A 107304-nucleotide genomic window follows, 5' to 3' on the forward strand; every position below is an offset into this window, starting at 1 on the left:
CGCCCCGATCGCCATGGAAGAGGGCCTGCGCTTCGCCATCCGTGAAGGTGGCCGTACCGTCGGCGCCGGCGTCGTCGCGAAGATCATCGAGTAATTCCTTCCTGCGAGATCGATGAGTTCGAGTGCCAATTCGAACGCTTGAATCGCCTCGCAGAATCATGGTTTCTAGGGGCATAGCTCAATTGGCAGAGCGTCGGTCTCCAAAACCGAAGGTTGGGGGTTCGATTCCCTCTGCCCCTGCCATCTAACCGAAGCACCGCAACCAATAGCGGTGCGGCATCAATGACAAATCGCAGCGTCGAGACCGTGTTGACTGCCGCTGACAAGGTCAAGGTTGCTCTTTCCTTGATTGTCATCGCCAGCGGTGTGATTGGCTTTTATGCATTGTCGGCGCAGCCGATGGTGTTGCGCGTTATCGTGGTGCTGGCCGCTCTCGGGGCGGCTATTGCCATTGCGTGGGTAAGCGAGCCGGGCAAGCAGTTTCTCGTATTTGCTCGCGAAGCTTATCTGGAAGCCCGGCGGGTCACTTGGCCAACCCGGAAAGAGACGCTTCAGATGACAGGCGTGATCTTCGCTTTCGTCGTTGTGATGGCGTTGTTTCTGTGGACAGTCGACAAGAGCCTCGAGTGGCTCCTGTATGACCTCATTCTCGGGTGGAAGCGCTAATGGAAAATTCGTCCTCTGGCCAAAAGCGCTGGTATGTCGTGCACGCCTATTCCGGTATGGAAAAGAGCGTGCAGCGTGCATTGCAGGAGCGCGTCGAGCGCGCGGGCATGCAAGACAAATTTGGGCGGATTCTGGTTCCGTCTGAAGAAGTTGTTGAAATCAAGAACGGACACAAGTCCATTTCCGAGCGCCGGTTCTTTCCGGGGTATGTGCTCGTGGAAATGGAAATGACTGATGACAGTTGGCACCTCGTGAAGAACACGAACAAGGTGACGGGATTCGTCGGCGGTGTCGGCAACAAGCCGACGCCCATCAGTCAGCGTGAAGTCGACAAGATCCTCACGCAGATGCAGGAAGGCGTTGAAAAACCACGCCCCAAGGTGCTATTCGAAGTTGGCGAGATGGTTCGTGTCAAAGACGGCCCTTTCACGGATTTCAATGGCAATGTCGAAGAAGTGAACTACGAGAAAAGCCGTCTGCGCGTTTCGGTCACGATCTTCGGGCGGGCTACTCCGGTCGAACTGGAGTTTGGTCAGGTCGAGAAGGCTTGACGGCATCAATCAGCAGTTGATGTTCGCTATGGGGCGGCGCTGAACAGCCCCAGAGGAGCCGCAGTAGGTGATTCGTCACCGAGACGGCGTTACCACTCGTGCTATTGGAAACATCATGGCCAAGAAGATTATCGGCTTCATCAAGCTGCAAGTCCCGGCCGGCAAGGCGAATCCGTCGCCTCCGATCGGTCCCGCGCTGGGTCAGCGCGGCCTGAACATCATGGAATTCTGCAAGTCCTTCAATGCCCAGACCCAAGGCCTGGAAGTTGGATTGCCGATTCCTGTGGTGATCACCGCCTATGCGGACAAGTCCTTCACCTTCGTGATGAAGACGCCGCCGGCGACCATCCTCATCAAGAAGGCTGCTGGTATCCAGAAGGGTTCCTCAAAGCCTCATACCGATAAGGTCGGCAAGATTACTCGCGCGCAAGCCGAGGAAATCGCCAAGACCAAGCTCAAGGATCTGACGGCTGCCGATCTTGACGCGGCTGTGCGCACCATTGCGGGCAGTGCCCGTTCGATGGGCATCACGGTGGAGGGTCTGTAATGGCTGCTCAGCAAACCAAGCGCAACAAGGCACTGCGCGCGAAGATCGATCGCACCAAGTTCTATCCGATCGCTGAAGCACTTTCGCTGATCAAGGAAACGGCCAACGCCAAGTTCGACGAGTCGATCGATGTCGCCGTTCAACTCGGTGTCGATCCCAAGAAGTCGGACCAGGTCGTGCGTGGCTCGGTGGTGCTGCCTGCCGGTACCGGCAAGAGCGTGCGTGTCGCCGTGTTCGCGCAAGGCGCTAAGGCCGAAGAAGCCAAGGCTGCCGGTGCCGATATCGTCGGTCTAGAAGATCTGGCCGAGCAGGTCAAGGCCGGCAATCTGAATTTCGACATCGTGATCGCTTCGCCGGACACGATGCGTGTTGTGGGTACGCTTGGTCAGATTCTCGGCCCGCGCGGTCTGATGCCGAACCCAAAGGTCGGCACGGTCACGCCGGACGTGGTGACTGCCGTCAAAAACGCCAAGGCGGGTCAGGTTCAGTACCGTACCGACAAGGCCGGCATTATTCACGCGACCATCGGTCGTGCCTCGTTCACGCCCGAAGCGTTGCAAACCAACTTGGCCGCGCTGATCGAAGCGCTCAACAAGGCTAAGCCGGCTGCAGCCAAGGGTATCTACATGCGCAAGCTCGCGCTGTCGAGCACGATGGGCGTTGGCCTGCGTATCGATCAGACCTCGCTGGTTGCGTCAGTCTGAGAGCAGGAATGCAAGTCGCAGCGCAAGCTGCGCAATGAACTTTGGGCCGTGTCGGGCCGGTAAAGCCGGGCACGGGTTGTCAAAGACCGCTGGGGGCAAGCCGGCAGTAGTGGCAAGCCTTAATCAAAGCCCAGCGTAGATGGCGGTCCCAAGGATTTGTAGTGTCGTTTGATGTGGATGCTCCAAACCTCGGTCGCCGTTTTATGGCCGGTGCAAGGTCGCAAGACTGAGCACCATTCAGTGGAGTAGGACCGTGGCTCTCAATCGCAATGAGAAGGCGGTTGTCATCGACGAGATTTCGGCCGAAGTGGCCAAGTCGCAGTCGATTGTCATCGCCGAATACCGTGGTCTGGAAGTGGGCAAGATCACCGAACTGCGTCGTAAGGCGCGTGAATCGGGCGTCTACCTGCGAGTGCTGAAGAACACCCTGGCTCGTCGTGCCGTCGCCGGTACGCCGTTTGAAAAGCTTTCCGACTCGATGGTCGGTCCGCTGATCTACGGTTTTTCGGCTGACCCGGTTGCTGCCGCCAAGGTGCTGAACGATTTCGCGAAGGGTAACGACAAGCTGGTTCTCAAGGCCGGCGCGCTGCCCAATTCGGTGTTCGACGTCAACGGCGTGAAAGCCTTGGCGACGATGCCGAGCCGCGAGGAACTGCTCGCCAAGCTGCTTGGCACGATGCAGGCCCCGATCGCCCAGTTCGTTCGCACGCTCAACGAAGTGCCTTCCAAGTTCGCGCGTGGCCTCGCTGCCGTTCGCGATCAGAAGGCCGAGCAAGGCGCGTAACGCCTTCTCACTTCCGGAATATCAACGCATCCCTGTTTTGGAGTAACTCAAATGGCACTTACCAAGGCTGAAATCCTCGACGCGATCGCCGGCATGACCGTGCTCGAACTGTCGGAACTGATCAAGGACCTCGAAGAGAAGTTCGGTGTGTCGGCTGCTGCCGCTGCTGTTGCCGTGGCCGCCCCGGCCGCTGGTGGCGCTGCTGCCGCCCCGGTCGAAGAACAGACCGAATTCACCGTTGTCCTGACCGAAGTCGGCGCGAACAAGGTCAACGTCATCAAGGCAGTTCGTGAACTTACGGGCCTGGGCCTGAAGGAAGCGAAGGACCTGGTTGACGGCGCGCCGAAGCCCGTCAAGGAAGGCATCGCCAAGGCTGACGCCGAAGCCGCGAAGAAGAAGCTGGAAGAAGCTGGCGCCAAGGCCGAACTCAAGTAATTCGCCTTGTCGTCATGCCCGGAAGGTCGCTCGCGATCTTCCGGGTTTTTGCGTTTATGCGGAACGTATTGAAACCAGACGTTTCGCAGAGAAAAGTCGGCCATGACCTTGCGGGCCGGCGACCGTATTCAGCGACAAGGTCATCGCCTACTTTTCTCTGTCATAGAACGGAGCCTACATGTCCTATTCGTTCACCGAAAAGAAGCGGATCCGCAAGAGCTTTGCAAAAGGCGATGCGGTCCACGCCGTCCCGTTCCTGCTGACCACGCAGATCGAATCGTATACGGCCTTTCTGCAGGCCGACCTTCCGGTTGCGCAACGGCAGAATGAGGGCCTGCAGGCGGCGTTCAATTCGGTGTTCCCGATCACCAGCCATAACCAGATGGCGCGGCTGGAGTTCGTGAGCTATCAACTCGGCAATCCTGTCTTTGACGTCAAGGAATGCCAGCAGCGTGGTCTGACCTTTGCTGCGCCGCTGCGCGCGAAGGTGCGTCTCGTGATCATGGATCGTGAGGCGAGCAAGCCGACGATCAAGGAAATGAAGGAGCAAGAGGTCTATATGGGCGAGTTGCCGCTCATGACCGTGAATGGCTCCTTCATCATCAACGGTACCGAGCGCGTCATCGTCTCGCAGTTGCATCGCTCGCCGGGCGTGTTCTTTGAGCATGACAAGGGCAAGACCCACAGCTCGGGCAAGCTGCTGTTCTCCGCACGGATCATTCCGTACCGCGGCTCGTGGCTCGACTTCGAGTTCGACCCGAAGGACATCCTGTTCTTCCGCGTGGACCGTCGCCGCAAGATGCCCGTGACGATCCTGCTCAAGGCGATCGGCATGACGCCCGAGCAGATCCTGGCGAACTTCTTCTCGTTCGATCACTTCACGCTCCAGACCGAAGGCGCGCTGATGCAGTTCGAGCCGTCGCGCATGCGCGGCGAGATTGCCAAGTTCGACATCATCGACAAGAACGGCAAGGTGCTGGTCCAGAAGGACAAGCGCATCAACGCGAAGAACATTCGCGACATGGAAGCGGCCGGCGTCAAGGTCATCTCCGTGCCGGAAGACTTCCTGATCGGCCATGTGCTCGCCACCAACGTGGTGAACCCCGAGACGGGCGAAATCGTCGCAAACGCGAACGACGAGCTGACCGAGGGCCTGCTCAAGACGCTGCGTGACGCCGACATCCACGAGATCAAGACGATCTTCACGAACGATCTGGATCACGGTCCCTACATCTCACAGACCCTTCGCACCGACGAGACGGACAGCCAGCTGGCCGCACGTGTCGCGATCTACCGGATGATGCGTCCGGGCGAGCCGCCCACGGAAGACGCGGTGGAGGCGCTGTTCCATCGCCTGTTCTTCGCGGAAGAGTCCTACGACCTGTCGAAGGTCGGCCGCATGAAGTTCAACCGTCGCATCCATCGCGATGAGGTGACAGGCCCGATGACGCTGACGAACGAGGACATCCTCGCCGTCATCAAGACGCTGGTCGAGCTGCGCAACGGTCGCGGCGAAGTGGACGACATCGATCACCTGGGCAATCGCCGCGTGCGATGCGTGGGCGAGCTGGCCGAAAACCAGTTCCGTGCCGGTCTGGTGCGCGTCGAGCGTGCGGTCAAGGAGCGTCTGGGTCAGGCCGAAACCGAAAACCTGATGCCGCACGACCTGATCAACAGCAAGCCGATCAGCGCTGCCATCCGCGAGTTCTTCGGTTCGTCGCAGCTGTCCCAGTTCATGGACCAGACGAACCCGCTGTCGGAAATCACGCACAAGCGCCGCGTCTCGGCCCTCGGCCCGGGCGGTCTGACGCGCGAGCGCGCCGGCTTCGAAGTCCGTGACGTGCACCCGACCCACTACGGTCGTGTCTGTCCGATCGAGACGCCGGAAGGTCCGAACATCGGCCTGATCAACTCGCTGGCGCTGTATGCGCGCCTGAACGAGTACGGCTTCCTCGAAACGCCGTACCGCAAGGTCGTGGACAAGCAGGTCACCGACCAGATCGACTACCTGTCGGCCATCGAAGAAGGCCGCTATGTGATCGCCCAGGCCAATGCGCTGATCGACGGCGACGGCATGCTGTCGGAAGACCTCGTTTCGGCCCGTGAAGCTGGCGAAACGATGATGGTCTCGCCGGACAAGATCCAGTACATGGACGTCGCCCCGTCGCAGATCGTCTCGGTCGCGGCTTCGCTGATCCCGTTCCTGGAACATGACGATGCGAACCGCGCGCTGATGGGCGCGAACATGCAGCGTCAGGCCGTGCCTTGCTTGCGTCCGGAAAAGCCGTTCGCCGGCACCGGCATCGAGCGCACGGTGGCCGTCGACTCGGGTACGGTCGTGAAGGCTCTGCGTGGCGGCAAGATCGATTACGTCGACTCGACCCGCGTGGTCATCCGCGTGAACGACGATGAAACCCCGGCCGGCGAAGTCGGCGTGGACATCTACAACCTCACGAAGTACACGCGCTCGAACCAGAACACGAACATCAACCAGCGCCCGATCGTGCGCGTGGGTGACGTGGTGGCCCGCGGCGACGTGGTGGCCGATGGCGCCTCGACCGACATGGGTGAACTGGCGCTCGGCCAGAACATGCTGGTCGCGTTCATGCCCTGGAACGGCTACAACTTCGAGGATTCGATCCTCATCAGCGAACGGGTGGTGGCCGACGACCGCTACACCTCGATCCACATTGAGGAACTGAACGTCGTCGCCCGCGACACCAAGCTCGGACCGGAAGAAATCACCCGCGACATCTCGAACCTTGCCGAGAACCAGCTCGCGCGTCTCGATGATTCGGGCATCGTCTACATCGGCGCTGAAGTCACCGCCGGCGACGTGCTCGTCGGCAAGGTCACGCCCAAGGGCGAGACCCAGCTGACGCCGGAAGAGAAGCTGCTGCGCGCGATCTTCGGCGAGAAGGCGTCGGACGTGAAGGACACCTCGCTGCGCGTGCCCTCGGGCATGAGCGGCACGGTCATTGACGTGCAGGTGTTCACGCGTGAAGGCATCCAGCGCGACAAGCGTGCCCAGCAGATCATCGACGACGAACTGAAGCGCTACCGCCTCGACCTGAATGACCAGCTCCGTATCGTCGAAGCCGACGCCTTCCAGCGTCTGGAGCGCGCGCTGCTCGGCAAGACCGCGAGCGGCGGCCCGAAGAAGCTGCCCAAGGGCACGGTGCTGACGCAGGAGTACATGGCCGAACTCGAGCGCTACCACTGGTTCGACATCCGCCTCGATGACGAAGACGCCGCCGCGATGCTCGAAGCGACCAAGGAAGCCATCCAGCAGAAGCGCCACGAGTTCGACATCGCCTTCGAAGAGAAGCGCAAGAAGCTGACGCAAGGTGACGAACTGCCGCCGGGCGTGCTCAAGATGGTCAAGGTCTACATCGCGGTGAAGCGTCGTCTTCAGCCCGGCGACAAGATGGCCGGCCGTCACGGCAACAAGGGGGTGGTGTCGAAGATCGTGCCGGTGGAAGACCTGCCGCACATGGCCGACGGCACGCCGGTGGACATCGTGCTGAACCCGCTGGGCGTTCCGTCGCGGATGAACGTGGGCCAGGTGCTCGAAGTTCACCTCGGCTGGGCCGGCAAGGGCGTGGGCCAGCGCATCGACGACATGCTCAAGGACCACAATAAGGCCGAGGCCGCGCAGGTCCGCGAGATGCTCAAGAAGGTCTACAACTTCTCGGGCAAGAAGGAAGACATCGATTCGTTCAGTGACGTCGAAGTCATGGAACTGGCGCAGAACCTGCGCAAGGGCCTGCCCTTCGCGACGCCGGTGTTCGATGGCGCGACCGAGGATGAGATCAAGGCCGCGCTCGACATGGCCTATCCGGACGAGATCGCCGAACGTCTGCAACTGACGCCGGCCAAGACCCAGGCGCGTCTGTATGACGGCCGCACGGGCGAGGCCTTCGACCGTCCGGTGACAGTCGGCTACATGCATGTGCTGAAGCTGCATCACCTGGTCGACGACAAGATGCACGCCCGCTCGACCGGCCCGTACTCGCTCGTCACTCAGCAGCCGCTGGGCGGCAAGGCGCAGTTCGGCGGCCAGCGTTTCGGGGAAATGGAAGTGTGGGCGCTGGAAGCCTACGGCGCGTCCTACGTCCTGCAGGAAATGCTGACGGTTAAGTCGGACGATGTGAACGGCCGTACCAAGGTGTACGAGAACATCGTCAAGGGCGACCACGTGATCGATGCCGGCATGCCGGAATCGTTCAACGTGCTGGTGAAGGAAATTCGTTCGCTCGGGATCGACATCGATCTCGAACGCAACTAATCGGGACTGCAAGGAGAACGCATGAAGGCGCTACTCGATCTGTTCAAGCAGGTCCAACAGGACGAACAATTCGACGCGATCCGCATCGGTCTTGCGTCGCCCGAGAAGATTCGCTCGTGGTCGTTCGGCGAAGTCAAGAAGCCCGAGACCATCAACTACCGCACGTTCAAGCCGGAACGCGATGGCCTGTTCTGCGCCAAGATCTTTGGCCCGATCAAGGACTACGAGTGCCTGTGCGGCAAGTACAAGCGCCTCAAGCATCGCGGCGTGATCTGCGAGAAGTGCGGTGTTGAAGTCACGCTGGCCAAGGTGCGCCGTGAGCGCATGGGTCACATCGAACTGGCGTCGCCGGTCGCGCACATCTGGTTCCTGAAGTCGCTGCCGTCGCGTCTGGGCATGGTGCTCGACATGACGCTGCGCGACATCGAACGCGTGCTGTACTTCGAGGCATTTGTCGTGACCGATCCCGGCATGACGATGCTCAAGCGCGCCCAGATCCTGTCGCCCGATCAGTACGACCAGGAATGGGAAAAGAATCCGGATGAATTCACCGCCTTCATGGGCGCGGAAGGCATCCGCGAGCTGCTGCGCACGATCGACATCGAGCGCGAGATCGAGCAGCTGCGTCAGGATCTGGCCGCCACGGGCTCGGAAGCCAAGATCAAGAAGATCGCCAAGCGCCTGAAGGTGCTGGAAGGCTTCCAGAAGTCGGGCATCAAGCCGGACTGGATGATCATGGAAGTGCTGCCGGTGCTGCCACCGGAGCTGCGTCCGCTGGTGCCGCTGGATGGCGGTCGCTTCGCCACGTCGGACCTGAACGACCTCTATCGTCGCGTCATTAACCGGAACAACCGTCTCAAGCGCCTGCTCGAGCTGAAGGCGCCCGAGATCATCGTCCGCAACGAAAAGCGGATGCTCCAGGAAGCGGTGGATTCGCTGCTCGACAACGGCCGTCGCGGCAAGGCGATGACCGGCGCGAACAAGCGTCCGCTGAAGTCGCTGGCCGAGATGATCAAGGGCAAGGGCGGCCGCTTCCGTCAGAACCTGCTGGGCAAGCGCGTCGACTACTCGGGCCGTTCGGTCATCGTGGTGGGCCCGACGCTCAAGCTGCATCAGTGCGGCCTGCCGAAGCTGATGGCGCTGGAACTGTTCAAGCCCTTCATCTTCAACCGCCTAGAACAGATGGGCCTCGCGCCCACGATCAAGGCGGCGAAGAAGGCGGTCGAATCGCAGATTCCCGAGGTGTGGGACATCCTCGAAGAAGTGATCCGCGAACACCCGATCATGCTGAACCGTGCGCCGACGCTGCACCGCCTCGGCATCCAGGCCTTCGAACCGCAACTGGTCGAAGGCAAGGCGATCAACCTGCATCCGCTCGTCTGCGCGGCGTTCAACGCCGACTTCGACGGTGACCAGATGGCCGTCCACGTGCCGCTGTCGCTCGAAGCGCAGATGGAAGCGCGCTCGCTGATGCTGGCGTCGAACAACGTGCTGTTCCCGGCCTCGGGCGATCCGTCGATCGTGCCGTCGCAGGACATCGTGCTCGGCCTGTACTACGCGACGCGCGACAAGATCAACGGCAAGGGCGAGGGCATGATCTTCGCCGACGTCGACGAGGTGCAGCGCGCCTACGACAACAAGGAAGTCGAGATTGCCACGCGCATCACGGTGCGCCTGCGCGAGGTCGAAGTGGACAAGGCGACGGGCATCCGCACGCCGAAGATCACGCGTTACGACACGACCGTCGGCCGCGCGCTGCTGTCGACCATCCTTCCGGAAGGCCTGCCGTTCACGGTGATGAACCGCGCGCTCAAGAAGAAGGAAATCTCGAAGCTCATCAACGTGTCGTTCCGCCGTTGCGGTCTGCGCGCGACCGTGGTCTTCGCCGACCAGCTGATGCAGTCGGGCTTCCGTCTGGCGACGCGCGCCGGCATCTCGATCGCGATGGGCGACATGCTCATCCCGGCGAGCAAGGCGCCGCTGGTCGAGGCCGCCGAAAACGAGGTGAAGGAGATCGAGCAGCAGTACGCCTCGGGTCTCGTCACCAAGGGCGAGCGCTACAACAAGGTCATCGACATCTGGGGCCGTGCCGGCGACCAGGTGGGCAAGGAGATGATGAAGCACCTGGCTGTCGAGAAGACCATCGACCGTCACGGCAAGGAAGTGGATCAGGAGTCGTTCAATGCCATCTACATGATGGCCGACTCGGGTGCGCGCGGTTCGGCCGCCCAGATCCGCCAGCTCGCGGGCATGCGGGGCCTGATGGCCAAGCCTGACGGCTCGATCATCGAGACGCCGATTACCGCGAACTTCCGCGAAGGCCTGAACGTTCTGCAGTACTTCATCTCGACCCACGGCGCCCGTAAGGGTCTGGCCGACACGGCGCTGAAGACCGCGAACTCGGGCTATCTGACCCGTCGTCTGGTGGACGTGACCCAGGATCTGGTCGTGATCGAGGACGATTGCGGCACCGACTCGGGCGTGGTGATGCGCGCCCTGGTCGAGGGCGGTGAAGTCATCGAGGCGCTGCGCGACCGGATTCTCGGCCGCACGACCGCGATCGACGTCAACCATCCCGAAACCAGCGAGGTCGTGTTCCCGGCCGGCACGCTGCTGGACGAGGACGCGGTCGAGGCGATCGAGTCGCTCGGCATCGACGAGGTCAAGGTGCGCACCGCGCTGACCTGCGCCACGCGCTACGGCATCTGCGCCAAGTGCTACGGCCGCGATCTGGGCCGCGGCGTGCTGGTCAACACCGGCGAAGCGGTCGGCGTCATCGCCGCCCAGTCGATCGGTGAACCCGGCACGCAGCTGACGATGCGTACCTTCCACATCGGTGGCGCGGCGTCGCGCGCGGCGGTGGCCTCTGGCGTGGAAGCCAAGAGCAACGGCACCGTGCGCTTCACGGCAGCGATGCGCTACGTCACGAACACGAAGGGCGAGCAGGTCGTTATCACGCGCTCGGGCGAAGTCATCATCACCGACGACAACGGCCGCGAACGCGAACGCCACAAGATTCCCTACGGCGCGACGCTGCTCCAGCTCGACGGCAAGGTGGTCAAGGCCGGCACGCAGCTCGCCACCTGGGACCCGCTGACCCGCCCGATCATTACCGAGCACGGCGGTCAGGTGAAGTTCGAGCACGTCGAGGAAGGCGTGACGGTCGCCAAGCAGATCGACGAGGTCACCGGCCTCTCGACGCTGGTCGTCATCGACTCGAAGCGCCGCAGCACGAGCAAGGTCACGATCCGCCCGACCGTCAAGCTGCTCGACGAGCACGGCAAGGAAGTGAAGGTTCCGGGTACCGAACACCCGGTAACGATCACTTTCCCGACCGGCGCGCTGATCACCGTGAAGGACGGTCAGCAGATCGGTGGCGGTGAGGTGCTGGCCCGTATCCCGACCGAATCGCAGAAGACCCGCGACATCACCGGTGGTCTGCCGCGCGTGGCCGAGCTGTTCGAGGCCCGTTCGCCCAAGGATGCCGGCATGCTCGCCGACGTCACCGGCACGGTCACCTTCGGCAAGGAAACCAAGGGCAAGCAGCGCCTGATCATCACCGATCTCGACGGCGTCGCTCACGAGTTCCTGATCCCGAAGGACAAGAATGTGCTGGTGCACGACGGCCAGGTCGTCAACAAGGGTGAACTGATCGTCGATGGTCCGGCCGATCCGCAGGACATCCTGCGTCTGCTGGGCATCGAGGCCCTCGCGCGCTACATCGTCGATGAAGTCCAGGACGTCTATCGACTCCAGGGCGTGAAGATCAACGACAAGCACATCGAGGTGATCGTTCGCCAGATGCTGCGTCGCGTGCAGGTGACCGACGCGGGCGATACCGGCTTCATTCCCGGCGAGCAGGTCGAGCGCTCGGAGCTGCTGGACGCGAACGACGCGGTCATCGAGAAGGGCGGTCGTCCGGCGCTGTACGACAACGTGCTGCTCGGCATCACGAAGGCCTCGCTGTCGACCGACTCGTTCATCTCGGCGGCGTCGTTCCAGGAAACGACTCGCGTGCTGACCGAGGCGGCGATCATGGGCAAGCGCGACGAACTGCGCGGCCTGAAGGAGAACGTGATCGTCGGTCGCCTGATCCCGGCCGGTACTGGTCTGGCCTATCACACGGCTCGCAAGGTGAAGGAGTCGCAGGACGCGCTCGAAGCCGCCGCGCTGGCTGCGCTGGAAGCGATGCCAGCCTCGGCCGAGCTGTCGGCGCACAACGAGGAAAGCCCGTCCGAAGAGGGCTGACCGACACCCGCGCGTCGCAAGGCGCGCCGGGCGTGATCAAAGGGGCCGCTTGCGGCCCCTTTGTTTTGGGCCGGAGGCGCAGGCATCGACCGATCCGTATCGGCAGGAGACGCTTGTGCTGCGGGCAAGAAAAAGGGCGCCACCGGGGCGCCCCTCTCCAGGTTGCGGCAAGCGCCGCCGGATCAGGCGGCGTCGGAGCCGGTGACTTCATCGTCAGCCGGCTTTTCCCTCGGTGCGACGAAACGCGCGACGAACACGCCCGCCTCGTACAGCAGAATCAGCGGGATCGCGAGCATCAGCTGGGACAGCACGTCAGGCGGCGTGACGATGGCCGCCACGACGAAGGCGCCGACGATCATGTAGGGCCGGATCTCCTTGAGCTTGGCAACGCTCACGAGGCCGAAGCGCACCAGCACCACGACCACGATCGGCACCTCGAAAGTCGCGCCGAAGGCCAGGAACATGCCGAGCACGAAGCTGAAGTAGGCGTCGATGTCGGGCGCGACCTGCACCGAGGCCGGCGCGAAGCCTGCCACCGCCTTGAACACCACGCCGAATACGAAGAAGTAGCAGAACGCCATCCCTAGCAGGAACAGCGCAAAGCTCGACGTGAGGATGGGCAGCGCGAAGCGCTTTTCGTGCTGGTAGAGCCCCGGCGCCACGAAGGCCCAGGCCTGGTAGAGCACATAGGGCAGCGCGATCACGAAGCCCACCAGCAGCACGACCTTGAGCGGCACGACGAAAGGCGCGATCACGCCCGTCGCGAGCAGCTTGCTGCCCGTGGGCAGCGCGGCAAGCAGCGGCGCCGACAGCAGGTCGAAGATCTGCTGCATGAAGGGCGTGAGCGCAAGCGTCACGGCGATGACCGCGATCGCCGCGCGCACGAGGCGGGCGCGCAGCTCGATCAGATGGGAGATGAAGCTCTCTTCCGGGGCTTGCTGCTGGTCGGTCATGAGGTGGCGGTTCGGCGGAGCGCCCGGCGCGGGCGGGCGGCGCGGGCGCGCGGCGCGTACTTGAAGCCGGCCGGCGCGTCGCCCTCGGCGAGCAGGCGGCGCAGCGCGGCGAGTTCGTCGGCAAGCTGCTCGACGGTCGGCGCGGGCTTGATGAATTCGCCCTGCGCGAAAGCGTTGTGCGGATCGTTCTGCCAGTCCCGCGTGGCGGGCCAGGTGCTGTCCTGCGTACCGGCATCGGCATGCATGCCGGCGTGATCGCCGGAATGCGGCGTGCTGGCCGCCGCGACGGCGGATTCGGTCTCGGCGTTGAGCTGCTGGACTTCGCGGCGCGCGGCGTCGATTTCCTGGTGGACGGTCTGCACGTTCTCGTCCACGGTCTTCTTGAGTTCGCGCGCCGATTCCTCGATCTGCTGCTGCATCTTGCGCAGCTCGGCCAGCTCGACCTCGCGGTTGATGTCGGCCTTGACGTCGTTGACGTAGCGCTGGGCCTTGGCGACCCACTGGCCCATCGTGCGCGCGACCTTGGGGAGTTTTTCCGGGCCGAGCACCACGAGCGCCACGGCGCCGATGATGGTCAGTTCACCGAAGCTGAAATCGAGCATCGACGCCTGGGGGAGGGAGGAGGAAAGGGGGCGGGATGGCGGCGGCGCTCAGGCCGCCGGCGATCACTTTTCCTTGGCTTCGACGTCGATGGTCTTCTTGGCGTCGGTCGATTGCGGCGCGTTGCCTTCGGCCATGCCTTCCTTGAAGCCGCGCACCGCGCCGCCCAGGTCCTTGCCCACGCTGCTCAGCTTCTTGGTGCCGAAGACCAGCACCACGATGACCAGCACGATGAGCCAATGCCAGATGCTCAGACTGCCCATGTCGATTCCTTCAAGTGATGTGCGCGGCGGCGATCAGCCGACCAGTTGCGCGTTGCTCCAGGGGCGGGGGCCCCCGATGATGTGCATGTGGAGGTGGAACACCACCTGCCCGCCGTCCTTGCCCGTGTTGAACAGGGTCTTGAATCCGTTGCCGGCGCCGAACTCGGCGGCCAGCTTGGGCGCGAGAACAAGCATTTTACCCAGCAGCGCCTGATGCTCTTCCGTCACCCCGGCGAGGCTCTCGATGTGCTGCTTGGGAATCACCAGCAGGTGAACCGGCGCCGCCGGCGCGATGTCGTGGAAGGCGATCAGGTCATCGTCCTCGTAGACCACCTTGGCCGGGATCTCGTGGCGCGCGATCTTGCAGAAGATGCAATCGGTCATGTCTCTTCCTCGTGAGTGTTGTGCGGTGGACGGCGTGGACGGACGGCCGGAAGGGCCGGCTCAGTCGGCCTTGCGCGAAGCCTTCTCGTCGATGCCCGACAGCCCCTCGCGGCGCGCCAGCTCGGCCAGCACGTCCTGCGGCCCGAGATTGTGGTGCGCGAGCAGGACAAGGCTGTGAAACCAGAGATCGGCCACCTCGCCCGTCAGCAGGCGGGCGGCTTCGTCGGCCGGCTTCGCGCCGTGCTGGGCGTCCTTGGCGGCCATGACGGTTTCGCCGGCTTCCTCGGCGATCTTCTTGAGGATGGCGTCCTCGCCCTTGGCGAAGAGCTTGGCCACGTAGGACTTGCCCGGATCGCCACCCTTGCGGGACTCGATCACCTCGGCGAGGCGTTGCAGCAGGCTGGCGTCGAAACTCATTTGTAGATGCTTTCGGGATCGACGATCACGGGATCGACCGCCACCCAGTGCGGCGCGGCCGTCCCGCCGTCGAGGCGTTCGAAGAAGCAGGAATGACGCCCGGTGTGGCAGGCGACGCCCGCACGCTGCTCGACCTTGAGTAGCACCACGTCCTGGTCGCAGTCGAGGCGGATCTCGAGCACGCGCTGGGTGTGGCCGCTTTCCTCGCCCTTGTGCCACAGGCGCTTGCGCGAGCGGCTCCAGTACACAGCCTCGCCCTTCGCGAGCGTGGCGGCGAGGGCGTCGCGGTTCATCCACGCGACCATGAGCACGTCGTTGGTCGCGGCCTCCTGGGCGATGGCGGGCACGAGGCCGTTGTCGTCCCAGCGGATGTGGTCGAGCCAGGCGACGGTGGCGGCACGATTGGTCGGCGCGGCGCTGCCGGACATGACCGTCACGGTGGCACCCGAAGGCGGGGCGGGTGTGGCGCTCGCGCTGCCGGCTGACGTGTCGCCATGCGCGGCGCAGCAGGCGTGAGGGTTTCGGTTCATGGTGCGTGGCTCGCGATATCGGTCCAGACGCGGTCGGTGCGGGGCAGCAATCCGTCGATCGAGGCGACGATCTTGATCGCATGGCCGCGCACGTTGGCGAGCGGCAGCGGACCCCAGTAGCGCGAGTCGAAGCTGTTGTCGCGGTTGTCGCCCATCACGAAGACGTGATCGGCCGGCACGACATAGGGGCCGAAGTCGCGGTGGCCGCCATTGCCCGGCTGGACTTCGCCGTTGATGACGAGCTTGCCGTCGAAGGCCGCGATGCGGTCGCCCGCGACCACCACCACGCGCTTGATCAGCCGCTCGCCATCGACCGGCGACCGGAAGGTGATGACCTCGCCGCGCAGCGGCACGGAGCGCTCGACCAGATGGATGTCGGTAAACGGCACGCGCAGGTTGTAGGCCGTGTTGTCCACCAGCACCCGGTCGCCGACCTGGAGCGTCGGCAGCATCGACTCACTCGGGATCTGGTACCAGTCGGCGGCGGCCGAGCGGAAGGTGAACATGCAGGCGATGAAGAGCGCGGTCGGCGCCCATTCGCGGGCGATGCGGGTCAGGCGGGTTTTCATGGGAGCGCGTGCGTCATCAAGGGGAGTGGCGTGCCGACACCGGCATCACAGCCGCATCGGCAGACCCTGGGCGGCCATGAAGCGCTTGGCCTCGCCCACGGTGTGCTGGCCGAAGTGGAAGATGCTCGCGGCGAGCACCGCGTCGGCACGGCCGATCGCGACGCCGTCGGCGAGGTCCTGCAGACCGCCGACGCCGCCCGAGGCGATCACCGGGATACCCACGGCATCGCTCACGGCGCGCGTGAGGTCGAGGTCGAAGCCCGACTTCGTGCCATCGCGGTCCATGCTCGTGAGCAGGATCTCGCCAGCGCCGAGCGCTTCGATGCGCTTCGCCCAATCGACGGCGTCGAGGCCGGTCGTCTTGCGGCCGCCGTGGGTGTACACCTCCCAGCCGCTTTCGCCGGGGCCGGTGCGGCGCTTGGCGTCGATGGCCACGACGATGCATTGCGCGCCGTAGCGCGCCGAGGCGTCGGCCACGAGCTGGGGGTTGGTCACGGCGCTGGTGTTGATCGACACCTTGTCGGCGCCCGCGTTGAGCAGCCGGCGCACGTCATGCACCTCGCGCACGCCGCCACCCACGGTGAGAGGAATGAACACCTGCGAGGCCACAGCCTCGATCACATGCAGGATCAGGTCGCGCTCGTCGCTGGAAGCAGTGATGTCGAGGAAGGTGAGCTCGTCGGCGCCCTGTTCGTTGTAGCGCGCCGCGATCTCGACCGGATCGCCGGCGTCGCGCAGTTCGACGAAGTTGGTGCCCTTGACGACCCGGCCGGCGGTCACGTCAAGGCAGGGGATGATGCGTTTGGCGAGCACGGTGCAGGCTCTTCGGAAGATGGCGGGAAAGCGCGGATGCTAACCCGGCGGGCGGAGCGGACCGGCGCGAGGGCGGGACTTGCGGTCGCCGGAGCCGGGACTGATGAAAGCGCCAACCCACCCAGCCGATCGGACAGAGGGTGCCAGGAACCCGTGATGGCGGCGCAAGGGCCGGGACGGAGGGGGCGGATCCCCGGTTGTCCGCCCGGATACGGGCGCCGGGACTCAGGCCGCCGGCTTCTCGCCGCGCAGTTCGTCGGCGCGGGCCTGACCGGCCTTGAGATCGAGCGAGCCGGTGTAGATCGAGCGACCGCAGATCACGGCCTCGACGCCGTCGTCCTCGACCGCGCACAGCGCCTCGATGTCGGTCACGCTGGCGACGCCGCCCGACGCGATCACGGGAATCTTGAGCGCCCGCGCGAGCTTGACCGTCGCCTCGATGTTCACGCCGCTGAGCATGCCGTCGCGGCCGATGTCGGTGTAGATCACGCCTTCGACGCCGTAGTCCTCGAATTTCTTGGCGAGATCGACGACCTCATGGCCGGTGAGCTTGCTCCAGCCGTCGGTGGCGACCTTTCCGTCCTTGGCGTCGAGACCGACCATAATGTGGCCGCCGAAGGCGCCGCAGGCGTCATGCAGGAAGCCCGGGTTCTTGACCGCCGCCGTGCCGATGATCACGTAGTCGATGCCGTCGTCGAGATAGCGCTCGATCGTGTCGAGGTCGCGGATGCCGCCGCCAATCTGCACCGGAATGCGGCCGTCGATGGCCTTGAGGATGGACTTCACCGCCGCTTCGTTCTTGGGCTTGCCGGCGAAGGCGCCGTTCAGGTCGACCAGATGCAGGCGGCGCGCGCCCTGTTCCAGCCAGTGCGCGGCCATCGCGCCGGGGTCTTCGGAAAAGACGGTGGCGTCGTTCATTTCGCCTTGCTTCAGGCGGACGCATTGACCGTCTTTCAGATCGATTGCAGGAATGAGCAGCATGGGAAACGGGCTCGGGTGGCAGAAAAGAAGGCGGCCAAAGCGGAATTGCTCAGGGCTGCCACGAGGCGAAATTCCGATACAGCGTCAGCCCTGCGGTTGACGACTTTTCGGGATGAAACTGGGTTGCAAAAATGTTATCCCGCGCTATTGCACAGGTAAAGGCGAGTGTTTCAGCGTTCCCGTAATGGGTCTTGCCCACGGAATGCGCCGGGTCTTTCACCTGGGCATGAAAGCTGTGCACGAAATAGAACATCGCGTCGTCTTCCACGCCGGCCCACATCGCATGGGGGCTTTGTCGCACGTTGTTCCAGCCCATGTGCGGGACTTTCATGCGCGTGCCGTCGGGCAACTGCATGTCGGCCGCGCGGAAGCGCACGCAATGGCCCGGAATCAGGCCGAGGCCCGGCGTCGGATTGGCGTCATGCGATTCATCCGAAGCGTCGAGCAGCATCTGCTCGCCGATGCACACGCCGAACAGCGGATGCGTCTCGGCCATCTTGAGTACCGCGTCGTGCAGGCCGCTTTCGCGCAGGAAGCGCATGCAGTCGGGCATCGCGCCCTGACCGGGCAGGATGATGCGGTCGGCGGCGAGCACCTCGGCGGCTTCACTCGTGACGCGCACGTCGGCCTCGGGCGCGGCATGCACCATCGCCTGATGGACGCTGCGGATGTTGCCCATGCCGTAATCAACGATGACGATGCGCCCGCTCACAGCGACCCCTTCGTGCTCGGAATGACATCGCCCAGACGCTCGTCGCGCGACGCGGCCATGCGCAGCGCGCGGCCGAAGGCCTTGAAGATCGTCTCGGCCTGGTGATGCGCGTTGTGGCCGCGCAGGTTGTCGATGTGCAGCGAGACCAGCGCGTGGTTGACGAAGCCCTGGAAGAACTCGTGCACCAGTTGCGTGTCGAGCCCGCCGATGCTGCCCGCCGTGAACTTGCAGTCGAGCACGAGGCCGGGTCGGCCCGAGAAGTCGATGACGACGCGCGACAGCGCTTCGTCGAGCGGCACATAGCTGTGGCCGTAGCGGACGATGCCCTTCTTGTCGCCGATGGCCTTGGCCACCGCCTGACCGAGCGTGATGCCCACGTCTTCCACCGTGTGATGGCCGTCGATGTGCAGGTCGCCCGCGGCGTGGATGTCGAGGTCGATCAGGCCGTGGCGCGCGATCTGGTCGAGCATGTGGTCGAAGAAGCCAATGCCGGTGGCGAGCGCCGACGTGCCCTTGCCGTCGAGATTGACCGCGACGCGGATCTTCGTCTCGGCGGTGTTGCGGACGACTTCCGCAATGCGTGGGGTGGGACTGGTCATGGAAATGCCGGCGCCGGCCGGGCGTCGGTCATGGAATGGGATTCGTGGATCGGGCGGATGTTGGCACAAAGCCGTGTGCTGTCTTTCACCGCGCGGATGCCGTAACGGGCTGGTAAAGCCGGCAGACATCTGCACTACCTATGATGCAATGCATCAATTCCATTCCCCTCCGAGGAAGCCGTGAGTGAACTTGAGCATTACGTGCGTGATGTCGAGGAGCTGAATCTCGCAATCCGCCGTCAGGCCGAATACGCGGGTTTCGATCTGCATGATCTGTCGGCCGTCGATCGCCTGATCGAGAACCCGCCCGAGCATTACGACCCGGCGCAGAAGACGAAGCTCGACAAGCTGCGCGGCCTGCTCATCCTGCGCGGCCAGGTGCGTGCCGAGCGCATCCGCGATGGCCTGCCGCCGCTGCCGGGGCCGAACGATCCGCCGCTGCATCTGCCGCGCGATCCGGACTGAGCTGGGCGCGCCGGGCGCCGGCCTGGCCGGCGGGCTGCGTCAGCGCCTGGCCCGGTCCGCTCGCGCCGCCGCGAGGCGCGGGCGTCAGCCCTCGTCCTTCAGCCGCAGTTCCGCCGCACGGGCGTGGGCGGTGAGGCCCTCGCTGTGCGCGAGCGTGCTGGCGATGCGGCCGAGCTTCTGCGCGCCGGCCGCGCTCACGTCGATGAGGCTGGAGCGCTTGATGAAGTCGTACACGCCGAGTGGCGAGCTGAAGCGCGCCGTGCCCGACGTGGGCAGCACGTGGTTGGGGCCGGCGCAGTAGTCGCCGAGGCTCTCGCTCGTGTAGCGGCCGAGGAAGATCGCGCCGGCATGCTTGAGCAGCGGCAGCAGCGCGTGCGGATCGGCGACGCTCACTTCCATGTGCTCGGGCGCGACGCGGTTGGCGACGGCCGCCGCTTCTTCCAGATCGCGCACGACGACGATCGCGCCCCGGTTGCGCAGGCTGGTGGCGATGATTTCGCGGCGCGGCATGGTTGGCAGCAGGCGGGCGATCGCGGCCTCGACCTCGTCGGCGAAGGCGGCGCTCGGCGTGAGCAGGATGGCCTGGGCCAGCTCGTCATGCTCGGCCTGGCTGAACAGGTCGATGGCGACCCAGTCGGCGAGCTGGGGGATGGCGGCGGTGTCGCCGTCGCAGATCACGAGGATCTCGCTCGGCCCCGCGATCATGTCGATGCCGCAGACGCCGAACACGCGCCGCTTGGCCTCGGCCACATAGGCGTTGCCGGGGCCGACGATCTTGTCCACCTTGGGCACGGTGGCGGTGCCGTAGGCGAGCGCGCCGACGGCCTGGGCGCCGCCGATGGCGAACACCCGGTCCACGCCGGCGATCGCCGCCGCCGCCAGCACCGTGTCGTTGCGCACGCCGCCCGGCGTGGGCGTGACCATGATCAGCTCGCCCACGCCCGCGACGCGCGCCGGCACCGCGTCCATGAGGATCGACGACGGATAGGCCGCCTTGCCGCCCGGCACGTACAGGCCCACGCGGTCGAGCGGCGTCACCTTCTGGCCGAGCAGCGTGCCGTCGGCGTCGTGGTACTGGAAGCTGCCGGCGGTCTTGTCGAGCTGGATCGCGTGGTACTCGCGCACCCGTTCGGCGGCGGCTTCGAGCGCGGCGCGCACCTCGGCGGGGATGGCGGCGAGCGCGGCGTCGAGTTCGGCGCGGCCGATCTCGAGCGCGGCCATCGACCCGGCCTCGACGCGGTCGAACTTGCGCGTGTAGTCGAGCACGGCCTCGTCGCCGCGCTTGCGCACGTCGGCGAGGATGGACGCGACCGCCGACTCGATCGCCGCGTCGGTCTCGGCCTCGAAGGCGAGCAGATGGTCGAGCTTCGCGGTGAAGTCGGCGTCGGAGGTGGCGAGGCGGTGGATGAGGGGCGCGGACATGGCGTTGCCTGGAATGCGGGGAAGAACGAAGGGTGGTGCCGGAAGGCCGGCGGTTCAAGCGCGTGGCCCGACGGATGGAGCGGCGTTCGGCGCGCGGCGCCTCGGGCGCGGCGGACTGCCGCCGCCGCCGGGCCTCAGCCCTCGACCGCGCCGCGGAAGGCGTCGATCAGCGGTTGCAGCTGGGCATGCTTCAGCTTGAGCGAGGCCTGGTTGACGATCAGGCGCGAACTGATGCGCATGATCTCTTCCACCTCGACGAGGTTGTTGGCGCGCAGCGTGCCGCCGGTGGAGACGATGTCGACGATGGCGTCGGCCAGACCCACGAGTGGCGCCAGTTCCATCGAGCCGTAGAGCTTGATGAGGTCCACGTGCATGCCCTTGCGGCCGAAGAACTCGCGCGCGATGGCGGTGTACTTGGTGGCGACGCGGATGCGCGCGCCCCGGCGCACCGCGCCCGCGTAGTCGAAGCCGTTCGGCACTGCGACGCTCACGCGCGCGGCGGCGATGTTCAGGTCGACCGGCTCGTACAGGCCTTCGCCGTCGCCATGCTCGGCGTTGTGCTCGATGAGCACGTCCTTGCCGGCGATGCCGAAGTCGGCGCCGCCGTATTGCACATAGGTGGGCACATCGCTCGCGCGCACGATCACGATGCGCAGATCGGGGTCGCTGGTGGGCAGGATGAGCTTGCGCGACGACTCCGGGCTTTCGGTGACCTGGATGCCGGCGGCGACGAGTAGCGGCACGGTCTCTTCGAAGATCCGGCCTTTGGAAAGGGCGAGGGTGAGCATCGGGCGAGTTTAGCGCGCGGGCGCGGGCCGTCCGGCGGGGCACGGACGCGCGTTCGTCGAGGCGCGCGCCCGGCGTCCCAGCGCCTCGGCCGGGCGCGCCGAAGATCGACCGCGTCCGCAACTCCGGCCGCCGATCATGACCGTTCCCTTCCCCGTCCCGCACGGCACCCCGCCGATGCCCGCGCTGCTCGATGCCGCCGCGCTGCCAGCGTTCGCCTCGATGTCCGACGCGCGCTACCTCGGCGTCTGGCGCCGCGACCTGCTGGTCGCGCCCGGCGTGCATGACGCCGTCACGCGCCGCTACTGGCTCCAGACCGAGGGCTGGCATGCCGACATCGAGGTGCGCGCCGACCGGCCCGACTTCGCCGGCATCACCGGCTTCACCGATTGCGACGACGCCCGCCTGCGCTGGCTCGCGGGTCAGGCCGCCTTCGCCGGCCACACCCGCCTCGCCGCCGACGGCCGGCTCTGCTTCTGGGACCGGCAGATCGACTTCGCGCTCGGCGACGCGCTCGACATCGGCGCCAACACGCTCGACGGCGACACGCTGCACGAATGGGGCGCGCTTGCCGCCTACTACGAGCTGTGGCGACGCGAGCCAGACAGCGTCGGGCCGGACGAGACCGAAGGCGCGGGCGCGGTCGGTGATGCCGGCCGGGCGGGCGCCGCGGCCATGCCCGTCACCGCGTCGACGCCTCAGGCCGTCGCCCTGGCGGTGCACGCCCCCTTGCCCGTCCCCGAGCACGCCGCCCGGCCGCCCCGGCTGCTGTGCGCCGGCCGCTGGTTCGCCCGCGTGCGCGACCGCGCCTTGCCCGCGAGTCCCGCGCTGCGCGCTCGCCGCGCCCTGGTCGAAGGCCGCGCGCGGCGTGACGAACTCATCGCCTTTGCCGATCTGGAAGTGTCGATCGGCCGCATCGACGCCGAGGGCCGGGCGCTTGTGCTGCATTCGACGCTGCCCTGGCTCGAAGGCCGCGAACTGGCGCCGGAAGCAGCGCCGCCAATGGCGTCCCGAAGGGCGTCGTAGCCGGGAGCGGGGCGGGTTCCCCGCGCCGGCTCCCTCGCTGTCGCGGGCCTGCCTCGCGCAAGCGCCGACTTCCGCGTCGATTTCGCCGCATCCGGCAGATCCGGCCCGGATGGCAAAACCGACGGTCCGCATCGCGAAATACGGCGGCCAAGTGCCGAGGATTCGATATAGACCGCGCATGCGAGCTGCCAGCCTCGCCGCGGCGACGCTGGCCTTTGCCCACACACTGGTCGGATGTTCGCCTTTCCGGTTTCTGCCGAATCCGGCACATCCGCGGCCTGCGCGCCACTGTCCCGCCTATCCGTTTTCGCGCGGACGTGCCGCCACGCTCCCGCCGCCGTTCACCCTGCCGGTGAAATCGATGCAGGACGGGTAGCGGCCGCGACCCGAAACCAAGCATTCATGAGGCAGGCGTGGCAATTTTCCAGGTCACGGACGGTGACGACAGCTTCATCAGCGCCGACGCCAAAGCGGCCGAGCTGGTGCTGCTTGGCGTGGTCGATACCGGCGCCGCGCTCGCGGCAAGCGACTTCGGGCTGTGCGCCTGAAGTCGCGCGGCGCGGCGGTCCTGCCCGGTCGCCGCGCCGCTCAGAACCAGAGCTGGCCGTAGCCGTACAGCGCGGCGCGCTGGGCCAGCCCGCCGAACTCGCTGGCGCCGGCCGTGCCCGCCGCGCCCGGTCCGCTGCCCGTGCTGCCGCTCGCGATCAGCCTGAGCGTCAGGCGCTCGCTCGCATGCCAGGCCGCCTCGGCCTGCCAGAAGCGGCTGCGGTCATAGCCGTTGACACGCACGAAGGCCGACAGGTCGAGGTCGGCGCGGCCGAAGGCGCGGTCCCAGGCGGCGCGCGCGAACCAGTTGCTGCGCACCACGGGCAGGCCGCGTTCGGCCAGGTCGTTGCGCCAGGCGGCGTAAGTGGCGCCGGCCTCGGGCGAGACCAGGCCGGCGCGGATCGCGCGCCAGCCGGCGGCATCGGGCGCGTCGTCCATGCGCCAGTGCTCGAGGCTGAGCTGCACCTCCCAGGGCGTGGTCCAGCTCGCGCCGATGACGCGGCGACTGGCCCAGGCGCGCGGGGCGGCGGGGTCGGCGGCGTCGAAGGCGGTCGCCGTCGCGCCGTCGCCCGTGGCGGCCGCCGCCGAGCCCGCCGCGTTGCCTGAACTGCCGGCCCCGCCGTTGCCGCCCGCCGCCGAGCCGGTCGCGCGCGGCGCCGAGCGCGGCCGGTTCGCGCCGCTCCATTCCAGCCAGACGATCACCGAATCGCCCGCGAGCCGCGACAGGTTGGCGCCGACCTGCGGCGCGCCGCCCTCCCGCGCCTGCGCCACCGCGTCGAAGGTCGTGCGCTCGTCGAGCACTGGCGCGAGCCGCAGTTGGGCCGCCGCGCGCCGGTTCGTGCGCTCGAAGCCGGGCGCGAGATCGGCCGTGGCGAGGGTGTCGCGCGCGCTCAGGCGCGGGATGAGCGCGAGCTGCGCCGAGCCGGCCGAGCCCAGCCATTGCGCGCGCAGCATCGCGGTGCCGAGGCGGTTCTCGCGCAGGCTGGCCGGGTCCTGGCTGGTGCGCGTGACGACCGAGTAAGGGCGCAGGAAGTCGCTCGGGTTCCAGCCCTGGCCGAGGCCCTGGCGCTGGTTGACGCGGCCGGCGTCGAGGAAGAGGCCGTTGCCCGCGTCGAGGCTGGCCCAGGCTTCGCGCAGCGCGTTGCGGGTTTCGTCGGGGCGGTCGTCGCCCGCGAATTGCGCGGCTTCGAGCCGGTCGCTGAAGGCGAAGCGCCAGCGACCGGCGTCCCATTCGCGGCGGTAGTCGAGCGCCTCGCGCCAGGCGAAGACGGGCGTTGCCGTGCCGGTGCGCGCGGCGGCGTCGCGCCAGCTCAGGCGCTGCTGGCCGGCCTCGATGCGCAGGCCGGGCACGAGGCGCTCGGCGGGCGGCCCGGCGACGCCGAGGGCGAGCGCGTCGGCGGTGGCGTCGCCGGGCAATGCGACGCCGGACGGAAAGGCGGGCGCGATGCCGGGCGAAAGCGAGGGCGGCAAGGCCGGCGCGGCGGGCAGCGCGGGCACGCCTGAGGTCGGGGCCGGCGCCGCCTCGGCGTCGAGCCAGGGGCGGACGGGCGAGGCCGGGCCGGGGGCTTCATCGGCGCCAGCCACACCGCCGCCCAGCGCGATGCCCGCCACGAGCAGCAGCCGGGCGCGCATCACTCGCCCCGGAAGCGCGGCAGGTAGTCGCGCTGGAGCCAGTCCTCGGGGATGTCGCGCGGGGTGTACTCGCTCGTCTGCATCACCGTGACCCAGCCCGGATCGAGGCCGTCGATGATGACCGTCTCGGTCGGCCGCAGCGCGCCGGCTTCCTGCTGGAAGCGGCGGAACCAGGCGGTCTTGAGCAGCCGGTTCTCGGCGGTGAAGTAGCGCGCCATCACCGGCCGCGCGTCGCGCTCGTCGATCCAGTAGTCGACCACCGGATAGGGCACGTCGTCGCGGCGCGCGACGAGATGCAGCCGGCGCGTCGGGCGCTCGGCACCCTCGGCGTCCTTCACCGTCTCGGCGGCGTCGGACTCGATGCGGTAGTCGAGCGCGAGGCGGGTCGTCATCACGTCGCCGTTGCTGGCCTGGCCGAGCAGCCGCTGCTGCGGCGAGATGCGCACGCTGGTGCGCGCCGCCGGGTCGTAGAACCACAGGTCGAGGCCGTTGCGCAGCATGAGCTTGCCGGTGTCGCGCGCCGGACCGACGAAGCGCACGAGGTTGCGGTACTGGCCGCTGCCGTCGGTGGCGGGCCGCGCGTACACGGCGAGCGACGACGTGGCGACGAGCTTGCCGGCGCGGTATTCGGCGAGCGCGGTGCGCACCGAGAAGCTGCCGGCCGGATTGCGCACCGCGTCGCTCGCGGCCAGCAGGTCGGCGGCGCGGCCGGTGCCCGCCGGCGTGGCGGCGCCGGGTGCGTCGCCGAGGTTGGCGCCGCCGGGTGTCGCGCCGGCGGCGCGCGCGGCAGGGTGGGCGAGCAGGGCGGCCAGCGGCGCGAGGGCGCCGGCCGCGATCAGCCGACGGCGGTTTGCAAGGGTTTGCATGGCAGTGGCGGGGAGGACGTTGCAAAGGATTGCGGTGGCGAACTCGGACGCTTGCGCGCGGATTGGCGCGGGCGGGGCGCGATCAGGCATGGCGCAGTGCCTCCACGATCTCCAGCCGCGAGGCGCGCCGGGCCGGCCACCAGCTCGACACGCAGGCCAGCAGCGCGAGCAGGCCGACCGCCAGCGCCAGCAGCTCGGGCGAGCCGAAGGCATCGACGCCGATCGGCACTGCCTGGCCCCGGCCCGGCGGCGTCCAGGTCAGGCCGGCGTGGTTGATGCCGTACTCGGCCAGCAGCGTCGCCAGCAACGTGCCGCCGCCCGCGCCGATCAGGCCGATGAGCGCGCCCTCCAGCACGAACATGCGGCGGATGCTGACGCGGCGCAGGCCGATCGCGCGCAGCGTGCCGATCTCGCCGATGCGCTCGCCGATGGCCATGTTCACCGCGTTCGACACCGAGAACAGCGTGACGATGCCCATGATCACCGCGACGAAGCCGAACATGCTCCCGAACATCCCGACGATCTGCCCGTACTGCGGATTGATCGTCCCGAAGTCGTGGATCTCGACCGGCTGGGCGCGGTCGGCCAGCAGCGCGGCGATACGTTCGCGCGCGGCCTCCAGGTCGGCCGTGCAGTGGAGCTGCACCACCACCGCCGAGGCGCCGTGCGCGTCGGGGCCGAACACCAGCCGCTGCGCGAGGCCGAGCGGCAGCGACACCTGCATCATGTCCAGCTCGCGCATCGCCTGGCGCTCGACGCGCTCGACGCGCATGCGCACCACGTTGGGCGCGCCGCCGGTGCCGGCCGCGAGCAGCTCGATGCCGATGTCGTCGATGACCGGCGGCGCGGGGCGGGCAGCGGTGGCGGCACCGGACGCCGCGCCGGCCGCTCCCGTGCCGGGCGTGCCCGCCACGGCCGGCGCAATCGCCGCCGCGCCGGCCTGCGCCGATTCCGCCGCGTTGCGCGCCACCAGCGCCGACAGGTCGTCGGCCATCGCGGGGGCGTCGGCGTCGTCCCTCGGCGGCAGGCGCTGGCAGTCGCGCACTTCCAGCGCCTCGCACAGGCCCAGCAGTTGCGCGAGGCCGTGGCCGATCGTGCCGCTGTCGGGCCGGTCGGCGCGCAGCGCGCTGCCCATGGGCGGCATGTCGAGGCCGGAGTCGTCCCATTCGAGCATCGCGGCGCGGTCGTCGGGCCGCCAGCCGCTGGCGATGAAGTTGCTCGACGTGCCGGCCGCGAAATTGCCGGCCACGCCCTGCACATGCAGCACCGGCGTGACGATGTTGATCATCGGGCCGAGCTGGGGGTCGGCGCGCAGCTTCGCGACGATGGCGTCGGCATCGCGCAGCGCGAAGCGGCCGGCGTCGGCGCGGCCGAAGTCGAGCCAGCCGCGCGCGGCAATCGTCAGATGGCCGGCGTTGCGGATGGTCTCGGTACGCACGGCCTTGATGGTGGCGGCCACGTAGCCGCCGAAGATCACGATGGCCGCCGCGCCCACGGCGATGGCCGACAGCGTGAGCGCGCTGCGGCGGCGGTTGCGCAGCAGGTTGCGCCAGGCGAGTTGCAGCGTGTTCATGCGCGCGCTCCGGCGGCGGGCGTGGCGCGCGGGTCCGGCGCGGTCACGCGGCCGTCCTCCAGCAGCACCAGCACGTCGGCATGGCCCATGAGCTGGGCGTCGTGCGACGAGAACACGAAGCTCGTGCCGAGCCGGCGCTGCATGTCGCGCATCAGCTCGATGATCGCGGCGCCGGTCGCCCGGTCGAGGTTGGCGGTGGGTTCGTCGGCCAGCACCAGCGCGGGCGAGTTGGCCAGCGCGCGCGCGATGGCGACGCGCTGACGCTGGCCGCCCGACAGTTCGCCGGGGCGGCGGCCTTCCTTGCCGGCGAGGCCGACGGCCGCGAGCAGCTCGCGCGCCCGTTCGCGGCGCGAGCGCGCGTCGCCGGCGCCGAGCTGCATCGGGTACTCGACGTTCTCGAGCGCCGTGAGCACCGGCAGCAGGTTGAAGTTCTGGAACACGAAGCCGAGCCGGCGCGCGCGGAAGTCGGCGCGCGCGTCGTCGTCGAGCGCGTCGAGCGCGACGCCGTCGATCTCGACGCCGCCGCCGGCATCGGGCCGGTCGAGCGCGCCCGCGATCTGGAGCAGCGTGCTCTTGCCGCTGCCCGACGGCCCGGCGATCACGCTGAAGGCGCCGCGCGGCAGGTCGAGGTCGATGCCGCGCAGCGCATGCACGGCGGCGGCGCCCGTGCCGTAGGTGCGGCTGACGCGGCGCAGGCGGGCGATCGGGTCGGCTTCGGTGGCGTTCGCGGGCCGCGCCGTGGCGTCGGCGGACGCGGCGGGCAGGCGCGGGCCGGCGCGGTCGGCCGGGGCGGCGGCGATCGACGGAGTGGCGCTCATCGCCTCGCCTCAGCGCAGGTGCACCAGCACGGTCGCGGCGGGGTCGCCGAGAGCGATGCGGGCGTCGCGGAAATCGGGCGGGCCGGCGCGGCCGCGCGCGTCGTTGCTGAAGCCGTAGGGCTCCTTCGGGATGCCGAACATGCCCTTGTCGAGCTTCTCGTTGTCGTTCTCGTCGTGATAGACGGCGACCGCGTAATTGCCCGGCGCGAGGTTGCGGAAGGTGACGCTGGTGCGCCCGGCCAGCGGCGCGACGCGTTGCGCGACGACATGGGCGCCCTCCTCGGGAAAGCGCTCGGCGCGGTCGTACACGGCCACGGCCAGATGGCCCTTCTGCGAGGCGGCACCGTCGATGTCCACGGTGAGGTCGGCTGCGCGGGCGGCCGGCGCGGCGAGGCTGGCGGCCAGCGCGAGGGCGGCGACGGGCAGGGCGGCGACGAGGCGGCGGGCCGGTCGGGCGCAGGCGAGGGGGGCGGGGCGCTGCATGGCGATCTCCTTGGGTGCGGGTTCCTGACGGCCCGCATTGCAGCGCCCGGATGTATCGGCGGCTTGTCATGGCCGGGCGGTCTTGTATTGCCGCGTATCGCGCCACGCGGCGGATACGTGGCGATACATGCCGGCGTGCAAAGCGCACAGAATCGGCCCGCGCCGCCCGCGCCGCCCGCGCCGCCCGCGCCGCCCGCGCCGCCCGCGCCGCCGGTGTCGCCGGTGTCGCCGGTGCCCGGCCGGCCGCCGCCGGCATCCGCCTTCCCGATCCGTCCAGTCCCAGCCGTGCAAGCCCGCCCCGACCACATCCTCATCGTCGACGACGACCCCGACATCCGCGACCTGCTCGCCGACTACCTCGCGCGTCAGGACTTCCGCGTGAGCTGCGCCGCCGACGGCCGCCAGATGCGTGCCGCGCTCGCCAGCGGCCCGGTGGACCTCATCGTGCTCGACCTCATGCTGCCCGGCGAGGACGGCATCAGCCTGTTCCGCTGGCTGCGCGCCGGCGCCCATGCGCTGCTGCCGGTGGTGATGCTCACCGCGCGCGGCGACGACGTGGACCGCATCGTCGGCCTCGAACTCGGCGCCGACGACTACCTCGGCAAGCCCTTCGTCCCGCGCGAGCTGGTGGCTCGCATCCGCGCCGTGCTGCGGCGCACGCGCATGCTGCCGCGCCCGCTCGCGGCCGAGGAGCCGGCGCGCTGGCTTGCCTTCGGCGACTGGCGGCTCGACACCGTCGAGCGCGTGCTGATCGATGCGCGCGGCGCCGTCGTGCCGCTGTCGGGCGCCGAGTACGGGCTGCTGCGCTTCTTCCTCGACCATCCCAACCGCGTGGTCAGCCGCGACCAGCTGCTCGCCCACCTGGCCGGGCGCGAGGCCGAGGCCTACGACCGCGCGATCGACCTGCGCGTCAGCCGGCTGCGCCGCCGCCTCGGTGACGACGCGCGCGAGCCGGCCTACATCAAGACCGTGCGCAACGAGGGCTATGTGTTCTGCAAGACGGTGACGGAGCAGGCCGATGGCTGAGCGCGATTCCGCCGTCGGCGGCCGGGCGGGCGCGCCGGCCGGTCCCGTTCCGGCGTCGTCGCGCGGGCGCGCCGGCCCGCTGGCCCGCCTGCGCGACTGGTGCCCGCCGTTGCCGGCGCGCTTCAACACCCTGGCCGCGCGGCTGATGCTGCTGCTCGGCGTGACGGTGCTGCTGCTCCAGCTCGTCAGCTTCGGCGGCGTGCGCGCCATCCGCGACCACGAGACCGGCGTGCAGATGTACGCCTTCATGGCCGCCGACCTCGACCTCCAGCGCGACTTCCTGCGCAGCCTGCCGGTCGAGCAGCGCGCCGCCTGGCTGCCCAAGCTCAACCGCGGCTACTACCGGCTCGCGGTGCTGCCGGCCGACGCCGAGTTCATCGACATCTCCGCCCATCCCGACATCCGCCAGCCCTACGAGGCGATCGAGGCCCGGCTGCACACGCGGTCGTGGGCACGGCCGGCGCGCGCGGTACTGGCCCGGCCCCGGCCCGACGAGGACTGGCTGCCCGGCGTCGTCATCGATCTCGACGGCGAGCAATGGCTGGCCGTGCTGTTCTATACCGAGGCGCCCAACGCAGCGCCGCCGCCCACCACCATCGCGCTCTACCTCGGGGCGGTGCTGCTCGTGGTGGGCGTGATCGCGGTGCTGATCGCGCGTGTCGCCGGCCGCAGCCTCGCCGGCTTCGCGCGCGCGGCCGAGCGGCTGTCCACCGACCTCAACGCGCCGCCGCTGCCCGAGCGCGGGCCGGTCGAGGTGGTGCGCGTGGCGGCCGCCTTCAACCGCATGCAGTCGGCGATCCGGCGCCATCTCGACGAGCGCACCGAGATCCTCGCGGCCGTCTCGCACGACCTCAAGACGCCGCTCACCCGGCTGCGCCTGCGCGCCGAGAACCTGCCCGACGAGCTGCCGCAGCGCGCGCGCTTCATCGCCGACATCGAGGCGATGACCGATCTCGTGGGCGAAGGGCTCGACTACGCCCGCAGCGCCCAGTTGCGCGAGGCGCGCAGCCCGGTCGATCTCGACCGGCTGGTCGCCGCGCTGGCCGACGACGCGCGCGACACCGGCGCCCGCGTCGAGGTGTCGGGCCGGCTCGGCGCCCCCGTCATCGCCGCGCCGCGCGCGCTGCAACGCGCGGTGCAGAACCTGCTCGACAACGCGCTGCGCTACGGCGACGGCGCGGCGGAGATCACGCTCGAACGCCTCGGCGGCGAGGATGACGGGCTTGCCGGCATGCATGCGTCCGGCTCTGCCCAGTCGCGCCCCGACGCGGCTGCCGCCCGCCTGCGCCTGACCGTCGCCGATCGTGGGCCGGGCCTCGCGCCCGAGCTGCTGGAGCGGGTGTTCGAGCCCTTCTACCGGGTGGAAGGTTCGCGCAGCCGGGCTTCGGGCGGCACCGGACTTGGCCTCGCCATCGCCCGCAACCTGGTGCGCGGCCAGGGCGGCGACATCGTGCTGGCCAACCGGCCGGGCGGCGGATTGCTGGCGGTGCTGGAGCTGCCGGCCGGGTGACGGGTGGCGCGCTGTCCGGTGTGATCTACCCTCGACACGATCGAGTGCGCGGCGCGCTGGTCGGCGGCGGCAACCGGTGCGGCAGCATCGTCGCCGACCCGGTCGCGGCCGTGATCGGCGGCGCGGCGCTCACGGCGTCGGACTTCGGGCTGTTCGCCTGAGGTGGGCGGGGTGCTGGGCCGGCTGAGCGGCCGCTTCCCCGCCCCAGTGTGAAATCCCGCACGAATCGTGACGAACGCACGCGCTGATTGCTGTGGATGAAGCCGTCCGAGGTTCCCCGGAGCGCACGGAGGATGAGAGGGTCCGGGCCTCATTCATCCTCCCGAGGTTTGCGCCATGCCCAGCTACACCGGAACCGACAACGACGACACCCTGGCCGGCAGCACCGGCGCCGACACGCTGTCGGGCGGCCTCGGCAATGACAGCTACATCGTCAACCACCGCGGCGATGTCGTGATCGAGACCCATGGCGTGGGCGTGGACAGCATCGACGGCGGCATCGACACGATCTTCACCTCGGTGCTCGTGGCCGGCGGCTACAGCCTGCTCGGCTCGTGGACGATCGAGAACCTCAGCTACATCGGCGCGCTCGCGGCCGTGCTGCGCGGCAACGCGCTCGACAACGTCATTCGCGGCGGTGACGGCGACGACCTGATCGACGGCAACTTCGGCAACGACAGCCTGTACGGCGGTGGCGGCAACGACCGGCTCGACGGCGGCGCCGGCAACGACTTGCTCGACGGCGGAACGGGTAGCGACACCCTCAGCGGTGGCGTTGGCGACGACCTTTATCTCGTCGATTCGGTCGGCGACCGCGTGTACGAGGTCGCCGGCGCCGGCAACGACACCGTGCGCTCCGACGGCATCGTGCTCGACCTGCGCGGCAACCTCGTTAATGTCGAGAACGTCATCCATACCGGCGGCGCGGCGGTGACGATGTCGGGCAATGCCGGCGACAACCTCGTGCAGTCGCTCGGCGCCGGTGCCGACAGGCTCTACGGCTGGGCCGGCAACGACACGCTCGACGGCAGCGCTGGCGCCGACACGCTCTACGGTGGCAGCGGCGACGACCTCTACCGCGTCGGCAGCGGCGACGTGGTGGTCGAGCGCGCCGGCGAGGGCCGCGACACGCTGCTCGGCGAGCGCACCAGCCTGGCCGGCAGCCAGCTCGCGAACGTCGAGAACCTGCTCTACACGGGCACGGCCGGCGTCGCGATCACCGGCAACGCGCTCGACAACCTGCTCGCCGGCGGCATCGGCAAGGACACGATCGGCGGCGACGCCGGCAAGGACACGCTCGTCGGCGGCGCGGGCGCGGATTCGCTCACGGGCGGCGCTGGCGACGACGTGCTCTACGGCGGCGGCTGGAGGTTCGACAGCCGCTTCGCCGGCGACGACATGGCGCAGTACTTCACCTTCGGTAGCGATGACGGCGTGACCGACACGCTCACGGGCGGCGCCGGCAATGACCGCTATCTCATCGACAACCACGACGACGTCATCATCGAGAAGCTCGCGGGCGGCGTCGACACCGTCGTCACCAGCGTCGATTTCAGCCTCGCCGACGCGGTCAATGTCGAGAACCTGATCGCTGTCGATGGCGCGCGCGTCGCGCAGGACAACTCGCCCTGGCTGCTCGAAGGCTCGGCCGGCGCCAACATCCTCATCGGCAACCAGTACGCCAACCTGCTCGTCGGCGGCGCGGGCGACGACACGCTGCTGGCCTCGCCGCTGGAGGGCAGCTACCAGTGGAGCGTGGCGGTCGACCAGCTCTTCGGCGGCGACGGCAACGACGTGCTCATCGCCGAGCGCGCCGCCGTGGTCGAGGGTGGTGCCGGTGATGACCTCTACGTGCTGGGTTCCCAGGTCTGGTACAGCGTCGGCGAGGCGACGCTGACCTCGATCGTCGGCAACGACGAGTCGGGCAACGACACGGCGATCTTCATGAACAGCGGCTCGGGCGAGGCGCTCGACGGCGTCGAGAACTTCGTGCTCGCCGGCGCGGGCACGGCGGCCGAGCTGGCGGCGCATGCCGCGCAGAACGCGGCGCAGGCTCTGCTGTCGGACGTGCCCTACTGGTACGCCCCGGGCGCGGACCTGACCGGCAACGGGCTCGACAACGTCATCACCGGCAATGCGCGCGACAACCTGCTGCGCGGGCTCGCCGGCGACGACTCGATCATCGGCGGCGAGGGGGCCGACACGCTCGACGGCGGCGAAGGCGCCGACACGCTGGTGGGCGGCCTGGGCAACGACGTCTATCGTCTCGACGGCGACGATGTCATCGTCGATGCCGGCGGCATGGACATCGTCGAGTCCGACGTGTTCACGAGCTACACGCGCTGGTCGGGCATCGATGGGCTGCGCTACACCGGCACGACGGGCGTGCTGCTGCGCAACGCCGTCAACAACGGCAGCGCCGACCGCTTCGAAGGCGGCGCGGGCGATGACACCCTGCTCGGCTACGGCGGTGCCGACTCGCTGACCGGCGGTGCCGGCAACGACTCGCTGCGCGGCGATGCCGGCAACGACACGCTCGAAGGCGGCGCGGGCGCCGACACGCTGATCGGCGGCGATGGCGACGACTACCTGAGCGGCGGCGCGGGCGCCGACAGCCTGGCGGGCGGCGACGGCAACGACAATTTGGCCGGCGACATGGCCGGCGACACCGTGCTCGGCGGCGCCGGCGACGACCACGTGTACGGTAATGGGACGGGGCTCGGCGCGAGCATCGATGGCGGCGCCGGCAACGACTACGTCAGCGGCACCTCGGCTGACGACACGATCATCGGCGGCACCGGCATGGACACGCTGTTCGGCGGCGACGGCAATGACCGTCTGGTCGGTGACAGCGTCGACTGGCGGCTCAGCGGCGGCGCCGGCAACGACACCATCCTCGGTGGCGGCTTCGCCAGCCTGATCGACGGTGGCGCGGGTAGCGACCTGATCGACCTGAGCGGCGTGTCGATCAGTCTCTCGATCGGCGGCTGGAGCGTGTCGAGCAGCGCGACGCTGGATGTCACCGGCGACGGCCTGGGCGTGACCGCCTCGGCCGACGTGTTCCGGCTCGGCACGGCCACCGGCGGCAATCTCGTCGCCGGGGCGAACGCCGCGGTGTTCGCGGGTGGCGTGGTCATCGCGGACTTCCAGTCGAGCCTCGACCAAATCCAGGTCGCGGCCGGGCTGGTCGGCGACGGCGATGCCGCGCTGGAGCAAGTCCAGACCGTGACCGCCTTCGGTGGCGGCTTCTCGGCAGCCTCGGAGCTGGTCATCTTCTCCTCGGACACGGTCGACTTCACCGCCGGCAGCGGCAGCTATGCCTACTGGAGCGAGCCTATCCGAGGCGGCAATCTCGAAGCCGTCATCGGCGACGCCGACAGCGCGTTGGCGACCGGCGAGTCGCGGCTGTTCGTCGTGGATGACGGCAGCTCGTCGGCGGTGTTCCGCTTCGTGAGCGCCGACGGCAATGCGGTGGTGTCGGCCAGCGAGCTGACGCTGCTCGGTGTGGTGATCGGCGACGCTGCGCTCACGGCGTCGGACTTCGGGCTGTTCGCCTGAGGCGGGCGCGCTCCTGCATCAAGCACCCTGGCCGTGGTCCGCGTCTGCGATGCGCCACGGCCACACCGCCGCGCATCTCAGGCCTTCGGCGGCAACAACTTCCGTCAGCATGCGACAGCCGTGACCCGCACGCCCGTCCGCCAGGTCGGGTGTGCGACCCTCGCGCGTCCGCGCCCGAGGGCGCACCTCACCGACTTGCGCCGGCCGCGTGCCGGCGCCAACTGCTTCCATGCGCGTCCTGTTCATCCACCAGAACTTCCCGGGCCAGTACAAGCACCTCGCGCCCGCGCTCGCCGCCGACCCCGAGAACGAGGTCGTCTGCATCGGCGAGGAGGGCGCGATCGCCCGCCTCGGTCCGCCACCCGCGCGGCTGAGATTCATCGGCTATCCGGCGCCGCGCGGCGCCGGCGAGGGCACCCACCACTATCTGCGCAGCACCGAGGCCGGCGTGCGGCGTGGCCAGGCGGTGACGCGCAAGCTCATGGACCTCAAGGCCGCCGGCTGGCTGCCCGACGTGGTGCTCGTGCATCCGGGCTGGGGCGAGTCGCTGTTCATCAAGGACGTGTTCCCGGCCACCAAGCTGTGCGTGTACCTGGAGTTCTTCTATCGCCCCGAAGGCTCCGACGTGGGCTTCGACGCCGAATTCCCCACCAGCCTCGACGACGTGTTCAAGCTGCGCATGCGGAACACGGTGCAGCTCGTGAGCATGGAACAGGCCGACATCGGCCTGAGCCCGACGCACTGGCAGCGCGCGCAATACCCGGCGTGGATGCGCGAGCGCATCCGCGTGATCCATGACGGCATCGACACCGCCGTGGTGGCGCCGTCGGCGGACGCGGGCTTCGAGCTGCCCGATGGCCGCACGCTGCGCCCCGGCGACGAGGTCATCACCTATGTCGCGCGCAACCTCGAGCCCTATCGCGGCTTCCACAGCTTCATGCGCGCGCTGCCGGCCATGCTTGACGCGCGGCCCGGCGCCACCGTGGTGGTGGTGGGCGGCGACGAGGTGAGCTACGGCCGCTCGGCGCCCGACGGCAAGACCTACCGCGAGCTGTACGAGCCGCTCATCGCCGGCCATCCGGGGCGGCATCGCGTGCATTTCCTCGGCAAGCTGCCCTACGCGCGCTATCTCGACCTGCTGCGCGTGTCGCGCGTGCATCTCTATCTCACCTATCCCTTCGTGCTGTCGTGGTCGTCGATGGAAGCGATGGCGAGCGGCTGCTCGATGGTGGCCTCGGCCACGCCGCCGGTGCAGGAAGTGATGCGCGACGGCGTGAACGCGCGGCTGGTCGATTTCTTCGATCCGGCCGGCATCGCCAAGGCGGTGGTCGCCATCCTCGACGGCAGCGATCCGGATGCCGCGCGCCGCGCGCGCGCCCGCGCCGATGCCGTCGCGCAGTACGACCTGCGCGGCGCCTGCCTGCCGCAGCAGCTCGCGCTGGTGCGCGACCTCGCGGCGGGGCGGCTGTGAGGCGCGTCTTCGTCTCGCGCGTCGCCGGCTCGGCAACAGCCTCGTGCGCCCGCCTGCCGGCCGGCGCCCGCTTCGGCCGTGCGTGCGCCGGCCATTGCCCACCTCTTTCCCGCGGAGCCCTCGCATGAAGGCCTTCCTGCGCGACCACCGTCGCTTCTTCGTCGCGGCGGGCGTGTTCAGCCTGTTCATCAACCTCGCGCTGCTGGCGCCGTCGCTGTTCATGCTGCAGGTGACCGACCGCGTGATGGCGAGCCGCAGCATCGAGACGCTGGTGATGCTCGGCCTCATCACGCTGCTGTCGCTGCTGCTGATGCTGGTGCTCGACATGCTGCGCGCGCGCCTGCTGGCCATGGCCGGCGTGCAGCTCGAACGCAAGCTCGGCGCGACGCTGCTGCGCGAGATGTTCTATCGCCCGGCGGCGGGCGCGCCGGCCGGCTATGCGCTGCGCGATCTCGGCGCGCTGCGCGCCTTCCTCGGCGGCGCGGGCGTGATCTCGCTGTTCGACGTGGTGTGGATGCCCGTCTACATGGGCGTGATCTTCCTGTTCGACGGGCTGCTCGGCGCGATCGCGCTTGCAAGCGCTTTCATCCTCGTGGTGCTGGCGCTGGCGAACGAGCGGCTCACGCGCCGGCGCATGGAAAAGCTCCAGCAGGACACGCGCGACGCCAGCCGTCTGCTCGACGCGGTGGCGCGCGGCGGCGACGCGGTGCGCGCCATGGGCATGGCCGACGCGATCATCGGGCGCAACCGCGCGGCCCAGGCGCGGCTGCACGGCGAGCAGCTCGGCACCCAGCGCATCGCGGGCGCCATCGGCAGCCTGACGCGCTTCTTCCGCCAGGGGGTGCAGGTGGCGATGCTGGCCACCGGCGCCTGGCTGGTGGTGGAGCAGAAGGCGTCGCCGGGCGTGATGATCGCCGTCACGATCATCCTCGGCCGCGCGCTCGCGCCGGTGGAGGCGATCGTGGCGCAGTGGAAGGGGCTGGTGGAAGCGCGCGCGGCCTGGGAGCGGCTGACGCCGCTGCTCGCGCAGGCGACGCCGGGCCGCTTTGCCGGCCTGCCCGAGCCGACCGGCCGCGTCACGCTCGAAGGCGTGAGCTGGCGTCCCCAGGGCAGCGATCGCGCCATCGTGCGCGACCTGACGCTCGACATCGCGGCGGGCGAGGTGCTGGCTGTGATCGGGCCGAGCGGCTCGGGCAAGTCCACGCTCGGCCGGCTGCTGGTGGGCGCGCTGCCGCCGGTCGCGGGCCGAGTGCGGCTCGACGGGGCGGAGCTGTCGCAATGGCCGCCGGAGCAGCTCGGTCGGCATGTGGGCTATCTGCCGCAGGACATCGCGCTGTTCCCGGCCAGCATCGCCGACAACATCGCGCGGCTCGGCCAGGGCGAGCCGGAGGCGGTGGTGGACGCCGCGAAGCGCGCCCGCGCGCACGAACTCATCGTCGGGCTGGCGGGCGGCTACGACACGCCGCTGCTCGAAGGCGGCGCGCCACTGTCGGGCGGCCAGCGCCAGCGCGTCGCGCTCGCCCGCGCCTGCTACGGCCGGCCGCGCTTCGTGGTGCTCGACGAGCCCAATGCCTTCCTCGACGAGACCGGCGAGCAGGCGCTGATCGAGGCCATCGCCAGCCTCAAGGCCGAGGGCGCGACGGTGGTGGTCATCACCCAGCGCAGCAAGCTGCTCAACATCGCCGACCGCGTGGTCGTGATGCGCGATGGCGCGATCGAGCGCGTGGGCGTGCGCGCGGCGGCCCAGCCCGGCGCGGCCGGCGCCCAGGGCGGCGTGGTCGCGCATCCGGGCGGCATGAACGCGGGCGGCATGCCGCCCGGTGCCATGGCGGGCGGCGCGCCGATGGCCGGGCAGGGCGCACGTCCCGCCGTCGTCGCGCCGGCTCTGCCCGGCAATGTGCAAACCCTTGCAGCACCGCGCGCGGCCGAGGGCGGCGCGGCGGGCAATTCCCCGGAGAACCGCGCATGAGCGCCACGCCGCTTTCCGTTTCCGACGCGGTCGAGGTCGATGCGATCGACCGTCAGGCCGGTCGGCTCATCGCCCTCGGCGGCTGGACCATCGTCGTCATCGTCGGCGGCATGCTGCTGTGGCTGCTGTACGCGCCGCTCGCGGGCGCGGCCTACGGTTCGGGCATGGTGCGCGTCGATACCCAGCGCAAGACCGTGCAGCACCGCGACGGCGGCATCGTCAAGACCATCCTCGTGCGCGAGGGCCAGCACGTGACCGCCGGCGCGACCCTGGTCGAGCTGGAGGACGTGCGACTCGACGCCAGCGCCGACGCGCTCGAAGGCCAGCTCGCGGCCGAGCAGCTCAAGGCGTCGCGGCTCGCGGCCGAGCGCCTGCTCGCGTCGTCGTGGGCGCCGCCGGCCGACATCGTCGCGCGCGGCCGAAAGGAGCCGCGCCTCGCGGCCGCGATCGCGCAGGAGGTGGCGCTGTTCAAGGCGCGGCGCGCGCGGCTCGACGGCCAGATCGCGCTCACGCGCAAGCAGATGGACGACGTCAAGGTGCAGCTCGCCGCGCGCGAACGCGAGTTCGCGTCGGCCAGCCAGGCGCTCGCGCTCATGGACGAGGAGATCGCCGCCAACCAGCGCCTGCTGGAGCAGAACTACGTCAACAAGGTGCGCGTGGTGACGCTCCAGCGCAGCGCGGCCGAGTACCGCATGCGCATCGACGACAACCGCGCCGAGACCGCCAAGGCCGCGCAGACGCTGTCCGACCTGGAGCTGCGCCTCGCCAGCGTGGGCGACGGCACGGTGCAGGAGGCCAGCAACGACCTGCGCGACACCCAGGCCCGCATCGTCGAGATCGAGGAGCGGCTGCGCGCCGCGCGCGACGCGACCGATCACAAGCTCATCGTCGCGCCGGTGTCGGGCCGGGTCATCGACCTCAAGGTGACGACGCCGGGCAGCGCGCTCGGCCCGCGCGATCCGGTGCTCGACATCGTTCCCGACGACGCGCCGCTCATCGTCGAGACGCGGCTGCCGGTCGATGCCGTCCAGCATCTGCGCACCGGCCAGCAGGCCGACGTGCGGCTGACGGCCGTGAAGCTGCGCGCCGCGCGCACCTTCATCGGCGAGGTGGTGTACGTGTCGGCCGACGCGCTGGAGGATCGCCGCACCGGCGCGCCCTACTACCTCGCGCACGTCAAGCTCGACCGCGCCGCGCTCGACGAGGCCGGCGTCGAGCTGCGCCCGGGCATGGCGGCGGAGGTGTTCGTGCGCACCCGCGAGCGCACCGCCTTCGACTACCTGAGCGAGCCCTTCACGGCGGCGATGCACCGCGCCTTCAGGGAGTAGCGGCGCGCTCGTCGGCGCGGCGGCGCGCGACCTCGATCGCGTCGCGCACATCCTCCAGCGCGTACTCGTAGCGGATGCTGGTGCCGGTGCCGACCTGAGCCTCCACCGACGGCCGCAGGTACACGATGTCCTGGTCGCGCAGCGCCGCGATGCTGCTCTGGTTCCAGTTCGACACCATGTTGAACAGCGTGAGGTTGACGGTGCTGGCGGGGCTGAACAGCGTGTTGTGCGTACCGCTGCCGAACTCGCCCGCGACGAGGCGCGCGCGCGAGAACATCAGCAGCTGGTCGGGCCAGGACAGGGTCTCGGGGCGGATCGGCACCACGCCGGCATCGCGCATCACCGCCTCGATCTCGAGCGCGTTCGCCAGCGTGCGCCGGCCCTGGTCGGCATAGCCTTCGCGCGAGATGAAGAACTCGGTCGGCAGGTCGGGCCGCTCGGGCTGCCAGCGCAGGCCGAAGCGGTCGTAGACGAACTCGACGAACTCGTTCATGCGCGGCGAGATCAGCGGGCTGACGCGCAGCAACGAGGGCACGATCAGCCGCTCGGCATGCACGACGGTGGCGTTGTCGTCGTAGCTGACCAGCAGCTCCGGCGGCACGTTGAACAGCCGTTGCAGGAAGCCGCGCGCCCAAGGCGGCGTGCGGTCGGAGATGAGGAAGCGGAACGGCGGCCTGACGATGCCGAGCCGTACCGCCTCGAAGAAGTTCCAGGCCATCGGCAGCGTGTCGAGGATCCAGTGGCCGTACACGTTGGGGCCGGGCTTGGCCAGACTCACGAGCGTCGCGCCGCGCAGGTCGGGGCGCAGCACCGGTTCGTCCATGCCGCGCAGGAAGCGGCCGGTGACGGTGGTCTTGCCACCTGCCTGCGGGTCGGCCTTCTGGATCAGCTTGCTGACGAACAGCAGCCAGTAGGCCGAGGTGAGGTCGTCGTCGTAGAGCACGCGGCGCTGGGCGTCCATGACCGTGCCGCCCTTGCCGACATAGCAGTCGTGAAGCTCGAACAGCCCGCCCGGCGCGATCTCGCCCTTGAGACGCCCGTGGTAGTGCGCGAATTCGGGGGTGCAGCGGTAGTCCTTGACGAGCGGGCGTGGCGGCGCGACCTGCTGGGCCGGGAACAGCCGCGTCTTGAACTCGGCGGCGCTGCAATAGTGGTGGGCGAGGCCCTCGACCGTGAGCTGCTTGAGCCGCTTGTCGAGGGGGCCGGGCTTGGGGCGAGCGGCGCGGGCTGGTCGGGGCGCGGCGGCGGGAGGCGTGATGTCGGACATGTTTCTTCGCTGCGGTGGACGTGTATAGCCTGCCACGCCCGGAGGAGGTCCGACCCGAAGACGCAAGTTGGCCGAGGCTAGAATCCGTGCGCCCGTCGGCGTTGCAGGCATCGCGCCGCCAGATCACGGGTCGAAAGCGCACCGGTTCATGAGCACATCCAACAGCAAGCAGTTCCAGCAGCCCGGTTCCCTGCTCCGATCGCCCTGGGCAGTGAGCCTCTCGGTCTGGAAGGCCCTGCTGCTGCGCGAGGGCATGACCCGCCTGCTGTCCACCCAGACCGCCTGGTTCTGGTTCCTGTTCGAGCCGCTGGCCCACACGCTGTTCATGCTCGTGATGATGACCGTCGTGCGCTCGCGCACCGTGGGCGGCATCCACACCGGGGTGTGGCTGGTGGCCGGGCTGTACGGTTTCCTGATGTTCAAGCGCATCGCGATGCAGGCCGCCGGCGCCATCGGCAGCAATGTCCAGCTCTTCGCTTTTCGCCAGATCATGCCGATCGACTTCGTGATAGCGCGTGCGGCGCTGGAGGCGGTGCTGCTCACGCTGGTGTTCAGCCTGATGCTGCTGCTCGGCGAGCTGCTCGGCATCCCGGCGCTGCCGGACGATCCGCTGGCGGTGCTGGCGGCGGTCTGCGCCAACTGGCTGCTCGCGCTCGGCTTCGGCCTGGTGGTGTCGGTGGCGAGCGAGCTGATCCTCGGCTTCCGCCGCGTGCTCGGCTTCCTGATGATTCCGCTGTACTTCTCGTCGGGGCTGATCATGCAGCTCAAGACGCTGCCCTATCCCTGGCCCGACCTGCTGCTCACCAATCCGGTGGCCCAGTCGCTCGAACTCATCCGCCACGGTTTTTCTCCGCTGTACCACGCGGCGCCCGGTGTCAGCCTCGGCTATGTGTATGCCTGGGCGCTCGGGCTGATGTTTCTCGGGCTGCTGCTCCAGCGGCGTTTCCTGCAAAAACTCCGGATCCGGCGCCAATGATCGAGCTGCAAGGGATTGCAGTGCGGCTGCGCCTGCATGGCCGGTCGCACCAGGTGTTCGACGGGCTCGACCTGCGCATTCCGCCGCGCGTCTCGGTCGGGGTGGTGGGCGCGCCGGGCAGCGGCAGGAGCACCTTCATCCGCCTGCTTGCCGGCGTGGTCCGGCCCGAGCACGGCCGCGTGCTGCGCAGTTGCCGCGTGTCCTGGCCGCTCGGGCGTGCAAGCGGTTTCAACGCCTTGCTCAGCGGCCGCGTGAATGCCCGCTTCATGTGCCGGCTCGAAGGCTTCGACGAAGACCTCGCCGAACGGCTCGACTGGATGCGCGACTTCGGCGAGCTGGGCGACTGGTTCGACCAGCCCTACGGCGTCTGGCCGATGGCGGTGCGCCAGCGCTTCCAGCTCGCGCTCGCGCTGGCCTTCGAGTTCGACGTCTATCTGTCGGACGGTATCCATGCGCTCGGCAAGGGCGCGTTTCGCGCGCGGGCGACGACCGCCATCCGCGAGATCGCGCGCCATCGCGCGCTCGTTCTCGCGAGCGACAACCTGCGTGCGCTGCGCGAGCTGTGCCAGGCCGGCATCTGGCTGCATGACGGTCAGGCCACCTGGTTCGACGACATCCACGACGCCCTCAGGGCGCATCACCACAGCCGCCGGCTGCATCTGCCATGACCCACGACGTGCTTCCCGACACCCCGCCGGCTCCGCTTGCCACGGCCGACGCGCGCACGCCCGAGGAGCGCCGCGCCGCGCTGCGGGCCTTGCGCGTGCGCCGCGCCGCCGCCAAGGCGCGCGGCGCCAAGGCGACCGCCCTGCGCCTGGCCGCCGAGGCCCGCCGTGCCGAGGCCGACGCCGCCCGGGCAGAGCGGGACGCGGCCGCGCTCAGCCCGGGCGACGATGCCGCGCCGCCCGCCGTCCCACGGCCCGCCCGCGCGCCGCGCCGCCCGCCGCTCGACGACCGCCGGCGCGACTCCGATGACGACAGTCTCGCGCCCGACGCCACCGGCGACGACCAACTCGACGACGAACCCACGGTGCTGCCGCGCCTGCGCGCCGCGCGGCGCCAGCGCGGCTGGCGCGACTACCCGGCCTTCGTCATCGCCTTCGTCGCGAGCGTGCTGGCCATCGCCTACTGGGGCTTCGTCGCCTCGCCGCGCTACGTGTCCGAGGCGCATGTGGTCATCCAGCAGGCCGACATGCCGGGCGGTGGCGGCGCAGTCGACTTCTCCAGCCTGCTCGGCGGCATCGGCGGCAGCGGCGACCGGCCCAACCAGCTGCTGCTGCGCGACCACCTCATGTCGGTCGATATGCTCGACAAGCTGGAGCAGCGCCTGCATTTGCGCGCCCACTACGCCGACAAGTCGCGCGACTTCGTTTCGCGCATGTTCCGCGAGGACGCGCCGATCGAGTGGTTCCACGACTACTTCCAGTCGCGCGTCACGGTCGAGTACGACGAGTACACCGGCCTGCTGCTGATCCGCACCCAGGCCTATACGCCCGAGATGGCGACCGCCATCACCACCGAGCTGGTCGACGAGGGCGAGCGCTACATGAACCTCGTCGGCCACCGGCTGGCCGAGGTGCAGGTGCGCTTCCTCGAAAGCCAGGTCGGCGACATGCGCGACCGCGCGCTCACCGCGCGCCAGAAGCTGCTCGCGTTCCAGAACGAGCACGGCATGGCCGCGCCCGAGACCACGGCCGAGAACATCGTCGGCATCGTCAACAAGCTCGACGGCCAGCTGTCCGACCTCGCGACGCGGCGCAACGCGCTGCTCGGCTATCTGGTGCCGACCAGCCCGGCCGTGGTCGATCTCGACCTCCAGATCGCCGCGACGCGCAAACAGCTGGAGCAGGAGAAGGCGCGTCTTGCCGCGCCCGAGGGCAAGCCGCTCAACCAGACGGTCGAGGAATACCAGCGGCTGGAGATGTCGGCCCAGTTCGACCAGGACGTCTACAAGACCGCGCTGAGCGCACTCGAACAGGGCCGCATCCAGGCCGCGCGCACGCTCAAGAAGGTGTCGGTGCTCCAGGCGCCGACGGTGCCGCAGTACTCGATGGAGCCGCGCCGGCTCTACAACATCGCCGCGTTCACGCTCGCGGCCTTCCTGCTGGCGGCGGTCGTGCAGCTGCTGATCGCCGTGATTTCCGAGCACCGAGACTGAGATGAGAAGACTGTTTTCCCGTGGCCTGCTGGTCGCGCTGCTCGCGGCCGTCGCGCCGGCACAGGCCCAGATCGGTGCCCTCCTGCCGGGCTTCGGCCCGCAGCCCTCCGCCGGCACCGCCCAGGCCACGCCCCAGGCCGGCGGCACCCAGTCGGCCGCCCAGCCCCCGGCCCAGACCGGCGTCGGCACCGCGCCCGCCGCGGCCGGCAGCTTCCCGGCCGCGACGCCGGTCCAGCCCGGCGTGCAGCCGGTGCCGTTCAACCCCGCGCCGGCCGGCTACGACTATTCGGCCAACCTCGCCAGCGACGTGTTCGGCGCCAACCTGTTCACCGGCTCCTTCGCGCGGCTGAGCGCGTCCAACTTCAACGCCGACTACGCGATCGCCGTCGGCGACCAGGTGCAGGTGCGGCTGTGGGGCGCCTTCGAGTTCGACTCGCGCATCGCGGTGGACCCGCAGGGCAACATCTTTCTGCCGCACGTGGGGCCGGTGCGCGTGCTCGGCGTGCGCAACCAGGACCTGCAACGCGTGGTCGAGCAGGCCGTCGCGCGGGTGTTCCGCGCCAATGTCAGCAGCTACGCCAGCCTCGCCGTCGCGCAGCCGGTGCGCGTGTTCGTCGGCGGCTACGTCAACCGGCCCGGCCTCTACTCGGGCACCAGCCTCGACAGCGCGCTCAACTACCTCGACCAGGCCGGCGGCATCGCGCTCGACCGCGGCTCCTTCCTCGACGTGCAGATCAAGCGCGGCGCCGCCGTGCGCGCCCGGCTCGACCTGTACGACTTCCTGCTCGACGGCCGCATGCAGCCGGTGCAGCTCGCCGACGGCGACGTCATCTTCGTCGGCCCGCGCCGCAGCACGATCAAGGCGCTGGGCCTGGCCGAGAACACCAACCGCTTCGAGTTCGCCGGCCGCAGCCTGCCGATGGCCGAACTGGTGCGGCTCGCGCGACCCTTCGCCAGCGCCACCCATGTGCGCGTCACGCGCAACACCGGCACCGTGCTCAAGACCGAGTACTACGCGCTCGACCAGAGCGCCGAGGTCTCGCTCGGCAACGGCGACGCGGTCGAGTTCACCGCCGACAAGAAGCCCGGGATCATCACCGTGCGCGTCCAGGGCGAGCACGACAGCCTCCAGGAATACGTCCTGCCCTACGGCAGCCGGCTCGCCGACGTGATGAAGCAGATCCGCTTCTCCGAGCGCTCCGACCGCGACAACATCCAGCTCTTTCGCGCGAGCGTGAAGGACCGCCAGCGCCAGATGCTCGCCACCGCGCTGCACGGGCTGGAGGCCAGCGTGCTCACCGCGCGCTCGGGCACCAGCGACGAAGCCACGCTGCGCAAGGAAGAGGCCGACCTCGTGCTGCAATGGGTCGATCGCGCGCGCAAGGTCGATCCGAGCGGCCAGGTCCTCATCGCCGAGAGCGCCCAGCGCGACGAGCTGCTGCTGGAGAACGGCGACATCATCAACGTGCCGGCGCGCGACGGCCTCGTGCTCGTGAGCGGCGACGTGCTGTTCCCGAACGCCATCGCCTACGACCGCAAGCTCGGCGTGCGCGACTACATCGCCGGCGCCGGCGGTTTCGTGCAGAACGCCGGTACCTCGCGCGTCGTGATCGCCCATGTGAACGGCAGCTTCAACGACCTCGGCAGCGCCGACGACTGGGGCTTCAAGGGCGGCGCCGACAGCGTGCGCCCCGGCGACCAGATCCTGGTGCTGCCCAAGATCGACGTGAAGTCGCGCCAGGTACTCAAGGACATGACCCAGATCCTCTACCAGATCGCCATCGCCGCGCGCGTGGTGCTGAGTTTCTGATCGGAGACGACACTTGAAGATCCTGATGTACGGCGGCTGTCACGCCGGTGCCATGAAGCGGATCATCGACCGCTACGCCCTGGGCGAGCACCAGGTCGACATGCTGGTCAACTTCGAGATGATCAACACGAAGGAGCCCTTCCCCTACGAACGGCTGCCGCAGTACGACCTGCTCATCTTCAACCCCATCCTCAACCGCGGCGACTGGAACACGGTTCACCTCGAGGCCGAGTGCGACCGCGTGGGCCTGCGCTATCTCAAGTACCCGTGGCTGCAATGGGGCGGCTACTGGCCCGAACCGCGCACCCGCTACTGGGGCGAGAAGCGCAGCGAATGGGGCGTGCCGATGCTGCTGCCGCTGGGCGCCGAGCATGCGGCGCGCGGTGCGAAGGCCGGCTTCGATTCCTTCTACGAAGCGCTATACGAGCCGCGCAGCTTCGAGCGCGTGATGCCCGAGTGGGTCGAGGCGACGACGCGCCGGCTCAAGCAGATCGAGACTCAGGGCGCGGTCGATCTGCCCATCTCCGACTACGTGCTCGACAACTTCCGGCGCGAACAGCTTTTCCTCACGCCCAATCATCCGAACACGCCGCTGTACAAGTTCCTGTTCCGCGGCATCGAGCGTGCCTGCGGCCTCAAGCTCGACCCCGCCTTCTACGCGGTCGACCGGCCGGTGCAGGAAGGCACGCGGCTGCCGGTGCTGCCGGGCGTCGCCGAGCTGCTCGGGCTCGGCTTTCGCAGCAGCGAATGGGCGCATCACAGCGTTGTCGGCGGCCAGTACTTCACGCTGCGCGAATGGGCGCACACGCATTACGAGGCACTGCCGACCGTGATCGCCACGGCCACCACCGATACCTGGCTCAAGAACCAGCCCAGCATCGAGGGTGCGATTCGCATCCGGGCCAGGCGCAATTCCCGTCATCTGCTGGTGCAGGACGACAGCGCGAGCAGCCCGGGCTATGTCGCCGGCCGCCTGTTCGGCGCCGAGCTGCCCGCCGGCTGCCAGTATCTCTTCCGCCCGCACTGGACCTTCGACCGAGCCCAATTCCGATGACCGACGTCGCCCGCCCTTCCTTTCTCCAGAACCTGTTCGGCAGGTCAGGCGCCAACAAGGATTCCGCCATGTCCGTCGATGCCGCCGCGCGCGACTTCAAGCTGTTCAGCAATGCCGATCTCGTGCCGCGCGCCTGGTGGGTGAGCCCGCCGGCGGCCGAGGGCCAGCCCGCGCCCGAGCCGTCCAACGCCGGCTTCCGCGTGTTCAACCCGACGCTCATCACCCAGGGTGACGGCTATGTCATGACCTACCGCGTCGTGCACGAGAGCCAGGAGATCCGCCGGCTCGCGTCCTGCCGCCTCACGCACGACTTCGAGATCGTGCCGGGCAGCCTGACGCCGCTGTCCGACTTCATCCGCTTCGTCGACGAGGAAAACCTCAACCAGCGCGCGCTCACCTGGCACGCCGACGCGCGCTATCTCAGGCTCGACGGCGCGCTCCATCTCATCTGGAACGACGGCGCCAACCGCCCGGCCAACCACCAGTTCATCGCGCGCATGGACGCGAGCGGCCTGCGCCCGGCCGAGCCGGCGCGCGAGATCGCCCGACTGCGCCGCGATCCGATCGAGAAGAACTGGATGCTGTTCAACGCCGAGGGCCGCACCTGGGCGGTGTACGGCATCTGCCCGCACGAGGTGCTGGCGGTCGAGCCCGACGGCGAGCGCAAGCTGAAGGCGAGCGAGGCCTGCGTCACGCACTGGCACAGCGGCTACCAGAACCTGTTCGGCGAGCTGCGCGGCAGCGCCCAGCCGCTGCTGATCGACGGCCGCTTCCTGAGCATTGCCCACTCCAGCTACAAGACCCGCACCGGCCGGCGCTACCGCGCCTGCTTCTACGAGTTCTCGGCCAGCGCGCCGTTCGAGGTGCTGAGCGCCTCGGTCGAGCCCTTCGACCTGCCCAATCCCAAGGGCACGACCTTCGACCTGCCGCGCCTGAACGTCGAGGTGGAGGAGGTCGTCTATCCCTGCGGCTTCGTGGTGTCGGGCGACGAGGTGGTGGTGTCCTACGGCATCAACGACGAGGTCTGCGCGGTGGCGCGCACCTCGCTGCGCGCGGTGCGCGCCAGCCTGCGTCCGGTCCGGCGCGAGGGCGTGGCGCAGTTCGGCGTCGCGCTGCCCGCCGAACCCGAGGCGCTCACCGACGCGCCGGTGCCCGAACTGGCGCCGGCCGAGCGGGCGCTGCCGCTGTTCTGGTGGGACGCGGCCGACAAGGCCTTCGACGGCGCGCTCGGCAAGCGCAAGTTCGTCACCGGCAACTTCGGCGACATCGCGTCGATGGAGATCGTCCAGCGCATCAGCGGCGTGCGGCCCCGGCCGCCACGCGCGGGCGAGCGCAAGCTGGTGTCGATCGGCTCGGTGCTGCACACCGCGCGCGACGGCGACATCGTCTGGGGCACGGGCGTCAAGGGCACCAAGCAGAGCTTCGAGAAGAAGGTGCGCGAGCTGTCGGTGCATGCGGTGCGCGGCCCGCTCACGGTCGACTTCCTGCGCCGCAGCAACATCGACACCTCGCGCATCCGCGAGGTGTTCGATCCGGGCTGCCTGATCCCGGTGCTCTACAAGGACGAGATCGCCGCGATCCGCGCCGAACTCGCGGGCCAGTCGCGCGGCGTGCGCATCGTTCCGCACTACCGCGACGACCTGCTCATGCGCCGCGAGCACTTCGCCTGGGCCAACCGCTTCGTGTCGGTCGATGGCTCGCCGCTCGACATGATCCGCGGGCTGCTCGGCGCCGATCTGGTCATCTCCAGCTCGCTGCACGGCGTGATCTTCGCCGAGGCGCTCGGCATCCCGGCCGTGTGGCTGGCGTCGGCGGGCGGCGAGGACGGCTTCAAGTTCCACGACTACTACTACGGGACGGGCCGCTACCACGTGAAGCCGGCCGCCACCCTCGACGAGGCACTGCGCACCGAGCCGCCGCAGCTGCCGAAGCTGCGTTTCGACGACTACCTCGCCACCTTCCCGAAGGACGAGGTCGAGGCGCTGGCGATCGGACCGCACGTCACGGCCGGCAACCTCCAGTTCAGCGCGCTCGACGACGACGCGCTCGGCGGCTACTTCCGCAGCGCCGGCTTCGACCGCCGCGACAGCAGCGGCCAGTGGATGACGGCGCCCGCCGCGCGGCTGGCCACCGAGGTCGCCAGCACGCGCGCCGGCGACACCATCGACGTGGCGCTCTCGCTGCATCCCTACAACCCGGCCGAGCTGCCGGTGCCGCAGCGCCTGCGCGTGCGCCTCAACGGCGCGGTCGTGGCCGAGATGAGCTGGCAGCCGGGTCTGCGCACGGCGGTCACGATCGGCCTGCCGGTGCCCGCGCGCGATGGCTCGACGCCGCTCGACTTCGCATTCGAGGCGCGCAGCGCCCGCTCGCCGCGCGCGCTCAAGCTCGGGCCGATCGGCACGCCGCTCGCGGTCTGCCTCGACAGCTTCAAGGTGTCGGTGCGCTCGCCGTTCGATCCGGCCATCGTGCCGGCGGCCAGCGCCGCCGCCGCGGCCGTGGTCGAGGACGGCGATCCGGCCGGCGCCGACCCCGAGGTCGATGCCACCGGGCCGGTGGCCAGCGCCGCGCCCAAGGGCGGTGCCAAGTCCGCCGCCAAGCCTGCCGCCAAGTCCGGCGCGAAGGCCGCATGACGGCGGCCGGCGCGGCGACCGCGCCCATCGTCATCAGCTTCAGTGCCGGCGACGACTACTACCATCGCGCCGCCGCGCAGCTGCGGGGCGACTGCGACCGGCTTGGAATCGAGCACGACATCCGCCGGCTCGATCCCGCGCCGGGCGGCGAGGGCTGGATCGCGCTGTGTCGGCGCAAGGTCGGCTTCTGCCGCGACATGCTGCGCCGCCACGGCCGGCCGGTGCTGTGGATCGATGTCGACTGCCGGCTGCTGCGCGACCCGCGCCCGCTGCTGGCCGGCGGCGGCTACGACATCGCCGGCTTTGCGCGCGGCTTCCGCGACCTGCGCGACTTCGATCCGGTCGGGCATTCGCGCTTCTTCCAGCCGAGCATCCTCGCCTTCGCGCCGACGCCGCGCGGCCACGCGCTGCTCGACCTCATGGCCGAGATCGAGGCACGGAGCGCGGTCAGCGCCACCGACGACTACTTCCTCCAGGAAGCCTGGAAGCAGCTCGACCGCCAGCCCGCCGTGCTGCTGCTGCCGCCCGATCTGGTGCAGGACGCAGGAGAGCCGTCACCGGCGATGTCGTCGGTCGGCGCCGCGCCAGTGACGCCGGGCGGCGTCGCGGCGATGCGCAAGCCGGCGCCCGCCGCCACCGACCCCGCCATCGCCGACCCTCGCCTCGCCTCCACTGCCGATGCCGGCCCGATGTTCTTCTTCGGCCGCAGCGGGAACGTCTCGCTGCATCGCCAGCAGGCCGCGCAGCACGAGGTCGAGGCGCTCACGCCCGCGCGCCGTCGCGCCGTGCTGCTGCACGAGGCCGCCGCCGCGCAGAAGGCCAGGAACGGCGCCGACGCCCGCGTGCTGCTGCGCCGCGCCTACGAAATCGACCCGAGCGACGACGGCATGGCCCTGCGCTATGCCCGCGCGCTGCGGCGCGGCAAGGATCTGCCGGGCGCGCTCGACTTCCTGCGCAAGCACCAGGGCGAGCAGTTCGCGGCCGACCATGCACGCCGCTTCGAGGCCGACGTCGCGCACGAGGGCGGCGATCTCGATCACGCGCAGGCGCTGTTCGGCGCGCTGCTCGCCACCGGCACCGAGTCCGACCGCGCCTGGGCCGAGAGCCGGCTGATGCGCCTCGGCACCGACCTGCGCGCGCGAGCGCGCGGCATCGCCGACGCCGACCGCCCGGCGCTCTACTGGATGGAGACGCCCTGGCCCGGCAACGTCGGCGACATCCTCAACGCCTGGCTGATCGAGAAGCTGAGCGGCATCCCGCCGCGCCACGTGCCCGCCGCCAAGGGCCTGCTCGCGGTCGGCTCGGTCGTGCGGCTCGCGGGGCCGGAGTCGGTGGTGTGGGGCGCGGGCACGCCGCGCATGACCGACCGGCTCGACCCGCGCGCGCGCTGGCTCGCGGTGCGCGGCCCGCTCACGCGCCGGCTGCTGCTCGCCTCGGGCGGCGACTGTCCCGAGATCTACGGCGACCCGGCCTGGTTCGCGCCCATGCTCTACCGCCCGGCGCCGCGCGCGCCGCGCCACAAGCTCGGCCTCGTCTGCCATTACGACAACGCGGGAGAGATCGTCGCGGGCGAGGGCGTCAAGACGATTTCGGTGCTGCGCGCCGGCTACGAGGGCATCGAAGCCTTCATCGACGAGCTGCACGACTGCGAGGCCATCGTCAGCAGCTCGCTGCACGGCCTCATCCTGGCCCAGGCCTACGGCATTCCGGCGCGCTGGGTCGAGGTGACCGACAGCGCGAAGGGACTGCCCGGCGACGGCTGCAAGTTCCGCGATTACTTCATGACCGTCGGCCTCGACGATGCGATGCCGCTGCGCCTGCCGCGCGGCTTCGTGCTCACGCCCGACGCGCTCGCCGCCGCCCTGCCACCCGAGGCCGAGGGCCGGCCCGGCCTGTTGCCCCGGCGCCGGATCGACCTCGACGCCCTGGCCTCGGTGGCACCCTTCGCGCTGGCCCGCTCGCCGCGGGCATGACGAAAGACAGCACACATGTGGTTTGACGACGCCTACTGGCGAGCCGCCGCGACTGCCGCGCTCGCCGCCGCCGAGGACTTCGACTGGGTGCTCACGCCCGCCGAATTCCACGGCCTGCATCCGCGCTTCCGGCCGGTGGAGTACTCCGAGATCGCGCTGCCCGGCCGCGTGGCCTTCCTCTGCCACAAGGACGGCGCGGCCCGGCTCGCGCCCGCCTGGCGCCTCACCGAGCCCGAGCATTACCGCTTCGCCAACGAGGTGTTCGTGCTCGGCAGCATCGAGCCGGCCGCGACCCCGCCCGACGCCGCCATCCAGCGCCATCTCGGCAGCTGGTTCGAGCGCTGCCGCGCGCTGGCCGCGCCGGTCGAGCGCCTGCGCGGCGAGGCAAGGCGCGCCCTCATCGTCGGCGCCTCGGGCATGGGCAACGTGGGCGACGACCTGATCGCGGCCGAACTGCGCGCCCGCCTGCTCGACGACGGCCTGTTCGACGTGGTCGACACCTCCAGCTTCGAGGTCGCGCCGGCGCGTCTGGCTCAGGTCGACGCGGTCCTCGTCGGCGGCGGCGGCCTGCTCTACGTGTCGCAGGCCGGCGAGGCCGACTACCAGAACCTCGCCAACTACCTGCGCTTCGTGTTCTGGTGCGAGCGCGCCGGCGCGGCCTGCCATCTCGTCGCCCTCGGCGACCAGGACTACGCCCGGTTGCTGGAGCAGGACGACCTGTCGCGCCGCTTCGCCACCGAGGCGCTGCGCCGCGCCACTTCCGTCACCGTGCGCGACCAGGAAAGCGCCCAGCTCGTGCGCCGGCTGTCGCTGCGCACGGCGGCCGTCGGCGCCGATCCGGTCTGGGCGCTCGCGCACAACCCGGCCGCCGAGGCGCCGCTGGCGCCCGACGCGACGCTGGCGCCGCTGTTCATCGGCGAGTTCGGCCGCTTCCCGGCCTTCGCCGCCTGGCTCGCGACCGAGGAGGCCGTGGCCTGGCTCAAGGAATGCGAAGGCGCGGTCGCGCCACCGGCGGTCGCCGTCATGTCGCGCGATGACGAGCGCCATGTGCGCGCGCTGGTCGCGTGGTTTGCGGCGCGCGGCATCACCTTGCCTGTCATCGACCTGCGCGGCCGCGCGCCGGCCGAGATCGTCGCGGTGTTCCGCCAGCACGAGCCGGTGCTGACCACGCGCTTCCACGGCGCGGTGCTGGCGCTGGCCGCCGGCCGCGCGCCCATCGTGTTCGACCGCCGCCACGGCAAGAAGGAGCGGCTGCTGCGCTCGACCTTCCCGGCGCTCGCCGGGCAGCTCATCGAGCCGCGCGACCGCAACGATCATCTTGCGGCGCTTGTCGCTCGCGCGCGCGCCGGCACGCTCGCGCGGCCCGAGCGCGCCGATGTGCTCGCGCATGCGCGCACCACCCACAGCCACGCCAGGCCGTTGCGTGACGCGGTGCGCAAGCAGGCGCCCGGCCGCAAGTCGGGCCAGGTGCATCCCGAGGCACTGCTCGACGACAGCGGCGCGATCCGCCTGTGCTGGGCGCGGTCATGGGAGGAGAGCGGCGGCTACGCCAACTTCGGCGATGCGCTGAGCGCCTTCATCGTCGCCAACCTCGCGGGCAAGCCGGTGCGCCACACCGATTTCGGCGCCGACCTGCCCAAGCTCGTGGGCATCGGCTCGATCGGCCATGCGATCCGCAACGGCCAGGCCGTCATCTGGGGCACGGGCTGCTACCGGCCCGACCTCATGACGCACAACGTGCCGCACACGCGCTACGACGTGCGCGCCACGCGCGGCCCGATCTCGCAGCGCTGCCTCGGCCTCGTGGGCGTGGACGCGCCGGGGGTGTTCGGCGAGCCGGGCTGGCTGCTGCCGTCGATGTTCGACGAGCCGGTGGAAAAGAAGTACGAGCTGGGCGTCATCACGCACATCGGCGATCTGCGCGAGCCCCATCCGAACGCCCAGCCGAAGGAGGAGTGGGTGTGCTTCGACCTGCCCGACGCGCTGCGCGGCCAGGTGGCGATCATCAGCACCTGGCACGAGGCCGGGCTGGAGGGGCTGCTCGACAAGCTGCGGCTCATCCTGTCGTGCAAGCGGATCGCCTCGCGCAGCTTCCACGGCATCGTCATCGCCGAGGCCTTCGGCATTCCGTGCATTCCGCTGTGCGCCAAGCCGGGCGTGCCGGTCGGTGCCTTCCCGGCCGACGCGGTGCCCACCACGCTGCTCGACCGCCGCACGCTGGAGTTCTTCCAGTCGGGCTCGACGCGCAAGCACAACTTCTACGGCCAGCGCCGCACCTCGGCCACCGACTGGGAGGCGCTGATCGCCGCGATCGACCGCGTGTGGTCGCCGCTCGACTACGACGTCCAGCCGCTGGTCGAGGCCTTTCCCTTCGAGCCCGTCGTCGATCCGCTGTCGTCGCGCGTGCCGCTCCAGCGCGATCTCGCCACGCTGGGTTTCTGAACCTCATCGCATGCAAGCCAATTCGTCCGCGCCGCTCGTCGTACTCGACGGCATGAATCTCAGCCTGGAGAAGGGCACCGGCATCGCGACCTATTCGCGCAACCTCAGCCTCGCGCTCGGCCAGCTCGGCTACCGCGTCGGCGTGCTCTACGGCCAGTGGTCGCCCGACCAGGGCGACCCGATGCTGCGCGAGGCGATGTTCTTCGACTCGCGCCCGCCGGCCCAGAGCTGGCTCAAGCGCCAGCAGGGCACCTTGATCGACGTGGCGCGCACCACCCTCGGCGGCGGCTTCCGCGCGGTGGAGGTGCCGGTCACGGGGCGCGTCATCCGCGACAGCCACCGCGCCCGGCTGCCGCATTTCGACACCCTCTACAACTCGCGCGCGCTGTTCCTGCGCGCCCACCGCGTGTTCAACCAGACGCGCCGCATCAGCGAGGTGCGTCTGCCCGAGACGCCGGCCGTGATGCACTGGACCTATCCGATTCCGCTGCGGGTGCCGGGCGCGCTCAACCTCTACACGCTGCACGACCTGATCCCGCTGCGCCTGCCCTACACCACGCTCGACAACAAGCGGCGCTATCTGCGCCTGCTGCGGCGGCTGGTCGAGGCGGGCGACAAGCTCGTGACCGTGAGCGAATGCTCGCGGCGCGACATCATCGACATCCTCGGCGTGCCCGAGAGCAGCGTCATCAACACCTACCAGGCCGTCGACATGCCGCCGCGCCTGCGCGACAAGCCCGACGAGCAGGTGCGCAAGGAGCTGCGCGGCCTGTTCAACCTGGAGGCCAAGGGCTATTTCCTGTTCTTCGGCGCGATCGAGCCCAAGAAGAACGTGGCCCGGCTGGTCGAGGCCTATCTCGCCTCGGGCGTGCGCACGCCGCTGATCGTCGTCGGCAACCTCGCGTGGAAGTCCGACGACGAGATGCGCCTGCTCAAGGCCCACCTCGCGGCGAGCGAGGGGCACGAGGACGGCGCGCGCATCCGCCATATCGACTACGTGCCGTTCTCGGTGCTGGTGTCGCTCATCCGCGGCGCCAAGGCCACGCTGTTCCCGTCGCTGTACGAGGGCTTCGGGCTGCCGGTGCTGGAGTCGATGCTGCTCGGCACGCCGGTCATGTCGTCCAACACCAGTTCGCTGCCCGAGGTGGCGGGCGAGGCGGCGCTGCTGGTCGATCCCTACGACAGCCAGGCCATCACCCAGGGCATCGAGCGGCTCGACGGCGACAGCGCGCTGCGGCGCCGGCTGTCGCTCGCGGGCAAGGCGCGCGCCGCCCGCTTCGATGGCGATGCCTACCGCCACGCGCTCGCCCGGCTCTATACCGACCTCGGCGTGGCGCCGCCGGTCGCCGCCTGATCCGCCGCATGCCGCCCGCGCAACTGCTCTGCGACGTGACGCGCCTGTTCCGCCGGCGCGCCGACGGCATCGGCCTGACCGGCATCGATCGCGTCAACCTCGCCTACGCGAACTGGGTGCTCGCGCGCGGCGGCCAGCTCTGCGTCTGGCGCGACTCGGTGTTCGCGCCGCTGTCGGCGCGTGACCTCAATGCCTTCACCCACGGCTTCCTGGCCGAGGCGGCGGCCGAGACCGCCGGCGTGCGGCGCGTGCCGGCCTTCGGCCTGCTCGGCCGCGCGGCCGGCGGCCTCGGCCGGCGCGTGGGCGCGATCGGCCGGCGCCTGGTGCCGGGCCGAGCGGTGGAGGGCGGCTGGCTGTTCAACGTCTCGCACATGTGGCTCGACCAGGCGGCGGCCTGGGCGGCCGCGCGCGCCCAGGGGCTGCGCGTGGCGACGATGATCCATGACCTCATCCCCATCGACTTCCCGGAGTACGGGCGCCCGGGCGAGGCCGAGCGGCACCGGCGCCGGATGCTCGGCGCGCTGAAGCATTCGCAGGCGCTGATCGGCAACTCGGCCGCGACGCTCGACGATGTGCGGCGCTTCGCGGCGCGGCTGCAACTGCCGGTGCCCGCCGCCGTCGCGGCGCCGCTCGGCCATGCGCGTCTGCCGGCGCTGCCGCCGCCGCGCTCGATGCCTTCGGGCCGGCCGCACTTCCTGATGCTCGGCACGATCGAGCCGCGCAAGAACCATCTGCTGCTGCTCAATCTCTGGCGCGAGCTGGTGCGCGATCTCGGCGAGGCCGCGCCCGGTCTGGTCATCGTCGGCCGGCGCGGCTGGGAGTGCGAGCAGGTGCTCGACATGCTCGACCGCTGCGAGGCGCTGCGCGGCCATGTGCTGGAGCGCAACGACGCCGACGACGGCGAGGCGCTCGGCTGGCTGGCCGGCGCGCGGGCGCTGCTGCTGCCGTCCTTCGCCGAGGGTTTCGGACTGCCGGTGCAGGAGGCGCTGGCGCTCGGCGTGCCCGTGATCGCCTCGCCGCTGCCGGTGTTTCGTGAAATCGCCGGCGACATCCCGGACTATTTCGGCCCGCTCGACGGCACGGGCTGGCGCGCGGCGATCCTCGACTACGCCGCGCCCTTCTCGGCCACGCGCGCGGCCCAGCTCGAGCGCCTGACCGGCTATCGCCCGTTCTCGTGGGACGGGCATTTCCGCGAGGTGCAGACGCTGGTCGACTAGACCGGCCGAGCCCAGTTCCGCCGCGCGCCCGCGGGCCGCGCCCCGATACCCAGTTCCCATCGCCATGACGTTCTTCCGCCTCCTGCCCGATCGCGCCCCCTCCGCCCGCCGCCCGATGGCTTCCGTCGTCCGGCTTCCGGCACGACAGCTCGTGCTGGCCATGACGCTGACCGCGCTGCTGCCCGTCACGGGCTGCGGCGGCGGTGGTGGTGGCGGCACCGCCGCCGCCACGCCGGCCACGCCCCAGGGCCAGGGCATCGTGAGCTTCGATCAGGCCCGGCCGCGCGCCGCCTTCGCCAGCGGTTCGACCGGGTTCACGCTGTCGCGTGCACTGCTCGATGGCGAGCGACTGGTCTGCAACCTGCCCGACGCCGCCAGCGTGGCGTGCGGCGCCAGCGGCCAGCGCGGTCAGCTCGCCTACACCGGCCTCGCTGTCGGCAGCCATCGCATGACGGTCGAGCTGCGCGACACGGCCGGCAAGCTCGTCGACAACGCCAGCGCCACGCTCGAACTGCGCCGGCCCGAGGTGGTCGTGTACTCGGCCACGCCCGGCGGCATCGCGGCCGCGCTGGCCGCGGCGCGCGCCGGGCGCGAAGTGCTGCTGATCGAGCCGACCGCCCATGTGGGCGGGATGATGAGCGGCGGCCTGACCAAGACCGACATCGGCGACAACGGCTATGACGTGATCGGCGGCATCGCGCGCGAGTTTCTCGATGCGACGCTCGCGGCCGAGCGCGCTCGCGGTCGCTGCACCTCGGCTCGCCCCTGCGACTCGATCTCCGATTTCGAGCCCCAGGTGGCCGAGCAGGTGTTCGACCGGCTGCTCGCCGCCGAGACGAAGCTCGTGGTCGAGCGCTCGGCGCGCTTCACCGGCGCGACGCGCAACGGCACGGCGATCACCGGCATCGCCACCACGCGCGGCAGCGTGGGCGGCGCGATCTTCATCGACGCGAGCTACGAGGGCGATCTCATGGCTGGCGCCGGCGCCAGTCATGCGATCGGCCGCGAGGCGCGGGTGATGGCCGCCAGCGGCGACAGCGAGGCCCTCGCCTTGCAGGAAGACACCGCTGGCTTCATCAAGGTGGCGCGCCCGCTCGGCCGCATGATCGATCCCTATGCAGTGGCCGGAGATGCCGCCAGCGGCCTGCTTGCCTACGTCGAGCCGAAGCCGGCGACGGCGCCCGTCGCGGGTGATGGTGACGGCCATGTCATGGCCTACGGCTACCGCCTCTGCGTCACCGACGATCCGAACGACCGCGTGCCCTTCACCCGGCCCGAGGGCTATGACGCCGCGATGTTCGAGCCGGCCGTGCGTCAGGCGCTCGGGCTGATCGCCGACGGCGTCGATCCGGCGGCGCAGTACTTCCGCCCCTATCGCACCGTGCCGTCGGCGACCGACGGCTACTACAAGTACGACCTCAACGGCGGCACGACCTATTCCATCGACATGACCGCGCCCGGCCTCAACCAGTCCTGGACCACCACCGACGAGGCCGGCCGCGAGCGCATCCGCGCCGCCTACAAGGTCTGGACCGCCGGCCTGCTCTGGACCTGGCAGACCGATACCCGCCTCGGTGCGCTGAACGCCAAGGTCGCGCGCTTCGGCCTGTGCGCCGACGAGTTCACCGACAACGGCAACTGGCCCTACCAGCTCTATGTGCGCGAATCGCGCCGGCTGCGCGGCGAGTACGTGCTGAACGAGAACGACGTGCGCCAGAACGGCCGGCGCCCGGCCGTGAGCGACGTGGTCGGCATGGGCGCCTATCCCTTCGACTCGCACAACGTGCGCTACGTGGCGCGGGCGCTGCTCGTGCCCGACCGCAGCCGTCGCGCCGACACGATCACGATCGACGGCTACCAGTCGGAGACGCTCCCCAACGGGCCTTACCCGATCGGCTGGCGCTCGCTGCTGCCCAGGGCGTCGGAAGTGACCAACCTGCTCGTGGTGAGCACGCCCTCGGTGTCGCGTCAGGCCTTCCTGTCGGTGCGCATCGAGCCGACCTACATGATCCTCGGGCAGTCGGCCGGCATCGGCGCGGCCGAGACGCTGCGCGCCGGCACGACGCTGCATGCGCTGCCCTACGCCACGCTCAGGCCGCTGCTGGTCGCGGCCGGCCAGCGCCTGTCGTGGCGGTGAACCGGCCGTCGCCGCGCTTCGCCTTCCCGCCGGATGCCCGCTGCGCGGTGTTCAACCGCGGGCTGAGGCGGCTCGACGGACTGGAGACCTTCATCGGCGCGGCGGTCGAGCGCTGCGTGTTCACGGCGCCGGCCGGCATCACCGCGACGCTCGGCTGGGGCCGCAGCCCGCATGCGCGTCATGCCGAAGCGGTGGCGCGGCGGCGCGGCATCCCCTGCGTGCGGCTGGAGGACGGCTTCCTGCGCTCGGTCGGCTTCGGTCGCGCCGAGCCGGCGCTGTCGATGGTGCTCGACGACCTCGGCGTGCATTACGACGCCGACGCGCCGTCGCGGCTGGAGGCGCTGGTGCGCCGCGAACTCGCGCCGGCCGAGGCCGCTCGCGCCCGCGCGCTGGTCGCGGCCTGGCGCGCGGCGCGCGTGTCCAAGTACAACCACGCGCGCGAATTCGACGGCGAGCTGCCCGAGCGCTACGTGCTGCTGCCCGACCAGACCTTCGGCGATGGCTCGATCCGCCACGGCCGCGCCAGCGCCGACAGCTTCACCCGCCTGCTGCGCCGCGCGCTCGACGAGCAGCCCGGCTGCACGGTGCTGATCAAGGTGCATCCCGAGGTGATGGCCGGCCGCAAGCGCGGCCACTTCGACCTCGCCGCGCTCGCGCGCGAGACGCGCGTGATGCTGCTCGGCGAGGACGTGCATCCGGTGCGGCTCATCGAGCAGGCCGAGGCCGTGTACACGGTCACGACCCAGGTCGGCTTCGAGGCGCTGCTGTGGGGCAGGCCGGTGCATGTCGAGGGCATGCCGTTCTACGCGGGCTGGGGGCTGACGGTGGATGCGCAGCCGGCGCCGGGCGGGGCGGTCGGCGCCGGTCGTGCGGGTGATCCGGCCGAGGGTCATCCGGCGCTCGCGGCGCGCAGCGGCGAGACCGGCGCCGAGGCTCGCCGCCATCCGGTGCCGCTGGAAAACCTCGTCCATGCCGCGCTCGTCGACTACGCGCGCTACCGCGATCCCGAGACCGGCGAGCGCTGCGAGGTCGAGCGCGCGATCGACTGGCTCGGCCTGCAACGCCGGCAGCGCGAGCGCTTTCCGCGTCGTATCCATGCGCTCGGCTTCTCGCCGTGGAAGCGGCCGATCGTGCGCGACTTCCTGCAGGGCAGCCGGGTCGAGTTCGCGGAGGACGCCGCCGTCGTCCCGCCCGATGCGACGCTCGCGGTCTGGGGCCGCGCCGACACCGTCCATCCCGGCCCGTTGCTGCGGCTGGAAGACGGCTTCGTGCGCTCGGTCGGCCTCGGCGCCGACCTGATCCGGCCGCTGTCGTGGGTGATGGATTCGCGCGGCATCTACTTCGACGCGACGCGCGCGTCCGATCTCGAGCATCTGCTCGCCACCGCCGACTTCGACGCGCCGCTGCTCGCGCGCGCGGCGCGGCTGCGCGAGCGGCTCGTCGCGGCCGGGCTCACCAAGTACAACGTCGGCGCCGGCGGCGCGGCGGTCGCGGCGCCGGCCGGCCGCCGCCGGCTGCTCGTGGTGGGCCAGGTCGAGTCCGACGCCTCGCTCGCCTGGGGCGCTCCCGGCATCCGCCGCAATCTCGACCTGCTGCGCGCGGTGCGCGAGGCCGCGCCCGACGCGTGGATCATCTACAAGCCGCATCCCGACGTGGTGGCCGGGCTGCGCAGTGAAGGCGAGGGCGAGGGCACGGCCGCGAGCTTCTGCGACCAGCTCCTGCCCGAGGCGCCGATGGCCGAACTGCTGCTCGCGGTGGACGAAGTGCATGTGCTGACCTCGCTCGCCGGCTTCGAGGCGCTGCTGCGCGGACGGCGCGTGGTCTGCTGGGGGTGGCCCTTCTATGCCGGCTGGGGGCTGACCGACGATCGCCTGCCGACGCCGACGCCGACGCCGACGCCGACGCCGACGCCGACGCCGACGCCACTCGCGTCGTCGGAGCCGGCGGATGCAAGCGCGTCAAATTCGAGGTCGATGTCCCGACGCGGCCGTCAGCTGTCGCTCGACGCCCTGGTCGCGGCCGCCCTGCTGCGCTATCCCGTCTATGTCAGCCGCTGTACCGGCCGCTACACCACGGCAGAACGCGCGCTTGACGAACTGATCGCCTGGCGCGCCGAAACACCGCGCAGACCGTCCCTGTGGCGGCGGCTGTTGAGAAGCCTGCTGAGGCTGCGTGCGCGCTGACCATCATGGGGCGCCGTCTTCGCGTTCGCGGAGCGCCCCGTGCCTCGACAGTTGTCAGTGCGATTCGGTCTGCGGCAGCACGAGCTGCTGATGCGTGTTGAAGGCAGGGCGGATCGGCATCGGTGCTTCCGCCGTGTCGGGAAGGTCACGCGGCACCGGCTGCGACTCCGGGGTAAGCCAGCAATCGGGCGCGAAGCTCAAGGGCATGCCGCTGCGCAGCCGCTGGCGCAGTGCCTCGATGATCATGGCCCGACCGTCGCGGCGATAGAAGCTGCCGTTGATCTGGCTGCGTTGCGCGACGACATTGCGGAACGCGCGGTAGGTGCTGAGACGCGGCGGCTCGGGCGCGCGCCAGAACTCGTCCAGCGGCTGCTGGCTCGCGAGGCCCGGACCGTTGTAGATCGACTGGCCGAGCGCGATCAGCGGAATCAGTCGGTGCAGGGCCGAGATGCCGGCGGTCGAATTGATGGTGACCGCCGCGCGGGTCCGGCTCAGCAGTGCCGGAAGGCTGCCGCCGTTCAGGAAGTACACCCGCTCCGAGATGCCGTGCTCGCGGGCGAGCTTATGTACCAGGCGGCGATAGTTGTTGCCGCTCGCATCAAGCGGGTGATTCTTGACGACGAGGAAGCCGTCCTTCGGCGCGTGGCGGGCGAACGACGGCACGATCTCCTCGATGAACTGGTACATGTCGCGGAAGCGCGAATGCATGCGCACCTGCGCATCCGAATCGATCTGGAGCAGCGCGAGGAACATCGAGCCTTCGCGATCGAGCAGCGACTTCTGCAGGCGATTCGCCGCATGGCGCCGCACCGGCGAACTGAGCAGGCGCATCGTCCAGCGCAGCCCCTCGGAGACGCTGTTCTCGCGATGCGTGATGGCGGTGCCGAGCAGGCCGCGCCCCAGTTCGACCACGCCGTAATGCGAGAAGGCATACGCGCCGAGCCGGAAGGCCGTGGCGCCCACCGGACGGCTCGGCGCCGGGCGGCGGCGTGCTTCGGGCACCTGGTGGATCGCGGCGACCAGCTCATTGAGCGGCGAATGACCATTGACGCCGTTGCGTTCGAGCGTGACCCAGTCGGGCCGCAGATAACCTTCCTCGAACACGTGGATGCGAACCGAGGGTGCAAAGTCGCGCAGCCAGTCGAGGCTGGTTCGGTGGATCGGTCGGCAGTCACCGAACAGCACCACATCCGTCACGGAACGCTCGGCGACGATCGCCGCCAGCCGCTGCTGCCATTCGGCCAAGTTCCCGTCGAAGCGCTCGCACTTGCCGCGCGCGTCGAGGGCGTCACCACTGTTGAACGCCACACGATGCACGTGCCCGTACTGACGCAGCATCACCGCCAGCTCGCGGAAGAAAGGCCCGACCGGACCCTGCAGCAGTAGGTAGCTTTGCTTGTTCATTGTTGGCGCCGACACCGGGTCAGCCTGCGACCATCATGACTGTGAGGACTTGCATGTTGGGCTATTGCGTTGCTGCCGCGCCATGTGACCGCGATGTCCAACTTGCGCTGTGGATGGCGACGCTACTTTCGGTGAGTTTTCGCCAGATACCGTAACGCGTTTCAAGTTGTTGTGGGCAACAAGTGTTGCCGGCTCCCGCGCGGCTTGAATCGTTCGAGATTGCAAGCATTGCTGCGACGCAAAACATCGAGTAAGCGGCGCGAACCTGAACTTTTTTGAGGATTGAGAAGCCGCGCCTTCCGGGCAGGAAGGGGGCTTCCTGCCAGTCGGCTGGTCTGGCGCGGCTTGAAGGTCAGCGCAGGCGTTCGATGCTGGCGCCGACGCCGGCGAGTTTGGCTTCCATGCGCTCGTAGCCGCGATCGAGGTGGTAGATGCGGCTGATGACGGTCTCGCCCTCGGCGACGAGGCCGGCGATGACGAGCGAGGCCGAGGCGCGCAGGTCGGTTGCCATGACGGCCGCGCCCGACAGCGCGGGTACGCCCTTCACCACGGCCGTGTCGTCCTGGATGGCGATGTCGGCGCCGAGGCGGATGAGTTCCGGCACATGCATGAACCGGTTCTCGAAGATGGTTTCGGTCATTACGCCCGTGCCTTCGGCCGTGCAGTTGAGCGCCATGAACTGGGCCTGCATGTCGGTCGGGAAGGCGGGATAGGGCAGGGTGCGCGCGTTGATCGCCTTCATGCGGCGGTCGGCGCGGATGCGGATCCAGTCGCCGTTGTTCTCGATGTTCGCGCCGGCCTCGACCAGCTTGTCGATGACAGCCTGGAGCGTGCCGGGCGCGGCGCGGGTGAGCAGCAGATCGCTGCCGCCGAACACGCCGGTCGCGGCGGCGGCGCACAGGAAGGTGCCGGTCTCGATGCGGTCGGCGACGATCGTGTGCTCGGCGCCGTGCAGGCGCTCGACGCCGTCGATCTCGATGCGGTCAGTGCCGGCGCCCGAAATCTTCGCGCCCATGGCGATCAGGCAGTTGGCCAGATCGACCACCTCGGGCTCGCGCGCGGCGTTCTCGATGACGGTGCGGCCCTCGGCCAGCGCGGCGGCCATCATGAGGTTTTCGGTGCCCGTCACCGTGACCATGTCGGTCACGATGCGCGCGCCCTTGAGCCGGCTGGCCTTCGCGTGGATGTAGCCGTGCTCGATGGTGATCTCGGCGCCCAGCTTCTGGAGGCCCTTGATGTGCTGATCGACCGGGCGGGCGCCGATCGCGCAGCCGCCCGGCAGCGACACCTTGGCCGAACCGAAGCGCGCCACCAGTGGCCCGAGCACGAGGATCGAGGCGCGCATCGTGCGGACGATGTCGTAGGGCGCCTCGTCGCTCGCGAGCGACGGGGTGGCGAGGGTGACGACCGGTTCGGCATCGCGCACGGTCGCCGCCTCGTCGATCTTCACGCCGTGCTGGCGCAGCAGCCTCAGCATCGAGGCGATGTCCTGCAGGCGCGGGACGTTGCGCAGCACCAGCGGCTCATCGGTCATGAGCCCGGCGCAAAGAATGGGAAGCGCGGCGTTCTTCGCGCCCGAGATGGCGATCTCGCCGCGCAGCGGCTGGCCGCCGCGGATCAACAGCTTGTCCAAACGGTTTCCTTACTTGCCGGCCTCTTGCTCGGCGGGCGTGAGCGTCTTGAGGCCGAGGGCGTGGATGGCTTCGCGCATGCCGTCGCCGATGGCCTTGTAGACGAGTTGGTGGCGCTGGACGCGGCTCTTGCCCTCGAATTCGGGCGAGACGACGACCGCATCGAAATGCGCGCCGTCATCGCCGAACACCTGGATCGAGCTGCAGTTCAGGCCCTTGGTGATCATTTCCTGGATGGCTTCCTTGGTCATCATCTGGGCGGTACTCATGGCGGGTGCTCCTGGGTGAGGGATGGGAAAGGTCAGGTGCGCAGCTTGTAGCCGCTCTTCAGCAGCGCGAGCGCAACCACCGAAAGCAGCGAAAAGCATGCCGCGACAATCTCGACACTGACCCAGGGCGACAGGTCGGACTGACCGAAGAAGCCGTAGCGGAAGCCGTCGATCATGTAGAAGAAGGGGTTGTAGTGCGACACCTCCTTCCAGACCGGCGGCAGCGAGTGGATGGAATAGAACACGCCCGACAGCATGGTCGCCGGCATGATCAGAAAGTTCTGGAAGGCCGCGAGCTGGTCGAACTTCTGCGCCACGATGCCCGCGATCACGCCGAAGGCGCCGAGGATGGCGCTGCCGAGCACGGCGAACACCGCCACCCATTCCGGATGCGCGAAATGCGGCTCGGCGAACCAGAAGCACACGGCGAATACGCCTGCGCCCACCGCCAGCCCGCGCACCATCGCGCCGATCACATAGGCCAGGAAGAAGGTGCCGGGCGAGATCGGCGGCAGCAGCACGAACACCAGGTTGCCCGTCACGCGGCTCTGGATGAGCGACGACGAGCTGTTGGCGAAGGCGTTCTGCAGCACGCTCATCATCACCAGACCCGGAATGAGGAAGGCCGTGTAGCTCACGCCCGGATAGACCTCGCCGTGCTGCTGGAGCGCCTGCGCGAAGATCACGAGGTAGAGCACCGAGGTGAGGATGGGCGCGGCCAGCGTCTGGAACGACACCTTCCAGAACCGCAGCATCTCCTTGCGCAGCAGCATGCCGAAGCCGGTGAAGGGGCGCGGATGCGGGCGCAGGTCGCGCTCGTCGGCCGGCTGCGGGGCGAGGGCGTCCGCAGCCGGCGCGCCGGCCAACGTGTCGCGCGGGTTGGCGGCGGTTGTGGCGCGCGCATCGACCGACGCGGCGGCGGATGCGGTCGGCGTCGCGGCGGTATCGGGCGCGGTGGCAGGGCGCGGCAGGGTCGGTTCCTGGCGGTCGGTCCGGGGATTCATGGCGGTTCCGGGGGAAGGCGTCAGGCCTGGGCGGCGTCGGCGCTGCTGTCGCCGCCGTTGCCGGTCAGGCGCAGGAAGACTTCTTCGAGGTCGGCGTGGCGCAGTTCGATGTCGTCGGCGCTCAGGCCGGCTTCGCGCAGGCGGTGCAGCACGAGTTCGATGGTGGCGGCGTCGGGCGCGGGCACGGCGATGCGGCCGTCATTGAGCACCTCGGCATGTGCGAACAGCTCGGGCGGCAGCGCCGCCGCCGCGCGCGGAATGCCGCCCTGGCCGGCCGCCGCGCCCGCGAGCCGGAACAGCAGCCGTGCTGACGACTCCGTGCGCAGCAGCGTGCGCGTGTCGTCGAGCGCGACCAGCTTGCCGAGCTTGAGCATCGCGACGCGATGGCAGTACTGCTCGGCTTCTTCCAGGTAGTGCGTGGTGAGGATGACAGTGCAGCCCTCGCGGTTGAGCCGCGCGATGAACTTCCAGAGCGTCTGACGCAGCTCCACGTCCACGCCTGCCGTAGGTTCGTCGAGGATGATGACCGGCGGCCGGTGCACCAGCGCCTGGGCCACCAGCACGCGGCGCTTCATGCCACCCGACAGCGCGCGCATGTTGGCGTCGGCCTTGTGCGTGAGGTCGAGGTTGTGCAGCACCTCGTCGATCCAGTCGTCGCCGCAGCGCGGATCGCGCCGGCCGAGGCCGTAGTAACCGCGCGTGAAGACGAGCGTCTCGCGCACGGTGAAGAACGGGTCGAACACCAGTTCCTGCGGCACGACGCCGAGGTTCATGCGCGCACGGCCCGGATCGGCCACCACGTCATGTCCCATGACCTCGACATTGCCCGAGGTGGCGCGCGCGAGACCCGCGATGATTGAGATGAGCGTGGTCTTGCCGGCGCCGTTCGGCCCGAGCAGACCGAAGAACTCGCCGCGCTTCACGTCGAAGCTCACGCCGCCGAGCGCGAGCGGCCCGTCGCGGTACTGCTTGACGACATCGCGGACGCTGAGAGCGGGAAGGGAGATGGGCGGCATGGCGGCGGGCGCTGGAAGCGGGCCGCGATTATAGGGAGCGGAGCCGGACGACGCGGCGCCGGTCGGCCCGGCGGCGGCGGGTTCCGGTCGCCGAAGCGGCCGGCGGTGCGCTGATCGCACGGCCGACGCCCATGACGGCGCGCGATCTCAGGCCGGCAGCCCGACCAGTTCGCCCACGCCGTAGAGCCGGGCCAGCTCGGCGAGTGCTGGGCTCGCGCCCTCGAAGGCGAGGCTGCGCCGGTCGGCGGCGCGTTGCCAGGCCAGTAGCAGCGCGACAGCCGACGAATCGACATCGGTCGCCGCCGACAGGTCGATGCGCGTCTCGCCGGCGTCGATCGCGGCGCGACCGGCATCGAGCGCGGCGGATGCGTCGGCCATGCGCAGTCGCGCGGGAGCGCGCCAGGTCATCAGGCCTTACCACCCGAGAGTTCGGCGTTCTTGCTTTCGAGCGACTTGATGAGGCCATCGATGCCGCTCTTGTTCACTTCCTGGGCGAAGGTGTTGCGGTAGTTCTCGACCAGCCAGACGCCGAGCACGTTGAGGTCGTAGATCTTCCAGGCCGCGCCGTCCTTGCGTTCAAGCGCGTAGTCGAGCTGGATCGGGTCGCCGCCCTTGGCCTGGATGACCTGGGTCTTGACGATGGCCTTGTTGGGCTGGTCGGGGTCGGCGCGGAAGGGCAGGAAGTTGAACTTCACGTCCTTTACCTGGCTGAGCGCGCCGGCGTAGGTGCGCACGAGCAGCTGCTTGAAGTTCTCGCTCAGGGCCTTCTTCTGCTCGGGCGTGGCCTGGCGCCAGGCGCGGCCGACCGCGAGGCCGGTGGTGCGCTCGAAGTCGACGTAGGGCATCACGCTGCGATCGACGAGCTGCATGATCTTGCCGATGTCGCCGCTCTGGTAGGCCTTGTCTGATTGCAGTGCGCCGAGCACCTCGGTCGAGAGCTGGCGGATGAGCGCATCGGGCGCGCCGGTCGCGTCGGCGGCGCGAGCCGCCGGCAGGCCGAGCGAGAGCGCTGCGGCGAGAGCGGCGGTGTGCTGGATGAAGTCACGTCGTTGCATCTGGCTTTCCTTGGTCGGCCAACGGGCCGGGTGCCGGGCGGCGAGGCCGCGCCGGACGGTCATCTTCGGTGGCGTGGCCCGGTGGCGGTGTAACAGGGCACGCAGGGGCCGGTCAGTTGGCTGGCGCGTCGTCTTCCTCGTCGTCGTAGCTGGGCGCGGCGTTGGGCGGGTTGCCGTCGTACACCAGCGAGCGGCGGCGCTGGAGGTAGGCGTCGCGCGTGAAGGCATAGGCATCGAACGAGGCGTTGTCGAGCACGCCCTTGGCGTCGAGGAGCTCGGCGCGCAGCGAGATCACGCGCGTGACCGACAGCGACCAGTACAGCGTGTTGTCGTCGAGGTAGGCGAAGGGCTCGTTGAAGCGGTCGACCACGAAGCCCACGCCATCGCGCGCCGAACTCGGTCCGAAGAAGGGCAGCACCAGATAGGGACCGGAGCCGAGACCCCAGACGCCCAGCGTCTGGCCGAAGTCTTCCGGGCGCCGTTGCAGGCCGGGCAGGGTGCTGGCCACGTCGGCGCAGCCGCCGAAGCCGAACAGCGTGTTGATGCCGAAGCGCATGACCGTGTGCGCGGTGTCGGCCGGCTTGCCCTGGAGCAGGCTGTTCACGCCCGACCACAGGTCGCCGACATTGCTGAACATGTTCGACACGCAATCGCGCACCGGCTCGGGCACGACGGCGCGATAGCCCTCGGCCACGGGCTTCATCACGTAGCGGTCCACCTTCTCGTTGAAGTTGTAGACCGGGCGGTTGAAGCCTTCCCAAGGGTCGGCCGGGTTGGGTGCGCTCCTGGCGCCAGTGGTGGCGCAGCCGGCCAGCGCGAGGGCCGCGAGGGCGGCGGGCAGGCTTGCCGGCGCGTGGCGCGGACGCGGCACGGGGGCGAGGGCGGCCGTCGCGCGGCGCGCGGTCTTGCCGGCGTGCGTGCCGGAATCGGGGGCGGTCACTTGGCGTCCTCCTTCTTGCCGCCGGCGTCGGCCGCCGACTTGAACAGGAACTGGCTGATCAGGCTTTCGAGCACGATCGCGGATTGGGTGGACGAGATGCGCTCGCCCGGCGCGAGATTGTCGGGATCGCCGCCGGCGTTCAGGCCGACGTACTGCTCGCCGAGCAGGCCCGAGGTGAGGATGGCCGCGCTCGTGTCCTTGGGGAAGGCGTAGCGCTTGTCGAGCTGGAGTCGCACCACCGCCTGGAAAGTCTGGTCGTCGAAGCCGATGTCGCCCACCCGGCCCACCACCACGCCCGCGCTCTTGACCGGCGCGCGCGGCTTGAGGCCGCCGATGTTGTCGAACTTGGCCGACACCTCGTAGGTCTCGCCGCGCTGGAAGCTCGCGAGATTGCCCGCCTGCAGGGCGAGGAAGACGAGCGCGGCCGCGCCCAGCAGCACGAACAGCCCGACGAAGACATTCACTTTTCTGGTTTGCATGGGGTTCTTCTCCGGCGGCTCAGCGGAACATGAGCGCGGTCATGACGAAATCGAGGCCAAGCACGAGCAGCGAGGCGATGACGACGGTGCGCGTGGTGGCGCGCGACACACCCTCGGGCGTGGGCGCCGCGCAATAGCCCTCGCGTAGCGCGATGAAGGTGACGCTGAAGCCGAACACGATCGACTTGATCAGGCCGTTGCCGATGTCGGTGAACACGTCCACGCCGGCCTGCATCTGGCCCCAGAAGGCGCCGGCGTCGATGCCGATGAGCTTCACCGAGATGAGCCAGCCGCCGAGGATGCCGACCGCCGAGAACACGCAGCCGAGAATGGGCATGGCGATCACGCCGGCCCAGAAGCGCGGCGCCAGCACGCGCGACACCGGATCGACGGCCATCATTTCCATTGCGGTGAGCTGCTCGCCGGCCTTCATGAGGCCGATCTCGGCCGTGAGCGAGGTACCCGCGCGGCCGGCGTAGAGCAGCGCCGTCACCACCGGCCCCAGCTCGCGCAGCAGCGCCAGCGCCACCAGCAGGCCCACCGACTGCTCGGCGCCGTAGCGCGTGAGGATGTAGTCGCCCTGGAAGCCGAGCACGAAGCCGATGAACAGGCCCGACACCGCGATGATCACCAGCGAGTAGTTGCCGATGAAATGGATCTGGTCGAGCACGAGCTTCGGTCGCCCGAAGGCGGCGAGCCCCTGCGTGAGCAGCCGGAAGAACAGTCGCGCCGATTCGCCGATGGCGGCAAGCAGCGCGAGCGTGGCGGCGCCGAGGCGGGCGAGCTGGTCGGTGACGGCGCTCATGCCCGGCCTCCGAGGCCGAACTGCTCCGCCAGCGGCGGCGCGGCCATGTGGAAGGGCACCGGGCCGTCGGCGCTGGCGCTGATGAACTGGCGTACGAACGGATCGGTCGATTGCTGGAGGTCGGCCGGCGCGCCTTCGGCGGCGATTCGGCCGTTGGCGACGAAATAGACGTAGTCGGCGATCAGGAAGGTCTCGTGCACGTCATGGCTCACGATGATCGACGTGGCGCCGAGCGCATCGTTGAGATTGCGGATGAGGTTGGCCGTGATGCCCATCGAGATCGGGTCGAGGCCGGCGAAGGGCTCGTCGTACATCACGAGCTGCGGGTCGAGCGCGATGGCGCGCGCCAGCGCGATGCGGCGCGCCATGCCGCCCGAGATTTCCGCCGGCTTGAGCTTCGCCGCGCCGCGCAGGCCGACGGCGTTGAGCTTCATGAGCACGAGATCGCGGACGAGTTCTTCCGGCAAATCGGTGTGCTCGCGGAGCGGGAACGCGACGTTGTCGAAGCAGCTCAGGTCGGTGAACAGCGCGCCGAACTGGAACAGCATGCCCATGCGGCGGCGCGCGGCGAAGAGCGCCTCTCGGTTGGCGGGATCGATCGGCTGGCCGTCGAACAGCACCTCGCCCTCGTTGGCGCGGACCATGCCGCCGATCAGGCGCAGCGCCGTGGTCTTGCCCGAGCCGGAGCCGCCCATGATCGCGACCACCTGACCGCGCCGGAACCGCATCGATACGTCGGTCAGGATCGGTCTTTCCGAATAGGCGAACGACACCCGGCGGAGTTCGACGAGCGGAGGGGCGGAGTCGGGTGTCATGGCAGGACGCGGTGCGCGAAGCCCCTGATTGTTATTAGAGAAAGTAGTCGTTTGCCTCTTGAAAGCAAACGGCGGCGGATTCTAGCAGCGGGGTTTTTGCGTCCACGCTGCCTGATTGTGTTGCTTGGTAAGCCGGCTGCCGGTCACGCGGGGTCGGTGTCGCGGGGCTGCCGAAGACGGGTGATAGCATTTTGGGCATGACCCAGACCGCCCCGCTGATCGAGTTTTCGGCCGTTCGCAAGGCCTATCCCGGCAGTCGCGGAGATGCGCTGGCCGGCCTTGACCTGAGCATCGGTCGGGGCGAGTTCATTGCCGTGCTCGGGCCGTCGGGCGCGGGCAAGTCCACCCTGTTCAAGCTGATCGCCGCGATCGAGCGGCCGAGCGCCGGGCAGGTGAGCGTGGGCGGGCAGGACGTGGGCCGGCTGTCACGCGCCGCCGTGCCGTGGTTCCGCCGCAAGCTCGGCCTGACCTTCCAGGACACCAAGCTGCTGAACGACCGCAGCGTGCTCGACAACGTGATCCTCCCGCTGCTGTGCACCGGCACCTATGGGGACGAGGCCCGCGCGCGCGGCCGCGCGGCGCTCGACAAGGTGGGCCTGCGCCAGTACGAGAAGGCGCTGCCCGCGACGCTGTCGGGCGGCGAGCAGCAGCGCGTCGCGCTCGCGCGGGCGATCGTCAACCGGCCCGCCGTGCTGCTGGCCGACGAGCCGACCGCCAATCTCGACACCGTCGCCGCCGAGCGCATCGTGCAGATCTTTTCCGACTTCCACCGGCTGGGCACGACCGTGATGGTCGCCACCCACACGCCGGCCATCCTCGCCGGCGTGGCGACTCGCACCATCCGCCTGACCGATGGCCGCCTCGTGTCCGACCTGCCCTACGCGCCGCCATCCGTGGCCGACATCGCGGAGCTGAACTGATGGCCTGGATGCGTTCCCATGTGCACGCCGTGGGCGTGGCGCTGCGCGGCATCGCGCGCGAGCCGTTGAGCTGGCTGGCCGGCGTGGTCGTCATCGCCGTCGCGGTGCTGCTGCCGATGCTCATGCATGCGACGGTCGGCGCGCTCGCGCCGCTGCTGCGCGACATCGCGGCCGACCCCGAAATTTCCGTCTTCCTCGCCCCCGAGGCGCCGCCCGAGGCAACCACCGCGCTGCGCGGCCAGATCGAGCCGCTGCTCGTGTCGGCCCGCGGCGATACGCCCGGGGCGAAATTCAAGCTGCGCGAGGTGCCGCGCGGCGAGGCGCTGGAGCGCTTCCGCATCGAGACCGAGCGCGCGGGCGGCGTCGGCGCGCTCGATGCGCTGAAGGAGAACCCGCTGCCCGACAGCTTCATCATCACCGCCGGCAGCGTGCCGCCCGAGCGGCTGGCCCAACTCGCAAGCGCGGTGCGCGCGCTGCCGGGCGTCGATCTGGTCCAGCTCGACGCGGCCTGGGTGCAGCGGCTGGCGGCGGCGCTCGGCGTCGTGACCGCGCTGCAATGGGGGCTCGCCGGCCTGCTCGCGATCGTGGTGATGGCCGTCACCTTCAACGCCACGCGCGTGCAGGTGCTGCTCCTGCGCGACGAGATCGAGATCGCGCGGCTGGTGGGCGCGACGGGCGGCTTCATCCGCCGGCCCTTCGTCTATCGCGGCGCGCTGCTCGGTCTGGCCGGTAGCGGTCTGGCGCTCGGAATGATGGCGGCGCTCGGCCTTGCGCTGCGCGCGGCGGTCACTCAGTACGGCGGCGCCGAATTCGCGGCGCTCGCGGCGGCGGTGCCGACGGGGCTGCCGCTGGTCGAGTCGGCGGCGGCAGTCGTCGCCTGCGTCCTGCTTGGCGCGCTGGGGGGAAACTGGTCAGCGTGGCGGCAGCTGCGCACGATGCCCTGACGGCCACGGCCACGGCCACGGCCACGGCTTTGCGTCTGTCGTCACGTCGCGGATGGGCACGGCATGCCTTTGGCGCTGGGGGGCGCCTGCTCGTCAGCTGCGGATTCCCGCTGGAAAGTCCCCGCATCTCGTTACTTGCCGATCGCGCCGACTGAGTTAAGGTTTTGGCTATCAGTGCGGTGATTGTGATTTATCTTGCAAATCGTAAGCCGCGCTTTCTCCGGCTTAGCACTCTCGATGGTCGAGTGCTAAGATTTTTTCGACAGCGGTGCCATCCCCTTCGGGACGCGGTGCCGCCACAGGAGACTTGCCAGATGACTACCGCTCTCGCCCTGACTTCCAGTCTGCAATCGCCGGCGCGGTTCAACATGCCGGTGCCGGTGGGCAACCTCGACGCCTACATCCAGGCCGTCAACCGTATTCCGCTGCTGTCGCCCGAGGAAGAAAGCCGCTATGCACGCGACTTCCGCGACAACAACGACCTCGACGCGGCCGGCAAGTTGGTGATGTCGCACCTGCGGCTCGTGGTGTCGATCTCGCGCCAATACCTCGGCTACGGCCTGCCGCAGTCCGACCTGATCCAGGAAGGCAACGTCGGCCTCATGAAGGCGGTCAAGCGCTTCGATCCCGATCGCGGCGTGCGCCTCGTGAGCTTCGCGATGCACTGGGTCAAGGCCGAGATCCACGAGTACGTCCTGCGCAACTGGCGCCTCGTGAAGATCGCCACCACCAAGGCCCAGCGCAAGCTGTTCTTCAACCTGCGCAGCATGAAGACCGGCAGCGGCACGCTCAGCGATGCCGAGATCGACGCGATGGCCGACGCTCTCGACGTCAAGCGCTCCGACGTGGTCGAGATGGAAACCCGCCTGTCGGGCGGCGACGTGGCGCTCGAAGGCCAGATGGATGACGGCGAGGAAGAGTTCGCCCCGATCGCCTATCTGTCCGACGAGCATGACGAGCCCACCCGCGTCATCGAATCGCGCCGCCGCGACGCGCTGGCAGGCGACGGTCTGCGCGCCGCGCTCGACAAGCTCGACGCCCGCAGCCGCCGCATCGTCGAAAGCCGCTGGCTCGCCGAGGAGGGCGAAGACCTCACGCTGCACGACCTCGCCGGCGAATTCGGCGTGTCGGCCGAGCGCATCCGCCAGATCGAATCGGCGGCGCTCAAGAAGATGCGTGGCACGCTCGCCGAGTTCCGCGCCTGACGCGCGGGCGGGCCGGCGCCTCCCGCGGAGGCTCGTCGTGCCGACCGTCGGGCCGGCGCCCGCCCCGCAACCGCCTGCCGCGCCGGTTGTCCCGACCGACGCCCTGCGCCACCATCCGAAGCCCGTGCCCTTCCGCACGGGCTTTTTCTTTGGCCGACCATGAAACTCCGCTTCACCAAGATGCACGGCGCCGGCAATGACTTCATCGTCATCGATGCCACGCGCGAGCCTGTCGAACTTCCGCCCGAGCGCTGGCAGGCGCTGGCCGATCGCCATTACGGCATCGGCGCCGACCAGATCCTCATCGTCGGCAAGCCCAATGACCCGGCCAACGACTTCAGCTACCGCATCGTCAACAGCGACGGCAGCGAGGTCGAGCATTGCGGCAACGGCGCGCGCGCCTTCATGCACTTCGTGACGGCCAAGGGCCTCACGACCAAGCGCCGCGTGAGCGTGGAAATCATGCCGGGCCTCATCACGCTGGAGATGGACGCGGCCGGCGCCGTCACCGCCGGCATGGGCGTGCCGGTGCTCGATGCCGCGCGCGTGCCCTTCGACGCCGCCGGCCTCGTGTCGCGCCGCGAGGGCGAACTCGACCGCTGGCCGCTCGACCTCGGCGCCGGCCGCACGGCCGAGATCGGCGTCGTCTCGATGGGCAACCCGCATGCGGTGCTGCGCGTCGATGATGTGGATACCGCGCCCGTTACCACCGACGGTCCGGTGGTCGAGAACCATCCGCGCTTCCCGCGCCGCACCAACGTTGGCTTCGTGCAGGTGGTGGACGAGCACCACATCCGCCTGCGCGTGTGGGAGCGCGGCGCCGGCGAGACGCTGGCCTGCGGCACCGGTGCCTGCGGCGCGGTGGTCGCGGCCATCCTCGCGGGTTGGGTGAAGTCGCCGGTGCGCATCGCGGCGCGCGGTGGCGAGCTGAGCGTGGCCTGGGCCGGGCCGGGCAGCGTCGCCTACCTTGGCGGGCCGACCGCGATCGTGTTCGAGGGCGAGGTCGAGATCTGAAGTGCCGAATCCGGCGCGCGCCGGCGAAACGGCAATCGATCGAGAGCGCCGCCCGCTTCGCTTGCATCGGTCGCCTGATCGCCTGACCGGCCCTCGCTAGAATCCGCGCCCGCCGCAAGTCGCCCGAGAGGGCGGCCCGGCGCGATCATCACAGCCCGTCCGGCGCCGTGCGCCGCCGCATCGCATCCGCTCTCCGTACACGCCCATGTCCCTCGATCCGACCGAAGTCGCCGCCTGGCTCAAGGCCCATCCCGAGTTCTTCAACGAGCACGCCGAGGCGCTGGCCGAGATCAGCCTCGTCTCGCCGCACGGCAACCGCGCCGTCTCGCTGGCCGAGCGCCAGGTCGAGGTGCTGCGCGAGAAGGTCGCCAGCGTCGAACGCAAGATGACCGAGCTGATCCGCTTCGGCCAGGAGAACGACGTCATCGCCGAGAACACCCAGCGTCTCGTGCGCGACCTGCTGGTCGAGACCGATCCGCAGAAGCTGCCGGCCATCGTGCTGCGCAGCCTCAAGGCGACCTTCATGCTGCCGGCGCTCGCGCTGCGCATCTGGAGCGCGCCGGCCGCCTTCGTCAACGAGCCCTGGGCCGCCGAAGTGGCGGCAGACACGCGAAGCTTCGCCAACAGCCTCATGACGCCCTATTGCGGCCCGAACTCCGGCTTCGACGCGGTGCGCTGGCTGACCGACGGCAATGACGGCCTCGTGATCCGCTCGGTCGCGATCTTGCCGCTGCGCATCGGTGCGGCGCCCGGCGCCTTCGGCCTGCTGCTGCTCGGCTCGCCCGACGCCACGCGCTTCACCACCGAGATGGGCACGACCTATCTCGCGCGCATCGGCGAGATCGCCAGCGCGGCCCTGTCGCGGGTCGTGCGGGCCTGAACCCATGTCGGCCGACGACGCCTTCGCCGATGCCGACCTGTCGGCCGACGCGCATGCGCGCCGGCTCGCAAGACTGCCGGCCGAGGCGGTCGCCTTTCTCGACACTCAGCGCTTCGAGCGTCGGCTCGCGCTGCGCACGGTGCAGATGTATGCGCTGGCGCTCGATGAACTCATCTCCATCCACGAGGGCCGCGTCGCGCTCAAGGCGATGCAGCCGATGCACATCCGGCGCGCCGCCGCGCGGCTGGCAGAGCGCGGACAGGCGCCGCGCAGCATCGCGATCGCGCTGTCGGCCTGGCGTGCGTTCTACCGCTGGCTGGCGCGGCGCGGCGAAACCGCCGCCAATCCGGCGCTCGGCGTCAAGGCGCCCCGGGCGGCGCGGCTGCTGCCCAAGGCGCTGAATGTCGATGCGGCGGCGCGGCTGCTCGACGGGCCGACGGGCCGGTATGGCGCCCCGGCCGCCGACGCCTCGGTCCTGCCGCCGACCGGCGCGCCGGAAGATGCGGCGGCCCTTCCCGACGCGGCCCCCGCGCTTTCGTCAGACGCGCCCGCCGTCGATGGGGGCGGCGCGCTCGCCGCCGATGCCGCGTCGGCGCCGCGTTCCGCGCTCACCGATCCCGTCGAGCTGCGCGACCGCGCGATGTTCGAGCTGATGTACTCCTCCGGCCTGCGGCTGGCCGAACTGGTCGGGCTCGATCTCAAGCCGTCGGCGCAATCGCTCGGCTGGCTCGCCGACGATCTGCGTGAAGTCACCGTCACCGGCAAGGGCCGCAAGCGCCGGTTGGTGCCGGTCGGCAGTGTCGCGGCCGAGGCGCTGCGCGACTGGAAGCTGGCGCGTGTCCAGCTCGCGGCCCTCGACGAGCCGGCGCTGTTCGTGGGCGTGCGCGGCGGCCGCATCGCGCCGCGCGTGGTCCAGGCCCAGCTCGCGGCCTGGGCCGCGCGCGCCGGCGTGGAGGCTGGCGTCAGTCCGCACATGCTCAGGCACAGCTTCGCGAGCCATGTGCTGCAAAGCTCGGGCGACCTGCGCGCGGTGCAGGAGATGCTCGGCCACGCCAGCCTCTCGACCACGCAGGTGTACACGCGGCTCGATTTCCAGCATCTGGCCCAGGCCTACGACGCCGCCCATCCGCGCGCGCGGCGCAAGGACTGATCGGCGCGCGCATGTCCGCGCCGTTTGCGGCAACATCGCGCCCCCGCGCGGCACGCGCCCGCCCAACCCATTCCGCATCAGGCCCGCCATGACCGCCCGACTCGTCCTCAAACCCGGCCGCGACAAGGCCCTGCTGCACGGCCATCCGTGGATTTTCTCGGGCGCGATCGAGACCGAGCCGCAACGCATGGCGGCCGGCGTGACCGTGCTGGTCGAAAGCGCCGGCGGCAAGCCGCTCGCGCTCGCGAGCTGGTCGCCCAAGTCGCAGATCCGCGCGCGCGTCTGGAGCTTCGACACCACGCGCCCGATCGACCACGCCTTCTTCAAGCGCCGCGTCGCCGAGGCGATCGCGCTGCGCCGCGCGCTCATGCCCGACTTCGACCGCCAGGGCGCGCTGCGCCTGCTGCACGGCGAGAGCGACGGGCTGCCGGGCGTGATCTGCGACTGGTTCCGCTCGGAGCTGCCGGTGGCAGGCGGCGAGGCCGGCTCGCCGCCATCGCCCGCCGAGGTGGCTGGCGCCGCCCCCGCAGGCAAGCCCGTCCCGCCGCCCGGCGAAAGCTGGCTCGTCGTCCAGCTCACCAGCGCCGGTGCCGAGCGCTGGCGCGACGCGATCGTCGCCGCCCTCGTCGATGCCACCGGCACGCCCAACGTGTACGAGCGCAGCGACAGCGACGTGCGCGGCCTCGAAGGGCTGGAGCCGCGCACCGGCGTCATCCGCGCGGCCGAGGGCATCGAAGGCCCGTCGGCCGGCTTCTCCATCGAGGAGAACGGCCTGCGCCTCGGCGTAGACATCGTCGGCGGCCACAAGACCGGCTTCTACGCCGACCAGCGCGTCAACCGCGCCAAGGTCGGCCGCATGAGCGCCGGCAAGCGCGTGCTCAACACCTTCTGCTACACCGGTGGCTTCTCGGTCGCGGCGCTCGCGGGCGGCGCCACGCAGGTCACGTCGATCGACTCGTCTGCCGACGCGATCGAACTGGCCCGCGCCAACGTCGCGCGCAACAACCTGGGCAACGGCCGCGACGACTGGATCTGCGACGACGCCTTCCAGGCCCTGCGCCGCCTGCGCGCCGAGGAGCGCCAGTTCGACCTCATCATCCTCGACCCGCCCAAGCTCGCGCCCTCGGCCGCGCACGCCGAGCGGGCCGCGCGCGCCTACAAGGACATCAACCTGCTCGGCTTCCGGCTGCTGGCGCCGGGCGGGCTGCTGTTCACCTATTCGTGCTCGGGGGCGATCTCGCCGGAGTTCTTCCAGAAGATCGTCGCGGGCGCCGCGTCCGACGCGCCGGCCGAGGCCGTGATCGTCGAGCGTCTCGGCGCCGATGCCGACCATCCGCTGCGGCTGGCCTTTCCGGAGGGCGAGTATCTGAAGGGGCTGGTGCTGCGCAAGGCGGGCTGAGCCGCCGGGCGCGACGGCATCGCCCCGCGAGGTCGCGCGCCGGCCGCGTCGGCGGCGCGAGGCGGCGCGGGGCGGCGCCGACGCCGCAAGTTCGTGCCCGCTTGAAACACCGCCGCCTTGCCCCACATGCCGTGCGACCTTGTCGCCGGTCACCGTCGGGGGCGGGCAGCGATCCGTCCGGCGACGGGCGGCGCGCTCCTTGCGAGCAGCGCCGCCAGCCTGTCGGCAACATCACATCACCGCCGTCCAGTGCGACGCCGGCCGCGGGCAGCACGCCCGCACATCCAAGGAAGGCTCATGTCCAGCAACACCATGATCCCGGTCACGATCCTCACCGGCTTTCTCGGCGCCGGTAAGACGACGCTGCTCAACCGCATCCTCAAGGCGCAGCACGGCCATCGCATCGCCGTCATCGAGAACGAGTTCGGGCCGGAAGGCGTGGACAACGACCTGCTCGTGCGCGAGGAGGGCGAGCAGATCGTCGAGATGAACAACGGCTGCGTCTGCTGCTCGGTGCGCGGCGATCTCGTGCGCATCCTCGACGAGCTGGCGGCCAAGCGCCGCACCGGCAAGCTGAACTTCGACCGCGTCGTCATCGAGACGACCGGCATGGCCAATCCCGGCCCGGTCTGCCAGACCTTCTTCATGGACGACAGCGTCGCCGAAAGCTATCTGCTCGATGGCGTGGTGACGGTGGTCGATGCCAAGCACGGCGGCCAGACGCTCGACGAGCAGGCCGAGGCGCAGGCGCAGGTGGGCTTCGCCGACCGCATCCTGCTGAGCAAGACCGACCTCGTCACGCCGGAAGAAGTCGCCGCCATCAAGGCGCGGCTGGTGTCGATCAATCCGCGCGCGCCGGTCAAGCCCGTGGCGTTCGGCGATGCCGACGTGTCGGACGTGCTCGACATCAAGGGCTTCAATCTCAACGCCATCCTCGACATCGATCCCGACTTCCTCGCCGGCCTGCACGAGCATTCGCACGAGGGTGATGTGTCGGCCTTCGCTTTCACGAGCGACAAGGCCTTCGATGGCGCGAAACTCGATGAATTCCTGTCGTCGATCGTTCAGGTATTCGGCGAAAGCCTCTTGAGGTATAAGGGCGTGCTTTTCATCAAGGGCATGGACCGCCGGGTCATTTTCCAGGGCGTCCACATGATGATGGGCTCCGACATGGGCAAGGCCTGGGGCAAGGACAAGCGCTCGAACAAGATGGTCTTCATCGGGCGCAAGCTTCCCCGGGACGTGATCCTGAAGGGGCTTGAGCAATGCTTGGTTAGTTAATCAGAGGGATCGAGATGGCAGCGACCGCATCCAACAACACGCCGTCCTCCCGCGACGGCTCGGCCGTTGTGAACCCGGCTCACACCACGCGTTACGCCGGCATGACCGAGGCCGAACTCCTCGCGATGCCGGAGGACGACTACATGAACGCCCAGCAGCTGGCGTTCTTCCGCGAGCGCCTTCGGGCGATGGAGCAGGAGATCCTGCACAACGCCGACGAGACCACCGAGCACCTGCGCGAGACGGTCATCGTCCCCGATCCGGCCGACCGTGCCACGATCGAGGAAGAGCACGCGCTCGAACTGCGCACGCGCGACCGCGAACGCAAGCTGCTCAAGAAGATCCAGCAGGCGCTCCAGCAGGTCGACAGCGGCGAATACGGCTACTGCGAGGAAACCGGCGACCCGATCGGCCTGCCGCGCCTGCTCGCCCGCCCGACGGCCACGCTGTCGCTCGAAGCGCAGCAGCGCCGCGAGCTGAAGCAGAAGCTGTACGGCGACTGAGCCGATTCTTCCTGTTGTCATGAGCACGGCACGCAGGCGCGCGAGACTCCGGTCCGTGCGCCTGTCTGCTTTTGATCGAGCGCGCGGCACCTTGCCGCTGCTGCTCTGCTTCTTCCTCCTGTTCGGCCAGTCCCTCGGCCTGCTGCACCGCGTCGCCCACGGCCCGGCCGTCGATGCGCCGGCGCTGACGGCGACGGCGCTCGCGGCCGATGTCTCGGCGCCCGAGGTGCCGCGCATGTCGGAGACGGCCTCCGTCTTCGGCCACGTGGCCGACCGCATCGCTTGCGCGCTGTTCGATGGCGCGGCGCTGGCAGCCGCACTGCCGGGCGTCACCAAGGTGCTGGCGCTCTTGCGCGCTCCAGCGCTTCGCGTACTCGCTTCGGCTGTCGCGGTGTGCGAACTGCGTCGCATCGCAGCCTTCCTTTCGCGTGCTCCACCGCACGCGGTTCCGTTCGCCTGAACCCCGTGCCGGCCCGAGAGGCCGGCGGTTGCCGCTTGTGCGGCAGGACCGTGCGCGCTCTTTTTTTTCGCGGGCGCGCCGAAGGAATCTCCCATGCAGGTTGTTTTCGCACTCCTCGTGCGCGGCGGTGTGCTGCGCGCCATTCCCCTCGTCTTCGGTGTCGTGGCCGGGTTGCATTGCGCGGTGGCGCGCGCGGCCGGGGCCGACGTGCCCGCGTCGGGCACCGAGCTTCGGCTTGACACCGTCACCATCACCGCCTCGCCTCTGTCGGGCGGAGATGACGTGTCCGCCGCCACGCCCGTGTCGGTGCTACGCGGCGATGCGCTGCGCGATGCCCAGCGCGGCAACCTTGGCGCGACGCTATCGGGCCAGCCCGGCGTGCAGTCGAGCGCCTATGGCGCGGGCGCGGGCCGACCGATCATCCGCGGCATGGATTCGAGCCGCGTGCGCATCGCCGAGGGCGGGCTGGGCGTGGGCGACGTATCGGCGGCATCGCCCGACCATCGCGTCGCGGCCGACAGCTTCAACGCGGCTCAGGTCGAGGTGCTGCGCGGGCCCGCAGCGCTGCTGTACGGCTCGGGCGCGATCGGCGGACTGGTGAACGTGGTGCCCACGCGCATTCCGCTGGAGCGCATCGACGCGCCCCAGCTCGACGCCGCCGTCAGCGCTGCGAGCGCAGAGCGCGAGACCACCACGAGCTTCGGCATGAGCGCGCCGGCGGGCCGCGACTTCGTCTGGCGCGCCGAGGGCTTTCGCGACGTGAGCGGCGACTATTCGATCGCCAAGCCGTTGCGCGCCGCCGACGGGAGCATCGTCGCGCAGGACCGCCTGCCCAACAGCGCGGTCACGACGCAATCGGGCGCGCTCGGCGGCAGCTGGTTCGGTGACGGTTTGGTGCGCAGCCTCGGCGTCGCGGTGCAGCGCTACGAGTCGGACTACGGCATTCCCAATTACGCCGATCCGGTCACGATCCGGCTCGGCCGCACCCGTGTCGAATCGCGCGCCGAACTGGTCGCGCCCGGCAACGGCTGGCTCGGGCTGTTCAGCGGCGCGCGGGTCAAGGCCGGTCATACCGAGTACGGCCATGCCGAGATCTCGCCCGACGGTTCGGCCGGCGCGCGCTTCATCAGTCAGTCGAACGAGTTGCGCGTCGAGCTGCCGCAGCGCCAGATCGGCGGCCTGGACGGTGCCGTCGGCGCCTCCTTCGAGGGCGGCAGCGTGCGCGGCGCGGGCGAGGGCGTGCTGCCGCGCACCAACAGCAGCAGTGCCGCGCTGTTCGCGCTCGAACGCCTGCGCATCGGCGCGATGCGCTACGAGGCTGGCGCGCGCGCCGAGCACACCGCCTACCGGGTCGGCGAGCCGGGCACCGACGACATCCAGCCGCCCGATCGCAGCTTCAACCTTGTCACCGGCTCGGGCGCGGCCTTCTGGTCGCCGCTCGCGGGCCAGGAAATCGGGCTGACGGCCACGCTGTCGCAGCGCGCGCCGTCGGTGCAGGAGCTGTACTTCGTCGGTGCGCATCCGGCCACTTTCGCCTACGAGATCGGCAATGCCGATCTCGGCCGCGAGCGCTCGCGCAACCTGGAACTGTCCTATGCCGGCCGCGACGGCCAGTGGCGCTGGAAAACCTCGGCTTACGAGAACCGCTTCAAGGGCTATATCCACGGCGCCTTCGACGGCACGAACACGGCCGTGGAGGGCGACGATGGCGAGACCGAATCGCTCGCCAACCTGCGCTACCGCCAGGATGACGCGCGCTTCCGCGGCGCCGAGGCCGAAGCCGAATGGCAGGGCGAGGCATGGCGCCTGCGCTGGTGGGGCGATCTGGTTCGGGCAGTACTCACTTCGGGGCCGCATGCGGGCGAGAACCTGCCACGCATCGCACCTGCGCGTCTCGGCACGCAAGTGGGATGGCGCAAGGGCCGGCTCGATTTAACCGCCGACATCGTGGGTGTCCTTCGGCAGAATCGGGTTTCGCAGTCGGACATCCGCGACGGCGAGCCCGAGTCGCAGACGCCCGGGCATGTTCTGGTCGGCCTGCGCGCGCAATGGCAGCCGCGCACGCTTGATCCCGACATGACCTTCTGGCTCGCTGTGCGCAACCTGTTCGATGCCGATGCCCGCGTCGCCACGTCCTTTCTCAAGGATCGCGCGCCGCTCGCCGGACGCTCAGTCGTGGTCGGCGCCCGCTTCGGGTTTTGACCGGAGGCAAAGCAAGCGAGGGAGGTCAAGAATCCGGAAACCGGACCGAAATCCAGTCATGTCCGGCTTCCGGCCGCCGCCGGATTTGTCGATTTCTTCTGTTTTGTTGTAAGCGAACGGCAGTCAGTTTGCCCGACTGGCTGAATTTGTGCTTATGGCGTTCGCGGCCGGGGTGCTAGACTCGGCCGCGAATCCCGCACCGCCGTCTGCTGCGAACTTCCTCCCGGGATCAGGCAAATCACATGTTTTCCTCGCTGTTCGGCAAGAAAGACCGCAAGCGGACCGAGAGCGCGAACAGCAGCCTCGGTCGCACTGTGTACCCGCGTTCGCATGCCGACGCCGCGCTTGGCGCGCAGGCTCGCAACGATCTTCAGCGCCGCCATCAGGAGGAGGTGACGGCCAAGATCGACGCGATCGAATCCGAAATGGTGGCCGATCTGCCGGCGCTGGGCATTCCGCGCCGGCCGACGCCCGTACCCAACGGCGTCGCGCTGCCCGATGACGTCAAGCGCGAACCCGATTCGCGCCACCAGCACGCCGCGCCGCCCGATACGCTGGCGATGAACGAATCGCCGTCGGTGCTGACGGCCGATCTCGAAGCGCTGTCCACCGACATCTTTCATGACTCGCTCGCCGCGATCGAGATCACCGATCCGGGGGCCGGCCTGCCGGCAGCGGTGGAGGAGGCGGCGATCTTCTACGCCAACGGCCAGAACAACGATTGCATGCGCGCGCTGCGCGACGAGATCACGCACGACGGCAGCGTGGCCGTGGTCTGGTATCTGCTGTTCGAGGTGCTGCAACAGGTCGGCGACCACGCCGGCTTCGACGCGCTGGCGATGGATTTCGTGGTGCGCTTCGAGCGCTCGCCTCCGGTCTGGCGCGGTCCGGCCGCGCCGGTGGGCACCGCGCGCAAGCCAGCCGCCGGCCACAGCTACACGGTCGCGCTGCCGGCGTCGCTCGTGGCTCGTGTCGCCAGCGATTTCACGCATGCCCGCCGGGCGCTCGGCAGCAAGGCACGCATCAATGTGGCCTTCGACGCCGTCTGTTCGTCGGATGAGGCGGGGGCCGAGGCGGTGCTCGATTTCCTCGGCGAAGCCCTGCGAGGACAGGCCCAGCTCATCCTGACCGGTCTTGGCGCGGCGGTCGACAAGCTTGGCCAGCTCATGCCGACGGCCGATGGCATGCTGCCGCGCGCGGTTTGGCTGCTCCGGCTCGAACTGCTGCGGCTGCTGCGCCGCGACAGCGAATTCGAGGATCTGTCGGTCGAGTACGCGGTGGCCTTCGAGGTCTCGCCGCCGTCCTTCGAGCCGGTACCGGCGCATGTCATCGTCGATGACCGCACGCTGCGCCGCGAGCCGGGTATCGCCACCGATCCACGCGTGGCCGAGCTGCGCCATCAGGGCCCGCATCTGGAAGGCGACCTGCTCGGGCGCGCGCCCGAGGCGGTGAGCATTCTCGAAGCGGCGGCGGCGCTGTCCGACCATGTCGAGGTCGATTGCACGCATCTTCGGCGCGTCGATTTCGCGGCCGCCGGCAACCTGCTGAACTGGCTTGTGTCGGCGCAGGCGCGGGGCAAGCATTTCGTGTTCACCGACGTGAACCAGCTCGTGATGGCGCTGTTCCGCATCATGGGCATTCCCGGCGTGGCCGAGGTGTCGGCGCGGCGCATCTGACGCCAGCGGCCGTCTCGGCCGCCCACCTTGCAACCCGCGCTTCCGGCTGCATCTAGGGCACTCGTTTCGAGGAGTGCTCATGGAGCCCAACCAATCCCAGGGTCTGCCGCAGTACCACGGCACCACCATTCTTTCGGTCCGGCGCGGCAACCGCGTCGCCCTCGGCGGCGACGGTCAGGTCACGCTGGGCAACATCGTCGTCAAGAGCACGGCGCGCAAGGTGCGCCGCCTGTACGGCGACCGCATCCTCGCCGGCTTCGCGGGCGGCACGGCCGACGCATTCACGCTGTTCGAGCGCTTCGAGGGCAAGCTCGAAAAGCACCAGGGCAATCTGCTGCGCAGCGCCGTCGAGCTCGCCAAGGACTGGCGCACCGACCGCATGCTGCGCCGGCTCGAAGCCATGCTCGCGGTGGCCGACTGCGAGCATTCGCTCATCATCACCGGCAACGGCGACGTGCTAGAGCCCGAAGGCGGCATCGTTGCCATCGGCTCGGGCGGCGCGTATGCGCAATCGGCCGCGAAGGCGCTGATCGAGAACACCGAGCTGGCGCCCGCCGATGTCGTGAAGAAGGCGCTGACCATCGCCGGCGACATCTGCATCTACACGAACCAGTCGCACACCATCGAGTCGCTGGACTGAAGGAGACGACATGAGCCAACTCACCCCGGCCGAGATCGTCTCGGAACTCGACAAGCACATCATCGGGCAGCACAACGCCAAGAAGGCCGTGGCCGTCGCGCTGCGCAACCGCTGGCGCCGGCAGCAGGTGGCTGAGCCGCTGCGCCACGAGATCACGCCCAAGAACATCCTCATGATCGGCCCGACCGGCGTGGGCAAGACCGAGATCGCGCGCCGCCTCGCGCGGCTGGCCGACGCGCCCTTCGTGAAGGTCGAGGCGACCAAGTTCACCGAGGTCGGCTACGTGGGCCGTGATGTGGACACGATCATCCGCGACCTCGTGGAAGTGGCGATCAAGCAGACGCGCGAGGTCGAGACGCGCCGCGTGCGCACCCAGGCCGAAGACCGCGCAGAAGACCGCATCCTCGACGTGCTCGTGCCGCCGACGCGCGACATCGGCTTCAACGCCAGCCACACCGACGACAACCCGACGCGCCAGACCTTCCGCAAGCGGCTGCGCGAGGGCCAGCTCGACGACAAGGAAATCGAGATCGACGTGCGCGAGGCGATGCCCGAGCTTCAGGTGATGGCGCCGCCCGGCATGGAGGACGCGATGAACCAGATCCAGTCGATGTTCTCGGGCCTCAACCAGGGCAAGAAGAAGACCCGCAAGCTGCGCATCAAGGAAGCCTTCAAGCTGCTGGTGGACGAGGAGGCGGCCAAGCTCGTGAACGAGGAGGAGCTGAAGCTGAAGGCGCTCCAGAGCGTCGAGCAGAACGGCATCGTCTTTCTGGACGAGATCGACAAGATCGCCTCGCGCGCCGAGGGCCATGGCGCCGACGTGTCGCGCCAGGGCGTGCAGCGCGACCTGCTGCCGCTGGTCGAGGGCACGACGGTGCAGACCAAGCACGGCATGGTGAAGACTGACCACATCCTGTTCGTGGCGTCGGGCGCCTTCCACCTGAGCCGGCCGAGCGATCTGATCCCGGAACTGCAAGGCCGCTTCCCGATCCGCGTCGAGCTGGACTCGCTGTCGGTGAGCGACTTCGAGGCCATCCTCACGCAGACCGATGCCTCGCTGGTCAAGCAGTACCAGGCGCTGCTCGCGACCGAAGGCGTGACGCTCGAATTCCGCGAGGACGGCGTGCGCCGCATCGCCGAGATCGCGCATTCGGTGAATGAAAAGACCGAGAACATCGGCGCGCGCCGCCTGCATACCGTGCTGGAACGCCTGCTGGAGCAGGTGAGCTTCGAGGCCGGCAACACGAGTCAGCCGCGCGAGGTGGTGGTGGATGCGGCGCTCGTCAACGAGCGTCTCGGCGTGCTGGCGAAGGACGAGGATCTGAGCCGCTACGTGCTCTGAGCCTAGCTGGGGGCGATGCGACCACGAGCGGCCTCGACCGCTCGCTCCCGACGTCATCCGCCGCCACCCCCGGTCGGTCGGCCTCTGAACTGACCGACCTGCTCAGACGTTCGCCAGCCTCTGCCTGAGCGTCTTCACATCGCTTTCGTCGAGGTGCGGCTGGAGATGGTCGAGCAGGCTGGGAAGGTCGGTCGCCACGGAGGCGGCCTCTTCCACGAGCAGGCTGGCCATCGGCCCAACCAGATCGAGCAGTTCGCGCTCGACGCGCGCCAGCAGGTCCGGTGCCAGCTGAGCGTCGTCGCTGGCCGCGGCATCCGCGCCCGTGCCGATGATCTGCTCGGTGCGCGGCAGATCGAGATGGCGCTCGTTCACCTCGCCAGGCACGAACTGGTAGCTGCGGCAGCGAGCGTCGCGCAATGCCAGCAGCGCTTCCATGCCGCGCAGCGCGCGGAACGAAATGGCGACGATGTTGCCGGCCAGCATGCTGATGCGGCAGTGCCGGTTGTCCTCCGACACGGCGAACACCATGCCGGTCGCTCGCAACGTGTTGAGCCGGCGCAGCTCGCTCAGGATGGCGGTGTCGTTCATGACGGGTCTCCCGCGTGGCCGTGCGGGATCAGGCGCGTCGCAGGCGGGTCATCGCCAGCTTCATGCTCTTCGACAGCCGGCCGATCGCCTGGGCCAGCGCGCCGATTTCGTCGCTGCGAGTGATCGCCGGGATGTCGTCATCGAGCGAGCCGCGGCTGATGCGGTCGGCGATGGTGGTGAGTTCGACGATCGGCCGCGCGAACGAGCCTGCCACCAGCCAGGCCAGCGCCGACACGGCGATCACCGTCACCACGAGGATGCCGAGCGCGAAGCGGTCGGCCTGGACGACGCCACGCAGTACTTCACTCGCTGTGAGCTGGGTCACGACGAACCAGCCCTGCTCTGTGCGCGAGATCCAGGCGAACTGGTCGCCATCGGCGTCGGTGTAGCGCAGGAAGCCTGTATTGCCGGCCTTCGCCGCGAGGTAGGCCGGATGACCCGAGAAGTCCTCGAAATGGTCGGTCAGCTTGCGGTCGGTGTGGATGATGAGCCGGCCATCCTCGTGCACGAGGAAGGTGCGGTTGGTCTCGCCGGCGCGGTGGGCGGCGAACTCACGGGCGATCAGGTCGAGCGAGGTGGCGGCGGCCATCACGCCGACGACACCGCCGGTCTCGCTGCGAATCGGCACGGCGAGGATGACCGTCGGTACCTTGCGCGTCTTGCCCATGCCGACCTCAATCGAGAAGGGCTTGCCCGCGAGCGTGTCGCGCACGTAGGAACGCTCGCCGTAACTGAAATCGGCCGGATCGCGCTCATCGCTGCGGGCGACATTGCTCCCGTCGGGTGCGACCACGTGCCAGAGATAGACCGTGTCGAAGCGGCGGTTGTGCCCGGCGGTCTGGAGCAGCCGGGTCGTCTGTGGCGCATTCATCGCGCGGGTCGTGGGCGCGGCGGCGATCAGCTCGACCGCGCTGCGGGTCTCGGCGATCCACTGGTCGGTAGCTGCGCGTGCCGCGTCGCCAATCACGCGCAGCCGGGCTTCGGCGGCGGCATGGGCTTCATCGGCAAAGACATTGCGTACCGAGGCCCACAGGGCGCAGATCGGCACGAGGGTTGCCAGCAGGAGCACGACCAGCAGACGCTGGCGCAGACCAAAGCGGACCTTGGGGGCCGTCGTCGTCGGAGCGGCGGTGGCGAGGGGGGGATTGGCAGACATTGAAGGGTTTCCGGAAGGGGCCGACGAAGACTGATTCTGGAAACACCTTAATGCGATGAATCTACTTGTTACAAAGTATAAGTGCGGCTTTTTTCCTTGTTTCTGATCTGCGTTTTGCGATGCGGGTTTGCCATTGATCGCGCTCAGCGTCGCTTGCGCAAGACGGATAACCGATGCGTCAGGCAGCGGCGTCGGCCGGCGTCGCGGTGAAGCGGTATCCCGCGCCGCGCACCGTCTCCACATGCTTGTCATGGCCGCTGCCCGACAGCGCAGCGCGCAGACGCTTGATGTGCACATCGACCGTGCGCTCCTCGACGAACACATGGTCGCCCCACACATGGTCGAGCAGCTGGGTGCGCGAATGCACCCGCTCGCCGTGGGTCATGAAGAAGTGCAGCAGGCGGAACTCGGTCGGACCCATGTCCACCGTCTTGCCGCGCGCGGTCACGCGGTGGGTGGCCGGATCGAGGCGCAGGCCGCCGATCTCGACCGCGTCGTCGGTCAGCTGGGGCGCGCGCCGGCGCAGCACGGCCTTGATGCGCGCGAGCAGCTCCTTCGGGCTGAAGGGCTTGGTCACGTAGTCGTCGGCACCGGCTTCGAGGCCGGCGATCTTGTCTTCCTCGTCGGCGCGCGCCGTGAGCATGATGATCGGCACATCCTTCGTGCGCTCGCTGGCGCGCAGCTGGCGGGCGAAGGCGATGCCGGAGTTGCCCGGCAGCATCCAGTCGAGGATGACGACGTCGGGCAGTTCGGCGCGGATCAGGGTCTGGGCCTGCTCGGTATCGAAGGCGCGCAGCGTCTTGTGACCGGCGAAGCTGAGATTGACGGAAATGAGTTCCTGAATGGCGGGTTCGTCTTCGACGACGAGAATCGTGCTCGGCATGGCGGAGCCCTTGTATGTGTCTTCCGGAACCGCGACGGTATGAACCTAGCGTGACACCGCCATGACACCCCCGCAACGGTTCACGCCGCCGGGCGGCGAGGCATGGGCTTTGCTGATAACTTCGGTCCGGATTCCCCGCGCGCCGGCGCGGGCGCGAGGGCGGGAAATTCCGCGTCGCGCCCATGTCGGCGCCGATGTTCTTGCAGCCTACCGAGAGCCCGCCGTGACCAGCCCCGCCCCCGCCCATGTCCTGCCGACCGAGATCACGCTGCACCAGCGCTCGCGTCAGCTCGAGATCGCCTTCGACGACGGCGCGCGCTTCCGTCTCGACTTCGAGTACCTGCGCGTCCTGAGCCCGTCGGCCGAGGTGCGCGGGCATGGCCCGGGACAGGAAGTGCTCCAGGTCGGCAAGCGCGACGTCAACATCGTCGCGGTCGAGCCGGTGGGCAATTACGGCATCCGCCCGGGCTTCGATGACGGTCACAACACCGGCATCTACACCTGGGCGTTCCTGCACGAACTCGGGCGCGACCATGACCGGCTCTGGGCCGACTATCTCGCCCGCCTGGCCGCCGCCGGCGCGAGCCGCGATCCCGCCTGACGGCGCCGTGACGTGCGTGCGAACAACGCCGCGCACGCCGGTTTTGCCCTGGCAAATGACAGCCCCGCCCGCGCGATGAGAGCCTTTGCAAGGCCTCGCGCAGCAACCTCCGATTCCGCCGCCCCGCGCGGCACCGAGCATCCGCCATGACCCCGCAAGACAACGCCGACCGCAGCACCCATTTCGGCTACCAGACCGTTCCCGAAAGCGAGAAGGCGCGTCGCGTCGCCGACGTCTTCCATTCCGTCGCCGCGCGCTACGACCTCATGAACGACCTGATGTCGGCCGGCCTGCACCGCGTGTGGAAGGCCTTCACGATCGGGCAGGCGGCGATCCGCCCGGGCATGCGCGTGCTCGACGTGGCGGGCGGCACGGCCGATCTGGCGCGTGCCTTCGCCAAGCGCGCGCGCGGCCAGGGCCGCGACGGCCGCGAGGGCGAGGTCTGGCTGACGGACATCAACGCCTCGATGCTCGGCGTCGGCCGCGACCGCATGATCGACGACGGCCTGCTCATGCCGGTCGCGCAATGCGATGCCGAGAAGCTGCCGTTTCCCGACGAGTACTTCGACGTGGTGAGCGTGGCCTTCGGCCTGCGCAACATGACGCACAAGGACACGGCGCTGGCCGAGATGCGCCGCGTGCTCAGGCCCGGCGGCAAGCTGCTGGTGCTGGAGTTCAGCAAGCTGGTGCCCGGCCTCGGCGCGCTCGAAAAGCTGTACGACGTCTACAGCTTCAAGGTGCTGCCCTGGCTCGGCGCCAAGGTGACGGATGACGCCGAGAGCTATCGCTACCTCGCCGAGTCCATCCGCATGCATCCCGACCAGGCGACGCTCAAGTCGATGATGGAAGGTGTGGGTTTCGACCGCGTGGAGGTGTTCAACCTCAGCGGCGGCGTGGTAGCCCTGCACAAGGGCTGGAAGTACTGAAGGCAGGAGCGGAGCAGGGCATGGCGGGCGGCGCGAGGGTGATGGCCACGGGGCGGGGTGCGGCATCGGGTTGGCGCGCGATCGCGCCGCTGCTGATGGCCGTCGCATTCATGCCGGCGCGGGCGGACGAGAAGGTCCAGCCGGCCGAGCCGGCGGCGCGACCGGTGACCGAGGCCCATGCGGCACCTGAGACCGGTGAGTCCGCGAGGGGCACGGCCGAGGTCGGCGCGGCGCTGGCGCCGGCTCCGGTCCCGCCGCGCAGGCGCACGAAGGAACCGAAGCGGGTCGCGCTCGCCGCGCCCGCCGAGGCGGCGGTGCTCGCGCCCGTCGCCGCGCCGGTCGCTAGCGCTGGCGCGCTCGTGGTGACGCTGGTGGCGGCGGCAGGCTTCGTCGCGCTCTTCGGCGTGGCGCCGTCGCCAGGCGTGGCGGTCGCGGTGCTGGCGGTCGCGCTGCTGCTGGTGCTGCTGGCGGTGATCGTGCCGTGGCGCGTCGCCGGCCGGGCGCGGCGCCAGCGGCCGGTCGGCCCGCCGGTCGCGCTGCCGGTGCGCGATCTCGGCCCGAACACGATCGGCCAGCTCGGCCGCGAGGGCAGCGCGGAGCCGGTCGAGCCAAAGCTCGCGGCCTCGGGCCGAACGGCCTCGTCGCCGGCGTCCGCCGCCAAACCGCCGACCGCCGCTGCCGACGCGCCTCTGCCGCTGTCCGCGGCGCTGGCGCGCGAAGCCACGCGGACGACGCCGCGCGCGCCGGCCGGCTTCGATGGCGAGGCCTTTCTTGGCGCGGCGCGCGAGCATTTCCTGCGGTTGCAGCAGGCCTGGGATGACGGCGATACCGTCGGCATGGAAGCGATGATGACGCCCGCGATGATCGGCCGCGTGCATGCCGAGCTGGAGCGGCGCCAGTCCGAGCGCAGCCGTGCCGAGCGTACGGAGGTGCTCGATCTCGCCGCCGAGCTGCTCGGCGTCACCGCGCGCGACGGCACGCTCATCGCGAGCGTGCGCTTCCGTGGTGCGATGCGCGATCTCGACGCCACCGTCGCCATGGACAGGCCCGATGCCTTCGACGAGATCTGGAACTTCGATTGCGCCGACCGCGCCGCCAACCGCTGGCTGCTGGCTGGCATCGAAACCCTGCACGCCTGACCCGGGAGCCCGCGCATGACCGCCACGCTTGATGTCACGTCCACCGATGCCGCGCCGGGCCGCGCGACCGAGGCGCCACTGGTCGCGCCGTCCTCGCTCGGCCGCTTCGCGCTCGGCGGGCTGACGGCCGCGCTCAACCATCTGATCGCGTCCGAGCAATGGGCGCGCGACCGGCTGCGCACGCACGCCGGCAAGACCGCGCATGTGTCGGCGCCGCCGTTCGACCTCACGCTCGTCGTGATGAGCGACGGACTGGTCGGCGCGGCCGGCGCTGTCGGCGTGCCCGATGTGCGCCTGGCCATCGACTGGGCCGGCATGCCGGCGACCGCGCGCGGCGCCATGGCCGAGTCCACGCCGCTCGAGGATGCGCTGCTGCGCCATGTGCGCATCGAGGGCGAGGCCGATTTCGCCAACACGCTCGGCCTGCTGCTGCGCCACGTGCGCTGGGATGTCGAGGACGATCTGGCGCGCGTGGTCGGTGACGCGGCTGCCTACCGGCTCATGAGCACGGGCCGCAAGGCCGCGACCACGCTGCGCGAGGGCGCGCGCCGGGTTGCGGGCAACATGGCCGAGTACCTGACGGAAGAGCAGCCTTTCCTCGTGCCCCGCGCGCGGCTGGATGCGCTGCGCGACGACATCCGCGCCACCCAGGCCCAGGTCGAGGCGCTGGAGGCCCGGCTCGCGGCGCTGCTCGCACGGCGCGGTCGCTGAGCGGGCAGCCGGCGCGGAACCCCGGCTTAGAATCGCCGCTCCCTTCCGCAAGGCGCCTTCCGCGCCGCGCTCCTCCGCCTCCCGCCCGTCTTCATGCTCAAGCTGCTGCGCCTCGCCAAGATCGTCTTCGTCGTCCTCAAGTTCGGGCTCGATGAACTGGTGGTGTCGAGCCTGAGGCATCCGGCGTTCAAGCTGCTGCTGCGGGTGCTGACCGTCGGCCGCAAGCTCGACGCGCCGCGCGGCGCGCGCCTGCGCATGGCGCTGGAGGCGCTCGGGCCGATCTTCGTCAAGCTCGGTCAGGTGCTCTCGACGCGGCGCGACCTGCTGCCGCCCGACATCGCCAACGAACTCGCGCTGTTGCAGGACCGCGTGCCGCCCTTCGACAGCGAGCTGGCGGTGCGCGAGATCACCCGCGCGCTCGGCGCTGCGCCCGAGCAGATCTTCGCCACCTTCGAGCGCACGCCGGTTGCGTCGGCGTCGATCGCGCAGGTGCATTTCGCCGCGCTCAAGGACGGCCGCGAGGTCGCGGTCAAGGTGCTGCGCCCGGGCATGAAGGCCGTCATCGACGACGACCTCGCGCTGATGCGCGATGCCGCCGCCCTCATCGAGCGCGTCTGGCGCGACGGCAGGCGGCTCAAGCCCCGCGAGGTCGTGGCCGAGTTCGACACCTATCTGCACGACGAGCTCGACCTCATGCGCGAGGCCGCCAACGCCTCGCAGCTGCGTCGCAACTTCGCCGGCAGCGCGCTGCTGCGCGTGCCCGAGATGCACTGGGATTTCTGCCGCGAGAACGTGATCGTGATGGAGCGCATGCACGGCATCCCGATCGGTCAGATCGAACGCATCGTCGCCGCCGGCATCGATCTCAAGAAGCTGTCGAGCGACGGGGTGGAAATTTTCTTCACCCAGGTGTTCCGGCATGGCTTCTTCCATGCCGACATGCATCCCGGGAACATCTACGTGAGCCAGGCGCCGGAGTCGCGCGGCCAGTACATCGCGCTCGACTTCGGTATCGTCGGCACGCTGTCGGACGTGGACCGCGACTACCTCGCGCAGAACTTCCTGGCCTTCTTCAACCGCGACTACCGGCGCGTCGCCCAGGCCCACATCGACTCGGGCTGGGTGCCGAAGGGCACGCGCGTCGAGGAGCTAGAGGCTGCGGTGCGCTCGACCTGCGAGCCGATCTTCGACAAGCCGCTCAAGGACATCTCCTTCGGCCATGTGCTGCTGCGGCTGTTCCAGCTGTCGCGTCGCTTCAATGTCGAGGTCCAGCCCCAGCTCGTGCTGCTGCAGAAGACGCTGCTCAACATCGAGGGTCTCGGCCGCCAGCTTGATCCCGATCTCGACCTGTGGAAGACCGCTCGCCCCATCCTCCAGCGCTGGATGGACGAGCAGCTGGGCCTGCGCGCCTTCCTCTCGCGCAGCAAGGTCGAGCTGCCTCTCATCGCCGGTCGGCTGCCGCAGATTCCGCGCCTCGTGCACCAGGTGCTGGAGCAGCAGGTCGAGGCGCACGAGCGTTTCGATCGGCAAGAGAAATTGCTTGCGCTGATCGCGCGCCAGCAGCATCGCCGACGCAGCGCATGGCCGCTGCTGGTGATGTTCGGGCTCGGGCTGATCGTGGGGGTGCTGCTTGTCATCTACTTCTTGCACGCGGGGCATGCCGCGGCAACTTTCCTCTGACGCCGGTCTTGCGCGAACGTCGGCACGGCTGATCCTGCTGCCGGCGCTGTTTGGCGGGCTGGCCGGCGTGGCGCGAGCGCAGGCGCTGCCCGCCACGGGCGAGCCACCCGCCCAACCTGCCGATTGCCGCCGCCTGCTCGTCGATGCCGAGCGCCTTGCCTGCTACGACCGCACCTTCGGCGTGCTGCCCGCCGGCAGCGCCGGCGTGGCGCGCCGCCCGGGCGGTGTCAGCGACGCCTCGGCCGCGCCGGCGGAAGAGCCCGTCGTCGCCCCTGTCGATGCCAGCCTGCCCATGCCGACCGCCAGCTACCTCGAGGAAGCCTGGGAGCTCACACCCGCGACGCGGCATTCGGCGCTCACTTTCCAGCCTTACCGACCGAGCTACATCCTTCCGCTGCATGTGACCGATTCGGTCAACAACCAACCCGTCAGTCCGACGCGCGCCGTGCCCGCCAACGCGGGTGGCCTGAAAGCGGCCGAGCTGAGCTTCCAGCTCAGTTTCAAGACCCGGCTCTTGTCCGATCTGCTCAAGGACGGGCCGGTGCGTGGTGGCGATCTCTGGTTCGGCTACACCCAGACGTCCTATCTCCAGTCCTACAACAAGGGCCTGTCGTCACCGTTCCGCGAAACCGACTACGAGCCCGAACTCGTGTTCTCGCTGCATCCCGATGCCGAGCTGGCGGGTTGGCGCTGGCGCGTACTGAACCTCGGCTACGCCCACCAGTCCAACGGCCGCACCGTGCCGCTGTCGCGCAGCTGGAACCGGCTCTACATCGCCGCAGGCATAGAGCGGGGGGATTTGGCATTGATCGTGCGTCCGTGGTGGAGAACGCCGGAATCGCGCGGCGATGACGACAATCCGGACATCGCGCGCTACATCGGCCGGGTCGAGTTGCAGGGCGTGTGGTCGCCCGGGCGCCAGCGCATCACGCTGACGGCCAGGGGCACGCCGGGGTCGGACGACGCGCGAGGCAGCGTGGCGCTCGACTGGAGCTTCCCGATCTGGTCACGGTTGCGCGGCTATGCCCGAATGTTCAGCGGCTATGGCGAAAGTCTCATCGACTACAACCATCGCCAGAATTCGCTGGGCCTAGGCGTGTCGCTGGCCGAATGAGCCACGCTTTCCGGTTTGCGCGCTGATGTACCCTCGGGCCGTCGAAAGCCCCCTACCAAACCTTCTCCAGGAGCCTGTCGTGGACGCCAAAGAGTTCATCCAGAAGACCGTCACCGAAAACCCCATCGTCCTGTTCATGAAGGGCAATGCGCAGTTCCCGCAATGCGGTTTCTCGGGCCGTGCGATCCAGCTGCTGAAGGCCGCCGGCGCGACCAACGTCGTCACGGTCAACGTGCTCGACGACGATTCGATCCGCCAGGGCATCAAGGAATTCTCGAACTGGCCGACCGTTCCCCAGCTCTACATCAAGGGTGAATTCGTTGGTGGCTCGGACATCATGGGCGAGATGTTCCAGGCCGGCGAACTCCAGGAAATGATCAAGAAGCTTGCCCCCGCTGCTTGATTTCGTGCCCGTCGCGTCGTCGCCCGCGACGGCGCGACCGAGGCTGATCGTCGCGATCACCGGCGCCACGGGTGCCGTCTACGGTGTTCGCCTGCTCCAGGTGTTGCGTGAGTCGAGCGTGGATACCCATCTGCTCGTGTCGTCGGCAGGCTGGCTGAACATCCGTCAGGAACTCGGCCTGGAGCGCGGCGAGGTCGAATCGCTTGCCGCGGTTACGCATTCCGTGCGGGACGTGGGCGCTAGCATCGCCTCGGGATCGTTTGCGACGATGGGCATGGTGATCGCGCCGTGCTCAATGAAGACACTGGCGGCCGTTGCTCACGGCATGGCCGACAACCTCATCACCCGCGCGGCCGATGTGACGCTCAAGGAACGTCGCCGACTTGTGATGATGGTGCGTGAGACGCCGCTCAATCTGGCCCACATCCGCAACATGGAGGCGATCACGCTGATGGGGGGGGTCATCTTCCCGCCGGTGCCGGCCTTCTATCAGCGACCGGCCACCATCGCGGAGCTGATCGATCACACATTAGGACGTGTGCTGGACATTCTCGGTCTGCCACAGACGCTCAATGCGCCTTGGCTGGGTCTGGATCTGAAACGAGGACGCGTCGAGAGTTCGGCGGGCGAGTAACGCGAGAATCTGGTGCCGCTTGTCCGAATCGAACGGACGACCTACGGTTTACAAGACCGTTGCTCTACCAACTGAGCTAAAGCGGCAGGGCGGCGCAGTCTACTTGATGCGCCTGAGTTGTGGACGACCGCCTGGTGCGGGTGGAACGGGTGGTTCCGGCAGGCCGGGATCGTCGTGCTCGCGCAGTTCGGTCGGTGTCGGCACGGCTGCCAGAGTCGGGCGTTCCGATGGCGTTTCCTCGGCCTCGTCGGCATCAGCGTGCCGCGATACCTCGAATGCCATGCCATGCCCAGTCTCACGAGCGTAGATCGAGATGATGTTGTCGATGGGTATCGACAGATCACGCGCGACGCCGCCGAAGCGAGCCTGGAAGCCGAGCAGATCATTGCCGATCGACAGCTTGTGCGTCGCGAGTGGCGAGATGTTGAGCACGATCTCGCCGTTCTTGACGAATTCCCGCGGCACAAGCGTGCGCTCGTCGACGGCCACGGCGATGTAAGGCGTGTAGCCGGCGTCGCCGCACCATTCGTAGAGCGCGCGGATCAGATAGGGCTTGGTCGAAAGTTCTGACATGCCGCGAGTGTAGCCAAATGCGTTGATGCGCAAGCCGCGATCAGCGGCGCATGACCTTTTCGGACGGGGTCAGCGCTTCGATGTAGGCCGGGCGGCTGAAGATGCGCTCGCCGTACTTCATGATCGGTGCGGCCGATTTCGGCAGATCAATGCCGTAGTGATCGAGGCGCCAGAGCAGCGGCGCGATCGCCACGTCGAGCATCGAGAATTCCTCGCCCATCCAGTACTTGTGCTTCGTGAACACCGGCGCGAGTTGCACCAGTTGCTCGCGGATCGAGGCGCGCGCCTTTTCCTGCGCCTTCTCGACGCCCTTGGCATTGCGGCTTTCAAGCACGGACACGTGGCTGAAGATGTCGCGTTCGAGGTTGAACAGGAACAGGCGGGCGCGGGCACGCCAGAGCGGATCGGCCGGCATCAGCTGCGGATGCGGGAAGCGCTCGTCGATGTACTCGTTGATGATGTTCGACTCGTACAGGATCAGGTCGCGTTCGACGAGGATCGGCACCTGTCCGTAGGGATTCATGACGTTGATGTCTTCCGGCTTGTTGAACAGGTCGACATCGCGGATCTCGAAATCCATGCCCTTTTCGAACAGCACGAGGCGGCAGCGCTGGCTGAAGGGGCAGGTCGTGCCCGAGTACAGAACCATCATGTTTGTTGCTCTCCACAATGACACAAGGGTGAGCATATGCTCACCCTTGCTTGCGACACCGCGCAAAACCCAAGTTTCGCGCGGAATTACCGGATTTAACGGATGTCCTTCCAGTACGCGGCATTCAGGCGCCACGCAAGGAAGGTGAACACCGCCAGGAAGGCCAGCACTACCGCACCGAGCTTGATGCGGGTCTGCTTGATCGGCTCGGCCGTCCAGGCGAGAAAGGCGACGATGTCGCCGACCTGTTCGTCGTAGGCGGCAGCCTTGGCCGCGTCGCCCGCAGTGAATTCGCGGTGGACGCTTTCGTGATGCGCATCGGCCGGCTCGGTCTTTTCGGTCTTGAAGCCGGTGGCGTCATAGGTCGTCGTGACCTTGACCCATTTGGCGTCGGCGCCCGCACCTTCGGGCTTGACCTCCTCGACCTTCAGTTCGCGCGGACCTTGCAGTCCGTACAGGATGTGCGGCATGCCGACGTTCGGGAACACCGTGTTGTTCCAGCCGGTCGGGCGATCTGCGTCGCGGTAGAACGAGCGCAGATAGGTATAGATCCAGTCCACGCCCGGCGCTTCTTCCGTCGAGCGGGCGCGGGCTTCGAGTGTCAGATCGGGCGGCGTGACACCGAAGAACGACTTGGCGTCCTTGGCATTCATCGCGATCGTCATCTGGTCGCCGATCTTGTCCGTCGTGAACATAAGGTTGTCCTGGATCTGTTCCTTCGTGAGGCCCAGCTCGGTCAGACGGTTGTAGCGCACGGCCGAAAGACCGTGGCAGTTCAGGCAGTAGTTGACGAACAGCTTGGCACCGTTCTGCAGCGCGGCGAGGTCGGTCGCCTTGGCCTTCGGGAAGTGGTCGAGTTCGACGCCACCACCATTGGCTTGGGCTGCCGGGCTGATCCACATGGCCGCGGCGGCAACAACGGCCGACACGGCAGCGAGAAGCTTCTTCTTCATGATGTTGTTTTCCTCGGTGCTCAGTGCGGCTTGAAGTTCACGCGCTCCGGCGGTTGCTTGAACGTGCCCATGCGGCTCCAGATCGGCATCAGGATGAAGAAGCCGAAATAGATCAGGGTGCCGATCTGGGAAACGATCTGGCCGACGGGCGACGGCGGTTGCACGCCGAGGTAGCCGAGGATGACGAAGTTGATGAAGAAGACGCCGTAGACCAGCTTGTGCCAGAACGGGCGGTAGCGGATCGACTTGACGGGCGAGCGGTCGAGCCAGGGCAGGAAGCCGAGGATGACGACGCCGAGGCCCATGAAGATCACGCCCCAAAGCTTCGCGTCCAGCCAGAAGAAGTTGAACGTGTTGGCGCGGAGGATCGAGTAGAAGGGCGTGAAGTACCAGACCGGCGCGATGTGCGGCGGGGTCTTGAACGGGTCCGCCGGGAAGAAGTTGTTGGCTTCCAGGAAGTAGCCGCCGGCCTCGGGCGCAAAGAACACGATCGCCGAGAAGACCATCAGGAACATGCCGACGCCGAACACGTCGTGCACGGTGTAGTACGGATGGAAGGGGATGCCGTCGAGCGGAATGCCGCGAGCGTCCTTCTTGGCCTTGATTTCGACGCCGTCGGGGTTGTTGGAGCCGACTTCGTGCAGGGCGATGATGTGCGCGACGATGAGGCCGATCAGCACCAGCGGCACGGCGATGACGTGCAGTGCGAAGAAGCGGTTCAGCGTGGCGTCGCTCACGACGTAGTCGCCGCGGATGAAGACCGACAGGTCCGGTCCGATCAGCGGGATCGCCGAGAACAGGTTCACGATGACCTGGGCACCCCAGAACGACATCTGGCCCCAGGGCAGCAGGTAGCCCATGAAGGCTTCGGCCATGAGCGCGAGGAAGATCGCGACGCCGAACACCCAGACGAGTTCACGCGGCTTGCGGTACGAGCCGTAGAGCAGGCCACGCACCATGTGCAGGTACACGACGACGAAGAACATTGATGCGCCGGTCGAGTGCATGTAGCGGATCAGCCAGCCCCAGGGGACGTCGCGCATGATGTACTCGACGCTCGCGAACGCGACCGGCAGGCCGGCGGCGTTGATCGAGGCATCGGGCTTGTAGTTCATGACCAGGAAGATCCCGGTCAGGATCTGGATCACCAGCACCAGCAGCGCGAGCGAACCGAAGAAGTACCAGGCGTTGAAATTCTTGGGCGCGTAGTACTCGGACAGGTGGGCCTTGTACGTGACCGACAGCGGGAAGCGGTTGTCGATCCAGTTCAGGAACTTGACGCCGACGGGCGCGTCGGCGGGGACTTCGTGGAATTCAGCCATTTCTAGTGGTCTCCGCTCAGGCCTTCTTGTCTTCGCCGATGATGATCTTGGTGTCCGACAGGTACATATGCGGAGGCACTTCGAGGTTGTCGGGCGCGGGCTTGTTCTTGAACACGCGGCCGGCCAGGTCGAAGGTCGAGCCGTGGCAGGGGCACAGGAAGCCGCCGGCCCAGTCGTCGGGCAGGTTGGGCTGGGGGCCGGGCGTGAAGCGCGAGTTCGGCGAGCAGCCCAGGTGGGTGCAGATGCCGATCACGACGAGCAGGTCTTCCTTGCGCGAACGGGTTTCGTTCTTCGCGTACTCGGGGGTCATGCCCGGGCGGTCCGACTTGGGGTCGGCGACCTGCGAGTCGGTCTTCTTGAGCGACTCGATCATCGACTGGTCGCGCTTGAGCAGCCAGACCGGCTTGCCGCGCCATTCGACGGTCTTGAGCTGGCCGGGCTTGAGGTCGGCAACATCGACTTCGACCGGCGCGCCGGCAGCCTTGGCGCGCTCGGACGGCTGGAAGCTCAGGATGAACGGCGCAGCGACGGCGGCACCGAGCGCGGCGCCCGCGCCGCAGGTCAGCGTCAGCCAGGTGCGGCGGGAAGGATCGACTTCGGCATCGCCGGGCTGGCCGGCAGTCGGGTTCTGGGTACTCATGGGAGCAGGTTCCTCGAGAACGGATTCCTGGTCGAGCTTTCGGCCGACACCTGACGGCGCGGCGTGATCTCGTTGTTGGACGCGGATGGAGCGGTGATTTGACTTCGTGCTGCGGCGGCTCTTGTGTGCTGGTGCTTGGGTGGTGCTGTGCAGCAAAAGACGCTGTCTGGCTTCGCGCTTGTGGCCAGTGGTGATTCGCGTGCGCGGTCGGCGCAACGCGCCATTCTAGCGTTTCCTGTCAAGCCTGAAAAACCTGTGTCCGTCCGTTCTGTGTTGCGGACCGTCCGGCGTGTGCCTGCGGCGCGACGGCTTGGCTAGGTGAAATTTCCAGACCACTCTCGCGCAGCCAATCGTTGCCGGTCTGGACGTCGGCAGTTGATAGACGCATTTTCTTGCCGCCGGCTTGCGTCGAAGCGCCGGCGGGCAGCATCCCAACATCCGAGGAATATGAAATGAGCTTCCTGAAGGAGTTCCGCGCCTTCGCCGTACGCGGCAACGTCATCGACCTGGCAGTCGGCGTGATCATCGGCGCCGCGTTCGGCAAGATCGTGGATTCAGTGGTGAAGGACCTGATCAATCCGCTGGTGGGGATCGTCGTCGGCAAGCCCGACTTCACCAACTTGTTCCTCGTGCTGCAGATGCCCGACAACTATTCGGGACCGATGACCTACGAAGCGCTTACCAAGGCGGGTGCGACGGTGTTCGGCTATGGCGCCTTCCTGACGGTGTTGGTGCAGTTCATCCTGCTGGCCTTCGCGATCTTCTGGCTCGTGAAGTTCATCAACAAGGCGCAGAGCAAGGTCGTGAGCGAGAAAGCGGCCGAGCCGCCGGCTGCCCCGCCGCCCACGCCGGAAGACATCGTGCTGCTGCGCGAGATCCGCGACAGCTTGCGCCAGCCGCAGCGCTGAGGCTCGGTGCTCAGGCCGGATTGGGAATGTCGATGAAGCGGTGTTCGATGCCCAGTTCGGTTGCGAGGTACTCGCCGAGTGCCTGCACGCCGTAGCGTTCGGTCGCATGGTGGCCGCAGGCGAAGTAGGCGATACCGGCCTCGGCGGCAATGTGCGCCGTCGGCTCCGAAATTTCGCCGGACAGGAAGGCGTCGCAGCCGGCGTCGATGGCCACATCGATGAAGCCCTGGCCGCCGCCAGTGCACCAGCCGATGCGCCGCAACCGTCGGGCGGTGTTGCCGACAACGGTCGGGGTCCTTTTAAGCGCGAGTTCGATTCGGGTGGTCAGTTCAGTGACTGAGAGCGCCTGGGCCGGCTCGCTCCACGGCAGCATCCCGGGCTCGCCGGCATTGCCATCGATACCGAGGCCGAGCACGGCGCCGAGCCGGGCGTTGTTGCCGAGGCTTGCATGCGCATCGAGCGGCAGGTGATACGCGAACAGGTTGATGTCATGGGCGAGCAAGGCGCGCAATCGCGCATGCATGCGCCCGACGATACGCGGACTCTCGTTGCGCCAGAAATAGCCGTGATGGACCAGGACGGCGTCCGCGCCGGCGGCGATGGCGCTTTCCAGCAGTGTCAGTGAAGCGGTCACCCCGCTCACCACCCGGCGGATGCGGTCGCGCCCCTGCACCTGGAGGCCGTTCGGGCAGTAGTCCTTGAATCGCCCGCAATCGAGCAATTGGTCGAGATGGCGGGCAAGCTCGTCCCGGCCGATGGTGCCGAGGGGCGTGGGCGGTGCGGTGCTGTCCATCGGTTCTAGAATCGCGCGCTCTTCAGAAAGTCCCGGATGCTACGCCGACTCTGGTTGATCTTTGCGCAGGCGGTGACCGTCGCGCTCGCTGCCCTCTTCGTGCTCGACACGCTTCGTCCGGACTGGCGTCTGCCATTGCATGACGACGGCGCGCGAGCGCCCGTCGTGGTGGCGCCGACGCGTGATGCGCCCAGCGCGCATCCGGCACCGGCCTCCTATGCCGATGCGGCGCGCCGTGCGACGCCCGCGGTCGTCAATATCAACACCACGCGGGAGCGCGCGAGCCGCGACGAGCGCGTCTATCGATATTTCTTTGGCGACGGCCAAGGTGGCCGCGGCGATCCAGAGGCGAGTCTAGGTTCGGGCGTGGTGGTGAGCGCCGACGGTTATGTACTCACGAACAACCACGTGATCGAGGACGCGGCGGGCATCGAGGTGGTGTTCGGCGACGGTCGTCGCGCCGCCGCCCGGGTGGTCGGTACCGACCCGGAAACCGATCTGGCGCTGTTGCGCGTCGATCTGCCGGCCGGGGAAGAGCGGGCCTTGCCCGCCATTGAGTTCGGGCGCGACGAGGATGTGCATGTCGGAGATGTGGTGCTGGCCATCGGCAATCCGTTCGGCATCGGTTCGACGGTGACGATGGGGATCGTCTCCGCTACCGGGCGCGCCAACCTTCAGTTGAGCGTGTTCGAGAACTTCATCCAGACCGATGCGGCCATCAATCCCGGCAATTCGGGCGGTGCGCTCGTGGATGTTGACGGGCGGCTGATCGGCATCAATAGCGCGATCCTCACGCGCACGGGAGCGGCATCGGGGATTGGCTTCGCCATTCCGGCCTCGACTGCTCGCCAGGTGATGGAAGGGCTGGCGAACGAGGGGCAGGTGGTGCGCGGCTACATTGGCGTCGAGACGCAAGATGTCTCGCCCGAGCTTGCTGATGCGTTCCAGTTGTCGAGTCGGCGTGGTGCGCTCATCACCGGACTGGTCCGGGGCGGTCCGGCCGAGCGGGCAGGGGTGAAGACCGGCGACATCCTGGTCGCCATCGAAGGGGCGCCCACGGATGATTCGAGTGCGATGCTCAATCAGGTTGCGCGGCTGAAGCCCGGGGTGAGTGCCCGCCTGACGCTCAACCGGGATCGCAAACAGGTGGAAGTGACGGTGGAGGTGGGCTTGCGCCCGAGACCCCCTAAGGCGCGCCGACGCGGAGAATGACCGGCGGACGCTCGGTTGACGCTCTTGTCGTCACATGAATAGAATTGCGGTTCCCTTGAATCGGGTGACTGTGGCCATTGGCGCGCCAACCTCCATGACGTTGGCGGGCGCGCGAAGCCCGGCCGTTTCATTGCGAATCGCTCTTTGGCTGCCTCAGGCGCGCCATTGCGCGCTTCGTGGTGGCGGCAGTCCTCCGAACAAGAACTTCGAAGAACCTGCCGGCTTCGCTCGCAACGAGAGTCGCCGGCGTCCGTTGGATTGGACTGCTATGCCCACCATCAGCCAGCTCGTTCGCAAGCCGCGCGTTCTCGCGCATGCGAAGAGCAAGAGCCCCGCGCTGGAAGACTGCCCGCAGAAGCGCGGCGTCTGCACCCGCGTCTACACCACCACCCCGAAGAAGCCGAACTCGGCGCTGCGTAAGGTCGCCAAGGTGCGCCTCACGAACGGCTACGAAGTCATTTCGTACATCGGCGGTGAAGGCCACAACCTGCAGGAACACTCGGTCGTGCTGATCCGCGGCGGCCGTGTGAAGGACTTGCCTGGCGTGCGCTATCACATCGTTCGCGGCTCGCTTGACCTTCAAGGCGTCAAGGACCGGAAGCAGGCCCGTTCGAAGTACGGCGCGAAGCGCCCGAAGAAGGCCTGATAGCCCGTCGTTTCAAATGCCGGCCGCACATCGGTGTCGCCGAGTAAGTCGCCATCCTTGGGTGGCACCCGGAGCGAAACAAATCGCCTCCAGACTGAAGCCAGGAGTCAGCAATGCCCCGTCGTCGTGAAGTACCCAAGCGCGAGATCCTGCCCGATCCGAAGTTCGGCAGCGTCGATCTCGCCAAGTTCGCCAACGTCATCATGCTCAGCGGCAAGAAGGCCGTCGCCGAGCGCATCATCTATGGCGCCCTCGACACGATCCAGGCCAAGACCGGCAAGGATCCGATCGAGGTGTTCACCACCGCCATCAACAACGTCAAGCCGATGGTGGAAGTGAAGAGCCGTCGTGTCGGTGGCGCCAACTACCAAGTGCCCGTCGAAGTGCGTCCGGTGCGTCGCACCGCGCTGTCGATGCGCTGGCTTCGTGAAGCTGCCATCAAGCGCAGCGAAAAATCCGCAGCCCTGCGCCTCGCCGGCGAGCTGCTCGATGCCGCCGAAGGCAAGGGCGGCGCGATGAAGAAGCGCGACGAAGTGCACCGCATGGCCGAGGCCAACAAGGCCTTCTCGCACTTCCGCTTCTAAGCAGCGAGCGACGACGGGCCGTCGCGACAGCGCGGTCCGTTCGCGCTGTCGGCGGCCCGTTCCCTCTTCACGTTTTCTCAGGTTCCCACCATGGCACGCAAGACTCCCATCGAGCGCTACCGGAACATCGGCATCTCGGCGCACATCGACGCCGGCAAGACCACGACGACCGAGCGCATCCTTTTCTACACCGGTGTGAACCACAAGATCGGCGAAGTGCACGACGGTGCCGCGACGATGGACTGGATGGAGCAGGAACAAGAGCGCGGCATCACGATCACGTCAGCCGCGACGACCTGCTTCTGGAAGGGCATGGCCGGCAACTTCCCCGAGCACCGCGTCAACATCATCGACACCCCGGGGCACGTCGACTTCACCATCGAAGTCGAGCGCTCGATGCGCGTGCTGGATGGCGCGTGCATGGTGTATTGCGCGGTCGGCGGCGTGCAGCCGCAGTCGGAAACCGTCTGGCGCCAGGCCAACAAGTACGGCGTTCCCCGCCTCGCGTTCGTCAACAAGATGGACCGTACCGGCGCGAACTTCTTCAAGGTGTACGAGCAGATGCGCGGCCGCCTGAAGGCCAACCCCGTGCCCCTGCAAGTGCCCATCGGTGCTGAAGAAAACTTCCAGGGCGTGGTCGACCTCGTGAAGATGAAGGCGATCATCTGGGACGACGCGTCGCAAGGCACCAAGTTCGCCTATGGCGACATCCCGGCCGACCTCGTCGATACCTGCAACGAGTGGCGCGAGAAACTGGTCGAAGCGGCTGCCGAGTCGTCGGAAGAGTTGATGAACAAGTACCTCGAGGGCAACGAGCTCACCGAGGAAGAAATCAAGAAGGCGATCCGTCAGCGCACGATCGGCGGCGAGATCCAGCCGATGCTCTGCGGCACCGCGTTCAAGAACAAGGGCGTGCAGGCCATGCTCGACGCGGTCATCGAGTACCTGCCGTCGCCGGTCGACATCCCGCCGGTGACCGGCCATGACGACGACGACAAGGAAGCGTCGCGCAAGGCGGACGACAACGAGAAGTTCTCGGCGCTGGCGTTCAAGCTCATGACCGACCCGTTCGTCGGCCAGCTCACGTTCATCCGCGTGTACTCGGGCGTCGTGTCGTCGGGCGATACCGTCTACAACCCGATCAAGGGCAAGAAGGACCGTATTGGCCGTCTGCTGCAGATGCACGCCAACCAGCGTGACGAAATCAAGGAAGTCCGCGCGGGCGACATCGCCGCTGCTGTCGGCCTGAAGGAAGTCACGACCGGCGAAACCCTGTGCGACCCCGAGGCGATCATCACGCTCGAGCGCATGGAGTTCCCCGAGCCCGTGATCTCGCAGGCTGTCGAACCCAAGACCAAGTCGGACCAGGAAAAGATGGGCATCGCCTTGCAGCGTCTCGCGCAGGAAGACCCGTCGTTCCGCGTCAAGACCGACGAGGAATCGGGCCAGACCATCATCTCCGGGATGGGCGAACTGCACCTCGAAATCATTGTCGATCGCATGAAGCGCGAATTCGGTGTCGAGGCCAACGTCGGCAAGCCGCAGGTGGCCTACCGCGAAACCATCCGCTCGATCTGCGAAGAAGCCGAAGGCAAGTTCGTCAAGCAGTCGGGTGGTCGTGGCCAGTACGGTCACGTCGTTCTCAAGCTCGAGCCGCAGGAACCGGGCAAGGGCTACGAGTTCGTCGACGCGATCAAGGGTGGTGTGGTTCCGCGCGAATACATCCCGGCGGTCGACAAGGGCATCCAGGACACGCTCAACGCCGGCGTGCTCGCGGGCTATCCGGTCGTGGACATCAAGGTCACGCTGTTCTTCGGCTCGTACCACGATGTGGACTCGAATGAAAACGCGTTCAAGATGGCCGCTTCGATGGGCTTCAAGGAAGGCATGCGCAAGGCCAAGCCGGTCCTGCTCGAGCCGATGATGGCCGTTGAAGTCGAAACCCCCGAGGACTACGCCGGCACCGTGATGGGCGACCTCTCGTCGCGTCGCGGCATGGTCCAGGGCATGGACGATATCACCGGCGGCGGCAAGATCATCAAGGCCGAAGTTCCGTTGGCGGAGATGTTCGGCTACTCGACGACGCTGCGTTCGGCCACGCAAGGCCGCGCCACGTACACGATGGAATTCAAGCACTACGCCGAAGCGCCGAAGAACGTCGCCGAAGCGGTCATCAGCGCCCGCACCAAGTAATTCGGGCCCCCGTTTTCACTGATCCGGATATCAAGGAACAAACATGGCAAAGAGCAAGTTTGAACGGACCAAGCCGCACGTGAACGTGGGCACGATTGGTCACGTTGACCACGGCAAGACGACGCTGACGGCGGCGATCACGACGGTGCTGTCGCGCAAGTTCGGTGGCGAAGCCAAGGCCTACGATCAGATCGACGCGGCGCCGGAAGAAAAGGCGCGCGGCATCACGATCAACACCGCGCACGTCGAGTACGAAACGGCCAACCGCCACTACGCGCACGTCGACTGCCCGGGTCACGCCGACTACGTCAAGAACATGATCACCGGCGCCGCCCAGATGGACGGCGCGATCCTGGTGTGCTCGGCTGCCGATGGTCCGATGCCGCAAACGCGTGAGCACATCCTGCTGGCCCGTCAGGTCGGCGTGCCCTACATCATCGTCTTCCTGAACAAGGCGGACATGGTCGACGACGCCGAACTGCTTGAGCTCGTCGAAATGGAAGTGCGCGAACTGCTCAGCAAGTACGACTTCCCCGGCGACGACACCCCGATCGTCAAGGGCTCGGCCAAGCTCGCCCTTGAAGGCGACAAGGGCGAACTCGGCGAAGAAGCCATCTACAAGCTCGCCGAAGCCCTCGACACCTACATCCCGACGCCCGAGCGCGCCGTTGACGGCACCTTCCTGATGCCCGTCGAAGACGTGTTCTCGATCTCGGGTCGCGGCACGGTCGTGACCGGTCGCGTCGAGCGCGGCATCGTCAAGGTCGGCGACGAAATCGAAATCGTCGGCATCAAGGCGACCGTCAAGACGACCTGCACGGGCGTCGAAATGTTCCGCAAGCTGCTCGACCAGGGTCAGGCTGGCGACAACGTCGGCATCCTGCTGCGCGGCACCAAGCGCGAAGACGTCGAGCGCGGCCAGGTGCTGTGCAAGCCGGGCTCGATCAAGCCCCATACCCACTTCACCGCCGAGGTCTATGTTCTCAGCAAGGAAGAGGGCGGCCGCCACACCCCGTTCTTCAACAACTATCGCCCGCAGTTCTACTTCCGCACGACGGACGTGACCGGCGCGATCGAGTTGCCGAAGGACAAGGAAATGGTCATGCCGGGCGACAACGTGTCGATCACCGTCAAGCTGATCGCCCCGATCGCCATGGAAGAGGGCCTGCGCTTCGCCATCCGTGAAGGTGGCCGTACCGTCGGCGCCGGCGTCGTCGCGAAGATCATCGAGTAAT

The 107304-nt window shown here is 68.8% G+C and carries 98 protein-coding genes and 2 tRNA genes; 60 read left to right on the forward strand and 40 right to left on the reverse strand.

Annotated elements, in window-relative coordinates; all coding sequences use genetic code 11:
• The 10 genes from H566_RS28545 to rpoC all read left to right on the forward strand — a co-directional run.
• Positions 1-94 (forward strand): EF-Tu C-terminal domain-related protein (locus tag H566_RS28545; protein WP_072445389.1); only part of this gene is annotated, 94 nt, incomplete at its 5' end.
• A 73-nt stretch (positions 95-167) separates the two neighbouring features.
• Positions 168-243: transfer RNA gene (locus tag H566_RS0117040), tRNA-Trp, on the forward strand.
• A 39-nt stretch (positions 244-282) separates the two neighbouring features.
• On the forward strand, positions 283-666 hold the full coding sequence (secE, locus tag H566_RS0117045) for a preprotein translocase subunit SecE (RefSeq protein WP_028312378.1): 384 nt from the start codon (positions 283-285) through the stop codon (positions 664-666).
• A complete protein-coding gene (nusG, locus tag H566_RS0117050; protein ID WP_028312379.1) occupies positions 666-1217 on the forward strand; it encodes a transcription termination/antitermination protein NusG in 552 nt (183 codons plus the stop codon). Before secE ends, nusG begins: the two co-directional genes overlap by 1 nt.
• 115 nt (positions 1218-1332) lie before the next feature.
• Positions 1333-1764, forward strand: coding sequence for a 50S ribosomal protein L11 (rplK, locus tag H566_RS0117055; protein WP_028312380.1), 432 nt, complete (start codon positions 1333-1335; stop codon positions 1762-1764).
• Positions 1764-2468, forward strand: a complete 705-nt coding sequence (gene rplA / locus H566_RS0117060) for a 50S ribosomal protein L1 (RefSeq protein WP_028312381.1) — start codon at positions 1764-1766, stop codon at positions 2466-2468. Before rplK ends, rplA begins: the two co-directional genes overlap by 1 nt.
• Before the next feature lie 253 nt (positions 2469-2721).
• Positions 2722-3252, forward strand: coding sequence for a 50S ribosomal protein L10 (rplJ, locus tag H566_RS0117065; protein WP_028312382.1), 531 nt, complete (start codon positions 2722-2724; stop codon positions 3250-3252).
• 51 nt (positions 3253-3303) lie between these two features.
• The gene (gene rplL / locus H566_RS0117070) at positions 3304-3687 is read left to right on the forward strand and encodes a 50S ribosomal protein L7/L12 (protein ID WP_028312383.1); all 384 of its coding nucleotides are present in this window, start codon (positions 3304-3306) and stop codon (positions 3685-3687) included.
• A gap of 178 nt (positions 3688-3865) precedes the next feature.
• Entirely contained in the window at positions 3866-7975 is a 4110-nt protein-coding gene (gene rpoB / locus H566_RS0117075; RefSeq protein WP_028312384.1) for a DNA-directed RNA polymerase subunit beta, read from the forward strand.
• A gap of 21 nt (positions 7976-7996) precedes the next feature.
• The gene (gene rpoC / locus H566_RS0117080; protein WP_028312385.1) at positions 7997-12223 is read left to right on the forward strand and encodes a DNA-directed RNA polymerase subunit beta'; all 4227 of its coding nucleotides are present in this window, start codon (positions 7997-7999) and stop codon (positions 12221-12223) included.
• A 182-nt stretch (positions 12224-12405) separates the two neighbouring features.
• Here rpoC and tatC read toward each other — a convergent pair whose 3' ends face one another.
• From tatC to hisB, 11 genes are all read right to left on the reverse strand, one after another.
• Positions 12406-13176, reverse strand: coding sequence for a twin-arginine translocase subunit TatC (gene tatC, locus H566_RS0117085; RefSeq protein ID WP_028312386.1), 771 nt, complete (start codon positions 13174-13176; stop codon positions 12406-12408).
• Positions 13173-13778: a Sec-independent protein translocase protein TatB gene (gene tatB / locus H566_RS27660; RefSeq protein WP_051378912.1), complete on the reverse strand. Its 606-nt coding sequence runs from the start codon at positions 13776-13778 to the stop codon at positions 13173-13175. Before tatB ends, tatC begins: the two co-directional genes overlap by 4 nt.
• Positions 13779-13841: 63 nt before the next feature.
• Entirely contained in the window at positions 13842-14039 is a 198-nt protein-coding gene (gene tatA, locus H566_RS0117095; RefSeq protein ID WP_028312387.1) for a Sec-independent protein translocase subunit TatA, read from the reverse strand.
• A gap of 33 nt (positions 14040-14072) precedes the next feature.
• On the reverse strand, positions 14073-14423 hold the full coding sequence (locus tag H566_RS0117100) for a histidine triad nucleotide-binding protein (RefSeq protein WP_028312388.1): 351 nt from the start codon (positions 14421-14423) through the stop codon (positions 14073-14075).
• 60 nt (positions 14424-14483) lie between these two features.
• Entirely contained in the window at positions 14484-14840 is a 357-nt protein-coding gene (locus H566_RS0117105; RefSeq protein ID WP_028312389.1) for a phosphoribosyl-ATP diphosphatase, read from the reverse strand.
• Positions 14837-15268 carry a phosphoribosyl-AMP cyclohydrolase gene (gene hisI, locus H566_RS0117110; RefSeq protein WP_028312390.1) on the reverse strand — a complete coding sequence of 144 codons (432 nt, stop codon included), beginning with the start codon at positions 15266-15268 and terminating at the stop codon, positions 14837-14839. The genes H566_RS0117105 and hisI overlap by 4 nt, the downstream gene beginning before the upstream one ends.
• A gap of 98 nt (positions 15269-15366) precedes the next feature.
• On the reverse strand, positions 15367-15939 hold the full coding sequence (lepB, locus tag H566_RS0117115) for a signal peptidase I (RefSeq protein ID WP_051378913.1): 573 nt from the start codon (positions 15937-15939) through the stop codon (positions 15367-15369).
• A 45-nt stretch (positions 15940-15984) separates the two neighbouring features.
• Positions 15985-16752: an imidazole glycerol phosphate synthase subunit HisF gene (gene hisF / locus H566_RS0117120; RefSeq protein ID WP_028312392.1), complete on the reverse strand. Its 768-nt coding sequence runs from the start codon at positions 16750-16752 to the stop codon at positions 15985-15987.
• Positions 16753-16977: 225 nt separating this feature from the next.
• Positions 16978-17733, reverse strand: a complete 756-nt coding sequence (gene hisA / locus H566_RS0117125; protein ID WP_028312393.1) for a 1-(5-phosphoribosyl)-5-[(5-phosphoribosylamino)methylideneamino]imidazole-4-carboxamide isomerase — start codon at positions 17731-17733, stop codon at positions 16978-16980.
• 49 nt (positions 17734-17782) lie between these two features.
• Complete coding sequence (gene hisH, locus H566_RS0117130; RefSeq protein ID WP_028312394.1) at positions 17783-18445, reverse strand: imidazole glycerol phosphate synthase subunit HisH; 663 nt, start codon at positions 18443-18445, stop codon at positions 17783-17785.
• Positions 18442-19044: an imidazoleglycerol-phosphate dehydratase HisB gene (gene hisB, locus H566_RS0117135; protein WP_028312395.1), complete on the reverse strand. Its 603-nt coding sequence runs from the start codon at positions 19042-19044 to the stop codon at positions 18442-18444. Before hisB ends, hisH begins: the two co-directional genes overlap by 4 nt.
• Before the next feature lie 180 nt (positions 19045-19224).
• Between hisB and H566_RS0117140 the strand changes: the two genes are divergently transcribed.
• Positions 19225-19509, forward strand: coding sequence for a hypothetical protein (locus H566_RS0117140; RefSeq protein WP_028312396.1), 285 nt, complete (start codon positions 19225-19227; stop codon positions 19507-19509).
• Positions 19510-19593: 84 nt separating this feature from the next.
• Here H566_RS0117140 and hisD read toward each other — a convergent pair whose 3' ends face one another.
• Together hisD and hisG are read right to left on the reverse strand one after the other, a co-directional pair.
• Positions 19594-20931, reverse strand: coding sequence for a histidinol dehydrogenase (gene hisD, locus H566_RS0117145; RefSeq protein WP_028312397.1), 1338 nt, complete (start codon positions 20929-20931; stop codon positions 19594-19596).
• Positions 20932-21065: 134 nt separating this feature from the next.
• Positions 21066-21719: an ATP phosphoribosyltransferase gene (gene hisG, locus H566_RS0117150; protein WP_028312398.1), complete on the reverse strand. Its 654-nt coding sequence runs from the start codon at positions 21717-21719 to the stop codon at positions 21066-21068.
• A gap of 136 nt (positions 21720-21855) precedes the next feature.
• On the opposite strand from hisG, the gene H566_RS29175 reads away from it, so the two are divergent.
• Both H566_RS29175 and H566_RS30420 read left to right on the forward strand, forming a co-directional pair.
• On the forward strand, positions 21856-22743 hold the full coding sequence (locus H566_RS29175; RefSeq protein ID WP_156924486.1) for a hypothetical protein: 888 nt from the start codon (positions 21856-21858) through the stop codon (positions 22741-22743).
• A gap of 413 nt (positions 22744-23156) precedes the next feature.
• Entirely contained in the window at positions 23157-23291 is a 135-nt protein-coding gene (locus tag H566_RS30420; protein ID WP_281173137.1) for a hypothetical protein, read from the forward strand.
• 40 nt (positions 23292-23331) lie between these two features.
• On the opposite strand, the gene H566_RS0117165 is transcribed toward H566_RS30420, so the two are convergent.
• The 5 genes from H566_RS0117165 to H566_RS0117185 all read right to left on the reverse strand — a co-directional run bounded on the left by H566_RS0117165 (position 23332) and on the right by H566_RS0117185 (position 28661).
• Positions 23332-24921 carry a hypothetical protein gene (locus H566_RS0117165; protein ID WP_028312400.1) on the reverse strand — a complete coding sequence of 530 codons (1590 nt, stop codon included), beginning with the start codon at positions 24919-24921 and terminating at the stop codon, positions 23332-23334.
• Positions 24921-25787, reverse strand: a complete 867-nt coding sequence (locus H566_RS25975) for an outer membrane lipoprotein-sorting protein (protein WP_084545234.1) — start codon at positions 25785-25787, stop codon at positions 24921-24923. The genes H566_RS0117165 and H566_RS25975 overlap by 1 nt, the downstream gene beginning before the upstream one ends.
• A gap of 82 nt (positions 25788-25869) precedes the next feature.
• Positions 25870-27360 carry an ABC transporter permease gene (locus H566_RS0117175; protein WP_028312401.1) on the reverse strand — a complete coding sequence of 497 codons (1491 nt, stop codon included), beginning with the start codon at positions 27358-27360 and terminating at the stop codon, positions 25870-25872.
• Positions 27357-28178: an ABC transporter ATP-binding protein gene (locus H566_RS0117180; protein WP_084545235.1), complete on the reverse strand. Its 822-nt coding sequence runs from the start codon at positions 28176-28178 to the stop codon at positions 27357-27359. Before H566_RS0117180 ends, H566_RS0117175 begins: the two co-directional genes overlap by 4 nt.
• 9 nt (positions 28179-28187) lie before the next feature.
• Positions 28188-28661 (reverse strand): DUF2141 domain-containing protein, encoded by a 474-nt coding sequence (locus tag H566_RS0117185; RefSeq protein ID WP_051378914.1) that lies wholly within the window; start codon positions 28659-28661, stop codon positions 28188-28190.
• 285 nt (positions 28662-28946) lie between these two features.
• Between H566_RS0117185 and H566_RS29180 the strand changes: the two genes are divergently transcribed.
• The 7 genes from H566_RS29180 (at position 28947) to H566_RS0117220 (ending at position 39523) form a co-directional block, all read left to right on the forward strand.
• Complete coding sequence (locus tag H566_RS29180; protein ID WP_034412112.1) at positions 28947-29687, forward strand: response regulator; 741 nt, start codon at positions 28947-28949, stop codon at positions 29685-29687.
• Positions 29680-31197 carry a sensor histidine kinase gene (locus H566_RS0117195; RefSeq protein ID WP_051378915.1) on the forward strand — a complete coding sequence of 506 codons (1518 nt, stop codon included), beginning with the start codon at positions 29680-29682 and terminating at the stop codon, positions 31195-31197. The genes H566_RS29180 and H566_RS0117195 overlap by 8 nt, the downstream gene beginning before the upstream one ends.
• A gap of 20 nt (positions 31198-31217) precedes the next feature.
• Positions 31218-31358 carry a hypothetical protein gene (locus H566_RS29185; protein WP_156924487.1) on the forward strand — a complete coding sequence of 47 codons (141 nt, stop codon included), beginning with the start codon at positions 31218-31220 and terminating at the stop codon, positions 31356-31358.
• A 175-nt stretch (positions 31359-31533) separates the two neighbouring features.
• On the forward strand, positions 31534-34755 hold the full coding sequence (locus H566_RS0117205) for a calcium-binding protein (protein WP_028312406.1): 3222 nt from the start codon (positions 31534-31536) through the stop codon (positions 34753-34755).
• A gap of 229 nt (positions 34756-34984) precedes the next feature.
• Positions 34985-36226: a glycosyltransferase family 4 protein gene (locus H566_RS0117210; RefSeq protein WP_028312407.1), complete on the forward strand. Its 1242-nt coding sequence runs from the start codon at positions 34985-34987 to the stop codon at positions 36224-36226.
• 124 nt (positions 36227-36350) lie between these two features.
• Positions 36351-38195 (forward strand): type I secretion system permease/ATPase, encoded by a 1845-nt coding sequence (locus H566_RS25980; protein WP_051378916.1) that lies wholly within the window; start codon positions 36351-36353, stop codon positions 38193-38195.
• Positions 38192-39523 carry an HlyD family type I secretion periplasmic adaptor subunit gene (locus H566_RS0117220; protein ID WP_028312408.1) on the forward strand — a complete coding sequence of 444 codons (1332 nt, stop codon included), beginning with the start codon at positions 38192-38194 and terminating at the stop codon, positions 39521-39523. The genes H566_RS25980 and H566_RS0117220 overlap by 4 nt, the downstream gene beginning before the upstream one ends.
• Here the strand turns inward: H566_RS0117220 and H566_RS0117225 are convergent.
• Complete coding sequence (locus tag H566_RS0117225; RefSeq protein ID WP_028312409.1) at positions 39513-40790, reverse strand: glycosyltransferase family 61 protein; 1278 nt, start codon at positions 40788-40790, stop codon at positions 39513-39515. The genes H566_RS0117220 and H566_RS0117225 overlap by 11 nt on opposite strands.
• 148 nt (positions 40791-40938) lie before the next feature.
• Between H566_RS0117225 and H566_RS0117230 the strand changes: the two genes are divergently transcribed.
• The 12 genes from H566_RS0117230 (at position 40939) to H566_RS26000 (ending at position 60724) form a co-directional block, all read left to right on the forward strand.
• Complete coding sequence (locus tag H566_RS0117230; RefSeq protein WP_156924488.1) at positions 40939-41766, forward strand: ABC transporter permease; 828 nt, start codon at positions 40939-40941, stop codon at positions 41764-41766.
• Positions 41763-42434, forward strand: a complete 672-nt coding sequence (locus H566_RS0117235; protein ID WP_028312411.1) for an ABC transporter ATP-binding protein — start codon at positions 41763-41765, stop codon at positions 42432-42434. Before H566_RS0117230 ends, H566_RS0117235 begins: the two co-directional genes overlap by 4 nt.
• Positions 42431-43924: a KpsE/RkpR family capsule polysaccharide export protein gene (locus H566_RS29735; protein ID WP_084545237.1), complete on the forward strand. Its 1494-nt coding sequence runs from the start codon at positions 42431-42433 to the stop codon at positions 43922-43924. Before H566_RS0117235 ends, H566_RS29735 begins: the two co-directional genes overlap by 4 nt.
• 1 nt (position 43925) lies before the next feature.
• Entirely contained in the window at positions 43926-45734 is a 1809-nt protein-coding gene (locus H566_RS0117245; RefSeq protein ID WP_028312413.1) for a polysaccharide biosynthesis/export family protein, read from the forward strand.
• Between the two features lie 13 nt (positions 45735-45747).
• Positions 45748-46788, forward strand: a complete 1041-nt coding sequence (locus tag H566_RS29515; protein ID WP_028312414.1) for a WcbI family polysaccharide biosynthesis putative acetyltransferase — start codon at positions 45748-45750, stop codon at positions 46786-46788.
• A complete protein-coding gene (locus tag H566_RS27670) occupies positions 46785-49418 on the forward strand; it encodes a polysaccharide pyruvyl transferase family protein (RefSeq protein ID WP_051378918.1) in 2634 nt (877 codons plus the stop codon). The genes H566_RS29515 and H566_RS27670 overlap by 4 nt, the downstream gene beginning before the upstream one ends.
• Positions 49415-51391: a polysaccharide pyruvyl transferase family protein gene (locus H566_RS27675; RefSeq protein WP_051378919.1), complete on the forward strand. Its 1977-nt coding sequence runs from the start codon at positions 49415-49417 to the stop codon at positions 51389-51391. Before H566_RS27670 ends, H566_RS27675 begins: the two co-directional genes overlap by 4 nt.
• A gap of 15 nt (positions 51392-51406) precedes the next feature.
• The gene (locus tag H566_RS0117265) at positions 51407-53833 is read left to right on the forward strand and encodes a polysaccharide pyruvyl transferase family protein (protein ID WP_028312415.1); all 2427 of its coding nucleotides are present in this window, start codon (positions 51407-51409) and stop codon (positions 53831-53833) included.
• Between the two features lie 10 nt (positions 53834-53843).
• The gene (locus H566_RS25995) at positions 53844-55187 is read left to right on the forward strand and encodes a glycosyltransferase family 4 protein (protein WP_034412097.1); all 1344 of its coding nucleotides are present in this window, start codon (positions 53844-53846) and stop codon (positions 55185-55187) included.
• Positions 55188-55195: 8 nt separating this feature from the next.
• Positions 55196-56404, forward strand: coding sequence for a glycosyltransferase family 4 protein (locus H566_RS0117275; protein WP_034412098.1), 1209 nt, complete (start codon positions 55196-55198; stop codon positions 56402-56404).
• A 115-nt stretch (positions 56405-56519) separates the two neighbouring features.
• Complete coding sequence (locus tag H566_RS0117280) at positions 56520-58541, forward strand: FAD-dependent oxidoreductase (RefSeq protein WP_169732550.1); 2022 nt, start codon at positions 56520-56522, stop codon at positions 58539-58541.
• Entirely contained in the window at positions 58538-60724 is a 2187-nt protein-coding gene (locus H566_RS26000; RefSeq protein ID WP_084545249.1) for a capsular polysaccharide biosynthesis protein, read from the forward strand. Before H566_RS0117280 ends, H566_RS26000 begins: the two co-directional genes overlap by 4 nt.
• Positions 60725-60778: 54 nt before the next feature.
• Here the strand turns inward: H566_RS26000 and H566_RS26005 are convergent, their stop codons facing one another.
• The 11 genes from H566_RS26005 to H566_RS0117340 form a co-directional block, all read right to left on the reverse strand.
• Positions 60779-62128, reverse strand: a complete 1350-nt coding sequence (locus tag H566_RS26005; RefSeq protein ID WP_051378920.1) for a capsule biosynthesis protein — start codon at positions 62126-62128, stop codon at positions 60779-60781.
• Positions 62129-62480: 352 nt separating this feature from the next.
• On the reverse strand, positions 62481-63761 hold the full coding sequence (gene murA, locus H566_RS0117295) for a UDP-N-acetylglucosamine 1-carboxyvinyltransferase (RefSeq protein WP_028312418.1): 1281 nt from the start codon (positions 63759-63761) through the stop codon (positions 62481-62483).
• Between the two features lie 9 nt (positions 63762-63770).
• Complete coding sequence (locus tag H566_RS0117300) at positions 63771-64028, reverse strand: BolA family protein (RefSeq protein ID WP_245591395.1); 258 nt, start codon at positions 64026-64028, stop codon at positions 63771-63773.
• Positions 64029-64060: 32 nt separating this feature from the next.
• Complete coding sequence (locus H566_RS0117305; protein WP_034412121.1) at positions 64061-64801, reverse strand: ABC transporter permease; 741 nt, start codon at positions 64799-64801, stop codon at positions 64061-64063.
• A 251-nt stretch (positions 64802-65052) separates the two neighbouring features.
• Entirely contained in the window at positions 65053-66048 is a 996-nt protein-coding gene (locus H566_RS0117310) for an ABC transporter ATP-binding protein (RefSeq protein WP_028312421.1), read from the reverse strand.
• A gap of 147 nt (positions 66049-66195) precedes the next feature.
• Positions 66196-66456 (reverse strand): STAS domain-containing protein, encoded by a 261-nt coding sequence (locus tag H566_RS0117315; protein ID WP_034412100.1) that lies wholly within the window; start codon positions 66454-66456, stop codon positions 66196-66198.
• On the reverse strand, positions 66456-67103 hold the full coding sequence (locus tag H566_RS0117320; RefSeq protein ID WP_051378928.1) for an MlaC/ttg2D family ABC transporter substrate-binding protein: 648 nt from the start codon (positions 67101-67103) through the stop codon (positions 66456-66458). The genes H566_RS0117315 and H566_RS0117320 overlap by 1 nt, the downstream gene beginning before the upstream one ends.
• A gap of 112 nt (positions 67104-67215) precedes the next feature.
• Positions 67216-68043 carry an MlaA family lipoprotein gene (locus tag H566_RS0117325; RefSeq protein ID WP_245591396.1) on the reverse strand — a complete coding sequence of 276 codons (828 nt, stop codon included), beginning with the start codon at positions 68041-68043 and terminating at the stop codon, positions 67216-67218.
• Positions 68040-68522, reverse strand: a complete 483-nt coding sequence (mlaD, locus tag H566_RS0117330) for an outer membrane lipid asymmetry maintenance protein MlaD (protein WP_028312425.1) — start codon at positions 68520-68522, stop codon at positions 68040-68042. Before mlaD ends, H566_RS0117325 begins: the two co-directional genes overlap by 4 nt.
• 19 nt (positions 68523-68541) lie before the next feature.
• Complete coding sequence (gene mlaE / locus H566_RS0117335; RefSeq protein WP_028312426.1) at positions 68542-69327, reverse strand: lipid asymmetry maintenance ABC transporter permease subunit MlaE; 786 nt, start codon at positions 69325-69327, stop codon at positions 68542-68544.
• Positions 69324-70142: an ABC transporter ATP-binding protein gene (locus tag H566_RS0117340; protein WP_028312427.1), complete on the reverse strand. Its 819-nt coding sequence runs from the start codon at positions 70140-70142 to the stop codon at positions 69324-69326. The genes mlaE and H566_RS0117340 overlap by 4 nt, the downstream gene beginning before the upstream one ends.
• 197 nt (positions 70143-70339) lie before the next feature.
• On the opposite strand from H566_RS0117340, the gene H566_RS26010 reads away from it, so the two are divergent.
• From H566_RS26010 to hslU, 14 genes are all read left to right on the forward strand, one after another.
• On the forward strand, positions 70340-71062 hold the full coding sequence (locus H566_RS26010; RefSeq protein WP_245591397.1) for a cell division ATP-binding protein FtsE: 723 nt from the start codon (positions 70340-70342) through the stop codon (positions 71060-71062).
• Complete coding sequence (locus tag H566_RS26015) at positions 71062-72006, forward strand: cell division protein FtsX (RefSeq protein ID WP_051378921.1); 945 nt, start codon at positions 71062-71064, stop codon at positions 72004-72006. The genes H566_RS26010 and H566_RS26015 overlap by 1 nt, the downstream gene beginning before the upstream one ends.
• 314 nt (positions 72007-72320) lie before the next feature.
• A complete protein-coding gene (gene rpoH, locus H566_RS0117355; protein ID WP_084545241.1) occupies positions 72321-73211 on the forward strand; it encodes an RNA polymerase sigma factor RpoH in 891 nt (296 codons plus the stop codon).
• 159 nt (positions 73212-73370) lie between these two features.
• Entirely contained in the window at positions 73371-74225 is an 855-nt protein-coding gene (gene dapF / locus H566_RS0117360) for a diaminopimelate epimerase (RefSeq protein ID WP_028312429.1), read from the forward strand.
• Between the two features lie 205 nt (positions 74226-74430).
• Entirely contained in the window at positions 74431-75105 is a 675-nt protein-coding gene (locus tag H566_RS0117365) for a DUF484 family protein (protein ID WP_028312430.1), read from the forward strand.
• A 4-nt stretch (positions 75106-75109) separates the two neighbouring features.
• Positions 75110-76255 (forward strand): tyrosine recombinase XerC, encoded by a 1146-nt coding sequence (locus H566_RS0117370; RefSeq protein WP_084545242.1) that lies wholly within the window; start codon positions 75110-75112, stop codon positions 76253-76255.
• Positions 76256-76343: 88 nt separating this feature from the next.
• Positions 76344-77654, forward strand: a complete 1311-nt coding sequence (locus tag H566_RS0117375) for a class I SAM-dependent rRNA methyltransferase (protein ID WP_034412102.1) — start codon at positions 76344-76346, stop codon at positions 77652-77654.
• 297 nt (positions 77655-77951) lie between these two features.
• On the forward strand, positions 77952-78935 hold the full coding sequence (locus H566_RS0117380; protein ID WP_034412103.1) for a CobW family GTP-binding protein: 984 nt from the start codon (positions 77952-77954) through the stop codon (positions 78933-78935).
• 101 nt (positions 78936-79036) lie between these two features.
• Positions 79037-79438: an RNA polymerase-binding protein DksA gene (dksA, locus tag H566_RS0117385; RefSeq protein ID WP_034412126.1), complete on the forward strand. Its 402-nt coding sequence runs from the start codon at positions 79037-79039 to the stop codon at positions 79436-79438.
• Between the two features lie 91 nt (positions 79439-79529).
• Positions 79530-79898, forward strand: coding sequence for a hypothetical protein (locus tag H566_RS0117390; RefSeq protein WP_028312435.1), 369 nt, complete (start codon positions 79530-79532; stop codon positions 79896-79898).
• A 93-nt stretch (positions 79899-79991) separates the two neighbouring features.
• Positions 79992-82100, forward strand: a complete 2109-nt coding sequence (locus tag H566_RS0117395) for a TonB-dependent receptor (protein WP_028312436.1) — start codon at positions 79992-79994, stop codon at positions 82098-82100.
• A 242-nt stretch (positions 82101-82342) separates the two neighbouring features.
• Entirely contained in the window at positions 82343-83776 is a 1434-nt protein-coding gene (locus tag H566_RS0117400; protein WP_028312437.1) for an STAS domain-containing protein, read from the forward strand.
• A 103-nt stretch (positions 83777-83879) separates the two neighbouring features.
• Positions 83880-84416, forward strand: a complete 537-nt coding sequence (hslV, locus tag H566_RS0117405; RefSeq protein ID WP_028312438.1) for an ATP-dependent protease subunit HslV — start codon at positions 83880-83882, stop codon at positions 84414-84416.
• Between the two features lie 10 nt (positions 84417-84426).
• The gene (gene hslU / locus H566_RS0117410; RefSeq protein ID WP_028312439.1) at positions 84427-85758 is read left to right on the forward strand and encodes an ATP-dependent protease ATPase subunit HslU; all 1332 of its coding nucleotides are present in this window, start codon (positions 84427-84429) and stop codon (positions 85756-85758) included.
• 102 nt (positions 85759-85860) lie between these two features.
• Here the strand turns inward: hslU and H566_RS0117415 are convergent, their stop codons facing one another.
• The 3 genes from H566_RS0117415 to phoB form a co-directional block, all read right to left on the reverse strand.
• Positions 85861-86346, reverse strand: a complete 486-nt coding sequence (locus H566_RS0117415) for a DUF8082 domain-containing protein (RefSeq protein WP_028312440.1) — start codon at positions 86344-86346, stop codon at positions 85861-85863.
• 28 nt (positions 86347-86374) lie between these two features.
• Complete coding sequence (locus H566_RS0117420; RefSeq protein ID WP_028312441.1) at positions 86375-87502, reverse strand: cache domain-containing protein; 1128 nt, start codon at positions 87500-87502, stop codon at positions 86375-86377.
• Between the two features lie 178 nt (positions 87503-87680).
• Complete coding sequence (phoB, locus tag H566_RS0117425) at positions 87681-88385, reverse strand: phosphate regulon transcriptional regulator PhoB (protein WP_028312442.1); 705 nt, start codon at positions 88383-88385, stop codon at positions 87681-87683.
• Positions 88386-88608: 223 nt separating this feature from the next.
• Here phoB and H566_RS0117430 point away from each other — a divergent pair, with 223 nt between their 5' ends.
• From H566_RS0117430 to H566_RS26025, 8 genes are all read left to right on the forward strand, one after another.
• Positions 88609-88986 carry a gamma-butyrobetaine hydroxylase family protein gene (locus H566_RS0117430; RefSeq protein ID WP_028312443.1) on the forward strand — a complete coding sequence of 126 codons (378 nt, stop codon included), beginning with the start codon at positions 88609-88611 and terminating at the stop codon, positions 88984-88986.
• 146 nt (positions 88987-89132) lie between these two features.
• Complete coding sequence (gene ubiE, locus H566_RS0117435; protein ID WP_028312444.1) at positions 89133-89912, forward strand: bifunctional demethylmenaquinone methyltransferase/2-methoxy-6-polyprenyl-1,4-benzoquinol methylase UbiE; 780 nt, start codon at positions 89133-89135, stop codon at positions 89910-89912.
• 95 nt (positions 89913-90007) lie between these two features.
• A complete protein-coding gene (locus H566_RS27680; protein WP_051378922.1) occupies positions 90008-91051 on the forward strand; it encodes a Tim44 domain-containing protein in 1044 nt (347 codons plus the stop codon).
• Positions 91052-91066: 15 nt separating this feature from the next.
• Positions 91067-91762 carry a ubiquinone biosynthesis accessory factor UbiJ gene (locus H566_RS0117445; RefSeq protein ID WP_051378923.1) on the forward strand — a complete coding sequence of 232 codons (696 nt, stop codon included), beginning with the start codon at positions 91067-91069 and terminating at the stop codon, positions 91760-91762.
• A 93-nt stretch (positions 91763-91855) separates the two neighbouring features.
• Complete coding sequence (ubiB, locus tag H566_RS0117450) at positions 91856-93442, forward strand: ubiquinone biosynthesis regulatory protein kinase UbiB (protein WP_028312446.1); 1587 nt, start codon at positions 91856-91858, stop codon at positions 93440-93442.
• Positions 93420-94556, forward strand: coding sequence for a phospholipase A (locus tag H566_RS0117455; RefSeq protein ID WP_051378924.1), 1137 nt, complete (start codon positions 93420-93422; stop codon positions 94554-94556). The genes ubiB and H566_RS0117455 overlap by 23 nt, the downstream gene beginning before the upstream one ends.
• 136 nt (positions 94557-94692) lie before the next feature.
• Positions 94693-94959: a Grx4 family monothiol glutaredoxin gene (grxD, locus tag H566_RS0117460; protein WP_245591398.1), complete on the forward strand. Its 267-nt coding sequence runs from the start codon at positions 94693-94695 to the stop codon at positions 94957-94959.
• The gene (locus H566_RS26025; RefSeq protein WP_084545247.1) at positions 94943-95593 is read left to right on the forward strand and encodes a UbiX family flavin prenyltransferase; all 651 of its coding nucleotides are present in this window, start codon (positions 94943-94945) and stop codon (positions 95591-95593) included. The genes grxD and H566_RS26025 overlap by 17 nt, the downstream gene beginning before the upstream one ends.
• Positions 95594-95603: 10 nt before the next feature.
• On the opposite strand, the gene H566_RS0117470 is transcribed toward H566_RS26025, so the two are convergent.
• The 6 genes from H566_RS0117470 to petA all read right to left on the reverse strand — a co-directional run bounded on the left by H566_RS0117470 (position 95604) and on the right by petA (position 99733).
• Positions 95604-95679, reverse strand: a tRNA-Thr gene (locus H566_RS0117470).
• A 13-nt stretch (positions 95680-95692) separates the two neighbouring features.
• Positions 95693-96166 (reverse strand): ClpXP protease specificity-enhancing factor, encoded by a 474-nt coding sequence (locus H566_RS0117475; protein ID WP_028312449.1) that lies wholly within the window; start codon positions 96164-96166, stop codon positions 95693-95695.
• A 40-nt stretch (positions 96167-96206) separates the two neighbouring features.
• Positions 96207-96818: a glutathione S-transferase N-terminal domain-containing protein gene (locus tag H566_RS0117480; RefSeq protein ID WP_028312450.1), complete on the reverse strand. Its 612-nt coding sequence runs from the start codon at positions 96816-96818 to the stop codon at positions 96207-96209.
• A 95-nt stretch (positions 96819-96913) separates the two neighbouring features.
• The gene (locus H566_RS0117485; protein WP_028312451.1) at positions 96914-97771 is read right to left on the reverse strand and encodes a cytochrome c1; all 858 of its coding nucleotides are present in this window, start codon (positions 97769-97771) and stop codon (positions 96914-96916) included.
• Positions 97772-97791: 20 nt separating this feature from the next.
• A complete protein-coding gene (locus H566_RS0117490) occupies positions 97792-99093 on the reverse strand; it encodes a cytochrome b (protein ID WP_051378926.1) in 1302 nt (433 codons plus the stop codon).
• 16 nt (positions 99094-99109) lie between these two features.
• Positions 99110-99733 carry a ubiquinol-cytochrome c reductase iron-sulfur subunit gene (gene petA / locus H566_RS0117495; RefSeq protein WP_028312453.1) on the reverse strand — a complete coding sequence of 208 codons (624 nt, stop codon included), beginning with the start codon at positions 99731-99733 and terminating at the stop codon, positions 99110-99112.
• A gap of 452 nt (positions 99734-100185) precedes the next feature.
• Here petA and mscL point away from each other — a divergent pair, with 452 nt between their 5' ends.
• Positions 100186-100641 (forward strand): large conductance mechanosensitive channel protein MscL, encoded by a 456-nt coding sequence (gene mscL / locus H566_RS0117500; protein ID WP_028312454.1) that lies wholly within the window; start codon positions 100186-100188, stop codon positions 100639-100641.
• A gap of 10 nt (positions 100642-100651) precedes the next feature.
• Here the strand turns inward: mscL and H566_RS0117505 are convergent, their stop codons facing one another.
• Positions 100652-101398 (reverse strand): Nif3-like dinuclear metal center hexameric protein, encoded by a 747-nt coding sequence (locus H566_RS0117505; RefSeq protein WP_028312455.1) that lies wholly within the window; start codon positions 101396-101398, stop codon positions 100652-100654.
• A 72-nt stretch (positions 101399-101470) separates the two neighbouring features.
• On the opposite strand from H566_RS0117505, the gene H566_RS0117510 reads away from it, so the two are divergent.
• The 5 genes from H566_RS0117510 (at position 101471) to tuf (ending at position 107303) form a co-directional block, all read left to right on the forward strand.
• Positions 101471-102646, forward strand: a complete 1176-nt coding sequence (locus H566_RS0117510; protein WP_028312456.1) for a S1C family serine protease — start codon at positions 101471-101473, stop codon at positions 102644-102646.
• Positions 102647-102914: 268 nt separating this feature from the next.
• Positions 102915-103292 (forward strand): 30S ribosomal protein S12, encoded by a 378-nt coding sequence (rpsL, locus tag H566_RS0117515; RefSeq protein ID WP_028312457.1) that lies wholly within the window; start codon positions 102915-102917, stop codon positions 103290-103292.
• 113 nt (positions 103293-103405) lie between these two features.
• Positions 103406-103876, forward strand: a complete 471-nt coding sequence (gene rpsG / locus H566_RS0117520) for a 30S ribosomal protein S7 (RefSeq protein ID WP_028312458.1) — start codon at positions 103406-103408, stop codon at positions 103874-103876.
• A gap of 90 nt (positions 103877-103966) precedes the next feature.
• Positions 103967-106069 carry an elongation factor G gene (gene fusA, locus H566_RS0117525; RefSeq protein ID WP_028312459.1) on the forward strand — a complete coding sequence of 701 codons (2103 nt, stop codon included), beginning with the start codon at positions 103967-103969 and terminating at the stop codon, positions 106067-106069.
• A 43-nt stretch (positions 106070-106112) separates the two neighbouring features.
• Positions 106113-107303 carry an elongation factor Tu gene (tuf, locus tag H566_RS0117530; RefSeq protein ID WP_028309875.1) on the forward strand — a complete coding sequence of 397 codons (1191 nt, stop codon included), beginning with the start codon at positions 106113-106115 and terminating at the stop codon, positions 107301-107303.
• Position 107304 lies beyond the last annotated feature (1 nt).

Source organism: Derxia gummosa DSM 723, assembly GCF_000482785.1.
Lineage (GTDB): Bacteria > Pseudomonadota > Gammaproteobacteria > Burkholderiales > Burkholderiaceae_E > Derxia > Derxia gummosa.

Excerpts from the sequence above, each read along its gene's own strand:
- H566_RS0117265 (WP_028312415.1), top strand. The coding sequence starts at position 51,407 with ATGTGGTTTGACGACGCCTACTGGCGAGCCGCCGCGACTGCCGCGCTC.
- H566_RS0117205 (WP_028312406.1), top strand. The coding sequence starts at position 31,534 with ATGCCCAGCTACACCGGAACCGACAACGACGACACCCTGGCCGGCAGC.
- tatA (WP_028312387.1), bottom strand. The coding sequence starts at position 14,039 with ATGGGCAGTCTGAGCATCTGGCATTGGCTCATCGTGCTGGTCATCGTG.
- H566_RS0117445 (WP_051378923.1), top strand. The coding sequence starts at position 91,067 with ATGACCGCCACGCTTGATGTCACGTCCACCGATGCCGCGCCGGGCCGC.
- H566_RS0117210 (WP_028312407.1), top strand. The coding sequence starts at position 34,985 with ATGCGCGTCCTGTTCATCCACCAGAACTTCCCGGGCCAGTACAAGCAC.
- H566_RS0117455 (WP_051378924.1), top strand. The coding sequence starts at position 93,420 with ATGCCGCGGCAACTTTCCTCTGACGCCGGTCTTGCGCGAACGTCGGCA.
- H566_RS0117195 (WP_051378915.1), top strand. The coding sequence starts at position 29,680 with ATGGCTGAGCGCGATTCCGCCGTCGGCGGCCGGGCGGGCGCGCCGGCC.
- fusA (WP_028312459.1), top strand. The coding sequence starts at position 103,967 with ATGGCACGCAAGACTCCCATCGAGCGCTACCGGAACATCGGCATCTCG.
- rpsL (WP_028312457.1), top strand. The coding sequence starts at position 102,915 with ATGCCCACCATCAGCCAGCTCGTTCGCAAGCCGCGCGTTCTCGCGCAT.
- H566_RS0117180 (WP_084545235.1), bottom strand. The coding sequence starts at position 28,178 with ATGAGCGCCACTCCGTCGATCGCCGCCGCCCCGGCCGACCGCGCCGGC.
- H566_RS0117225 (WP_028312409.1), bottom strand. The coding sequence starts at position 40,790 with ATGTCCGACATCACGCCTCCCGCCGCCGCGCCCCGACCAGCCCGCGCC.
- H566_RS26010 (WP_245591397.1), top strand. The coding sequence starts at position 70,340 with ATGACCCAGACCGCCCCGCTGATCGAGTTTTCGGCCGTTCGCAAGGCC.
- H566_RS0117305 (WP_034412121.1), bottom strand. The coding sequence starts at position 64,801 with ATGCTGCTGCGCAAGGAGATGCTGCGGTTCTGGAAGGTGTCGTTCCAG.
- hisG (WP_028312398.1), bottom strand. The coding sequence starts at position 21,719 with ATGCTCACCCTCGCCCTTTCCAAAGGCCGGATCTTCGAAGAGACCGTG.
- H566_RS0117280 (WP_169732550.1), top strand. The coding sequence starts at position 56,520 with ATGGCTTCCGTCGTCCGGCTTCCGGCACGACAGCTCGTGCTGGCCATG.
- tatC (WP_028312386.1), bottom strand. The coding sequence starts at position 13,176 with ATGACCGACCAGCAGCAAGCCCCGGAAGAGAGCTTCATCTCCCATCTG.
- H566_RS0117475 (WP_028312449.1), bottom strand. The coding sequence starts at position 96,166 with ATGTCAGAACTTTCGACCAAGCCCTATCTGATCCGCGCGCTCTACGAA.
- rpoC (WP_028312385.1), top strand. The coding sequence starts at position 7,997 with ATGAAGGCGCTACTCGATCTGTTCAAGCAGGTCCAACAGGACGAACAA.
- rplK (WP_028312380.1), top strand. The coding sequence starts at position 1,333 with ATGGCCAAGAAGATTATCGGCTTCATCAAGCTGCAAGTCCCGGCCGGC.
- secE (WP_028312378.1), top strand. The coding sequence starts at position 283 with ATGACAAATCGCAGCGTCGAGACCGTGTTGACTGCCGCTGACAAGGTC.
- rpsG (WP_028312458.1), top strand. The coding sequence starts at position 103,406 with ATGCCCCGTCGTCGTGAAGTACCCAAGCGCGAGATCCTGCCCGATCCG.
- mscL (WP_028312454.1), top strand. The coding sequence starts at position 100,186 with ATGAGCTTCCTGAAGGAGTTCCGCGCCTTCGCCGTACGCGGCAACGTC.
- H566_RS25975 (WP_084545234.1), bottom strand. The coding sequence starts at position 25,787 with ATGCAAACCCTTGCAAACCGCCGTCGGCTGATCGCGGCCGGCGCCCTC.
- dapF (WP_028312429.1), top strand. The coding sequence starts at position 73,371 with ATGAAACTCCGCTTCACCAAGATGCACGGCGCCGGCAATGACTTCATC.
- H566_RS26005 (WP_051378920.1), bottom strand. The coding sequence starts at position 62,128 with ATGAACAAGCAAAGCTACCTACTGCTGCAGGGTCCGGTCGGGCCTTTC.
- ubiB (WP_028312446.1), top strand. The coding sequence starts at position 91,856 with ATGCTCAAGCTGCTGCGCCTCGCCAAGATCGTCTTCGTCGTCCTCAAG.
- H566_RS0117370 (WP_084545242.1), top strand. The coding sequence starts at position 75,110 with ATGTCGGCCGACGACGCCTTCGCCGATGCCGACCTGTCGGCCGACGCG.
- H566_RS0117100 (WP_028312388.1), bottom strand. The coding sequence starts at position 14,423 with ATGACCGATTGCATCTTCTGCAAGATCGCGCGCCACGAGATCCCGGCC.
- petA (WP_028312453.1), bottom strand. The coding sequence starts at position 99,733 with ATGAGTACCCAGAACCCGACTGCCGGCCAGCCCGGCGATGCCGAAGTC.
- H566_RS0117375 (WP_034412102.1), top strand. The coding sequence starts at position 76,344 with ATGACCGCCCGACTCGTCCTCAAACCCGGCCGCGACAAGGCCCTGCTG.
- H566_RS0117220 (WP_028312408.1), top strand. The coding sequence starts at position 38,192 with ATGAGCGCCACGCCGCTTTCCGTTTCCGACGCGGTCGAGGTCGATGCG.
- H566_RS0117235 (WP_028312411.1), top strand. The coding sequence starts at position 41,763 with ATGATCGAGCTGCAAGGGATTGCAGTGCGGCTGCGCCTGCATGGCCGG.
- hisD (WP_028312397.1), bottom strand. The coding sequence starts at position 20,931 with ATGTCCGCGCCCCTCATCCACCGCCTCGCCACCTCCGACGCCGACTTC.
- H566_RS0117400 (WP_028312437.1), top strand. The coding sequence starts at position 82,343 with ATGTTTTCCTCGCTGTTCGGCAAGAAAGACCGCAAGCGGACCGAGAGC.
- hisA (WP_028312393.1), bottom strand. The coding sequence starts at position 17,733 with ATGCTGCTCATTCCTGCAATCGATCTGAAAGACGGTCAATGCGTCCGC.
- H566_RS29175 (WP_156924486.1), top strand. The coding sequence starts at position 21,856 with ATGACCGTTCCCTTCCCCGTCCCGCACGGCACCCCGCCGATGCCCGCG.
- H566_RS0117510 (WP_028312456.1), top strand. The coding sequence starts at position 101,471 with ATGCTACGCCGACTCTGGTTGATCTTTGCGCAGGCGGTGACCGTCGCG.
- H566_RS0117420 (WP_028312441.1), bottom strand. The coding sequence starts at position 87,502 with ATGTCTGCCAATCCCCCCCTCGCCACCGCCGCTCCGACGACGACGGCC.
- H566_RS0117300 (WP_245591395.1), bottom strand. The coding sequence starts at position 64,028 with ATGAGTACCGCCCAGATGATGACCAAGGAAGCCATCCAGGAAATGATC.
- lepB (WP_051378913.1), bottom strand. The coding sequence starts at position 15,939 with ATGAAAACCCGCCTGACCCGCATCGCCCGCGAATGGGCGCCGACCGCG.
- H566_RS0117165 (WP_028312400.1), bottom strand. The coding sequence starts at position 24,921 with ATGCGCGCCCGGCTGCTGCTCGTGGCGGGCATCGCGCTGGGCGGCGGT.
- rpoB (WP_028312384.1), top strand. The coding sequence starts at position 3,866 with ATGTCCTATTCGTTCACCGAAAAGAAGCGGATCCGCAAGAGCTTTGCA.
- rplL (WP_028312383.1), top strand. The coding sequence starts at position 3,304 with ATGGCACTTACCAAGGCTGAAATCCTCGACGCGATCGCCGGCATGACC.
- H566_RS0117275 (WP_034412098.1), top strand. The coding sequence starts at position 55,196 with ATGCCGCCCGCGCAACTGCTCTGCGACGTGACGCGCCTGTTCCGCCGG.
- dksA (WP_034412126.1), top strand. The coding sequence starts at position 79,037 with ATGACCGAGGCCGAACTCCTCGCGATGCCGGAGGACGACTACATGAAC.
- H566_RS0117395 (WP_028312436.1), top strand. The coding sequence starts at position 79,992 with ATGCAGGTTGTTTTCGCACTCCTCGTGCGCGGCGGTGTGCTGCGCGCC.
- hisI (WP_028312390.1), bottom strand. The coding sequence starts at position 15,268 with ATGTCCGGCAGCGCCGCGCCGACCAATCGTGCCGCCACCGTCGCCTGG.
- H566_RS0117365 (WP_028312430.1), top strand. The coding sequence starts at position 74,431 with ATGTCCCTCGATCCGACCGAAGTCGCCGCCTGGCTCAAGGCCCATCCC.
- H566_RS0117310 (WP_028312421.1), bottom strand. The coding sequence starts at position 66,048 with ATGCCGCCCATCTCCCTTCCCGCTCTCAGCGTCCGCGATGTCGTCAAG.
- H566_RS0117230 (WP_156924488.1), top strand. The coding sequence starts at position 40,939 with ATGAGCACATCCAACAGCAAGCAGTTCCAGCAGCCCGGTTCCCTGCTC.
- mlaD (WP_028312425.1), bottom strand. The coding sequence starts at position 68,522 with ATGCAAACCAGAAAAGTGAATGTCTTCGTCGGGCTGTTCGTGCTGCTG.
- hisB (WP_028312395.1), bottom strand. The coding sequence starts at position 19,044 with ATGACCAGTCCCACCCCACGCATTGCGGAAGTCGTCCGCAACACCGCC.
- H566_RS0117175 (WP_028312401.1), bottom strand. The coding sequence starts at position 27,360 with ATGAACACGCTGCAACTCGCCTGGCGCAACCTGCTGCGCAACCGCCGC.
- H566_RS0117315 (WP_034412100.1), bottom strand. The coding sequence starts at position 66,456 with ATGACCTGGCGCGCTCCCGCGCGACTGCGCATGGCCGACGCATCCGCC.
- H566_RS0117185 (WP_051378914.1), bottom strand. The coding sequence starts at position 28,661 with ATGCAGCGCCCCGCCCCCCTCGCCTGCGCCCGACCGGCCCGCCGCCTC.
- H566_RS27680 (WP_051378922.1), top strand. The coding sequence starts at position 90,008 with ATGGCCGTCGCATTCATGCCGGCGCGGGCGGACGAGAAGGTCCAGCCG.
- H566_RS0117320 (WP_051378928.1), bottom strand. The coding sequence starts at position 67,103 with ATGCAACGACGTGACTTCATCCAGCACACCGCCGCTCTCGCCGCAGCG.
- tatB (WP_051378912.1), bottom strand. The coding sequence starts at position 13,778 with ATGCTCGATTTCAGCTTCGGTGAACTGACCATCATCGGCGCCGTGGCG.
- hslU (WP_028312439.1), top strand. The coding sequence starts at position 84,427 with ATGAGCCAACTCACCCCGGCCGAGATCGTCTCGGAACTCGACAAGCAC.
- H566_RS0117380 (WP_034412103.1), top strand. The coding sequence starts at position 77,952 with ATGTCCAGCAACACCATGATCCCGGTCACGATCCTCACCGGCTTTCTC.
- tuf (WP_028309875.1), top strand. The coding sequence starts at position 106,113 with ATGGCAAAGAGCAAGTTTGAACGGACCAAGCCGCACGTGAACGTGGGC.
- H566_RS27670 (WP_051378918.1), top strand. The coding sequence starts at position 46,785 with ATGACCGACGTCGCCCGCCCTTCCTTTCTCCAGAACCTGTTCGGCAGG.
- H566_RS25980 (WP_051378916.1), top strand. The coding sequence starts at position 36,351 with ATGAAGGCCTTCCTGCGCGACCACCGTCGCTTCTTCGTCGCGGCGGGC.
- H566_RS0117340 (WP_028312427.1), bottom strand. The coding sequence starts at position 70,142 with ATGACACCCGACTCCGCCCCTCCGCTCGTCGAACTCCGCCGGGTGTCG.
- H566_RS25995 (WP_034412097.1), top strand. The coding sequence starts at position 53,844 with ATGCAAGCCAATTCGTCCGCGCCGCTCGTCGTACTCGACGGCATGAAT.
- H566_RS0117415 (WP_028312440.1), bottom strand. The coding sequence starts at position 86,346 with ATGAACGACACCGCCATCCTGAGCGAGCTGCGCCGGCTCAACACGTTG.
- H566_RS29735 (WP_084545237.1), top strand. The coding sequence starts at position 42,431 with ATGACCCACGACGTGCTTCCCGACACCCCGCCGGCTCCGCTTGCCACG.
- H566_RS0117245 (WP_028312413.1), top strand. The coding sequence starts at position 43,926 with ATGAGAAGACTGTTTTCCCGTGGCCTGCTGGTCGCGCTGCTCGCGGCC.
- rpoH (WP_084545241.1), top strand. The coding sequence starts at position 72,321 with ATGACTACCGCTCTCGCCCTGACTTCCAGTCTGCAATCGCCGGCGCGG.
- ubiE (WP_028312444.1), top strand. The coding sequence starts at position 89,133 with ATGACCCCGCAAGACAACGCCGACCGCAGCACCCATTTCGGCTACCAG.
- rplA (WP_028312381.1), top strand. The coding sequence starts at position 1,764 with ATGGCTGCTCAGCAAACCAAGCGCAACAAGGCACTGCGCGCGAAGATC.
- H566_RS0117105 (WP_028312389.1), bottom strand. The coding sequence starts at position 14,840 with ATGAGTTTCGACGCCAGCCTGCTGCAACGCCTCGCCGAGGTGATCGAG.
- H566_RS0117485 (WP_028312451.1), bottom strand. The coding sequence starts at position 97,771 with ATGAAGAAGAAGCTTCTCGCTGCCGTGTCGGCCGTTGTTGCCGCCGCG.
- mlaE (WP_028312426.1), bottom strand. The coding sequence starts at position 69,327 with ATGAGCGCCGTCACCGACCAGCTCGCCCGCCTCGGCGCCGCCACGCTC.
- H566_RS0117480 (WP_028312450.1), bottom strand. The coding sequence starts at position 96,818 with ATGATGGTTCTGTACTCGGGCACGACCTGCCCCTTCAGCCAGCGCTGC.
- nusG (WP_028312379.1), top strand. The coding sequence starts at position 666 with ATGGAAAATTCGTCCTCTGGCCAAAAGCGCTGGTATGTCGTGCACGCC.
- grxD (WP_245591398.1), top strand. The coding sequence starts at position 94,693 with ATGAAGGGCAATGCGCAGTTCCCGCAATGCGGTTTCTCGGGCCGTGCG.
- H566_RS27675 (WP_051378919.1), top strand. The coding sequence starts at position 49,415 with ATGACGGCGGCCGGCGCGGCGACCGCGCCCATCGTCATCAGCTTCAGT.
- phoB (WP_028312442.1), bottom strand. The coding sequence starts at position 88,385 with ATGCCGAGCACGATTCTCGTCGTCGAAGACGAACCCGCCATTCAGGAA.
- H566_RS0117490 (WP_051378926.1), bottom strand. The coding sequence starts at position 99,093 with ATGGCTGAATTCCACGAAGTCCCCGCCGACGCGCCCGTCGGCGTCAAG.
- H566_RS26015 (WP_051378921.1), top strand. The coding sequence starts at position 71,062 with ATGGCCTGGATGCGTTCCCATGTGCACGCCGTGGGCGTGGCGCTGCGC.